Below are 115,343 nucleotides of genomic sequence, written 5' to 3'. Positions count from 1 at the left end.
TATAAGCCCTATAAAGCTTGCAAATATTAAAGACGATATGCTAAGCCAAAAAGGTATAGATGATATTTTAGCTACTTCATCTCCAGATGTGGCTATACTAATTATACCTATCTTACTAACTATAAAAGGTCCTGCTTTATTTATTGTAAATGAAAGCAAATGACTAAATAAAACTCCTATACCTCCACCTAAAAAGCCTATTAATATTGCCTCTAAAAGAAATAGTTTTTTTATGTCTGATACTCTAGCCCCTATTACTTTCATTATACCTATTTCTCTTGTTCTTTCATATATTGCCATAACCATAGTATTAGTTATACCTATTGCTGCAATAAAAAGTGATATACCACCTATTGCCCCTAACAATACTTGTATGTTTGCATTAGTTTTTTTGGCAGATGTAATATATTCTATAGGAGAATATACGTTAAATTCTCCTATATCCTTTACTTGATTCATTACTTCTTGCACTACTTCTATATCTTTACATTTTATAATAACTCTTTCATACCCTGCTTTTGTATTATTTGTCGATGAAGAGCCTGAATATGTTTTATCTATTTGTTTTTTTATTTTTTCAAGTGTATCAAGGGGTACTATAACATAGTTTTCTCCATACATTTCTGGTTTATTAGCAATACCTACAATATTTGCTTTATATGTTTTATGCTTTAAATTATTTCTTATATCCGAACCATTTTCTAAATATTTTCTACTATTACCATAATTTTTATCTGTTGTAATAGTTATTTTTTGGTTTAAAAGTTCTCTTTTTTCCATATCGGGTGTTATTTCATCTTCATCAGGTATCCATTTAGGATAAGGCTCACCTTTGCCCTTTTTGCTAAATCCATATTCTATAAGTGGATTTACTAAAACATTATATGTTCCACTGTCTTCTTCATTTAATCCTCTTCCTTCTATTGCTGTATATCCTAATAGATCGGCAGTAGAAGGGTCTATACCTAGTGCACTAAAAGATCCTACATATTTATCTCCATTTAATAAAATTCTTAATTCTGTTCTTAATATAGGTGTTACGGCTTGAACACCTTCTAATTGTTTAAATTGATTTATATTATCTGTTGTTATACCTGTTTTTCCATTATAATTAGCATTTACCTCTATATTAGTTATATTGCCCATTTGTTGTATTTGCTTATCAAAGCTTTCATCTAAAGCAATCCCTAAAGATACCATTATTATAATAGAACTAGCTCCTATAACAACACTTAATATAGTAAGGCTCGTTCTTAATTTTCTTTTTGCTAAGTTTTTTAATGCCATTTTTATTATATCAATACTAGTCATTAAAATCCAACTCCTTTTTGGCTTTGGATTTTTTTATAAATATAAAAATACCAATACCAACAACGACAGCTATCGCACATATTATAGCAATAATTTTTACTGGAAATTTTTTATTTGTTTCTTCTATGTTATTTTCTATATCAATGTTTTCTTCTACAGGCATTTCTTCCACATTTATTTTAAATTCTTCTACTTTTTTTACTTCTTTTCCATCTGTATCATTATATGTAATAATAAGCTTTAAGTTTTTATCTCCTACTTCCATAGGTATAAAATTACCGTCATAATATTCTGTTGCACCTGGTTCAAAGTTTCCTATAAAATTAGTCGCACTAGATGTATCTATCCCTTCACCTTCTAGCCTTATCATAAGATTAGATAAAGTTACCTTACCTGTGTTATAAAGCTGAAAACTTATGTTCATAGGAGTAGAAACACTTCCTCCCTCTGGCTTTGTTATTTCACTAAGCTCAAGATTTGCCTGTTGCTTAACATTTACACCTACAAATTCTGTAGATTTATATTCATTAGCTTGTTCATCTTCATATTCAAAATTTACATTTATTGTATAAGACCTTGGCTTTGCATCTGGAACTGCAAATAGATTAAAAGTATGTGTTACCTCTTGTTTTGGAGCTATGCTATCTATAAAATATGTAGTGCTAGAATTATCTGGTGCAAATACATTTCCTTTTTCTTCTGTTTTATCATCTACTGATAAATATATTTTTATATTTTTTACTACTTTAGATTGATGTGTATTTTTAAAATTCATAGACAACTTAAAACTCTTACCTGCCTCAACAATAGTAGGAGTTGATTCGTATCTACTAATAATTATTTTAGGTACAGATGTTTTCGCAGTTTCTCCTTCTTTTTTCGGTGTTGGGTTATTTACATTAAGCCCTGCATATTGCTCTATAACAATATTATTTGGCGTTGAATTAGGCTCGATAGATGGTGTTTTATTCCCACTATACTCTACTAAAAATCCAATAGAATATGTTTGAGTAACCGCACTTGCTGTTGGTGCAACGCTAAAAGATAACTCTTTTTCTTGGTTTGGTAAAATTTCACTTATAAATAATGTATTAGTAGATGTTGGCACAATATTTTCTGGCAATTTAGTAGAAACTTTTATATTTTTTGCCACAACGTTAGATACATTTTTTATTTTTAATTTAAATGTACCACTTTGAGATACATTAAATGTTCCTGTTGGTGCTATAAGACTTGTTATTTTTAACTCTGGGTTACCTTTTATACTGTCTGTTTTAGAAACTGTTACATACACAAAATAGTCTTTTGTATATTCTTTACCTGTAACATCACTATATGTAGTTTTTATTGTTATCTTATTAGCACCTTCTTTTGTAAGATTTGTTGTTGATAATTTAAAAGATATTGGTTGTTTTGTATTAGGTGCCATTTTAGATAAAAATACATTGCTTGTACCGCCAGTAATAGACATATTATTTTCTTCTAACCCTACAATCTCTACATTTACACTATTTGCCTCTAATCCTGATACATTTTCTAAGCTAGCTGTAATGTCAAAAGATTCACCTACTAATACGCTATCTTTAGACACTTTTAAGTTACTTAAAGCTACCGTTGGTACTACACTACCATTGTCTACCTTTATATAAAAAGTATCACTTCCTGTAAATGTTTGTTTATCTATACTTGTAAAGTTATATTCTAGTGTTATTGGGTATTTTCCTGTTGTTGCATTTCTTTCTACATTTATAGATAAAGATACATTGTGGCTACCACCTCTTAATATTTTATCTGTTCTATCTGAGCTATTTAAAAAATTTACTGTAACTGGAGAATTTTCTCCAGGTTTTGCCTTTATAAATACATCATAAGCTATATCTGCCGATGTATTTACTATTGGTATAGTAACCTGTGTATCTTTTCCTACTTCTATACTATATGCATTATTACCACCCATTTTTAATGTTGGTTTACTATTAGAAGCTTGATCTGATGATTCACTTGCAAAAGCTAGTGAAAAACTGCTATTTATAAAAATAATAGCTAATAAAAATATTTTTAAAAATTTCATATTATGTCTCCTTTATACTATTCATTTTGGTTATATATAACTTCTTTTTTAGGGTTTTCATTAGTCTCTATTTTAATTATATGCCCATCTTTTAAATATACTATTTCATCAGCATATTCTGCTATTTCTAAATCATGTGTAACAATTATAAGAGTTTGATTATGTTCTCTTGATTTACTTGTTATAAGGTTCATCATTTCATATGTTGTTTTTGTATCTAAATTACCTGTTGGTTCATCTGCAAATATTATTTCTGGATTATTTACAAATGCTCTAGCTATACTAACTCTTTGTTGTTGTCCTCCACTCATTTCTGAAGGCTTATGCTTTAGCCTGCTTTCAAGCCCTACTGCTTTTAGCATTTCTTTTGCTCTTTTTTCTCTAGTTTTTTTGTTTATACCCATAAAAACAAGAGGTAATGTAACATTTTCAAGCGCTGTTAATGTTGGTAAAAGGTTATATGCTTGAAAAACAAACCCAAGGTATTTTTGCCTAAATATAGCAAGCCCTTCTTCATTCATTTTTTCAATATTTTTACCTTTAAATATTATATTTCCTTTTGTACATCTTTCTAACCCTGCTATCATATTTAACAATGTAGATTTACCAGACCCAGATGTGCCTAAAAGACAATATATTTTACCTTTCTTAAAATTTATACTAATATTGTCTAAAGCAACTATTTTTTCATTACCCATAGTATAAATTTTAGAAAGATTTTTTATTTCTATTATATATTCTTCACTATTATCCAAAACATCACCTCCAAATTTTTAATAATTATATCATATATTCGACAAAATTTCACTATTTTTTTGTACTTTTATATTACTAACCCAATTTTTGGTTTGAAGACTATATATTTCACTTTTTTTATCTAAAATATAATCTTCTCTAATAATTTCTTCTATTTCATTTACATTAGGCTTTATTATTTTATTTATTTTAAATATATAAAATCCATCTCTATCTTCTATTACACTACTTATACTTTTTTCACTTAATTTATAAATTTTATCTTCTATATTTTTATTAAACATATTTCTTTCTAAAGTTATATTTTGATAAACCTCAATAAAAGGTTTTTCTTTTATATCTTTAAAATTTGTATTAAAATTAATACTTTTAGCTATATTTTCTGCTTCTTTTTTAGCATCAAAAGTATCATTATTTTTTATAAAAATATAATCTAAGTTTATTTTATTAATAATATTAATATTTTTTTCCATATAGTTATTAAAATATTTTTGAAAGTCCTTTTCATCTACAACAAAACTATCTGTTATATATTCATATACTTTTTGTTCTATTAACATTTCTCTTTTAAATTTTTTGCATATATCTAATGGTATAATAACATTAGGTTTACGGCTTTCTATATCTTTTTTTACTAATATAGCTTCTTTATCACAATTTTGTTTTTCTTCTTCTGTTAAAAATATACCTAAATTATTAGCTTGATAAACTACAGATTTTAAAAATATTATATAATCTATTGTATTATTTTTAGCTACCTCTTTAGCAGGTATCCCATCAAAATCTGTTTCCCATATATCTACACCACCTATTTCTTCAAAAATCTTTTCTTGTTCATCTAAATATAATAAAAATTCTTCTTTTGATATGTATTCTCTATTAATTTTTAAAACATAATCTTTACTTTTATTAAAATATTTAAACGTATATAAGATGCCTATAAAACTTATAACAACTAAAATAAAAATAATTATATAATTTCTATATTTATAATATTTTTTGCCTCTTTTATGCTTTCTCATATTTCTCACCTATATATTAATTATTATATAAATTATATAATATCATATTTTATAATTCAAACTTTTTTAAAAATTTTAATATAAATGTAATGTATTTTAAATTTTTTATAGAAAAAATATATTTTTTTTGATATAATATAATTAATTACGTGTAAAATTACATATTTTCTATATTTTACACTAATAAAAAAATTTTATTAAAATATAGGTGATATTATGAAATTTTTAAAAAATACAATTTTAAGTATTTTAATCTTTAGTATGATATTTTGTTTTAATATACCTACATATGCTAAAGAAATTAACGAAATAACTGAAAACAATATTTCTGCTACTGTTTTACAAGTTTTAGATGGAGATACAATACAAGTTAAACTGCCAAACAATGATACAGCTTATGTTAAATTAAAAGGAGTAAATACAAAAGGCTTTGATACAAGTTATGAATATTTAACAAGCTCTTTGTTAGGTCAAAATGTTACCCTTACAAAAGATGGTTATTCTTATGACGGTAGTAAATTTAACTATATGATAGTATATTGTAACGGTAGAAATATAAATAACGAACTTATACAAAATGGATATGCTGTAATAGACACTTCTCAAGGAAAAACTAATTCATACAACAATCTTTTAGCTTCTCAAGATAGTGCAAAACAAAATTCACTTGGTATGTGGAGATTTGAAAACAACAATTACTCTAGTATTACTGGCTCTAGTAGTAGTAATATTATACAAACTAATGATAAAGTAAACATTAACACTGCTACAAAATCTCAGTTAGAAAAACTTTTAAAAGGTATATCTAGCGACCTTTCTAGAGAAATTATAAAATATAGAGAGAAAAATCCTTTTTCTAACATACAAGAAATAAAATTTGTTAAAGGCTTTACTAAAAAAATATATGACCAAAATAAACACGCTTTAACAGTTTGTACAAATATTAATAAAGCTAATGAATTTGAATTAAAAACATTAAATGAATTATCTGATGACAATATTCAAAAAATAATGAATAAACGTGATAAAAAAGAATTTACTTCCGTTAGTGATTTATCTAGTGTTATATCAAAAGATACATATAACAAAATATCTGATTATATATCTACTAAAGATGTATCTAACATTGATGTAAGCAAAAGTTATGCTAGAGCTAATATATCCTTATCTAGTAAATATTATCTTACAAATGCTGATGTTTCTTATTATTTAGCAGATGATATTATAAATTATAGAAAAAATGGATATACATACAAAACTTTAATGGAAATTTCTAAGCTTGGCACAAATAATATTACTGAACAAGATATACATTATTTACAAGACAACCTTAATGTATTTACCAACTTAAATACAGAAAATATACACGAATTAAACTCTGTATTTAGTAAAACAAATGCGGAAAAAATCAAAAATAAAAAGTTTTACCAAAAATCTGAAGTAAAAGATATAATAGGTTCAACAGATTATGACAAATTTAAAGATGCCCTTTGCGTTGATAAAAATAAAGATGAATATGTAAACATTAATACTGCTACAAAAGAACAAATGTATGCTCAAGGTATAAATTCAACAGAGGCCTACAACATAATACAAAAAAGACCTATAAGACATTCAGGTCAATTACCTTTTAATGTGTCGCATATTAATAATAAAATTAGCCTATATACAAATATAAATACAGCATCTAAGCTAGAACTTCGTTCGTTAAACAACGGTATTTCAGATACTTTAATAGATAAAATTATTAAATATAGAGAAGATGATAATTTTGGTTCTTTACAAGAGTTAGAAGAATTTTTTAAAGCTAATAATGCTTCAAATGTTTATAACAATATTAAAAGTTATATTGTAGTAAGATAAGTTTATATAAAAGTCTATCTAAATTTTAATAGATAGACTTTTGAGCTACTGTATGAAAAAAGCTGATTTCTTGGCACAAGGGCTAAAGCCCCTAAAAATCTAGCTTTTTACACAATCCAAGGCAAAGCCCCGTCTTGTGATTAGAAATTTTATGCAAAGCATAAAAATAAAAAAATTAATCCCAAATATCTTGTCTACAATTTAAGTCTATCTAAATTTTTATATACTAATTGTGATAGCTTTGTTAATATGACAAAAGGTTGTAGACTTTGTGTCTACAACCTAACTATATATATTAAAATTTTTAAATATTATTTTTTAGAATCATACATATCTTTTTCTACATTTATAAATACATCAGCTAAAACATTATATGTTTTTTCCCAAGCTTCCATAACTTCGTCTGTTGCAGCATCTCCTAGCATATCCTTTATAGCTATAAGTAAATTTTTACCAACTATTGGATAATGTTCTGCTAAAACACCAACTTCTACGTGTCTTTCTCCAATAGATTTTACCGCTGGCATAATAGCTTCTAAATTATCAATATTTTTAGCTGCCGCTAAAATAGCATTAGCAAGTGCTACTGGTTGTTCTCCTGATTTTTGCTTATCCATATCAAACATAGGTTTAACTTCTGGATTGTTTTCAAACATTGTTTTGTAAAAATATTTTGTAATTTCTACTCCTCTTTCTTGTAAAACAGGAACTGTACTTTTAATAATTTCAATAGTTTTTGAATCTAACATAAAAAATCCTCCTTAAAATATATAATAACAATTATTTATTTCAATCTTTATAAATATATTATCATACCCAACTAAAAAAGTCAACATTGTTTTGACATTATTTTATATAAATTGATTTTTTTTAATATTTTAAAACAAAATAATTTATAAATTTAGTTTAAAAATTATTATTATAATTAATAATCAATTTTTTGAATACTTCCGTATTCAAAAACAGGTATTCCTAAAATTTATCAAAATTAAGTCATACCTTAATTGTAATAATAAAAAAATAAGGATATAGCTATACTATATCCTTATATAAATTAATCTTATTTAAAATTTTAATAATATTAATCTATATCAAAATCTTTAACTTGTCCAGTTAAAGCATTAACTTCTACTTCATAAATTTTATTATTTTTAGATATTTTAAAATCATATGTTGGTAAATCATCATTGTCATTAATATCTGATTCTTGAGAAATAACATTTCCACCACCAACAGCTTTAATAGCTGCATTTTTAGCTGTTTCTATACTAATTAATTTTTTACCTTTCCAACTATTGTTAGAAGAAGATGTTGCCCCTTGTTTATTTGGTGTAGAATTATTATTTACTGGTGGTAAATCTGTAGGTTCACCGCTATTATTTACATTATCATTTGTATTTATATAAATAGTTTTTGTATTAGAATCCCAAGAAATTTTGTGTCCTAATGCATCACTTACAGTTCTTAACGGAACATATGTTGTACCATTACTTACAAATGCAGTGTTTCCTTTTCCTGTATCAACACCATTTACAATAAGGCTTTTTATAGAATAAACTGCTTGCATATTTACCATATTAGCAGCAAAAGCTGTAACAGAAGTTGTTATAATACCTCCAATTAATAAACCACTAATAAATTTTTTCATATTAATACCTCCCAATATTTTTAATTACAATATAAAAAACGTAAATTTTTTAAAAAAGTTTTGTTTATAAGTAAAAAATTTATTTATCCATTTATTAAACTATACATATTTATAGTAATTTACTATGCTTTAAAAATTTTTGTAATATTTTTTTAATTTTATTGTAATTATTTTTAAATAAATTTAATGTATAATATTTATTAATAAAAAAATTAAAGGTGATATTTTTATGAAAATTTTCAAAATAAATCTAATAAGCTTAATTTTTGTTATTTTTTTATTTAAATGCTCTACTTTGGCAGATAATCTTAAAATTTATTCTACATATACAGTTAATAACCTTACAATAACTAGTTATAGTAAAAGTTGGACCAAAAATATGTTAAAAGATTTATATGCAGAGCTTTTAAATAATTTCCACGGAGAAGAATTTGACAATTTAAGCGATATATATATATACCCCAACTCTCCAGAAGGGGTAAATGGATTTTATTATGATAATATATATCTAGAAGACAATGAATATATATTAGGCAATAATGCCTATATTAATATCTATAATGGAGATAGACTAAATACCATTCCTAAAATAGCCTATATACTATCTCACGAGTATGGTCATCATTATATGACTTATAATTTAATGAAAACTGAAAATATATATTATCATAATTTAAAAGATTCAAACTATGTAAACATTAGAAAATTAGAAGGTAACCCTGTTATATATGATGTAAATAAAAAAGATTATTTATATCATTGGGACATTATGGAAATAATGGCAGATGATTATGTTCAACTTTTAGGGTCATCTACTGCAAGAAAATCTTATGATTTTAAATCTGTAGATGAAATATTAAAAAATAATGAAAAAAATTATGATAATATACATAGTTTTAATCTAAAGCCTCAATTAAATCCATATTTGCCTTTAGCTGCAGATGTTGCTGGATTATACAATTATTTAATATCTATAGGTGGGTTTACTGTGTCCCAACCTAAAATACCAAATAAACCAAAATTAAATGATATTACTGGATATATAGGTCTTAATAATGAACCAACATATAACATAACTTGGGATAATCCAAATAAAAATGAAACTTTTGAATATACTTTAGTTATATATCCAGATGATAACCCTTTTGTAGTATACCCTCTAAAAACTATAACATCAAAAGAGCCTTTAAATGTTACTTTTGGAAGTTATAGTATAAAACAAAAAGATGGTACAATAAAGTCTATAACTCAAAAATATGAAGGCATATATACATTAAAGTTATATTATAAAGATTCTTTGGGGTTTATACATTCATCCGAACCTCGAGAATATAATTTTACTGAAATTAATAAAAATATAATGTCTACTAATAGTTCTAAAAAACAAGTGGATAAAAAAGCTGAACCAAAACCTAATAATATAATAAACGAAAAACCTAGTGCATCACCAGATAATAAAGTTATTGGTCCAAGTCATAGTGGTTCATTGTCAGATTTATTTAGTTTAGTATCTAAAGATTAATAAAAAATAATATAAATTAATACTTATTTAGGCTATCAAAAATTGATAGCCTTTAACTTAGTCTAAATTTTTAAAATTTATAATAGTATTTTAATTAATTTTTATATTTTTTGCATTTTATAGTTATTATAAGGATATAATATATATAATATTTTATTATTAGTATTAAGACTATACATTTTTTGTATTATTTTTGCTTTTAATGTCTAATAATATAAAAAATATTTAAAAAAATTATAAAAAAATACTTGACAATTTTTAAAAATAGTGATAAGGTTATGTTAAGTTGATAGCACTCGTAAATGTTTAGTGCTAACAATTAAATGTTTTTTGTTCCTAAGGAAGTGGTTTTTTTGAGATTAAATGATAGAAAAATTAAAATATTAGAAGCTCTTATTACAGATTATATAGAAACCGGAGAACCTATTGGATCTCGTACAATTGCCAAAAAATACGATTTAGGTATTAGCAGTGCTACTATAAGAAATGAGCTAAGCGACTTAGAAGATTTAGGACTTGTGATACAGCCACATGCTTCTTCTGGACGTATACCTTCTGACAAAGGATATAGGTTATATGTAGATACTCTTATGGAACATAGAGACCTTAGTAAAGAAGAAGTAGACTTTTTAAAAGATATTGTTGTAAACAATATAAATCATATGGATTATCTTATGGAACAAACTGCTAGAGCTTTATCTACTCTTACAAATTATGCAACAGTTATTAGTAAGCCAAAAGTTGAACAAGAAGAAATTAAACATATTCAACTTGTTCCTTTAGACGAAAGTTCTATTATTGCTATTGTTATTACAAAAAATAAAAATGTAAAAAATTATATAATACCTGTAGATAAAGAATTTTTTGTACAAGATTTATTAAGTATAGCTTCTACTATAAACAACATAATTAACGAATTTTCCTTAGATGAAATTAAAAATCAAATTAATAAAGATAAACAAAATATTATATCTGAAGGAGAACAAATAATAGTTAAAGTTTTTGAACAAATATTTAAAGACGATAACGAAGAAAAAATTAAGTTTTATACAAGTGGTATAAACAATATATTAGATTTTAAAGAATTTAGTAATATAGAAAAAGCTAAACCAATTTTTCAATCTTTAGAAGAAAAGGATATGCTTATAAATATATTAAGTGGCAATAATGAAAATAACAATTCTATCCAAATACTAATAGGCGGAGAAAACTCTGTTGAAGAATTTAAAGATTGTAGCATTGTAAAAACAGAATATAAAATAGCTGGTGCTACTGGAACAATAGGCATTATAGCTCCAACTCGTATGGACTATGCAAAAACTATTAGTCTTTTAGATGAAATTGTTAAAAATATAAATAATGTTTTAAAAACCTTATCATCTGATTGAGGAGAAAGGAAAATGTAATGGAAAAAGACATTGAACAAAACGAAATAACTAAGCAACAAGATGAAGATACACAAGAACAAATAACTGAAGAAATTGTTGAAGAATTAAGCCAAAATGACTTAAAAGATAGACTTGAAAAAGCAGAAGCATCTTCTAAAGAATATTTAGATAAGCTCCAAAGAAGTATGGCAGAATTTGATAATTTTAGAAAGAGAACAAATTTAGAAAAAGCCTCTATGTATGAAAATGGTACAAGAGATGCTATTGAAAAATTACTACCTATATTAGATAACTTTGAAAGAGCAATTTTATCTACTACAGATGAAGATAAAGAAAGTGCTATGTTTAAAGGTATAGATATGATATTTAACCAAATGGTTGAAACATTTAAAAATATGGGTATAGAAGAAGTTGCCGGTGTTGGCGAAAGCTTTGACCCTAACATACACAATGCCGTGCTTCATATAGAAGATGATACATTAGGCGAAAATGTTGTAGCCGAAGTTATGCAAAAAGGATATAAATATAAAGATAAAGTTATACGTCCTAGTATGGTTAAAGTTGCAAATTAATTAAATATATAGATATATTTTTAAGGAGGAAATAAAAATGGGAAAAATTATTGGTATAGATTTAGGTACAACTAACTCTTGTGTTGCTGTTATGGAAGGTGGTCAACCTGTTGTTATAGCTAATAGCGAAGGTGCTAGAACTACTCCTTCTATTGTAGGTTTTACAAAAACTGGCGAAAGATTAGTAGGAGAAACTGCTAAACGTCAAGCTGTAACAAATGTAGATGGTACAGTTATTTCTATTAAAAGACATATGGGTACTGACTATAAATTTGAAAATGATGGTAAAAAATTCTCTCCTCAAGAAATTTCTGCAATGATTTTACAAAAACTAAAAAAAGATGCTGAAAGCTATCTTGGAGAAACTGTTACAGAAGCGGTTATTACAGTTCCTGCTTACTTTACAGATAGTCAAAGACAAGCTACAAAAGATGCTGGTAAAATTGCTGGTCTTGATGTAAAACGTATTATTAATGAACCAACAGCTGCTGCATTAGCTTATGGTCTTGATAATGAAAAGGAACAAAAAATAATGGTATATGACTTAGGTGGTGGTACTTTTGACGTATCTATTATTGAAATTGGTGATGGTGTTATTGAAGTTTTAGCTACAAGTGGTAACAATCACTTAGGTGGAGATGACTTTGATGAAAAAATTATAAGCTATCTTGCAGAAGAATTTAAAAAAGCTGAAGGTATGGACTTAAGACAAGATAAAATGGCTATGCAAAGACTTAAAGAAGCCGCAGAAAAAGCTAAAAAGGAATTATCATCTGCTACTACAACAAACATTAACTTACCATATATTACTATGAATCAAGATGGACCTAAACATATTGATTTAACTTTAACTAGAGCTAAATTTGAAGAACTTACTCACGATTTAGTTTTAGCTACATTAGAACCCGTTAGAAATGCTTTAAAAGATGCCGATTTAGAAGCTAGTGATTTAGATAAAGTATTATTAGTTGGTGGGTCTACAAGAATACCTGCTGTACAAGAAGAAGTTAAAAAAATTACTGGAAAAGAACCTTTTAAAGGTATAAACCCTGATGAATGTGTTGCTCTTGGTGCATCTATACAAGGTGGTAAACTTGCAGGAGATGAAGGCGCTGGCGGTATATTACTTTTAGATGTTACTCCTTTATCTTTAGGTATAGAAACAGCAGGTGGTGTTTCTACTGTATTAATACCAAGAAATACTACTATTCCTACTAATAAAAAAGAAACATTTACAACTTATGCTGATAATCAAACTGCTGTTGATATTCGTATAGTACAAGGTGAAAGACCTATGGCTAGAGATAATAAAGAGCTTGGTCAATTTAAATTAGATGGTATTGCTCCTGCTCCACGTGGTATACCAAAAATTGAAGTTACATTTGATATAGATGCAAATGGTATTACTACTGTTTCTGCTAAAGATTTAGGCACTGGTAAAGAACAAAACATAACTATTACTTCTAGCACAAATTTAAGTGATGAAGAAGTAGAAAGAGCTATGAAAGAAGCAGAACAATATGCAGAAGCAGATGCTAAAAGAAAAGAAGCAGTTGATGTTAAAAATGAAGCTGAAAGTTTAATTTTCCAAGGGGAAAAAGTTTTACAAGATATAGGCGACAAAGTATCTGAAGAAAACAAAGCTGAACTTCAAAAAGAAATAGATAACTTAAAAGCAGTATCTAGCCCAATGGTTGCAGAAACTATGAGCGAAACAGATACTCAAACATTAAAAAATGCAACAGAAAGCTTTACAAAATTTATAAATGACTTTTCAACAAAACTTTATCAAGAAGCCGGTGGCAATCCTAATATGAATATGGGAGATATGGGTAACCAAGGTGCTACAAATAATGATGATATTATAGATGGTTAATTAAAAATAGTGAAATACCCTCTAGCCTATGGTTAGAGGGCAAATCACTATTTTAACGTTTACGGTTTATAAACTTATATATTATATATAAAAATAATGAACCTAATAATACAAAGATAAAAATAACTATACTGCAATTTTTAAAAAATTCTTGTGGTAGTATATTTATAATAGGATCTTTTTTTGTGTCAAATATCCAATAATCATTATTAAAAAATATTTTATGAAATATTTCAAAATATTTATCAAAATTAATATAGCATATTATAGCTAATAAAGCAGGTATAATAACACAGTTTATAGAACATTTTTTTAAAAATATACTATCTTTTTTCTTATAATAAAAGTAAATTATTATAGCTAATATTATTAAAATAATTATACATATTAAAGACATAGCATTAAATATATTTTTAACTTCTTCAAAATGTATTTTGCCTTGTGTAGAATAAGCTAAAGTTGGAAGATGAAACTCTTTATTAGAAAAAGGAAATAAAAATTCTAACATAGCATTATAGTTTAACTTTATTTCTTCTAATGAATAGCCTGTTTTTTCTACTAATTTTAAGTATTTAATATGTAAATAATAAAAATATTTATTTGATAATAAAAATATAATTGCAGTAAAAATAAAAATATAAATAAATAAAATACTCGTAAATATAGTTAAAATATAATTTGAAAGTTTTTTCATAAACAATCTCCTAAATTTATTATTTTCTATTATATTTTACTATATTTTTCATAAATAGTCATTAAAATTTAATTGGTAGGTGAAAATTTTGGGAAAAAGAGATTATTATGAAGTGTTAGGCGTAAGTAAAGGAGCAACAGATTCTGATATAAAAAAAGCATATAGAAAGTTAGCTAAAAAATATCATCCAGATGCTAACCCTAACAACCAAGAAGCTGAAGCTAAATTTAAAGAAGCAACAGAAGCATATGAAGTCCTTAGTGATGAAAAGAAAAGACAAACATATGACCAATTTGGACATTCAGCTTTTGATGGTAGCGGAGGATTTTCTGGCAGTGGCAACTTCTCTGGTATGGATATGGGAGATATTTTTGAAAGTTTCTTTGGCGGCAGTGGATTTTCAGACATATTTGGTGGAGGTTCATCAAGAAGAAGAAGAGGTCCTTCAAGAGGAGCTGATTTACAGTATAATTTAACAATAAATTTTGAAGAGGCAGTTTTTGGATGTAGCAAAGAAATATCTTTTCAAGCTGATGATAAATGTGACAACTGTAATGGTACTGGTGCTAAACCGGGTACACACCCTCAAACTTGTCCAACTTGTGGTGGAAGTGGCCAAGAAAGAGTTATTCAACAAACAATGCTTGGTTCTATGACAACTGTTATAGAATGTCGTACTTGTCATGGAGAAGGTAAAATTGTAAAAGAACCTTGCTCTGTATGTAATGGTAAAGGTAAAGTTAGAAAAACAAAAACTATAACTGTAGATATACCAAAAGGTATAAATGAAGGACAAAGTATTAGAAAAGCAGGTATGGGAGCTCCAGGAGAAAAAGGCGGACCTAATGGAGATTTACTTATTGCTATTAGCGTAAGACCTCATAAAACATTTGTAAGACAAAATAATGATATATATGTAGAAGTACCTATATCTATTGTTCAAGCTACACTTGGTGATGAAATAAAAGTTCCTACAATAGATGGTGAAGAACTATATACAGTAAAAGCAGGTACACAACCAGAAACAACTGTTATGCTTAAAAACAAAGGTGTATTTAATGTGCGTAACCCTAAGCTAAGAGGTGACCAAATTATAAAATTTAAAGTAATAGTTCCTACAAAAGTTAATGACAAACAAAAAGAACTTCTTATGCAGTTTGCCTCTGAAGATGGAACTATCCCAACTATAAAAAAAGAAAACTTTTTTGAAAAAGTAAAAAAGCATTTTGATTAATAAATATTGAATATAATAAAAGCTATGGAAAATTTTCCATAGCTTTTATTTAAATACAAAGTATTAAAAAACTTATTTTAAATAGTTTAATGGATTTTGAGCAACACCATTTTTTAATACTTCAAAATGTACGTGGTTACCAGTGCTATTACCCGTGCTACCAACATAACCTATAACTTCACCTTGTGCAACTTTTTGTCCAACAGATACTGCATTTTTACTATTATGTGCATATACTGTTTGATATCCATTGCCGTGATTTATTTTTACCATATAACCATATCCACCGTTGTTCCAACCTGAAAATACAACTATGCCACCATCAGAAGCCTTAATAGGCGTACCTGCTGGGCAAGCTAAGTCTATACCATTATGCATAGCCCCCCATCTATATCCAAATCCAGATGAAAATCTTCCTCTAACTGGATATACAAAACTACCAATAGATTTTTTAGGTGGTGTATTTAATGTACCTACTTCAATTTTTTCTACCGTAGGTTCTACCAAAACTTTTTCGGATACAACTTCTCTTTTTTCTTCAATACCATTAATTTTTGTTACCTTTGCAGTAACTTGCTTGCTACCATCTTTACCAGCTTTTAAAACTTTTTTATAAGTTTTATATTCTTTATCATTTTTTACTGTTTCAACTTTTTTAGGTATAGTTTCAGTATAAACCGCTTCTTCATAAGTAGCAACAGATAATAATGGAACTGGAACAACAAGATTTATTTTACTACCTATCTTAAGAGGTGTCGTTTCTGTAATATTAGGATTAACACTTAAAAGCTTTTTTAAAGTTATGTCATTATTTATAGCTATTTCAAAAAGTGTATCTCCTTTTTTAATTTCATACTCTTTGCCTTGGTCTACATTAGATGTAAGTATAGATAAAACTTCTTCATTTGACATAACATCTTGTTCAGCTACATATTTGTTTTCTATCTTAACATCTTCTACAAAAGTTGGCTCAGATACTTGTTTAACATCTTTATTTATATACTTATTTTTTATACTATTTAAAATTTGGTTAGCCTCTTCTTTATTTTTAACAACAGCTATCGGCTCACCTTCAACTGTTATAACAGATGCCTCTACTTTAAATGTAAATGCTTTAGCTACTTCTTTAGTGGCATCTGTTACAGACATAATCTCTTCTTTAGATGCTCTAACTGGCTTAAATATAACTTCTTCATTTACTTCAACATTAGCCCCAGCCTCTTTAGATAACTCATCTAATGCTAAATTCTCAAGGTCTTTGGCAGATTTTAATTTTTCATTAGTTTTTATTATACCTACCATTTTATCTCCAACATAAATTTCTTTAGCATTTTTATGAGTTAAAGCCCATATAACAATACATACTAAAATAATCCCTAAAATTGTAATTGCTATAGGTTTAGGTGGCAATTTATCTTTACCATTGCTAGAATTATTCAAATTTATATTATTGCTATTATTATCATTAGAATTTAGTTTAACTTCATTTTCATTTACAGAATAAAACCTATTTATTATATTATTTTTAAATTTTGACAATATACTATTTTCATTCGATTTATAAAAATCAATATTTTTTATTATATTATCTTTTGTAGTTAAAACTAAGTTTGTTTCTTTAAGATTTGCCCTATTATCTATATTATTTTTCAAGGGAAAATCTATTATATTATTTTGTTTTTCATTAGTTTTTTTATCTTTACTAAAGTTTTCTTTATTAAGATTAACCGACATAAAGAACCTCCATTGTTTATCTTGACACAATATTAATATTTGAAGCAATATTGTTTATAACATCTTTTAAAACAACATAAACTTTATTACCCTTTTTCAAATCATTAAAAGATATATTTCTTAAGCTTTCATAGTCAAAAAATATAGTGTCTTTATCTATATTAGCTTTCACAGTAGCTTTTCCTGTTAAATCTTGTGTTAAAATAGTTATATAATTACTATTTATTTCTATAATTTCACCACTAAAGCTTTTGTTTTGCTTTCTATCTAAAATATTTATAGCATATACCTCTGAGCTATCTAAATATAAATCAACACTATCTAATATTCTAATTGAATAAATATCTGTGCTAAGGTTGTCCACATAGTATGTATTTATATTATTATTAGAATCTTCTAGATCTATTGTAGAAAATTTATCATTTATTTTTATAGCCTTTATAGTACCTTGTTTTTTAGATATATCCCCTTTTGCTTTAATATTTGAAATTTTATCTTTATTTACATTTACTGTAACTAAATCACCTATTTTTAATTGATTAGCCAAAACAATTTTGTCATTTCTAATTATTTTTGCATTTTCTAAAAAGCCCATTTCAAATATTTTATTGTCTGTAGTTTTTATAGTTATTTTATTGTTATCTTTTTCTATTATAGTACCTAAAAACAAAGCATTATCATCTTCTATTATTATTTGGGTAGCCATTTTATTCTCTAAAACAACTGTGGCTAAGCTATTTTCTTCTATATTGTTAATAGTAACACCATTTTTTGTTATTTTACAATTTTTAGATAAAGGTATAATTTCTATTTTTTCTTTAGAATAAAATCTATTATCATATATTTCTTTATGAGATAATCCAACACAATCATTAGAAATGTTTTTTATTATTCCATATATTTTTGTGTCATTAGTTGGTGTATTTTCTACTTTTAGATTAGTTTTTATATCTATTTTGGTAACTAAATTATCTTCTATAACTATTTCTGCATTAGTATTAGGTGTTATATTTTCTAAAAATGAAATATTATCATCTATATATATTTTTACATTTTTATCTAACACATAAATTTTAGTTTCATTATCTATTTTTACTTGTATAGAATTATTTTGTAAAAAAACATTTTGGATATTAACAAATCTTGTTTGTATATTTTGGTTATTGTTTAATGTTTTCAAATCATTAACTTTAATTTCTATATTTGTATACTGTAAAAACTTATCTAATATAATAGAAAGTTCTGCTTTAGTAACAGCATTTTTAGGTAAAAAATTATTATCTTTTGTAGATATTATACCCAAACTATCCATATAATAACAAGATTTAACTTTATTTTGTCCTATGTTATTTTGGTCGTTAAAAGTTTTGTTAAAATTCATTTTATTAACGCTATCTTCTTTGTCTATCACTCTAGTTAAAAATAAAGCAATTTCTTCTCTGGATAATGCTCTTATTTGTTCTTTCTTATTTTTATCTATAATAACAAAATCTTTTAAATCTTCTTCTTTTAATACCCCTTTTTCTAAAAGAATTATTATATACTTATTAAAAGAAGTGTCCCATCTATTATATTTTTTATCATATTGTAAAACTATATCGTTATATTTACTTTTTGTAGTATCAATATTTTCTGACTGTATAAATTTAGATAATATTTTTGTTATTTCAAATTTACTAATATAACTATCTGGATTAAAATTACCTTGTAAATCACCAACCATAATTTCTAGTTGGTACATTTTTTGTATAGAATTATAAGCTATATTATTTTTGTCTACATCATTAAAGATATCAGCATAAACATTAACATAACTAAATAACATAAAAAAAGTTAAGCCAAATATAGCTAATATCATTCTTAAACTTTTCATATAATCCTCCTTAGTTGCAAAGGAATTTTTATTTTTGTAATATATTTGTAACAATTATACCTTAATTTTATAAAAATATCAAGGATAAATTAATTTATCCATATTTTTTATATATTTTATCTAAAAAGTTATACATAATTTATAACAATTTTCGATTTTATATTTAAAAAATCATATATATTTACACACCAAATAATCATTTGGTTAAAACAAATATAAATACTTCTATATATTTATTTTTATTATATAAAATGACCAATACTTGTTTTAATAAAAAAGCAAAGTCATAAATTTTTATGACTTTGCTTTTTTATTAATTATTTTTTCTTGGTTGTGGTCTCATATTATCAGGCTTTTCTATTATAAACTGTCTTTTACTATCTAAATAATCTTCTACAAGTCTTAAAGCCTCTCCAAATCTTTGGAAATGTACCACTTCTCTCTCTCTTAAAAATTTTATTGGTGTTATTACATCTGGGTCGTCTGTCATATTTAATATATATTCATACGTAGCTTTTGCTTTTTGCTCTGCTGCTAAATTTTCATATAAATCTGCTATTGGATTTCCTGTTGATTGTAAACCTTCTGTAGAAAATGGAACTCCACCACCACTTACTGGATATATACCTAAGCCGTGGTCTGATTGTGACAAATATAAACTTAATTTAATATATCAATTTATTTTTTATTAGTCTTACTCCCTTTAGATAATTTATAATTTATATTTTGAACTTTAAAAAATAAATCTTTGGAAATTATTGGTGAATGTGTATCTTCTTTTATTATCCATTTATCTTTTTTTATATTTTTTTGTTCTTTATTATTAAAAAACTCTGTTTTCTTTCTTCCTTGCACAATATTTCCTATATAAACTTCATTTGTTAAAATTGTTTTTATATAAATATCGCTCCATTTACAATATTTAAATCTATCTTGCTTTAAAATACCTTTGCTATATAAATATGCCGATGGAGATAAAACTCCTTTTTCATTTAAAATATTGGCTATTTTTGTATAACTATAACCATTTAATCTTAAGTTAAATATTTTTTTTACAATATCTTTTGTTTCTTCATTAACTATAATTTTATTTTTATCATTAGGGTCTTTTAAATAACCATAAGTTGCCCAATTGCCAATAAATTTTCCTTGTTGTTGTTTTTCTTTAATTGCCGTACACACTTTTTTAGAAATGTCTTTTGAATACACTTCATTTATTATATTTTTAAGGTGGATTAATAATACTTCATTAGAATTGTTGTTATTACTATCATAGTTGTCATTTATAGATATAAACCTAACATTTATAAACGGAAATATTTTTTCGATATAATTACTACATTCTATATAACTTCGTCCAAATCTTGATAAATCTTTTACTATTATACAATTTATTTTACCTTTTTTAATATCTTGTAAAAGTTTTTTAAACCCTTCCCTATTAAAATTAGTTCCTGTAGTATTATCATCTTGATAAATTTCTATTAGTTTAAATTCTTTCTTATCTTTTATATAATCTAAAATAAAATTTTTTTGGTTTTCTATTGTATTTTTATTTTTTTTATTATCAGTTACAGATACTCTAATATATATACCTAATTTATATATCTTATCGCTATTTTTAGCTTTATCTATTTTAAATTTTTTCCTACTTTTTCTAGCCATTATAAACACCTTTTAATAATATGTCATACATTATTAATATTTTATAAGTGTATTTTAAATGACTATTTTTAAAGTCTTTTTATTATATTTAATTTATTAAACAATAAGCTCTCTAAAATCTGTTATATATTCATCACTTTGTTGTATAATATCTTCTAAGTTTTCCAAGTTATTTTTTTCATAAAAATAATAAACTTGCATACCAGCTTTTTTAGCCCCTTTTATAGCTTCTAACTTATTTTCAAAAACAATAATATTTTTAGGAGCAAGCCCTAAGGTTGTGGCACAATTTTTATATATATCTGAATATTCTTTATCTATTTTTGCAAAACTACTATCTATTATAATATCAAAAAAATCGTATATTTTATACCTTTTTAAACATACTTCATAAAATTGTTTTTCACAATTTGTAACAATACCTATTTTTATTTTATTCTCCTTTAAAAATACAAGATATTCATAAACCCCAAGATTTAAACTTATATTTTTTTTATATTCAAAATATGCTAACTGCTTTAATTCTTCAACTATATTTTCTTTTGTATCTTCTATTTCACATATGCTATTTATATAGTTAGCACTCTCTAAAACATTCATATGTTTTATATGTTTTTCATAATTTATAGGTATGTTAATCTTTTTATTTTTTATAAAAATTTTTTCTACTTTTTCCCAAATATTTAATGAATCTAGTATAGTTCCCTCCAAGTTAAAAATAACACCTTTATACTCAATCATTAACTTTATCCTTTCGTCTAAGGTCTTTAAAAAAATTTTTCATTAACATACTACATTCATCTAGTAAAACACCTTCTATTATATCTACACTATGATTAAACTGTTTATTATTTAAAATATTTAATACAGACCCACAACAACCAGCTTTATTATTTCTGGTAGCAAAAATAAGTTTATCTATCCTAGATTGTAATATAGCTCCTGCACACATAGGACAAGGCTCAACAGTAACAAAAATATTACACCCTTCCAAACGCCAATCTCCTAAAACTTTACAAGCTTTATCTATTGCTATTATTTCTGCATGTTTTAATGTATTTTTTTCTATATTTCGTCTATTATATGCTCTAGATATTATTTGGTTATTATACGTAATTACACAACCTATCGGTACTTCATTTATTTCATACGCCTTTAATGCTTCTTTATAAGCTTCTTTCATAAAAAAATTATATTCCATTTAAAGTTCCTTCCTTGTTTAAAAAATAGTGGATATAAATTAAATAATAAAACTCATAAATTTTATATAATATAAATCTATGGTTAATATAATTATAAGCAAGGTAATTACCTTGCTTATAGTATATGTTTTATATATAGTTCTTTTTCTTGAGATAAATCTATAAACTCATCATTTATTCTTACAATAGGCTTTGATAAATAAGAATTATTGATAAAAACAACTTCTGCTTCTCTATCATCAGATAACATAATACGACTTCCTACATAAGTATATGCTATATTTTGTAAAAAAGCTAATAAAAATTGTGTATCTAAAATATCATAGCTATTTTGCTCAAAGTTTCTTATAACTTCAAAAGGACAAATTTGTGGTCTATAAACTCTATTAGCTGTCATAGCTTCATATATATCACAAATAGCAACTATTTTAGCTGTAGATGCTATTCTATCATCTTTTAACCCTAAAGGGTATCCTGTTCCATTTATTTTTTCATGATGCATTAATACACTTAATTTTATTTCATTAGGTATGTCTAAATCTTTAACTAATTCATATCCTAAGGAAGGATGCTTTTTCATACATTCGTATTCTTCATTAGTTAATTTAGCCGGTTTTTTAATTATATTTTCATCTATTTTTAACTTGCCAATATCGTGCAACATACCTGCAACAGTAAGTGTTTTTAATTGTTCTCCTTCATACCCTAGCCAAGTGCCAAAAAGATTGCATATTAAAGCAACATTTAAACTATGTGCATAAGTATGTAAATCTTGAGTTTTTAAATGCCCTAAGTAAGAAAATACATCATTTTTACAGTTTACATTATTAACTATATCTATAACTACATCATAAAGAGTATCTGTTTCTATTCCAATACCTTTACCAATAGCTACAAATTGATTTTCTATTTTTTCAACTTTTTCTTCATAATTTTTTTTAAACTGCTTAAACTCTTTTCTATCTTCTATTCTCTCAGATTCTTTATTTTCTAATAAAATATCTTCACTAAAATCATCACTATTATCACTTTTTTCAAAAATACTTATGTATTTTATTCCATTGGATTCAAGTTTATCATAATTTATATTACTTAACATAGTATTTTTACTTAAAATTACTATGCCAGAAGAATTTACAACATCTTTTGCTAAAATCATATTAGGTTTAGCATTTTTAACACTTATCTTTTGTACTTTTAAATTAGCCATAAAAACTTCCTTTCTAAAATATTTACATATTTTAATAAAAATTTTAGTTATTTTTTATAGTATACCACTAAATTATTAAATTAATCAATAGTTTTTGTATAAAAATGTAAATTATAAAAACTTTTTACTAAAGTTTCCGTAAAATATATTGTACTATGCAATATTAAAATATCTAAAAAACCTTTTAAAAAAATATTTCACATATTTTTAAAGATTTATAAAAATACGGAGGAGTAAATATGAACGAACATAAAAATTCTAATTTAAATCCTAATTTATTTATGTTTATCTTAACATTATTTTCTGCATTAGCAACAGCTATACTAATTATTATTGGTATATTAATCCCTTCTTTACTAGAACCAAAAAATTCTTACATACTTAACCCTATAGTTTTTACTATTTATTTTATATTACCTATATTATTATACACGATTTTAAAAAAAGTCAAAATTAAAGACATAATACCATTAAATCCTTTAAGCTTAAAAAATTTTATTTTAGTAATATTTATAAGTTTCTCAGTAATACCATTAACAGATTTTGTATCTTCTATTGGAGATGTTTTTTTCGAAAATATAATTATTGATGAATTATATCAAGAAACATCTAATTTAAACTTATTTCAATTGCTTTTTACCATAGCATTAGTACCAGCCATAGCAGAAGAATTAGCATTTAGAGGTGTTATATTAAGTGGTTATAAAAAAAATAGTTTAATAACAGCTATGTTAATGTCTAGCCTTTATTTTGGTATGATGCACGGTAATTTAAATCAATTTGTTTATACAACATTATGTGGTATATTCATGGCTTTTTTAGTAAAAATAACAAATTCTATATACTCTAGTATGATAATGCATTTTATATTTAATGCTAGAGCAGGAATATTTCTTTATTTTTTAGTTAAAAACAATCCTGCTACAGCCTTTAATGAACTCACTAAACCAACTACTATTAAATATATAAAAAGCGTATTTATAATATTTTTAATTTCATTACCATTTCTTTTACTTTCTATATTTTTATTTATAAAAAATAATAAAGATGAAATAAAAAAATTAAAAGATGAAAACATTGCAATTAAAAATAATCCTAATAAGCCTAAAGTATTTACAGCATTCTTTTATGTAAATATAATATTATTTATCTTACAGATATTGTTCTTAACATTAATAAAATATTTAATTAATATGTAATTTTTGTATAAAAATGTAAATTATAAAAACTTTTTACCAAAATTTACGTAAAATATGTTGTATTATGTAATATTAAGATACGTAAAAACATTTAAAGAGATATTTTACATGCTCTCAAAAGTTTATAAAAATATGGAGGTATAAATATGAACGAACCTAAAAATTCTAATTTAAATCCTAATTTATTTATGTTTGTATTAACATTATTTGCTGTATTATCAGTATTTATAGTACCTATTACTAAGATAATATTTCCTTCTTTGTCGAACCCCAAAAATTCTTACATACTTGACACTATATCTTCTACTTTTCATTTTATATTACCTATAGCATTGTATATAGTTTTTAAAAAAGTTAAAATTAAAGAAATTATACCATTAAATCCTTTAAGCTTAAAAAATGTTTTTTTAATAATATTTATAGGCTTTTCAGTAATACCATTTCTAATGTTTATATCTTCTATTGGAGACCTTTTCTCAAAAGATATAGTTTCTGATATTTTACATGAAGAAGCATCTAATTTAAACTTATTTCAATCACTTTTTACTATAGCATTATTACCAGCCATAGTAGAAGAATTAGCCTTTAGAGGTGCTATATTAAGTGGTTATAAAAAAAATAGTTTATTGATAGGTGTATTAATGTCTAGTCTTTATTTTGGTATGATGCACGGTAATTTAAATCAATTTGTTTATACAACAGTACTAGGCATATTTATGGCTTTTTTAGTAAGAATAACAAACTCTATATATTCTAGTATGATAATGCATTTTATATTTAATGCTAAAGCAGCAATATTAATTTATCTTTCTGTTAAATATATCCCTACATCCTTTGACCAACCATCTACATTATCTAGTTTTGAAAGTGTTATAATTATGTTTATAATATTTTTAATCTCGTTACCATTGCTTTTACTTTCTATCTTTTTATTTATAAAAAATAATAAAAATGAAATAAAAAAATTAAAAGATGAAAACATTGCAATAAAAAATAACCCTAATAAGCCTAAAGTATTTACAGCATTCTTTTATGTAAATATACTATTGTTTATATTACAAATATTACTTTTAACATTAGTAAAACATTTAATTAATACATAATTTTTGTATAAAAATATAAATTATAAAACTTTTAACTAGAAATTTCGTAAAATATATTGTATTATATAGTATGTGTATAATACACAAAAATTTTAAGGAGGTGCTTTTATAAACTCTCAAAGTTTTATAAAAAAAAATAAAAAATACTTTAAACTAGGATTATGTTTAATTTTTGTAGCTGTAATCACTATAATTTTTTATCGTTCATCATCTAATCTAGATGTATCTTTAGCAATAAAAAATGCAAAACATATTTTATCGCCTTTTATATATGGTATAGGTATAGCATATGTTTTAAACTCTAGCTTAAAATTTTTAGAAGCAAAGTTTTTTTCTAAAATAACATATTTAAATACTAGAAAAAGACTAAAAAGAGGATTATCTATAACAACTACATATGCTTTATTATTTAGTTTCTTAATTTGGCTTATTAGCTATCTTATACCAGAAATACAAAAAAGCATAATAGATGTAAGTGAATATTTTAAAACATTTGATATAAATGCTTTTGATAAAATGTTGAAACAAAATGTACCTATAAATGAAGGTATAATAGATAGTATTTCTAACTATATAGAAGGATTTTTAAGAGGTTTTATAGACCAAGTACCTACTTACTTAAAAAGAATATTATCAAGCACTATTAATATAGCATCTGTTCTTTTAAATGTAATATTAGGTATTGTTATATCTATTTATATTTTATTTGATAAAGAAGAAATAGGAGAAAAAAGTAAAAAAATAGTTTATGCTATTTTCCCTAAAAAAGTATCTTATAGCTTAATACAATTTTTTAAAGAAGCTAACTATACTTTTGAAAAGTTTTTCGTTGGAAAAATGATTGATTCTACAATAATAGGTATAATATTTTTTGTAGGAGCAACGTTATTAAAGGCACCTTTTGCAATGCTTTTAAGCATAATAATAGGTATAACAAATATGATACCATTTTTTGGTCCATTTATAGGTGGTATTCCTGTTGTATTTATAACATTAATGTTTGATATAACAAATCCTTTAAAAAGTATTTGGATATCTATCTTTATACTTTTATTACAACAATTTGATGGTAATATATTAGGACCTAAAATATTAGGAGATTCTATAGGCATTAAGCCTATTGGTATTATCTTCTCTATAATTGTAGGTGGAGCTCTTTTTGGCCCTGCTGGTATGTTTTTTGGTGTTCCGATATTTGCTGTTATCTTTTCTACATTTAACCGTTTTATAGATAAAAAATATGAAAAAAATATGGAGGTGTAAGTATGAATTCTCCCAAAAACGCTAACTTTTTTATGTTCATAATAATGATATTTACTATATTAATTGGCAATATTTTATTAATTAATTTATTTAGTGAAATAATGCCTTTTATGTTAAAACCTGAAAATTTTTGGCTATTACAATCTACATATTCTATTATTTGCTTTATACTGCCTATAATATTATATGTAGTTTTTAAAAAGATTAACATTAAAGAAGCTATTCCTTTAAAACCTCTAAGCCTAAAAAATATTTTTATAACAATAATTATGAGCTTTTCAATAATGCCCTTAGCTAATTTAATAAGTGCTATTACAGATTTATTTTTTAAAAATGAAATTGTTGATAGCTTATATGACTCTTCTAACTTAGGTCTATTTAAATCTCTTTTTTCTACGGCAATAATACCTGCCATAACAGAAGAATTAGCATTTAGAGGTGTTATATTAAGTGGTTATAAAAAAAATAGTTTATTAACAGGCGCGTTAATATCTAGCTTTTACTTTGGTATTATGCACTTAACATTTACTCAGCTATTTTTTGCAATAATATTAGGTATATTTTTTACTTATTTAGTAAGAGTAACAAAATCTTTATATTCTAGTATGTTAATGCATTTTTTAATTAATTCTACCTCAGTAATAAGTCTTTACTCTTTAGCAAAGAAATCACCTGATACAGTATTAAATGAACTATCTAAACAAACTACTGCTATTGATATTCTACCATTTTTTGTAATGTTTTTACTATCACTACCATTTCTTTTAATTTCTATATTTTTATTTATAAAAGTCAATAAAGAAGAAATAAAAGAATTAAAAAATGAAAATATTTCAATAAAAAATAGTCAAGATAAGCCAAAAATATTCACAGCATTTTTCTTTGTAAACATAATAATTTTTATCTTATTTATGGCATTTAAAAGTATTATTAGGCAATAAAAGATTTATAATTTCTAGGTTGTAGAAAAATATACAACCTAGAAATTATAAAATTATCTCAAAAAATTAATATATAAAAAAGCTAAGTTTTTGTATATATTAAACTTAGCTTTTTTATATATTAATTTTTTCTATAAATTTTACTTTCTTAACTTATTTTATATTATTTTTTATACTATCAACTATTTTTTCTATTTTTTCATTATCAATATTTATAGCTTTAGACTTTATAACTACATCATCATTTTCTATTCGTGGTATAACGTGTATATGAAAATGATTAACCGTTTGCCCTGCTAAAGCACCATTATTTTGTAATATATTTATATTTTCTATATTTAAAGCCTTTTTTATACCATTAGCTATTTTCCTTGAAATAGCATAGCCTTCTTTTAACATATCTTCATCTATTTCAAAAATATCTTTATAATGTTTTTTAGGTATAATAAGTGTATGTCCCTCATTAGCTGGAAACGCATCTAATATAGCTATAAAATTATCATTTTCAAAAACTTTGTTACAAGGTATATCTCCATTTATAATTTTACAAAAAATACATTCCATTTTCTATGCCTCCTCAAAAAATTGTTTATGCCAAACTAAAAACATATATATTGTCCATATTTTACGGCTAAAATCTCCTTTACCTTGTTTATGGTTGTCAAGATAACTCATTATTTTGTCTGTATTAAAATATTTTTTAGAAGCTTCTGAACAAAAGGCTTCTTTTACAATATTATAAAACTTATCTTCTTTAAGCCAAACTCTAATAGGAACAGGAAATCCAAGTTTTTTCTTAATAGAAACTGTCTCTGGTAAATACGCTTTAGAAGCCATTCTAAAAATATATTTTGTTGCTTGCTTATTAACACGATAATCTGACGGTATTTTGCTAGCAGTTTTAAATACTTCTTTATCTAAAAATGGTACTCTAACCTCAAGAGAATTTGCCATACTCATTTTATCGGCTTTTAAAAGGATGTCTCCTACAAGCCAAAGATTTAAGTCTATATATTGCATTTTAGTAGCATCATCTAAATGTTTAACTTTATCATATAAAGGCTTAGTAATATCCATAGGGTTATATTTACCCGTAGGATTTTTTAATATACTTTCTCTTTCTTCCTTTGAAAACATATTTGCATTTCCTATAAATCTTTCTTCAACATCTTTTGAAGCTCTTATAAATAGGTTTTTGCCTTTAAACGAAAAAGGTATTATTTTAACAATATTAGCAAGGGCTTTTCTTATAGGTTTTGATAGTATTGTTATAAAGGAAATATCAAAAGGCTCTTTATATATATTATATCCTCCAAAAAACTCGTCTGCCCCCTCTCCAGATAAAGCTACCTTAACGTGCTTACTAGCTAAGTTAGACACAAAATATAAAGCAATTGCCGAAGGGTCTGCTAAAGGCTCGTCCATATGGTATTGAACTTTAGATATAGTGTCCCAATATTCTTCTTTTGTTATAGTTTTATTAAAGTTTTCTATACCTATTTTTTCAGATAAATCTTTAGCATAGCTTATCTCATTGTAGTTATCATAGTCAAATCCAACAGTAAAAGTTTTATCTCCTTTAAATGTAGCAGCTACATAGCTAGAATCTACCCCGCTAGATAAAAATGAACCAACTTCAACATCACTTACTTTGTGAATTTTAATAGACTCTTGTAAAGATATATCCACATCTTTTATAGCATCTTGTAATTTCATTTGTTCTGGTTCAAACATAGGCTCAAAATATCTTGTTATATCTATATTGCCGTCTTTATATTTTAAATAATGACCTGGCATAAGCTTAAACACACCTTTAAAAAATGTTTCTTCCAAAACAGAATATTGAAAAGAAAGATAATTTTCTAAAGCAACTAAGTTTACTTCTTTTTTAAACTCTGGATATTCTAAAAAACTTTTTATTTCAGACCCAAAAATAAAGTTACCATTTATATGGGAATAATAAAAAGGTTTAATACCAAAAAAGTCTCTAACTGCATAAAGCTCTTTTTTATTCATATCATATATAACAAAAGCAAACATACCTCTTATATCTTTTAGCATATCCATACCTTTTTCTTCGTATAAATGCACTAAAACTTCTGTGTCTGCCTCACTTTTAAAAATATGACCTTTTTCTAAAAGTTCTTTTTTTATTGTCTCATAATTATATATTTCACCGTTAAATACAATAACGATGCTCCCATCTTCGTTATACATAGGTTGCGAACCATTTTCTAATCCTATAATGCTAAGGCGTCTAAATCCAAGAGTAACATTTTCATCACAATGTATACCACTACTATCTGGTCCTCTATGTATTATTTTATTCATCATTTTTTCTATTACTTCTTCTTTGTTAGCTAAATTTCCAGTAAATCCAGTAAATCCACACATTTAAAATGTATCCTCCTAAGTATTTTATATAAAAACTTTATCATAAAAATGCATATTATTCAACTAGCTTTAAAAAAGTTTTAAAATTTTTTAAAATTTTGTTTGATTTATTTAATTAAAATGTTATAATAATAAGTAACTATAATTATATAGTTATTTTGTCCATTATTAGTGTTGTTAAACTTAATAAATAATACTTATAAAAATATATTTAAGGGGGATTTTGATTTGAATGATATATTAAAGCCAAAAATTCTTTTAGAAAGTGGAACTAATGAGCTGGAGCTTATGGAGTTTACTATTGCAGGTAGACATTTTGGTATAAATGTTGCAAAAATATTAGAAATTATGAAATATACAGAGGCTACTCCTATGCCTAATTCTAGCCCTTTTGTAGAAGGTGTTTTTAAACCTAGAGAAGAAATAATGACTGTTATAGATTTGGCAACATATATGGGGTTACCAGCCACAGAAGACCCAAGTAGAGATATTTTTATAATAACTATATTTAATAATGTATACACTGCTTTCCACGTACACACCGTAGAAGAAATTCATCGTATATCTTGGGAACATATTGAAAAACCAGATACTACTATATATAGTGGTGAAGAAGGTCTTGCAACAGGTATTGCTAGAATTAAAGATAAACTTATAACTATTCTTGACTTTGAAAAAATACTTGCAGACATTAGTCCAGATAAAAGTATACAAGTATCGGATATTGATAGACTTGGTGAACGTAATAATTCTACAAAACCTATCCTTTTAGCAGAAGACTCTCCTCTGTTAGAAAAACTTTTAATAGAATGTTTACACAAATCTCAATATACAAACACAACTATGTGCACAGATGGTAAACACGCTTGGGATACTTTACAAGAATATAAAAAACAGCCAGGTCCTATTGAAGATAAAGTTGCTTGTATAGTTACTGATATAGAAATGCCAAAAATGGACGGTCATCGTCTTTTAAAATTTATTAGAGATGATGAAGAACTTAAACACATACCAGTTATTATTTTCTCTTCACTTATAAATGATGAAATGAAAATTAAAGGTGAAAGATTAGGAGCAACTGCGCAAATAACAAAACCTGAAATTGCTAATCTTGTAAATTTAATAGATAAATATATATTATAATATAAAAACACGGATTAATATCCGTGTTTTTGTATTTTAAATTGATTATAACTTTTTACAAATAATTATTGAAAATAGCTATAATTAAGTTTATAATAAAATAAAATTAAATACATTTTAGAAAAGGAGATTAACTATGAATGGCAGATATAAATTAAACTGCGAGCTTGCTCAAATGTTAAAAGGTGGCGTTATAATGGACGTAACAACTAAAGAACAAGCAAAAATAGCAGAAGAAGCTGGAGCTTGTGCTGTTATGGCTCTTGAAAAAATACCAGCAGATATTAGAGCTTGTGGTGGTGTGGCTAGAATGAGCGACCCTAAAATGATAAAAGAAATTCAACAAGCGGTTACAATACCTGTTATGGCAAAAGTTAGAATAGGTCATTTTGTAGAAGCATCTTTATTAGAAGCAATAGAAATAGACTATATAGATGAAAGTGAAGTTTTAACTCCGGCAGATGATTGTTATCATATAGATAAAACTAAATATAAAGTACCTTTTGTATGTGGAGCTAAAGACTTAGGCGAAGCACTTAGAAGAATTGCCGAAGGAGCTTCTATGATAAGAACAAAAGGCGAACCAGGCACTGGAGATATTGTACAAGCTGTTAGACATATGAGAATGATAAACTCTGAGATAAGACGTATACAATCTTTAAGACAAGATGAACTTTTTGACAATGCTAAAAAATTAGGTGTTCCATATGAGTTATTATTATCTGTATATGAAAATGGAAAATTACCAGTTGTAAACTTTGCAGCAGGCGGTATAGCAACTCCAGCTGATGCTGCATTAATGATGAATTTAGGTGCTGAAGGTGTTTTTGTAGGCTCTGGTATATTTAAATCTGGAGACCCTGTAAAAAGAGCAACAGCAATAGTAAAAGCCGTTACAAACTATCAAGATTACAAACTAATAGCAGAATTATCAGAAGATTTAGGTGAAGCTATGGTTGGTATAAACGAATCTGAAATAGAGCTTTTAATGGCAGAAAGAGGCAAATAATGAAAATAGGTGTTTTATGCTTACAAGGAGCTTTTATAGAACATATAAACATACTCCATAAATTAGGTATAGAAACTTTTGAAATTAGACAAAAAAAAGATATAGAAAAAGATTTTGATGGTATAATTTTACCTGGTGGCGAAAGTACAACTATGGGTAAATTATTAAAAGAGTTAGATATTTTTGAACCTCTTGTTAATAAAATAAAAAACAATATTCCTGTTTTTGGGACTTGTGCAGGTCTTTTGTTATTGGCTAAAAAAATAGATAATGACCATAGAATCCATTTAGCAACTTTAGATATAGTAGCAAAAAGAAATGCATATGGTAGACAATTAGGTAGCTTTAACACAATAGAAAAATTTAATGGCAAAGATATTCCTATGACGTTTATTAGAGCTCCTTATATAGATAAAGTAGGAGAAAATGTAGAAATATTATCTGTTGTTGATGATAAAATAGTTGCAGTTAGAGAAAATAATCAATTAGCAACGGCTTTTCATCCAGAACTTACAGATTGTTATGAAGTACATAAGTATTTTATAAATATGGTAGAAAATAACGTAAATAAATAATAACTATTATAGGGTGTAGATTTTTGTCTATACCCTTGTTTCATAATAATAAAATTATAACAATTTTTATATTTTTTAATTAATTTTCTTACAATTTTTTTATAAAAATATTCAAGTACATATGAATTTTTAAGATTATTATTTATTTTATCTTCAGCATTAACTTATAAAATATATAAAAAGCCTATTTTTGCAAAAAGGCTAAATTTATATTTTACACAAGATAAAAAACTCCACCTTGTAATAAAATTTATATACTAAAATATCTAAAATATTTTAAATTAATCAAACTATAAACAAATATATAGCGGTAGCTTTTTTATTTTTATGCTTTACATAAAAATTCTAATTACAATACGGGACTTTAACCCTTATGTAAATAAATCAGCTTTTTTCATACAGTACTTCAAAAAAATAACAAAATTATTTTTTTTGAAAGGTTGTAGACTTTGTCTACAACCTTAGATTAATTTCTTTATTTTTATAATTTGTAGACTTTATCTATATACATATATTTATTAATTTATTTTTGTAAAATAAGCAATAAAAAAACCACTATAAGTGGCAATATATATATAAATCCCGTGCATCTACCTTCGACAGACACTTCCTAGCGTTACCTATATAGTTAGCTCAAATCCAGCACCCTTACGGCACATAAAAAATCTTGCTTAGTGCTGCTTCTGTCAAGACCTGACACGGTTCACAAGCATTTATTGCGTAAGACTAAATCGTCAACACCACTTTTATAGGGCAGGCCTAAAAAATGAAAGCCTTAGATAAACATCATTCCTACTATAGCGGATTGTAGGTTACAAGGCACCGCTACCTCCCCAACTAGCACGAGAAACTTTAAAACATATTAATACCTATATTATATCTTTTACATATTGATTTGTCAATGTAAAAATAAATTTAAAATTATACATTTTTATATAAAATATTTCCAGTAAAATAAATTATGTATTTTAATTATATACTTTCTAATAAGTCTTATTATGACAATATTATCTACATAATATCCACCTAATCCTGCTTGTTTTATTTCTTCTATAGATATATCATCTGAAAGTTGATGAACAATAGAACCTATCATCTCTAAATGTGCTAATTCTTCTGTTCCTATGTCATTTAATATAGCTTTAGCCTCTGGTGTTATCATTGTAAATCTTTGACTAAGATAACGAATAGCTGCACCTAACTCACCATTTGGTCCACCATATTGAGTTAAAATAAGTTTACCCAATTGTGGGTTTTTATTTTTAATTTTTACAGGAAATTCTAATTTTTTTTCATATATCCACATTAGCAAATCTCCCCTTTCAAATCATAGTTAAAGCAATCTTGCCAAGGCCAAGGATTATCTGTCCATTTAAACTTTTCTTTATTAGACATAGAACGATAAGAGCATAAAGGACCAAATTTTTCTTCATATATTGCACGAACCTTATCTGCTTCTTTTAAAATTTCATTATATATAGCTATACCTTCTTTATCATATGGGTGCGTATCTAAATATAACGCCATATCAACTGCCATAAAATCTAATGCAGTTAAATTACTTAAAACTTCATCTCTTTCCATATTTTATGCCTCCAAAATAAATAATCTTTTTACATATTTTCAAAACAAGGTTTATCTTCTCTCATAAGATTTTTATCTTTTTCACAATAACCTCTTGCTAGTTCTGGAAATATAGTTCCTTTAATCATAGATTCGTTAGCATCATATATGCTACATAACTTTTGAAAAGGAACATAAGCTCTTGCTAATTCCACAACTTTTATATACTCTTCATAAGGTATACATTCTTTATTTTGATTATTTTCACCACAGTTCACATTTAGCCCTCCTTTTTATTGATAATAGGTTATATCTCAACCTAATTTTATATTATTCATATATTACAAAAAATGTTACTATACAGCAAGCTTAAAACAAGCTAAATTTTAAATATAAAAAACTTGATTTAACCTATAATAAAAATATAAATAAGCTAAATCAAGTGTTATAAAAACTAATATTTATAATTTAAATTTTATAATATTTTTATTAAATTAATAATTATATATAGGTTTATATTTTTTATAATAATATAAACATACTAAAGCTCCTAATAGTTGAGCAATAGGAACTGCAAGCCAAATTCCTGTAACACCTAAAAACATGGGAAATAATAAAATTCCAATACTTTCAAAAACTAATGTTGTTAAAAATGATATTGTAGCAGACACTCTTCCGTTTGAAAAAGCTGTAAACATTGAAGAAGTGAATATAGTAGTACCAACTATTAAAAAACTAAAAGAATATATTTTTAGCCCATTAATAGATATATCAAATACATTTGTATTTTGTTCTGTAAATAGCATAACTAATTTAGAAGATAATAAAAGTATAATTATATATATAATTATAGATATAGACCAAATAAATTTTAAGCTAATTGATATAAGACTTTTTAAAGCATCTGTATCTTGGTTTCCATAATAAAAACTTATTTTTGGTGAAATTCCTATTGAATACCCTAAAAATATAGAAGTAACTAAAAATTGAATATATAAAATAATAGTTATAGAAGCAACGCCATCTTCTCCAATATATTTAAGCATTACTATATTAAATAAAAATGTAATAATACCACTAGATACTTGAGATACCATCTCAGAAGACCCATTATAACAAGATTTTAATATAATCATTGGATTTTTACTTGGCAATTTAAAATGTAATAAATTAGATTTTTTTATAAAAAATAATAACCCTATAATAGCTGGTATAGTATATCCTATGCCAGTTGCTATAGCTGCTCCTTTTATTCCAAAGTTTAATAATACTATAAATATATAATCTAAAACAATATTTAAAATACCACCTGTTACAGATAAAAATAAAGCAATTTTAGATTTATTAATAGCTACTAAAAACTGTTCTACAATAAATTTTAATATAGTAGGTATTACAAATATTATCATATAAAATAAATAGCTTTTTGTATCTTTATATAAGATGCTATTAGTTCCTAAAAGTTTAAGTATTGGCTCTATAAATATAATGCTAAGTGTCATTAAAATAATACTAAAAACAAATGCAAAATATAATATTAAAGAAAAGTCTTTTTTGGCTTCTTCGCTTTTTCCTTCCCCTAGCTTTTTCATAACTAAAGCACAGCCACCAGAACCTAACATAACAGATATGCCTAAAACAAAATTAACATATGGATAAGCTATATTAACAGCAGATAAAGCATTAGTCCCTACAAATTTAGATACAAAAGCTCCATCTACTATTGTATATAAAGACATAAATGACATCATTAATATTGTAGGTATAGTTAATTTTAATATTTGTGATAACCTAAATTTTCTTTCCATAAAAACCTCCTTAACCAAATTGCTAAAACTTAAAATATATGATAAACTATACAGTAACTGGATAGTCAAGGGGTGAATTATTTTATGGAAGAATTTTTTGAAAAATATTTTACTATTAGCCAATTTGCAAAAATGTATAATGTAAATAAAAAAACTCTAATATATTATGATGAAATAGGTCTTTTTAAGCCTGCTCTTGTAAAAGAAAATGGATATAGATATTACACGTTACATCAAGGTGGTCTTTTTGAAGTTATATTAATATTAAAACAACTAGGTATGCCTTTAAAAACTATAAAATATTATTTAGAAAAAAGAGAAATATGTGAGCTAAAAAATATTTTACTTGAACAAAAATATAATATAGAAAACCAAATGTTAAAGCTAAAAAAAATAAATAATATTATAAACAATAGGCTTAATATTTTAGATAGTTATAAAAGTATAAAAATATGTGATATGGAAATAAAATATATGGATGAAGAATACTTAATTTTATCAAATTACACAAGAAATGTTGATGAAATAACTACTACTAAAAATTTATATGAACACACATCTAAAATATATAAAAATAATTTATATGAAGGATTTGGCTTAGGGGCTATGATACAAGCTAAAGATATAATAAATAACAATTATTTAAACTATTCTTATTTTTATACAAAAGTAGAAAAACTTTCATACAAAATAGACTATTTTATAAAACCAAAAGGTAACTATCTAGTTTTTTATTATAAAGGTCATTGGCAAAACTTTTATAAAATATATGATAAAGCAAAACAATATTTAAAAGATAACAATATTAACATAACAGGATATAGCTATGAAGAATTTATATTAGATGATGCTACATCAAAAACTGCAGATGAATATGTAACAAAATTTATGATACAAATATCTTGAAAAAAATAATATGCTATGTTAAAATGTAGTAAAAAGATAGGAATTGATTAAGGAGGTATTAATATGTTTGAAACAATAAAAGAAAATAATAAATATAAAAATCTTGTAAACGGTAGTTGGATACATAGCGAAACAAACGAATATATAGAAATAAAATCTGTACTAGATAACTCTACTGTTGGGTTTGTTCCTTCTATGAGCCAAAAAGAAGTAGACTTTGTTTTAGAAAATGCAAAAACGGCTCAAAAAAAATGGAGAGAAACTTCTTTAGATGAAAGAGCTAATATTTTATATAAAGTTGCTAATATATTAGAAAAAAATGTAGGTATATTTGTAGAAAGTATGATACACGAAATAGGAAAAGATAAAAAAAGCTGTAAATCTGAAGTATTTAGAACAGCCGACTTTATAAGATATACTGCCGATACTATTAGAACATTAACAAGCGAGTGTTTAACTGGCGATGGATTTTATGGTGGTAGTCCTAAAAAAACTGGTATAATAAAAAGAGAACCTTTAGGTGTAGTTTTAGCTATATCTCCATTTAACTATCCTATAAACCTTTCTGCCTCTAAAATAGCTCCAGCCATAGCTATTGGTAATTCTGTTGTTTTAAAACCTTCTACTCAAGGTAGCATATGCGGGTTACACCTTGTAAGAATTTTTGAAGAAGCTGGTGTACCTAAAGGTGTTATACAAACAGTTACTGGTAAAGGTAGTGAAATAGGAGATTATATTGTTTCTCACAAAAATATAGATTTTATAAACTTTACGGGTAGTACAGATATAGGTAAAAGAATAACTAGCAAATGTGGTATGATACCTGTTATATTAGAGCTAGGTGGCAAAGATGCCGGAATAGTTTTAGAAGATGCCGATTTAGACCATAGCGCAAGTCAAATAATGTCTGGAGCATTTTCTTATTCTGGACAAAGATGTACGGCTATAAAAAGAGTTCTTGTTATGGAACAAGTTTATGACACACTTATAGATAAACTTTTAGAAAGAGTTAAAGACATAACAGTAGGTAATCCGCTTAATGGAGATTTTGACGTAGTTCCTTTAATAAACGAAAAATCTGCCGATTTTGTTATGGGTCTTATAGACGATGCAAAACAAAAAGGTGCTACTATACTTTGTGGAGATAAAAGAGAAGGCAACCTTATTTACCCAACAATTATAAAAGATATTACATTAGATATGGATGTAGCGTGGGAAGAACCTTTTGGCCCTGTTTTACCTATTATAAAAGTAAAATCATATGAAGAAGCAATAGAAATAGCAAACAAATCTGAATATGGTCTACAAAGTTCAATATTTACAAAAGATATAAATAAAGCCTTTAGCATAGCAGATAAACTAGAAGTTGGTAGTGTCCAAATAAATAATAAAACAGAAAGAGGACCAGATAGTTTCCCATTTTTAGGTGTAAAAGCATCAGGTATAGGTGTTCAAGGTGTTAGATATTCTATCGAAGCAATGTCTAGACCTAAAGTTACTGTTATTAATATATAAACTATTGTAATATTTAATATTATAGTATATAATAAACATATTACGAATAAAATTAATTATAAAATTTAATAGTTTTATCCTTGGGGAAGGGTGAAAGTCCCTATCGGTGGTTATAGTCCACGAGCTTTTTAGCAGGATTTGGTGAAATTCCAAAACCGACAGTTATAGTCTGGATGAGAAAGGATATTTTATATAAATATATAGGATTTTTATGCCTATATAGTATTATTTATATATAAATATTTAGCCTAAAGGATATTGACCTTTAGGCTTTTTATTATAATTAAAATATTTATTATTTAGGAGGAATTATGTCTATAAAAAAAATTACAATTACTGCACTCATAAGTTGTCTTGCATATTTAACTGTATTAGTTTTTAAAATACCGATATCATTTTTATCTTACGAGATAAAAGACGTTGTTATAGCTATAGGTTCTATTTATCTTGGTGCTAAATATGGTATTATAATAAGTTTTGCTGTATCTCTATTAGAAATGATAACCATTAGCGATTCTGGTATTATAGGATTTTTTATGAACTTTATAGCAACAACTTTATACATAACACCTATAGCCTATTTATATAATAAAAACAACTCAATAATAAAAGGAATTGTATTAGCTACGTTATGTATGACTATAGGTATGTTTATATTTAATATTATTATAACACCTATATATCTTAAAATACCATTAGCAGAAACAATAAAATTACTATTTACATTAGTAACTCCATTTAATATAATAAAAGGAGCTATAAATGGATTTATAATATGTATTATATATAAACCATTATTAAAAGCTATAAAAAAATCAAATATTTAGGGGGCGATAAAATGAATTTTAAATTTTATCACAATAATATTAATGTTTTAGACTTAGAAAAAAGCATAAAATTTTATAACGAGGCCTTAAATTTAAAAGAGACAAAAAGAATCGAAGCAAAAGACGGTAGTTTTATAATTGTATTTTTAGGAGATAATGAAACAAATCACTTTTTAGAATTAACGTGGCTTAGAGACAGAAAAGAACCTTATAATCTAGGTGATAATGAATTTCATTTAGCTTTATACACAGATGATTATGAAAAAGCTTTACAAAAACATAAAGAAATGGATTGTGTTTGTTACATAAACAACGATATGGGGATATATTTTATAAATGACCCAGATGGATATTGGGTAGAAATAATACCTAGTAAAAGATAAATATAAAATTAAAAATATTGATTTTTAAAGATTAATTCTCTAAAAATCAATATTTTTTTGTAATATAGATATTTGGTTATTTTTATTAAGCCCTATAACGTTTATATTATTTTTTATATAACTTTTAATTTTTAATATAATATCTTTTGTAACTATTTCACCTGGAGCTAAAATTGGTATACCTGGTGGATATGGTGTTACAAAATCACCGCAAATTTTATTTAAACATAAATCTATATCTAATAAATATTTTTCACTATAAAAAGCCTCTCTAGGTATAATAAAAGGTTTAATAATAGTGTTATCTTTTATATTTATATAATTTATATTATTATAAACAATATCATTGTCAATTTTAAATAATATTTCTTTAAAATATGTTAATTTATCAAAATCATCACATATGGTAGATATAGCAATTATATGATTTTTTCCATACATTTCTAACTGTATATTATTTTGTTTTAAAATAGAATTTATATAATGTCCATTTATATTACTATTTATTAAAAAAGTAAATCTACTAATATCAAAATCTACAATATTACTATTTTTTAAAATATCATCATCAATAAGTTTAATATTTTTTAGAGATTTTAAGTCTTTTCTTAAATTTTTTAAAAATAAAGTATAATCATTAAAATCTTTGATATTATTTTTACAAAAATTTGTAGCGTATTCTATACTTAACATAAACATATATGACGGGCTAGTTGTTTGTGTTATAGAAAGACATTTTTCTAATCTATTTTTATCTACAATATTGCTATTTAAATGTAACACTCCACATTGTGTAAAACTTGGCAATGTTTTATGGAAACTTTGTATAACTATATCTGCTCCACATTTAATAGCAGTATTTGGAAAATTGTTAGAAAAATTAAAATGTGCTCCGTGTGCTTCATCTACTATGAGAACTATACCCTTTTTGTGCAAAATATTAGCAATACTTTCTATGTCAGATACAAATCCTTCATAAGTTGGGCTAGTTAAAACAAAAGCCTTAATATTGGGATATTTTTCTATTGCACTTTTTACATTTTCTAAATCTATTCCACAAGGTAAGTTATATTTTATAGTAGGGTTTATATATATAGGTGATGCTCCGCTTAAAACTACCCCATTATATACACTTATATGACAATTCCTTGCCACTAATATTTGTTCATTAGGTTTTACACAAGCCATTATAGACGCTATTATTCCCCCGCTACTTCCATTAACAAGAAAATAACTTTCATCTGAACCAAAAGTACTTGATATTAGTTGCTTAGATTTTTTTATTATTCCTTCTGGCTTATGCATATTATCTGTTTCATCTATTTCTGTAAAGTCTAGGTTTATAAAATCATAAAAATCATTTAAAAATTTTTTATTTCTTTTATGTCCAGGCATATGAAAAGGATAAATATTTTTATTATCTAAATATTTTAACATATCATATATAGGTCTATCCATATTTACCTCCAGTTAGGCAAAATATTTTCATTTTGCAAAGCTTTTATTATAACCATAATAATAGGACCTATTATAAATCCAAAAACACCAAATATTTGAAGCCCTATATATATAGATATTAACGTTGCTAAGGGGTGAAGCCCTATTTGTTTTCCCAAAATCTTAGGCTCTACAAACTGTCTTGTTACAAGTATTACTACATATATGACAATAAGCCCTATAGACATACCATAATTTGAAACAATAACATTATATAAAGCCCATGGCCAAAGTATAAATCCGCTACCAAAAACAGGTAAAGCATCTATTATACCTATAATTACTGCAATAAATAAAGCATAAGGTGCTCTTAATATTAAAAGTCCTATAAAGCATATTGTTCCTATCAAACACATTATTATTGACTGTGCTTTTATATATCCAAAAACGGCTTTTCCTATACCAGATTTTACTATTTTAAATTTACTCTTATATTTTTCTGGCATTTGCCTTAATATAAATGATTGTATTTTCTCTTTATCTATAAGCATTAAATAGCAAGAAATAATACTTATAATCATTATCATAAAAGCATTAGGCACTTTTTTTATAACTTTTATAGATGTATTTTTTATTCCATTTCCTAAAAATTCACTTATTATAACAGAGGTATTTTCAAAAAATCCTATTAAAATATTTTCCAAATTATTAGGTAAAATTTTTAATATATTTTGTAATCTTTCATTAATACTTTCAAACGTATTTTTTATAGACTCTATATAAAAAGGTAAATCTTTTGCAAACTCTTTAGCTTCTTTTATTATTTGACCAATTATGCCCACACCTAAAAATGCAACAACAAATATTAAGCTAGCTATACATAATATACTACTAATATGTTTTGGTATTTTATAGGTGTTATTAAGTATTTTAAATAAAGGATATAAAATAAGGCATAAAATATACCCTATTATAAACGGTAAAAATAATCCTCCAATATAAGTTAACGTTAAATATAACAAACCTATACCTATAAAAATTTTTATCCATTTAAAAAGTTTTTGGGTATTGTCAAAGTTTAACATAAAAATCACCTCTTTTTGCTCTAATATTTATAAATTATACCTTTTTTTTATAAAAGTCAATAGTTATTTTAAAGTATAGACTAAAAGTATAAAACATATATTATGCTTTAAAATTTTTTATTTATTATATTAAAAATACTTGACGATATAAAGTATTTTTAATATAATAAAGCTAGTGCTTGTGCATATTAGATAACAAAGGAGGTGCTTTTATATGAAAATGACATATCAACCAAAAAAGAGACAAAGAAGTAAAGTACACGGTTTCAGAAAAAGAATGAGTACTGCTAATGGCAGAAAAGTTTTACTTAGAAGACGTAGAAAAGGTAGAAAGGTTTTATCTGCTTAATATAAATCTGTATCTACTTAATTCACATATTATACCAATATTTTATTTTTGGTTAAATAGCCCGCTATTTAGTGGGCTTTATGTTTTTAAAATATATAATATAGGAGATGAAAACGTTGCTTTTTACAAAATCTCTTAAAAAAAACTATCAATTTAGATTTGTATACAATAAAGGAAAATCTATAGCTAACAAATATCTAGTTATGTATGTTGTAAAAAATAATTCTTTAGAAAATTATCTTGGTATATCTGTTAGTAAAAAAGTTGGAAATAGCGTTATAAGAAGCCGTGTTACTAGGCTTATTAGAGAGAATTATCGCCTTAGTGAAAATAAACTAAAAAATGGATATAGCCTTGTTGTTATAGCCAGAAACCCCTCTAGCTTAGCTTCTTATCATGATATAAACAAAGCTATGAACCACCTTTTTTCAAAGCATAACTTATTTAATGTTAACTATTAATGGGGGACCTATGCTAAAAAAATCATGTATGTGCATTATAAAATTTTATCAAAAATTTATTTCTCCTATGAAAAAGCCTTGTTGCATATACTACCCTTCTTGTTCTAGATATGCATACGAAGCATATGAAAAATATGGTTTTTTTAAAGGTACATATCTTACAATTTGGCGTATATTAAGGTGCAACCCATTTAGCAAAGGTGGTTATGACCCTGTACCATAAAAATTATTAGGAGGATTTTATATTGTTTAACTATGTTATTTTAAATAATTTTATAGAAAAAGACCCGGGCTTTATCGTTGGCCCAATATCAAAACTTTTAGGTATTATAATAAATTTTGTATTTAAAATTGTATATACCATAACTACTGAACATTCTCTCGGATTTACTATTATATTATTTACAATTATTGTCAGATTATTATTGCTACCTTTAAACTATAAACAACAAAAATCTATGTATATAATGCAAAAGATACAACCAGAAATGAAAAAAATACAAGATAAGTATAAAGGTAATAAAGACCCTGAAGTTGCTAAAAAAATGCAACTAGAAATGACTAAACTATATTCTAAACATAATTATAACCCTATCGGTGGCTGTTTACCTATTTTTATACAGTTACCTATATTTATTGCTTTATATTTTATAATGAAAAATGCTTACCTATTTGTTACAGATATAGGTAATTTATATACACAAATTGCTAATCAAATATTATCTACACCAAACTATGCTGAAGTTATGGTACCAATAGTAGCTCCTCTTGTCCCTAGAGGTATGACTATAGATATTAGCTTATTACCTGATATGCTTAAAGCTATAAACAAATTTAGCCCAAGCGACTGGGAAGCTTTACAAGCTGGTTTACCTTCTCTAGACATATCTAACCTTTTAGCACAAAAAGCTAGTATAGAATATTTCTTAGGTATAAATCTAGCAGAAACAGTTGGTTTATCTTTCCCTAAAGTATTATTAGCTATTTTATCTGGTGCCACTACATTCCTTTCTAGTTGGGTAATGTCTAGAAACAACAAATCTGATGACCCTACTTTAAAAATGCAACAAAAAATAATGAATATTGTTATGCCTCTTATGATGACATTCTTTACAATTTCTATACCTTGTGGTGTGGCTATATATTGGATTGTTGGTAACTTAGTTCAAATTATACAACAAATTTTCTTAAGTAAATATTGTATCAAAAAATTTGAACAACAAGGTTTGGCTACTAAATAATTATTTTTTATTTTACAAGGAGGAGTTTTATGGAAGTACAAAAAATTGCTAAAACAGTTAATTTAGCTATTGATGAAGCATTAAAAGACCTTAACACTACTATTGATAAAATAGACTATACTGTTTTACAAGAGCCTTCTAAAGGTTTTTTAGGTATTGGTAGTAAACCTGCTAAAGTTTTAGTAAAGCTAAAAAATGAAATTAACTCTATCGATTCAAAATATGAAGAACTTAATAAATTTATAGAAAAAAATGAAAATTACAACAATTCTCAAGATGAAACCCGTGTAGAAATGCGTATACCAAGGATAGTTAGTGAAGATAGCTTTGACGAACCTATGGAACCTATGAAGGACCCAATAAAACAAGAAAAAACTAAAGAACTTAATAAAAACGCTCCTATTATAGCAACTAACTTTCTTAAAGAAGTATTTGATACAATGAAAATAGAAGTGGAAGTATCTGCTGAAATAAATGAAAAAAATAACCTAATAATTGATTTAAAAGGTAATGACATTGGTGTTATAATAGGTAAAAGAGGTCAAACATTAGATTCTTTACAATATCTTACAAACCTTGTAGTAAATAAAGGTGAATTTTCTTATATGTCTGTTAGTATAGATATTGCCGACTATCGTGAAAGAAGAAAACAAACTTTAGAACAATTAGCTATAAACTTAGCTAAAAAGGCTAAAAAAACAAGAAAAAGTATCAATCTTGAGCCTATGAACCCATATGAAAGAAGAATTATACACAATGCTTTACAAAATGATACATCTGTAACAACATATAGCGAAGGTGATGAGCCTTTTAGATATATTGTTATAGCGCCTAAATAGTTTTTATATTTAATACAGCTATTTTAAATTATATTTTTAATTATTAGTGTTATAATTTTAAAGGAAAAGGTTAGTATTTTACATACTAATAACCTAAAGATTATTTACATTTATTATATTAATCATACAATTATTATAACCCTTTAATTATAACTATACCTTTGCTATATGGCAAAGGTATTTGCACTATTCATTTATAGTTAATGTTTGTTTAAATTTTATAGATAGGATTGATAAAATGAAAATTAGAGAATTTGACACAATAGCCGCTATTGCCACATCTTTTGGTGAAGGTGGTATAGGCATTGTTAGAGTAAGCGGTGATGATGCTTTTAATATAGCAGATAAAATTTTTATACCTTTTGATAAAAACAAGGAAAATATTAAAATAAATGATTATAAAAGTCATACTTTAACCTATGGCGTTATAAAAGATAATGAAGAAATAATAGATGAAGTATTATTATCTGTTATGAAAGCTCCAAAAACATATACTTGCGAAAATATAATAGAGATAAACTGCCACGGTGGCAAATCTTCTGTTAAACGAGTTTTAAATACTGTGTTAAAAAATGGTGCAAGAATTGCCGAAAATGGAGAGTTTACTAAACGTGCATTTTTAAATGGTAGGATAGATTTAAGCAAAGCCGAAGCCGTTATTGATATAATAAATGCCAAAACAGATATAGGACATAAGGCTGCTATAAATAGGCTAGAAGGTAAACTAAAACAAAAAATAGACGAGTATAGAAATGATATATTAACTATGACAGCTCACATAGAAGCCTCTATAGACTATCCAGAACACGATGATGAAACAATGACTTATAATATGATAGAACAAAGCACTAAATCTCTTATTGAAAAAGTAGAAAAACTTTTAAAAACGGCCGATACTGGACGTATTGTAAAAGAAGGTATAAAAACAGTTATTTTAGGTAAACCAAATGTTGGCAAAAGCTCTATTTTAAATATTTTGTTAAACGAAGACCGTGCTATTGTTAGCGATATAGCAGGCACAACAAGAGATGTTTTAAAAGAATATCTTAATATAAATGGTGTTGCACTTAACATTGTAGATACGGCAGGTATAAGAAAAACAGATGATGAAATAGAAAAAATAGGTGTTGAAAAATCTAAAGAATATGCTAAAGAGGCCGATTTAATACTTCTTGTTTTGGATAACTCTAAGGCTTTAGATAATGATGATATAGAAATTTTAGATTTTATAAAAGATAAAAAAACTTTAGTTCTTATAAATAAAACAGACCTTAAGCCAAATCTTGATATAAATAGTCTAAAACAACATATAAAAGAAGAAAATATATTAATGTTATCTGCTAAAAATGATTTAGGCTTTGATGAGCTTAAAGATAAAATAGAAACATTATTTTTTGAGGGTAAAATAAACATAAATGAAGATATTTTAATATCTAATGAACGTAACAAAAATTCCCTTTACAACTGTATAGAAAGTTTAAAAAATGTTTTAAATACAATAGAAACAAAAATGCCTGAAGATTTTATATCTATGGATTTGATAGAAGCTTATAGATACTTAGGCGAAATAACCGGAGAAAGCTTAGATGAAGATGTTATAGATAAAATATTTTCAGAGTTTTGTCTTGGAAAATAAGCTAGAAAGGTGATAATAATGAACATATTAGCAGAAGAAAATGTAGATGTTGTTGTTATAGGTGCAGGCCACGCCGGTTGTGAAGCTAGCCTTGCAACTGCACGTATAGGTTTTTCAACAGTCTTATTTTCAATAAACTTAGATAGTATAGCAATGATGCCTTGCAACCCAAATATAGGTGGTAGCTCAAAAGGTCATCTTGTTAGAGAAATAGATGCGCTTGGCGGAGAAATGGGAAAAAATATAGATAAAAGCTATATCCAAACTCGTATGTTAAATACAAGTAAAGGCCCTGCCGTTTACTCACTTAGAGCTCAAGCAGATAAAAATAAATATCATATAGAAATGAAAAAAGTTTTGGAAAATACTCCAAATTTAGATATAGTACAAGGCGAGATAGCCGAAATAATAACTAAAGATGGCGTTGTTACTGGTGTTTTAAAAGAAGACGGAATATTATATAACTGTAAAGCAGTTATTATCTGTACCGGTACTTATTTAAAAGCTAAATGTCTTTATGGCGATATGGCAATAGAAAGTGGGCCTAATGGACTTAGACAAGCTACACATCTTAGTGATTGTCTTAAAAATTTAGGTATAAAAATGTATAGATTTAAAACTGGTACTCCAGCTAGAATAGATAAAAGAAGCGTTGATTTTTCTAAAATGTCTATACAAAATGGAGATGAAAATATTGTTCCTTTTTCTTTTGAAAATACGCCAGATAGTATAAAACGAGAACAATTACCTTGTTACCTTACTTACACTAATAGTGAAACACATAAAATAATAAATGATAATTTACACCGCTCTGCTATGTATGGCGGTATGATAGAAGGCACTGGCCCTAGATATTGTCCTTCTATTGAAGATAAAATAGTACGTTTTGCCGACAAAGAACGTCATCAAATTTTTATAGAGCCAGAAGGCGAAGATACTAATGAAATGTACGTTCAAGGTATGAGTACATCTTTACCTATAGATATACAAACAAAAATGTATAGAAGTATTGAAGGGCTTGAAAACTGTAAAATAATGCGTAATGCTTATGCAATAGAATATGATTGTATAGATGCTACTCAGCTAAAACTTAGCCTTGAATTTAAAAATATAAAAGGTCTTTTTAGCGCAGGCCAATTTAACGGTACATCGGGATATGAAGAAGCGGCCGCTCAAGGCATTATAGCTGGTATTAATGCTACAAAATATATAAAAAATGAAGAACCTTTAATACTTGATAGGTCTGAGGCTTATATAGGTGTATTGATAGACGATATTGTAACAAAAGGTAGCTTAGAGCCTTATCGTATGATGACTTCTCGTGCCGAATATCGTTTATTATTAAGGCAAGATAATGCAGACTTAAGGCTTACTGAAATAGGATATAATGTAGGGCTTATAACAGAAGATAGATATAAAAGATTTTTAGATAAAAAAGCTAAAATAGAACAAGATATAAAACGTATTAAAAAAATATCTATTTCCCCTACTGATGAAGTAAATAGTGTTTTAGAAAAATATGGTAGTACACCTTTGACAACGGGTATTAAATTTACCGACCTTATAAAAAGAACAGAGCTTTCTTATATGGCACTTGCTCCACTAGATAAAGATAGACCAGAGCTTTCTTATGATATAGAGGAACAAGTAAATATACAAATAAAATATGAAGGCTATATAGAAAAACAAATGCGTCAAGTAGAACAATTTAAAAAGCTAGAGAAAAAACGCATACCAAAAGATATAGATTATTCCAAAGTTATGAGCCTTAGCCTAGAAGGACGACAAAATTTAGAAAAAATACGTCCAGAAAGCATAGGCCACGCCTCTCGTATATCTGGTATATCTCCTGCTGATATAAATATGCTATTAGTTTATTTAAATCTTTAACCTTATATTTACTTTTTTAATATATTATAATAACTATACTCTATTTATATAAAATATTGCATAGTTTTAATGTCTAAAAGTATAAAGGAGTGATAGCTTGTTTTTTTTACCATTAAAAGATAAATTTTTACAAGAAAATTTTTTTCATATAGATAATAGCAAAGCTCCTTTTTTTAGTATATTAACTCATCAATATACTAGCAAAAGTTTTATTGAGCTTATAAGAAAAAATAGACTTATAGAAGCTAAAAATTTTATAAGTAAATCTTTTTCTGATGATGTAAATATGTGTATATTAAAGGAGTTTTTTAACGACGAATATATATATAAAACTTTAGACAAAGTATGTTTTTATAAAAATAATAATGAAAAAATAAACGCATTTTTAATAATGGATAAAAATTTAAAATTTAAAGGTATTATAAACTTTTATATGATAAATGAACCGGATAATATTAGTAAATGGAAAATATATAAAATAACAAAAGAAACTACTTTTTAAGGAGCTTTTATGAAAAACTTATTAAAAAATGCTTGTAATGAGCTTAGCCTTAATATAAATGATAATCAAATAGATAATTTTTTAAAATATAAAAATATTCTTTTAGAATGGAATGAAAAAATAAACCTTACGGCTATAACAGATGAAAAAGAGATTATATTAAAACATTTTGTAGATTGTTTAAGTGTATGTAAATTTGTAGATTTTAACAATAAAACTTTTATAGATGTAGGCACTGGAGCTGGCTTTCCTGCCCTGCCTATCAAAATATTTTGCCAAAGCTCTATCCCTACTCTATTAGACTCTTTAAATAAACGTATAAATTTTTTAAAAACAGTAGGTGATGAGCTTAATCTACAAAATATAACATATATACACTCTCGAGCAGAAGATGCTGGACAAGATATAAATTTTAGAGAAAAATATGATTTTTGCGTATCTCGTGCTGTAGCTAATTTAAGCGTTTTAGCAGAATTTGACTTACCTTTTGTAAAATTTGGAGGATATTTTATAGCCTTAAAAGGCCCTTTGTTAGATAGTGAAATTGTAGATGCTAAAAAAGCTATAGCTACTCTTGGCGGAAATATAGAAAAAATAGAATCTGTAAAAATACCTTTTACTAATATAGAACATAAACTTGTTTTTATAAAAAAAATAAGACAAACTCCTAAACAATATCCTAGAAAAGCTGGTAAGGTATCTAAAAATCCTATTAAATGACAATTTTAATACTACTTTAACGTAATATTTTGTAATTATCTTTTTATTCATAATTTTCTGACTTTTGGAAATATCTAGGAAATATATGCTATAATGCATCTAAAATATAATATAAACCATAGATGAGGTGCGTTATGCAAAATTTAAACAATATTCAAAGAGAAATTATTTATTTAGATGTTGAAAAAATACATCCTAACCCATATCAACCTAGAAGAATTTTTGAAGAAAATAGTATAGAAGATTTATCTGCATCTATAGAGGCATATGGTGTTATTGAACCTATCCTTGTAAGAGATATTAAAGGCGTTTTTTATGAACTGATAGCTGGTGAAAGAAGACTAAAAGCTTGCAAAAAAATAGGCATAGCTAAAATACCTGCTATAATTACTAATATAAACAAAAAAGATAGTGCTTGTATGGCTTTAATAGAAAATGTTCAGAGAGAAAAATTGAATTTTATAGAAGAAGCTGAAGGATTTCAAACATTAATGGTTGATTTTGGATATACTCAAGAAGAAATAGCAAAAATAATAGGTAAAAAGCAATCTACTATATCTAACAAATTACGCCTATTAAAGTTAAAAAATGATATTAAAAATACTATAATACAAAATAACCTTACAGAAAGACACGCTCGTGCTTTATTAAAATTAGATAACGAGAAAACACAAAAAGAAGTTTTAGAAAAAATATTAAAATATGACCTTAATGTACAAAAAACTGAAGAGTTAATAGAAAATACTATTAAAAAAATGTCTGGTCAAAGCTTAAAGACAGACAAGAAAATAAAAGGATACATAGGTGATTTAAGAATTTTTACAAACACAATTAAAAATGCAGTAGAAACTATGCAAGATTCAGGAGTTAATACTAATTATTCGGTTGTGAAAAAAGAAAATGGATATGAAATAAATATAAAAGTTTGTACAAATTAAAATTTAACACTACATTTAGGAGAAAATATTATGGAAATATTTTTTACAGACGATACAAATATAAATCTTGCTTTTTATATAAGAGAAGAAGTTTTTATAAAAGAACAAGGCATACCTAAGCATACAGAAATAGATGGTAGTGATAAATATGCTAAAAATGTTATTTTAACAATTGATAATAAGCCTATTGGTACTGGTAGGCTTATTGAAATAAATAAAAAAATGTATATAGGGCGTGTTGCAATATTAAAAGATTATAGAAACAAAGGATATGCAACAAATTTAATTAAGTTTTTATTAAAAGAAGCTAAAAATATGGGGTTTAAAGAAGTGTTTATCCACGCCCAAAGCTATGCAAAAAATTTTTATGAAAAATTAGGCTTTAAACAATTAGGCGAAGAATTTTTAGAGGCTAATATACCTCATATAAATATGAAAATAAAACTTTAACATTTTAAAGGGGGGACTAAAAAATTGAAATTAATAATAGGTCTAGGTAATCCTGGAAATGAATATAAATGGACAAGACATAATGTTGGCTTTGAAACTATTGATAAGCTTGCATATGATTTTAATATAAATGTTAATAAAAGCAAATTTAAATCTATTTATGGAGAAGATATAATACACGGTGAAAAAGTTATATTAATAAAACCTTTAACATATATGAACCTTAGCGGTGAATGTGTTAGAGAGTTTTTGAATTTTTATAAAGATATAAGCCTTTCTGATATTATGGTTATATGTGATGATGTAAATTTACCTATTGGGTCTATAAGAATACGAAAAAAAGGGTCAGACGGTGGACAAAATGGTTTAAAAAATATTATATATCATCTTAATAGTGATGAATTTCCGCGCCTTAGAATAGGTGTTGGCCAAAAGCCAAACCATTATACTTTGGCTAATTTTGTTTTATCAAAATTTAACAAAGAAGAAGAAAATGACATTATAAACGGCATAACATATGCAGCAGATGCTATTAATATATTTATTAAAGATAAAGAAAATGGGTTATCAAATGCTATGAATTTATTTAACAAAAAAATTAAAAAAGGTGAATAGATGGTGATTTTATGAATTTATTTAACGATATAATAAAAGAAAATAAATCTTTTAATACTATATTTGACTGTTTAAAAAATGAAACAAACCCTTTACTTTTATCTAACCTTTTAGACTCACAAAAAAGCCATATAATTTATAGTATAGCTCAAAATTTTAATAATTCTAGCCTTATTATTTGTGAAAACGAACTTATAGCTAAAAATTTCTATGATGATTTAAAATTTTTCTTTAAAGATAAAGTTTTTTACTACCCTAGCAAAGACGTTGTATTTTATAGTGCTGATGTAAAAAGCCGTGATATTATAAAATATCGTTTTGATGTTATAAAAAATATTTTATCTAACGACAATATAGTTATTGTTTTATCCATAGATGCATTATTTGATAGACTTGTAAAAAAGGACATATTTAAAAACTTTATTTTAAATTTTAAAATAGGCGATACGTTAAATATTGAAGATTTATCTAAAAAGCTTGTTTTTATGGGCTATGAAAAAACTAGTTTTGTAGAAGGTATAGGACAATTTTCTGTAAGAGGTGGCATAATAGATATTTTTAGCCCTATATTGGAAAATGCATTTAGGATAGAGCTTTGGGACGACCAAATAGACTCTATTAGGCTTTTAGACTCATTTTCTGGTAGGTCTATAGAAAATATTGATAATATAACTATATATCCTATGCGTGAGCTTGTTTATGAAGAAAATGATATACAAATTGCAATAAAAAATCTATTAGCAGAATTTGAAAAAGCTAAAAAAATTTTTAAGGAAAATGAAAAAAATGAAGAATTATTAAATTTAACATCTCATACACAAGAGGTTATAGAAAAATTAAAAACACAAAAAACATTTTCTGGCATAGATAAATACATACAATTTTTTTATGAAGATAATACAACCTTATTAGACTATTTAGATAAAAATACTATAATTTATTTTGATAGCCCAAACCGCATAAGAGAAAAAGCTAATATTACTAAAAATGAATTTTTAGATAGTTTAAAAGGTCGTATATTAAAAGGTGAAATTTTACCTTGTCAAAATCAAATGATTTTTGATTATGATGATATATTAAATTTTAGCAAAGACTTTCAAAAAATATTATTAGTAAACATAGAGCAAACATTAAAAGATTTTTCTCCAAAACAAATTATACATTTTGATGTAAAAAATTCTCCTATTGAAAAAAATAGTCTAGAGGGCTTATATGATGAGCTTAAAAGCTATAAAAACCTTAACTATACAATAGTATTTTTAGCTAGTGGTACAACTAGATGTGAACGACTAGAAAAAGAATTTAATGAAAATAATATAACCTCTATATTTTTAAATGAAGAAAAACTATCAACAAACTATACTATACATAAAGGTATTGTATATATAGTAAGAGGTAGCTTAAACAAAGGCTTTGAATATCCTAAAGAAAAGTTTGTATTATTTTCTGCTAAAGAGCTTTTTGGGGAAGAAAAGAAAAAGAAAAAAACAACTAAACGAAAAAAAGGTACAAAAATAGAAAGTTTTACAGACCTTAAAATAGGTGATTATGTAGTACACGATAACCACGGTATTGCTATTTTTTGTGGTATAGAAAAAATGGTTACCGATGGTATTAGTAAAGACTATTTAAAGCTTGGCTACGAAGATGATGGTATATTATATGTATCTGTAAACCAGCTTGATATGATACAAAAATATGTATCTGGTGGGTCTGCCACACCAAAAATAAACAAACTAGGTGGCAAGCAATGGAGTGTTGCTAAAGCTAAAGCAAAAAAATCTATCGAATTTTTAGCTAAAGATTTAGTAGAATTATATGCTAAAAGACAACAAAACAAAGGATTTATTTTTTCTAAAGATAACATATGGCAAACCGAATTTGAAGATAGTTTCCCTTTTGAAGAAACAGACGACCAGTTAAACGCCATACAAGATGTTAAAAGCGATATGGAAAGCGACAAAGTAATGGATAGGCTTATATGCGGTGATGTTGGTTTTGGAAAAACTGAAGTTGCTATAAGAGCGGCTTTTAAGGCTGTGCAAGATAAAAAACAAGTTGTATTTTTAGTGCCTACTACAATTCTTGCACAACAACATTATCAAACTTTTTCAAACAGAATGAAACGCTATCCTATAAATGTAGATATGCTTAGCCGGTTTAGAACTCCTGCCCAACAAAAAGCAACTATCAAAGGTATTGCTACTGGTGATGTTGATATTGTAATTGGTACACATAGAATTTTATCTAAAGATATAAAATTTAAAGACTTAGGGCTTATTATAATAGATGAAGAACAACGATTTGGTGTAAGACATAAAGAAAAATTAAAGGCTTTAAAAGATAATGTAGACGTATTAACATTATCGGCAACGCCTATCCCTCGTACTCTTCATATGAGTATGACTGGTATAAGAGATATGAGCTTACTTGAAGACCCTCCTCGTGAAAGAATGCCCGTTCAAACATACGTTTTAGAATATGACATAGAATCTATAAAAAATGCTATAAACCGTGAGCTTGCTAGAGGCGGTCAAGTTTATTACCTTCATAACAGAGTACATAATATAGAAGAAGAGACTGAAAAAATTCAATCATTTGTACCAGATGCCGTTGTTTCATTTGCCCACGGACAGATGAGCGAACGTGAACTTGAAAAAGTTATGTTAGGGTTTATGAAAAATGAAATAAACGTTCTTGTATGTACCACTATTATAGAAACTGGCCTTGATATATCAAATGTAAATACTATAATTATAAATAATGCCGACCGTATGGGGCTTAGCCAATTATACCAGCTTAGAGGCCGTGTAGGACGTTCTAATAAAACATCTTTTGCATACCTTATGTATAAAGAAGATAAAATTTTACAAGAAACTTCAGAAAAAAGGCTACAAACTATAAAAGAATTTACAGAATTTGGTTCTGGTTTTAAAATCGCTATGCGTGATTTAGAAATAAGAGGTGCTGGCAACCTTCTTGGGTCTCAACAACACGGACATATGGATATTATAGGATATGAAATGTATTGTAAACTTTTAGACCAATGTGTAAGAGAGCTTAAAGGTGAAGAAATTAAAGAATTTGAAACTCTTGTAGATATATCTATAAATGCCTATATATCTAATAGCTATATAGAAAATGAAACACAAAAATTAGAAATGTATAAAAAAATAGCTAATATAAAAACTGAAGCCAACTTTTTTGATATTCAAGACGAGCTAGAAGATAGATTTGGAAATTTACCAAAGGCTGTTCAAAATCTTTTAAATATTGCCTTAATGAAATCATATGCAAACAACTTAGGGGTTAATAAAATATCTCAATGTGGCAACACTATATCTATAAAGTTTAATGATGACAATAAAGTAGATATAGAAAAGCTAAAAAATTTATTAACAACTAATAAAAACTTTTCTTTTAATGGAACTTTACAATATAATATTAAAGATAATAAAGAAGACTTTGTAAATAATCTTAAAGATGTATTTTTATTTTTAATATAAAACTAAAAATATGAGGGTGTAGACTTTCTCTACACCCTCATATTTTTAGCAGTAACTTTTTTATTTTTATGCTTTGCATAAAATTCTAATCGCAAGAAGGGCTTTGCCTCGCATTGTATAAAAAGCTAGATTTTTAGGGGCTTTAGCCCTTGTACGAAGAAATCAGATTTTTTTCGTACAGTACCTCAAAAAAATAATTTTGTTATTTTTTTGAAAATATCTATATTAAATTTTCTGGATTTAAACATTTAAGCTCATCTATAACAAATAATCCATCTTTTCTAATTAATACATCATCAAAATATATTTCTCCACCACCATATTCTTTAGTTTGTATTAAAACTAAATCCCAATGAACACTACTTCTATTACCATTGTCTGCGTCATCATAAGCATTTCCTGGTGTAAAATGTATACTACCCATTATTTTTTCATCAAACAAAATATTATTCATTGGCTTTAATATATAAGGATTTACACCTATTGCAAATTCTCCTACATATCTAGCACCTTCGTCCGAATCAAATACTTTATTTATACGTTCTGTATCATTAGCAGTAGCTTTTATTATTTTTCCATTTTCAAACTCTAGCCTTACATTTTCATAAGTAAACCCTTGATATTCTGAAGAAGTGTTATATGTTATATACCCATTTACACTATCTTTAACTGGTGCTGAATAAACCTCTCCATCAGGTATATTCATCTCTCCTGCACATTTAACAGACGGTATATTTTTTATAGAAAAACTAATGTCTGTGTCTTTAGCTACAATACGAACTTTATCTGTCTTATTCATTAAAGAAACAAGACTATCCATAGCCTTAGACATTTTGCTATAATCAAGGTTACATACTTTAAAATAAAACTCTTCAAAAGCCTCTAAGCTTGTACCGGCAGACTGAGCCATATTAGGTGTTGGATATCTTAAAACAACCCATTTTTTATTAAGCCTTATTTCTTGATGCACTCTTTTACTATAAAGATTTGAATACATTTGCATATTTTGGCTAGGTACATCTGAAAGCTCACTGTTGTTATCTTGTGCCCCAATACCAATATATGCATCCATAGCTTCCATTCTTTTGCCGTCTATATCTGCCATAAGGTTTAGTTGTTCTTCATTTGTATTTAATAAAAGTTCTCTTTGTATACTATTATGGTTAATTTCTACAAAAGGTATTGCACCTACGTTATAAGCCTCTTTTATTAATGCTTTAACAAGAGGCATATCGTAAAAGCCTCCACTAGATATTAATACTTTTTCGCCTTTTTTCAAATTACAAGAATAATTTATTAAATTTTTAGCTAATTTTTTAATTCTTTCGTCCATATTATCCTCCTTATTAACATATTTTTTCCATTTGAGCAACTAAGTCTTCAAATACTTTTAAAGCATCTTCTATAGGTTCTTTTTTAGTAATATCAACGCCTGCTTTTTTTAGTATTTCTGTTGAATAATCTGAAGACCCACTTTTTAAAAATCCAAGATAAGCATCTTTTCCATTTTCTTCTAATATTTTTTTAGAAAAAGCTATTGCACAAGAATATCCTGTTGCATATTGATATACATAAAAAGCTGAATAAAAATGAGGTATTCTAGCCCATTCCCAAGTTATTTCTTCATCTATTACTATATCGTTTCCATAATATTTTATGTTTAAATCTTTATATATTTCACAAAGACTCTCAAATGTTTGAGGTTCGCCATTTTCCATTTTTTCGTGTACAATCATTTCAAATTCTGCAAACATAGTTTGTCTAAATAAAGTTGTTCTAAATTGTTCCATAAAATGATTTATTAAGTAAAGTTTTTCATCATTATCCTTTGTTGTTTTTAATAAATGCTCCATTAATAAAGCTTCATTTACAGTAGAGGCTACTTCTGCTAAAAATATAGTATAATCTCCATAAATATATGGTTGATTTGTACCTGTATAGTAGCTATGCATAGCGTGTCCCATCTCATGTGCTAATGTAAACATATCGTCTAATGTATCTGTATAGTTTAAAGACACAAATGGGTGGCAACCATAAGCTCCCCATACATAAGCTCCACTTCTTTTGCCAACATTTTCATAAATGTCTATCCAACGGTTGTCAAAAGCCTCTTTTAAATTTTTAATATAGTCTTCACCTAAAGGTTTTAAGGCCTCTAACGTAATATTTTTACCTTCTTCAAAAGTTATTTTTTTATCTACATCTTTAACAATAGGCGTATATAAATCATAAAAATGTATTTCTTTAAGCCCTAAACATTTTTTTCTAATCTCTACATATTTATGCATAATTGGTAAAAATTTATGAACAGTAGCTATAAGGTTTTTATATACTTCTAAAGAAACATTTGTTTCTGATAATGCGTGGTGTATAGAAGAGTCATAGTTTCTTACTTTAGCATTAAAAATATCTGCCTTTACACTAGATGTATATGTTGTAGCTATTGTATTTTTTAAACTATAATAAAACTTATAAACCGCCTTAAAGGCTTGTTCTCTAATATTTCTATTAGGGCTTTCTAAAAGCATAGAATAATTACCGTGTGTAACTTTTATCTCTTTACCGTTTTCATCTTTTATATATCCAAAATCGGCATCTGCATTATTTAACATAGAAAATATATTATCTGCCGATTGACTTATCTCATAAACATTAGCTAATATTTCTTCTTTTTCCGTAGATAGTATATGAGCTTTTGTTCTAAGTAAATTTTTTATATAATGATTATATAATTTTAAATCTCCATTTGAAACTGCATTTAAAAGTTTATCTTCATCTAGCGTTAAAATCTCTGGCTCCAAAAATGCAACCGTACTTTGATATAAACTTATAAGGCTATCTGACTTGCTAGATAACGATTGATAAAAATTATTAGTGCTATCTTCATTTTGCTTTAAATTAGCATATACATAAAGAACCATTGTTTCATTAGATAATTTATCTCTTAAAGAAAGGCTATCATATAAATTTTCAATATTAATATTATTTTTAAATCTATCCATTTTAGTAAGGTCTTTCTTTAAAGTTTCAAATCTTTCTTCCCAAACTTTATCAGACGATACTAAATCTTCTATTTTCCATTTAAACTGTTCTGAAATTTCACTTCTTTGTTTTAATTGTTCCATTTATGTTGCCTCCTTTATATTAAGTAATTATATTATAAATCCATTATAATACATATATACATAAAAGCAATAACTTTTTATAAAATTTAAAATTATGCTTATCTATAAATATCTTTTATTTTACATAATTATTTTATATAATATATTTATAGTCCTATAATTCATATAGAAAGGAAATTTTATTTATGCAAAATATTAAACATAAAATATTAATAGCAGATGATGAAAAAGATATAAGAGACATACTTAATATACTACTTACAAGTGAAGGTTATGACGTAGTTTTAGCAACTAATGGACAAGAAGCCCTTAGCCTTGCTAACAATGATATAGATTTATATATTTTAGATGTAAATATGTCTATAATGAATGGATTTGTAGCTAGTAGTGAAATAAGAAAAAATTTTTTTGCTCCTATTATATTTTTAACGGCTTATACTGGGGAGTCGGATAAGGTAATGGGATTTTCTGTTGGTGCAGACGATTATATAACAAAACCTTTTTCTAATATGGAAATTTTGCTTAAAGTTAAAGCTCTTATTAGAAGGTCTAAACAATATAATAATAACAATAATATAGAACAAAATAAGTCTAACAATAAAATTATATTTAAAGATTTAATATTAGATTTAGATAGTCAATCTGTTATAAAAGATGATAATGTTATTGTTTTAACTTATACAGAATTTAAAATTTTAGAGCTTTTTATTACAAATCATAAAAAAATATATTCTTTAGAAAATATTTACCAAAGTATATGGGAAGAAGATGCCATAGGAGATAACACTATAATGGTGCATATAAAAAATTTACGTAAAAAGCTAGGAGATAGTTCTAAAAATCCTAAATATATAAAAACTGCTTGGGGAAAGGGTTATTATGTTAATTAAAAGTATTAAAAGCAAACTTTTAAAAGAAATATTAGAAATGCTATTAGCTAGTATTATTATTTCTATATTTTCATTTTATTTTTTATATTTTTCTTCTCTATCTATTACCGAAAATTATTTATATAAAAATAATATTGTTTTTAATTCTTTACAACAAGATACATTTACTTTATGGGTAAAAAGTATATGTTTTTTTGGCGGTGTTATCGTTTTTTTATCTTTATTTTTATTTTTTTTAGAAGAAAAAATATCTTATATTGTTTATATAATAAACAGTGTAAAATATTTAAAGCAAAACAATATGGATTTTATAATTAATGTAGAAGGTAACAATGAACTAACAGAACTAGCAGAAAGCATAAACTTTTTATCTTTGTCCCAAAAAGAATTATTAAAACACGAAAAAGACTTAAAAGAAGAACGAGAAAATATGATACGCTCCTTATCTCACGATATAAGAACTCCCCTTGCCTCTATTTTAGCTTATTCTGACTATATAAAAACTAAAGAAAATTTAAATAAAGATGATTTTGATAATTATATTAACCTTATAATATCTAAAGCCGAACAAATAAAAACTCTTACAGATAAATTGTTAGGCAAGGAAAATGAACCTTCAAAAATAATAGAAAACGGTAATTTATTTATTAAACAATTATGTTTTGAATGGGAAGAAATTTTAGAAGATAAGTTTAATTGTAAAATAGACTTATCTAACTGTAACCAATTTAAATGTATATTTAAAATAGATGATTTAAGGCGTATATTTGACAATATAGCATCTAATATAGAAAAATATGCCGACCCTAAAAAAGATGTAAATTTAACAATTATTCATAAAAATCAAAAATTAATTATAATACAAGAAAATAGCATCAATTTAAATATAGATAATAGGGAAAGTCATAAAATAGGGTTAAACAACATTAAAAACATAGTAGCTAACTACAATGGTCAAGTTAATATTAATAAAAAAAATAATATATTTAAAATAGAAATAACTCTTAACACTATAAATTAAATTTAGAATTCTTTAGAATTTTATTATTATTTTCTTTATAATTATATGTTAAATTATATATATAAACAAAAGAAACAAATAAAACAAAGGAGTGATTTTTATGGCTTTAGGTGTTTTATTAATATTATTTATAAGCTTAGTTGTAATAAGTGGATTAGGAACAATATTTTTATTTTTATCTAAAAATAAAAAATTTAAAAACATAATATTTTATATATTAGCTATTTTATCAATGATTATATCAATATTATCCGCTACTAGCGTTCCTACAAATTTTGTATTAGAACAAGTAATTTCTTTACTATTTGGTTTGTTAGGTGCAATAGCTATTGTTATAAATATAAAACTTACGAACTCTAATATATCCTATATATTAGTAGTAATATCTATAGTTTTAGGTATATTAAAACTATTTTCTTTTATTTAAATTAAAAAATTAATAAATATTTAGTCAAGGAGTGATTTTTATGGCAATTGGTGTTTTAGGAATTATGATTTATACAACAATTATTTTAACTATTGTAGGTTTATCTTTCTTATTTTTATCTAAAAATGATAAAATTAAAAATATTGCTTTTTACTTTTTATCTGTATTTACACTAGTGTTATCTATTAATGGTATTTTTAGCTTACCTACTAATGATTTAATAGGAAAGGGTTTATTAATTTTTGTTACATTATTACCTTTATTAGCTGTTTATTTAAAATATAAATCTAAAGATAAAATAGCTTATATTTTAGTTACAGTAGCTATTATTGTTGCAATATTAAAGTTTTTTAGTTTTATTTAACAAACATTTAGAATAATTTTTTATATATTGTATAAAAAGCTAGATTTCTAAAGGCTTTATCCATTATACGAAGAAATCAGCTTTTTTTCATACAATACCGCAAAAAAATAATCTTGTTATTTTTTTGAAATGTTGTAGACAAAGTCTACAACCTAAGGCTAAAGATAAACTCTTTAGCCTTTTTTAATTATCAAAATATACTTTATATAATGTAAGCCCGCTAGCAGATGCCGTTTTTCCTGATTTTTGTCTATCTTTAGATAATATTATATGCTCTATATCTTCTGGTTGTTTTTTGTCAAGCCCTACATCTATAAGCGTTCCGGCTATTATTCTAACCATATTATATAAAAATCCATTACCTGTTATTTCTATTGTTATAATATTATCTTCTTTTATTATATCTAAATAATATATTGTCCTCTCTGTTGTTTTTGCCGTACTCCCTGTTGCACAAAAAGCTTTAAAATCGTGTCTTCCTAAAAAATATTTTGTAGCTTGCTTCATTTTTTCTATGTTTAAAGGTTTATGTACAAATTCTGTATAGTTTCTTAACAAGGGGTTTAAAAAATTTGCGTTATATATTTTATATTGATATGTTTTTTTATATACACTATTTTGAGGGTGAAAACTTTCATCTACATACATAGCGTTTGTTATTATTATTTCTTTTGTATCTAAAAAAGAGTTTATAGCAAGTGGTATCCTATCTATCGGAATAGTTGTTTTATGCTTTAACAAAGCAAGCTGACACAAGGAGTGAACTCCTGTGTCTGTTCGGCTTGCTCCTCTTATATCTATTTTTTGTTTAAAAAGTTTTGACAAGGCTTTTTCTAGCTCACCTTGTATAGTTTTTACATTATCTTGCTTTTGCCAACCAAAATAATTTGTACCATCATAAGCAACTGTTAATAAAATATTTTTATTTTCCATATTATACCTCTAAAATTTTTTATGATTCAATAGTAAATCTTATTAAAACAATAATTAATAAATAAAAAGCTAAACAACCAATAGCTATATAATCATTTTTAGATGTTTTTAAAACTTTTAGTCTTGTCCTATTTATATCACCTCTATAACACCTACATTCCATAGCCATTGCCAAATCATCTGCCCTTTTAAAAGATGATATAAAAAGAGGTATTAATATAGGTACAAAATTTTTAACTTTTTTAATTATTCCACCTGTTTCAAAATCTACTCCTCTAGACATTTGTGCTTTTTTTATTTTTTCTAATTCTTCTAATATAGTTGGTATAAACCTAAGCGCAATAGTTATAATCATTGATATTTCGTGAGAAGGAAACTTTATTTTTTTAAGAGGCTTTAACAATGATTCTAACCCATCTGCAAAATCTAATGTATTTGTTGTAAATGTTAGCATAGAGGATGCTACTATAAGTATAGAAAGCCTAAAAATCATACGCCCCGAATATAAAAGCCCTCCTGTTGTTATTTTTATAAACCCTAGCTTAAATAAAACTTCTCCTGTTTGATTAAAAAATATATTTGTTACTAAAGTAAACAACAATAAAAACATAATACCTTTAAAACTTTTTAAAATAACTTTCATAGGTATTTTAGATAAATATATAACTAATAATAAAAATATTAAAGATACAAAATTACCTATAAAACTTTTAGATATAAAAATAAACATTAAAAAGCTAAAAGTTAGTATAATTTTTACCCTAGCATCTAAATTGTGTATAACCGAACCTGTAGGATAAAACTGTCCTAAAGAATTGTTCATAATATATACTCTCCTTTCATAAAGTGGACAAAGTTTTAAACAATTTATCAACATATTAACATTTTGTTTAAATTATAGTATTTCTCGGCTATTGTTGACAATTTGTTTAAATATTTTACTGTTTTTAACATAGTTATCAACATTTATTTAAAGATTTATTTAATATTTGTACACATTCATCTATAGTATAAATATTTGTATTAAAATTGTGACCATTTTCATTTAAAATATGAAATAGTTTACTACATTTTGGTATGTCTAGTCCTATTTCTTCTAACATTTTGCCATTTTCAAAAACTTTATTTACAACATCATTTAAAACTATATTTCCTTTGTTTAAAACAAAAACTTTATTACAAGTTTTAGATACATCATCCATACTATGTGATACTAAAACTATTGTTGTGTCTAGCCTTTGTTGCATATATTTTATTTGAGATAACATTTCTTCTCTACCATAAGGGTCTAGCCCTGCTGTTAGCTCATCAAAAACTAAAACATCTGGTTTCATAGCAAGTATGCCTGCTATGGCTACCCTTCTTTTTTCTCCGCCCGATAGCTCAAAAGGAGATTTGTTATAATAGCTTTCATCTATAAACACCGTATCTAGTGCCTCTTTTACCCTTTTATCTATTTCTTCTTTATCTAGCCCCATATTAGTAGGAGCAAAGGATACATCTTTATACACTGTTTCTTCAAAAAGTTGATATTCTGGATATTGAAATACAACCCCAACTTTTTGCCTTATATCTTTTAATTGTTTTTTATTTATATATATTTCTTCTCGATTTATATATACATTTCCAAAAGTTGGCTTAATAAGAGCATTAAAAATTTGTATAAGAGTAGATTTTCCAGACCCTGTATGCCCTATTATACCTAAAAAATCACCTTTATTTATTTTAATATTTATATTATCTAGTGCTATTTTTTCAAAAACAGTATTTTGAGAATATATATGTTTTATATTTTCTAATTTTATTATTTCCTCATCTTTATTTACATTATTATCTATATTTTTTGTGTCTTCATAAGTTTTGTTATTAAATCCTATTTTTATAAGTCTATCTGCCAATCCTTTTATAGACAAACTATCTAAAGGTATGTTATATCCTTGTTTGTTAAGGTTATATGCTATATCTATAGCCTCTGGCACATCTAGTTTTAACTCCCTTATTTTTTCTACATTTTTAAAAACATTTAAAGGTATATCATCTAAAACTATTTTACCTTTTTCCATAACTATAAGCCTGTCCGAATCTATTACTTCTTCCATATAATGTGTTATTAATATTATTGTTATACCTTTTTCTTTATTAAGTTTTTTTATAGTTTCTATTACTTCTTTTCTTCCACGTGGGTCTAGCATAGCCGTAGGCTCGTCCAAAACTATACATTTTGGTTGCATAGCAAGTATACCAGCTATTGCTACACGTTGCTTTTGTCCACCAGATAAATTTGAAGTTGTACTATGTCTAAAATCCTCCATATTAACTGCTTTTAAGCTAAAATCTACACGTTTTTTTATTTCTTCTCTTTCAATACCTAAATTTTCTGGCCCAAAGGCAATATCATCTTCTACAATAGTGGCTACAAGTTGATTATCTGGATTTTGAAAAACTGTCCCTACTGTCTTTCTTATTTGCCATATGTTTTTTTCATCTGTTGTAGATAACCCATCTACTAAAACTTCTCCGTCTGAACCTTTTAATATACCGCTTAGATGCTTTGCTAAAGTAGACTTACCCGAGCCATTATGCCCAAGTATAGCAACAAAGCTACCCTGCTCTATGTCCAAACTAACGTTATCTATTGCTTTATAACTTATTTTTTCTCCTGTTTCTTCATTGTTAGAAACATAGTTAAAAGATAGGTTTTTAATCTGTAAAAACTTCATAAATAACCCTCCTATTCTTGAAATATTTTTCTATAACATTATATCATATAAGATATAAAAAACAAGAAATTATTAAAATTCTTATTAAAGAAATAGGAATTATTAAAAATACTTGATATAATAAATATCCTATGTTAAAATCTATTTTGTATATAAAAATTTTATATATTTATGTCTTATTATTAGTGAGGTAAACATATGAATAACCCAAAAAAACACAAGGTTAAAAATAAAGGTAATAAAAAAAGAAAAGTTAAAAAAACACCTATAATTGTTTTATGTGTAATATTAATATTTTTTACATTTATAGGTATATCATCTTATAAGTTTTATTCTTTGTACCAAAAAGGTGGTATAAAACATAGCAGTGGTTATACTGTGCCACATTATGTAACAGTATCTATAAAAATGGGAACTAGCCCTAAAGAAATAATGTCTGTTTTAAAAGAATCAGAAATTATAGACAATAGTTTCTTATTTTATTTAAAAGCTAAAAATGACGGTGTTATCGAAAGCTTTAAAGCTGGTGATTTTACTTTTAATACAGATATGGACTATAACCAAATAATAGATACTTTACAAAATCCAAATAAAGATACACAACTAAAGCTATTAGTAAAAGAAGGTCAAACACAAGAAGATATAGCTAAAACTCTTGATGAAAAAGGTATTGTATCTTATAAAGATTTTATGAATGCTTGTAACAATATTAATTTTGATTATGATTTTTTAAAAGGTTTACAAAATAATCCTGAAAGAAAAAATAAATTAGAAGGTTATCTATATCCAGATACCTACTATCTATCAGAAAATGAAACTGCTGAGACTATTATAAATAAACTTCTATCAAGATTTGATGAGCTTTATACTGAAGATATGGCAAAAAAAGCTAGCGATATGGGCTTTACAACAGATGAAATTATTACTATTGCATCTATTGTAGAACGTGAAGTAAAATATAGCCCTGAAAAAAACATTGTTGCCTCTGTTGTTTACAATAGACTAAAAAAAAGTATTAAGCTACAAATGGACTCAACTGTTTTATATGCTAAAAATAAGCATAGTGATAGAACTCTTATATCTGATACAAAAATAGAGTCTCCTTACAACACATATTATGTAGAAGGCTTACCTATAGGGCCTATATCTAATCCTAGCATAGACACAATAAAAGCAGTTTTAAACCCTGCAAACACAGATTATTTATATTACGTTGTAAAAGATGACACAACCGGAAAGCACTTTTTTACCTCAAATTATAACGAGTTTTTAAAAGCAAAAGATGAATATGTAAAAAAATTTGATTAAAGGAGAATTTTTATGGCTTTAATAGATAACAACTTAGATGTTTATCTTAACAATCTTATGCCCAAAGTAAGTGGAGAGCTTGGCAAACTTCAACAAAAATCTTATGAAGAAGGTGTACCTATTATACCTAATGATGTTGTAAGACTTATATCTGTTTTACTTTCTATAAAAAAGCCTAAAAAAATATTAGAGATAGGCTGTGCCGTTGGTTTTTCATCTAGCTTTATGTCTCAATTTTTACAAGAAGATGGAAAAATTACGACAATAGAAAGATATCCTGTTATGATAGAAAAAGCTAAGACTAACATAAAATCTCTTGGCCTACAAGACAAAATAGAACTTATAGAAGGAGATGCCAACCAAGTGTTAAAAACATTAAATGATGAATTTGATGTTATATTTATGGACGCAGGAAAAGGCCAATATATTAACATATTGACAGATGTTTATCGTCTATTAAAAGTTGGTGGTATTATTATTGCAGATGATATTTTACAAAATGGTGATGTTGCAAAACAAAAAGAAGAAATAGTTAAAAGACAACGCACCATACATTATAGATTAAATGACTTTTTATGGGAAATAACTCATAATGATGGACTAGACACCTCTATTTTAACAATAGGAGATGGTGTTGCTATTTGTTATAAAACTAAAAATATAGAAGGGTTGATTATAAATGAACAAAAAGAAAGTTGAGCTTTTAGCTCCCGCCGGTGATTTAGAAAAGCTTAAAGTAGCTATACTATATGGTGCCGACGCAGTATATTTAGGAGGAAATGCTTTTGGGCTAAGGGCTAAAGCTAAAAATTTTACAATAGAAGAAATGGCAGAGGGAGTAAAGTTTGCTCATAGCCATAATGCTAAAGTTTATGTAACTTGTAATATTTTTGCTCATAATTCTGATATTAATAATGAAAAACTTGTAAATTATTTAAAAAGCTTAGAAGAAATAAATGTAGACGGGGTTATTGTGGCAGACCCTGGGGTATTTTCTATCGTTAGAGAAGCCGTTCCTAACATGGAAGTGCATATAAGCACACAAGCAAACACTACTAATTATCAAACGGCTAAATTTTGGAAAAGCCTTGGCGCTACAAGAGTAGTTATGGCTCGTGAAATGTCTTTTAGAGAGATAAAAGCTTTGTCTGATAATGTAGAAGATATAGAAATAGAGGCTTTTGTTCACGGTGCTATGTGTATGGCTTATTCTGGTAGATGTCTCCTTAGCAACTATTTTACAAACAGAGATGCAAACCGTGGTGCTTGTGCCCAGTCTTGTCGTTGGAAATATAAAATCGTAGAAGAAACTAGACCAGGCGAATATTATCCAATAGAAGAAGATGAAAGAGGTACTTATATCTTTAATTCTAAAGACTTATGTATGATACAATATATACCAGAACTTATAGAAAGTGGTGTTTTTAGCTTTAAGATAGAAGGTAGAGTAAAAACTGCTTATTATGTAGGCTCTGTTATAAAAGCATATAGAGAGGCAATAGATGACTATTTAAATGACCCTGCTTTATATGAAAGCAAAAAAGATTATTATCTTGAAGAAGTAAAAAAATCTAGCTATCGTGGCTATACAACTGGCTTTTTCTTTGATAAACCAAAAGAAGATGCACAAGTATATACATCTAATTCTTATGTTAGAACTTATGATTTTATAGGTATTGTAAAAGAATATGACAATGAAACAGGCTTTGCTATTATAGAACAAAGAAACAAATTTGTTGTAGGTGAAGAAATAGAGTTTTTAACAACAAAAGGTAAAAACTTTAGTCAAAAAGTTGAAGAAATGTATGATATGGACGGTAATAGATTAGAAGAAGCTCCTCATCCTCAACAGATTATTAAATTAAAAGTAAATAATCCAGTATCCGTATTTGATATGATGAGAAAAGAAAGCGACAACCCTGTTTTACCTGAAGATATTTAAAAGTAAATTAAACTGTAAAAAAAATACTTTATTAGTAATTTTTTTATTTTTTTAAAGGGTGTAGACTTTGTCTACACCCTCATTAAATAGCCAACCTTTAACGGTTGATTATTTATTAAACTATTATTTAGGAGTAATTTTTATGTGGATTATTATGGCAATTTTATCTGCTATATTTGCTGGCCTTACAGCTATTTTAGCCAAATGTGGTATAAAAAAAACAGATTCTGATGTAGCAACTTTTATAAGAACTATTGTAATTTTAGCTTTTTCTTGGCTTATAGTTTTTATAGTTGGCTCATTTAAGTCTTTTTTATACATTGATAAAAAATCTTTTTTATTTCTTATATTATCTGGCTTATCTACTGGTGTTTCTTGGCTTTGTTATTTTAAAGCATTATCTATTGGAGATGTAAATAAAGTTGTAGTTATAGATAAATCTAGCATAATTTTAACAGTTTTATTTGCTATTTTAATACTTAAAGAAAATGAAAATATTTTTATTAAAATATTTTCTACTTTATTAATAGGCTTAGGAACTTTTATGATGATAGAAAAGAAAAATATACATAATAATTCTATAAAAAATACTTGGATATTATATGCCATATTATCGGCTATTTTTGCTAGCCTAACATCTATATTTGCCAAAATTGGTATATCAAATATAGAGTCTAATTTAGCTACAGCTATAAGAACTTTTTTTGTTCTTATAATGGCTTTTATAGTTTTAATATATAATAAAAAAATTAAATATTTAAAAAATATTGATAAAAAAGAAATGATATTTATAATTTTATCTGGTTTATCTACTGGTATTTCTTGGCTTTGCTATTATTATGCTATACAAAATGGCATAGTTAGTGTTGTTGTGCCTATAGATAAACTTAGTATATTAGTATCTATTGTTCTTTCATTTATTATTTTTAAGGAAAAATTAAATAGAAAATCTATTTGGGGCCTAATATTTATAATTATTGGCACATTATTAATTACATTTTATAGCTAAAAAAGGTAATAGTATTTAACTATTACCTTTTTTATAGACAAAGTCTAGAATCTTTCAAAATATAAAATTTTCTCTTTAAATAAACTATATGTAAAATATATAAAATATTTTAGTATTATAAATTTATATTAATATCAACACTATCTCTTTTTTATACTATAAAACTAAAAGATATATTTGTATTAATGCTAAAAGTATACAACCTATTGTAACAAAAAATGCTCTTATTAGTTTTTGTCCTGTTTTTAAATCTCCTCTTTTAAATATATAGCTTGTTCCAAAAATCATAAGAACTGTAAGTATACTTGAAGAGCGTATTTCTGAATTAGTTATATTTTCTATATAAATCTCTGAAAGACTAACAGTTATAAGATAAGTTATAAGTTGTGCTATATAAACTAAAAATCTCCATTTAGGTTTTCTATTAGATATATTTACATATTTATTTGTTTTTACATCTTTACCTTCATATAATAAATGATATTTATCGCCTTCTACATATAAATGATATATTTTTTCACCAATAGGAATTTCATATTTAGCAGATGGTACGTTTATCTTATATTTTTCTTCTATTTCTATTTTTTTAAAGTCTGATAAATTATGTTCAACATCATTTATTCTTAGTTTTTCTTTACCATCTATTAAATATAAATTTATCTTTGTATTTTCTACATTCTAACTATTATCCATTATAATCTACCTCAAAATTAAAATTATTAAAACTGCAAAAACTTTTTTTATACCAGCTACAGCAACTGCATATATTATAAAATATTTCTTCTGTCAAATTTTCCTTTAAATACAGTTTTAAATCGTTAAAATAAATAGGTTTATTTATCTCAATATTTAACAACTGTATAACTTTGCTGTCTAATAAATTTATCTCATTATCGGATATACATATATTGTTTACTAAGTTAGGACATTTTTTGCATATATCGTCAAAATCTTCTTTTATTACAATTTTGTCTTTATCTAGCATATTTAAAATATTAAACATATTTTCAACAAATATATCATTATATCCATACCCTTTAAACTGTTGTATACATAAAATATGGTGTGGTCTTAAATAAATCATATATTTATCCTATTTAAATAAAGTTTTAAATCTATCCATAGCCTCAATAGTAGCCTCTCTACTGCCAAAAGATGAAAGTCTAAAATATCCGTCTCCATTTTTGCCAAAACCAACCCCTGGAGTACCTACTACTGCTATTTCATTTAACATTTTATCAAAAAATTCCCAAGACCCCATATTGTTTGGACATTCAAACCAAATATAAGGCGAGTTTATACCTCCATAATAGTTAATTTTGCATTGTTCCATAGTATCTGCTATTATTTTGGCATTTTCTTTATAATAATTTATTGTTTCTTTAGACATTTTCATACCTTCTTCTGAAAATACAGAATCTGCGCCTTTTTGAATAATATAAGGAACACCATTAAATTTTGTAGTCTGACGTCTATTCCACATTTGATTTAAGCTCATATCAATACCTTTAGAGCTTTTTATAACAATATCTTTTGGCACAATAGTATATCCACATCTAGTACCTGTAAATCCTGCTGTTTTAGATAAAGAACAAAACTCGATAGCACATTTTCTAGCTCCTTCTATCTCAAATATAGTAGTAGGTAAGCTATCATCTGATATAAAACATTCATATGCACTATCAAATAATATAATTGCTTCATTTTCTAACGCATAGTCTACCCACATTTTTAACTGTTCTCTGTTATAGCAAGCCCCTGTTGGATTGTTAGGAGAACAAATATATATTAAATCGGCTTTTTTAGATTTATCTGGTAAAGGTAAAAAATTGTTTTCTTTATTTGCATCTATATAAACAATTTCTCTACCGTTCATAATATTTGTATCTACATATACTGGATAAACTGGGTCTGGTATCATAACAACATTGTCAACAGAAAAAAGGTCTGTTATATTTCCTGTGTCTGATTTAGCTCCGTCTGACACAAATATTTCTGTTGTTTCTAAAGATACGCCCTTTCTTTCATAATAATTTTTTATAGAATTTCTTAAAAAATCATAGCCTTGCTCTGGTCCATATCCTTTAAATGTTTTTTCATCTGCCATTTCATCTACTGCTATATGTAAATTTTCTATAACCGTTTTGTTAAGAGGTTTTGTAACATCTCCTATACCAAGACGTATAACTTTTTTGTCTGGGTTTTCTTCTGTAAATTTAGCTACCCTTTTAGCTATGTCTGAAAAGAGATAACTTTCTTTTAAATTTAAATAATTTTCGTTTAATTTTGGCATTAAAATCACTCCCTATATTTATTTAACTAAAAATTCAATTAAAGCTAATATCCATAAATGTAGTGGATAAAATACATAAAATAAATATTTACTAAATTTGTTATTTAAACCTCTTTCTCCATTATAAATTAATATAAATGGTATCACTAGAATAAATAAAAAATCTGAATTAAACATAAGCATATCAAATGTTTCTTTAAATGTTGGATAAATATAAAAACTTTGTGTAAATAGTATTATGGATAAAATAATATATCCTACAAATAACTTTTTAAAATTTTGTTTAAAGAAATAAGTTATTATTATAAATGGTATTAAACAAATTCCACCTTCTGTAAATATCATACCAAATATAGTAAAAAATATATTTATAAATATTAAAATAAATTTTTTTATATTTTTAACTCTTTTTATATAATCAAATAACAATATAATTATAAAACTAATAAATAAAGTAAAAAATATATTATTGTGTACTGTAATCATTTTATCAATAAATATAATATTTATTATAATATTTCCTAAAAACATAAATATAGACCATAAAAATAATCTTAAACCATACTTAAATCTATTTTTTGTATAATAAAATCCTTCAATTAAAAAATATCCAAACATAGGAGCAACACATCTTGTAATACCATGTATCCAAGTTGGCAACATATTAGGAAAAGAAAACCAAATATGATCTAATAACATTAAAATTATTAATGCTATCTTTATTTGAAATGCATTAAGCCTTTTAATAACTATCACTCCTTAAACATTTTCTTATAAATTATAACATAAATATAAATTTTTACAAGTTATTTGATAGTAATATTTTATCTATTGTAGCTATCTTTACACAAAGACAAAATATACCCATTGCCTTTTGTAGCTCATCTTTGTCAGCAAAAGATGGTGCTATTCTTATGTTTGTATCTTTAGGGTCTATCTTTTTAGGATATGTACTCCCTGCATCTGTTAAAACTAACCCTACTTTTTTGCACATAGATACAACATTTTTAGCAAGCCCTTCCCTAGTATCTACCGATATAAAATATCCGCCTTTTGGTTTTTCCCATTTTAAAATAGGGTTATTATTAAAGTTTTTTTCTAGTGTATTTAAAACTATATCAAATTTAGGTCTTAAAATATTAGCGTGAGCCTCCATAAGTTTTAATGTATTTTCTTTATCTTTTAAAAACATAACTGTTCTTAATTGATTTATTTTATCATATCCTATTGTTTGTTTAGACATATGATTTAATGTATCTTTTATAGTGTTATCGCTACCAGCTAATAAAGATATGCCACCACCTGGAAAGTTTATTTTAGACGTAGAAAAAAAGTATAAAATACGGTCTTGTGTATTATATTTTTCGCAGGCTTTAAAAATATTATAAATTTCAATTTTTTCATAAACATAATGTATTGCATATGCATTATCCCAAAATATTTTAAAATCTTTTGCTTTTGTCTCCATTTTGGCAAGTCTTTCTATTGTTTCTTGGCTATAACAAGTTCCTGTTGGGTTAGAATATAACGGTACACATATAATACCTTTTATGTTTTCATCTTCTTTACAAAGCTTTTCTACCATATCCATATCTATGCCATCTTCTGTTATAGGTATATTTATCATTTCAAACCCAAATTTTTCTAATATATCAAAATGTCTATCATATCCTGGTACGGGACATAAAAATTTTACTTTTTCTAACTTACCCCACGGTATATTATCCATATATCCAAATATATATAACCTTGTTATAGCATCATATATCATATTTAAAGTAGAGTTGCCACCTATTATTATATTGTTTTTATCTATATCTAATATATCTGAAAAAAGCTCTTTAGCCTCTTCTATTCCATCTATTAGTCCATAATTTCTTAAATCTATATTATCTTTAGACAAATAGTTATTTATATTTAGCATATCATTTGATAAATCTAATTGTTCTTTACAAGGTTTACCTCTAGATATATTTAAATCTAATTTTTCTATTAAATATTTATCGTATTGTTTTTGTAAATCTTGTTTTTGTTGTAAAAGTTCCTCTTTTGATAAATTATTAAACATTATTATAAACTCCTTTCTAACTTAGCTTAAATATAACACCTAATATTGCACCAAGCCCTATATAAACAATAGGATGTTTTTTATATTTTAAAATAAAAAATAATATAAATAAAAATATTATTATCTTTTTTATATCAAATCCAAATGAAAAAATAGCCGTATTAAAAATAGTTATAAAAGATACTCCTATAAGTCCTGTAACAACTGGTCTTATAATATCAAATGTATTAATAACATAAGGACTATTTTTAAATTTTGTTAAAAATTTTGATATTATAATAATTATTATATAAGAAGGTAAAACAAGTGCAAATGTTGCTACAAGCCCTCCTAATATATTACCTGTGTGAAAGCCAACATACGTTGCCATATTAACTCCAATAGGACCTGGGGTAGATTCTGAAATTGCAAGCATATTAGTAAGCTCAGATACGCTATACCAATTTCTAGTATCTATTAATTTATTTAAAAATGGTAATGTAGCAAGCCCACCACCAACAGAAAAAAGCCCAATTTTAAAAAACTCTATAAAAAGATGTAAATATATCATTTTTTACCCTCCTTTATATTATACTTTGTTAAAAATACACTAAATATAATACAAGCAAAAATAATATATACTGGAGATAATTTTAATGTAAAGTTTAATAAAAAAGCTAAAACAAATAATAAAAATGAAATTTTACTTTTAACATTTTTCTTTAAAAAACTAATAAAAGCATCTAACACAAGGCCTGCTACAGCTATTTTTATACCTGCAAATACATATTTTACCCATTGTATATGCAAAAAATTTTTTATAAACCCTGCTATACACATAATTATTATAAGAGAAGGACAAACAATTCCAAAAGTAGAAAATATTGCTCCTATTTTGCCTTTTATTTTATATCCTACAAAAGTAGCAGTATTTATAGCTATTATACCTGGAGTACATTGCCCTATAGAATAATAATCCATAAGTTCTTCCTCTGTTACCCATTTTTTGTTATCTACAAGCTCTCTTTGTAACATAGGTAACATTGCTATACCACCACCAAATGTTAAAGCCCCTATCTTAAAAAATATAATAAAAAGCTCAAATAATATTTTCATTTTATCCTCCTTATATTTTTATCTTTATTTATTATATATTATTTTATTTATTTTTACTATAAAATTTTTTGTAAATAATAGTTTTTAAAAAGTTTTTTTTGTGTTATAATATATAATACTTTATATAAATTTTAACGAAGGTGAAAAAATGAAAAGTATAGATATTGTTGTTCCGTGTTATAACGAAAGCCAAGTTTTAAATATATTTTATAATAGCGTTGAAAAAATTATTTTAGATTTACCTAACTATGATTTTACATACATTTTTGTAGATGATGGTAGCTACGACGATACTCTTAAAATATTAAAAACTCTTGCTAAAAATGATAAAAAAGTAAAATATATATCCTTTTCTAGAAATTTTGGTAAAGAATCTGCTATGTATGCTGGGCTTAAACAATCTACATCAGATATGGTTTTAATAATGGACTCAGATATGCAAAATCCACCGTCTATGATACCTGAAATGATAAAATATATAGAAGAAGGTTACGACTGTTGTGGTGGATACCGTGCAGATAGAAAAGGTGACGGAAAAATTAGAACATTTTTTACAAATAAATTTTATAAAATAACAAATAAAATATCTGAAGTTAATATGCCAAATGGTGCTGGAGATTTTAGGCTTATGACTAGAAAAATGGTTAATGCTATTCTTGCTCTTAGCGAGGTACAACGTTTTTCTAAAGGTATATTTAGTTGGGTTGGATTTAATACAAAATGGATAAAGTTTGAAAATGTAGAACGCGCTGGTGGTGTTAGCAAATGGAACTTTTTTAAGCTATTTTCTTATGCTATAGATGGTATAACTGCTTTTTCTACATTTCCATTAAAAATAGCTTCTATATTAGGCTTTTTTATCTCTTGTTCTTCTTTTCTATATTTAATATATATAGTTTTAAAAACATTAATATTTGGTATCGATGTAGCAGGTTATGCCTCTATTATAACTATTAATCTTTTTATAGGTGGTATTATAATATTATCTTGTGGCATATTAGGTGAATATATAGGTAAAATATATTTAGAAGTTAAAAAAAGACCTATCTATATAACGACAGAAACTAATATTGACGATAAATCAAAATAATATTTATACAAAAAGGTTGTAGACAAAGTCTACAACCTTTTTATTATTCTACATAAAGTCCTGTTAAATTATAAAGTATTAAAGAAAGCTCTGCTTTTGTAACTTCTTTTTGTGGGTTAAATGATTTTCCATCACCTTTTAATAAACCTATTTCTGCTAAAAACTTAAAGTTTTCTTTAGCAAAATCAGAAACATTATCATTTATAGTTATGTTTTTACTCTCTATCTCTACCCCGTATAGTTTTACAATGTTTCCAACCATAAGTGCAACATCTTCTCTTTTTAATAAATCTGTATCTTTATATTTTTTGTTTGCTTTATTTTCAACAATACCATATTCTTCTAAATTATTATTTTCTAATCCTAAAAGTTTTTGTAAAATTGTTTTAAATTCACCATAAGTAACTGTGTTGTTAGGGTAAAATTTATTGCTATCATCAAATATACCTAATGCTTTAAAATAATAAATACTTTCACTAGCCCAATAAGCTGGTTGTGTATCTGGAATATCTGTATATAAATTTACCTCTTTATCTTCTTTTAAGTATAATAATTTATCTAAAGATATTTTTTTGCTATCTTGTTTATTTTCTACATTTGTTACAACTTTTGTACGGTTTCCTGGCATAGTATATGTAAAACTACCACCATTTTTTTCTGTTAAATATTTTATATAATCTGCTAAAACAACGTCTAATACTTCACCTTCAGCAATATGTTTTAAATTGCTAAGTGCTTTATATCCGTCTCCACCAGCTATTATAAAATCGTTAGATGCTAAAGCTATTTGTGTTTTGTCATCTTTTCTATCTAATAAAGTTTCTTTGCCATTTTCATCTACTAAATATATAGCTGTTACTCTTTCTCCTGTTCCATCTTCTGGTTTTTCTGGATTAAATGCTTTTTTAGTTGGGTCTATTTCTATTCTCATACCACTAATTTGTGGAAATCTACCATCAAGACCTGTTATATTACCAGCTTTGTCTATTTCCATTTTACAAACACCGTTTTCTAAGGCATTATATAAAATATTAGGTGTAACAACTTTTACAGATATAATATTCCCAAAAGGTAATACATTAAATACATCTTCTAAAGTAATATCTCCAGCTTTTATATTAGCACGAACACCGCCACCATTTTCTAAAGCAACTATAGGGTAATCTTTATATTCAGTATTTTCTAATAATTTTTTAGTGCTATAAATCATAGAATCTGCTATTAAATCACCCATTGGTGTTTCTTGTATACGACAAAGTCTTGTACCTTTTTCATCATATGCATATAAATCTGTTTTAGTATTACCTATAACTTTTTGTAATTCTTTACTTACTTTTTCATTATAAGTATTATATATTTTAGCAACTTCTTTGTCTGCTTCATTTTCTTTAACTACTTTATCTATATCTAATAATTCTGTTTTTATATCTACATCATTATTTTTAAAGTTTAATGTAACTTTACCTAATTTCTTTAAAGCAGTACCTGTTTGAACAATAGTAGTATCATTTACTTTTTGTTGTATTATAGTATGGCTATGTCCATCTACAATTAAGTCTATACCATCTACTTGTTTTGCTAAATCTATGCTAGTAGGTGAACTAGACTTATCATCACCTATATGTGTTATAGCTATAATAGCATCAACGTTTTGTTCTTTTAAAAGTTTTACTTGTTTTTTTGCAGTTTCTACTACATCTTTAAACTGTGTTCCGTTTAAATTTTTAGGGTTAGTTTTATAATAAGTTTCTTCTGTCGTTAATCCAAAAATACCTATTTTTTTGCCATTAACTTCTTCTATAACGTTTGCACCGTTACCATTTATACCTTTTAATAAAAGGTTACCTTGTGCATCTAAAACATTTGCTGCAAGTGGATTAAATTTTGCTTTTTTCATGTTTTCTACAGCTTGTTTAGAACCAAAGTCAAACTCGTGGTTACCAAGAACAACTGCATCATATCCAGTTGCATTCATAATATCTATTATAGCTTCACCTTTTGTATATGTAGCTAAAGAACTTCCTTGTGTGCAATCTCCTGCATCTAACAATAAAGCATTTTTTGTATTATCTTTTAAAGTTTTTACATTAGCTAGTTCTTTAACTGAACCGTGCATATCATTTGTATGATATATAATTACACTCTTTTCTTCTTCTCCAAATACATTAAAAATTGGTAAGGAAGACATTGCTAACGATAAAGACAATGCCAATGATAAAGATTTTAAAGACTTTTTATTTACAAATCTCTTCATAATTGATAAGACCTCCCGTTAATAAATATATTACTTTTTAATCTTATCATTTATACAAATACTTGTCAATAATATACAATAATATATAAATTTTTATTGATAATATATACATTTTGTATCATTGAAAATATATACATTGATTGACAATTTTAATAATATATATTATAATTATTAAATTATAGTTAAAACTATAAATAATAAAATAGGAGGAATATTATGCAATTTTCTAGATTATATGAAACCTCGTTAAATAACATAGTAAATGATGAAAACTCTTTTATAGTTTTTTATGGTACCAATATTGATAATAAAAATGCTATAAGAGATACTTTGCATACATTTGTTAAAAATGTTGTAGAAATACAAAAAGAATATGTTATTTTAGAAAATACATTTGAACTAACAGATGAAGATTATTCTTTAATAACTGGAAATGAAGATATAGAAAAAAGAATTAATGTAGCATATAATATACTATCTCTTAAAGAAAATATAACTAATGAAGAAAAAACTTTAGTTATTAATATTGCTAAGGAATATATAATAAAAAATGAAATAAATTTTTATGACAAACCCCTAATAGTAGCTTATGGAAGTTTTAAAAAAGAAGATTTACTATTTTTAGATTTAGTAAATATTATGGGTGCTAACGTTATAGTATTTGATTTAGAAAAATTAAATATAAATAATTGGGAAAAAAATGAAAACTACACTATATATAAAGGTAACTTTACATATGACGGTTCTATATTTGATGCAATAGATAGTGGTGTTTTAATAAATTCTAAATCTACAGACTGTAAAATACACAATGACAAAATAATAAATGATTATTTAGATGAAGGGCTTTATTCTAAAGAACAATTGTCTAAATTTAAATCTATAGGTACACAAATAAATGCTTCTCGTTTTGATATTTTACCTATTTTAAAAGAGCCAGCCTCCTTAAGAGATGGATTTAAATTATTAAAAAATGAACAAAAAGTTATTATTCCTTGTTTTTGTTCATTAATAAATGGTAGACATAAATATTTAGAAGAATACCATAATTTTATTGATGAAATTATTAATGAAAATACCTTAGATATTTTATTAAAAGAACCTGCTAAATTTATTATAAAATGTACGGATAAAAATAACTTAAGTTTTGATATAAATAATTGTTATAATACTAACTCTGACAATAATTCTATTACTGTATATTTTGATAAATTATTTGATTTAGATATTTATAAAAATGATGATTTACCTCTTGTTTTACAACAAAATATAGTAGATACTTCTTTAGAAATAAAAGATAGTTTAAATTTAAATATAGATGATTATAAAATATTACTTACAAACTTAATATCTATAGATAATAAATTTAAACATATATTAAATGCTAGAGATTGTTCTGGACAATTACCTAGAATAGTTGTAATAGATAACTTTAATATTTCTAATAAACATTTTATTTATTTTATGCTTACGCTATCAAAACTTGGCGTAGATGTTATATTTTTAAGTACAAAAGGTGTTTTTAATATAGAAAATTATTTACCTGAATATATGATTAATATTATAACTTTAGATAAATATGATGAAAATAACAATATGCTACTAACTTATAAAGATGTTGGTATAGCTAAAAAAATAAACAGTATAAAATATAAAATTTTAAATACATTAAAAAATAAATAATAAAAAGGAGATTGTATCTATGGATGAATTAGAAAAAATTAATATGCAAGATATAAAGCCTCTAGACGATAGAAAAGAACAATTAAAACAATTACCACAAGTTATAAGTCTATCTAATAGTATAGACTTTAAAAATCCTACTGAAATATCAAAATACGGCTTTGAACCTAGCCAAAATTTATCTAAAATAAATGATATAATATTAGAAGATATTAAAAAAGTTAAAACAGAAGAAGTTGGAGAAATGTTAGTTAAACTAACTAACATTATGAAATCATTTGATTTACAAGAAATAAAAAATTATAATTTTAAAGAGAAAAAAACTTTTTTAGATAAAATTAAAGAAAAATTTAATAGTGTTAAAGAAGATATTTATGAAAAATATAATTCTTTAAGCAAACAAATAGAAGGTGTAGGAACATTACTAAATAAATATAGCTCAGATATAGCTACATCTAATAAAATGTTACAAGCACAGTTTGAAGCAACAAGAGAATATATGGGGGAGCTAGAATATTATATAGTTGCTGGTGAAATGGCTCTACAACGCATAGAAGAAGAAAAAATAAAATTAGCAACAGATATAAATATAAGCTCTCAGGATAGAATAGCTTTAGAAAGCCAATTAAACTTAGCACAAGATTTACTTAGCCAAAGAATATTAGACTTAAGTGTGTCTCAAAATGTAGCTATGCAAATTATACCTATGATAAATATGATGATTACTACAAATTCTAACTTAAATATTAAAATAGATTCTGCATTTATAACAACACTTCCAATATTTAAAGTAAGTATAATTAATGCTATAACTTTAAGAAGGCAAGCTATACAAAATCAGGCTATATCTCAAGCTGAAGATTTTACAAAACAATTATTTGAAAAAACAGTACAACAAACAGTTGATAACACTAAAAATGTTAAAAAATCTGTTTCTAGCCCCGTTATTAGTATAGAAACTTTAGAAAAAACTTATAACACAATTTTAACAGGTATAAATGAAGTAAAACAAATAGATGAGCAAAACAAAGAAGAAAGAATGCAAAATATAAAAAAATTAGAAGACCTTAAGTTAAAAATGTTAAACTCAAAATAATTATTATTGGAGAGAATATATGAAAATTTTAAATAAATTATTAAAAGTTATACCTCTTGTTTTTTCTATATTTTTAGGTAATTTTTATTATGAAATAGAGGCAAAAAGTAGAAGTTCTAGCTCTTCTAGTAGGAGCTATAGTTCCTCTAGCAGAAGTTCTAGTTCTTCTAGCAGAAGCTCCAGTTCCTCTAGCAGAAGTTCTAGTTCTTCTAGTAAAAGCTATAGCTCCTCTAGCAAAAGTTCTAGTTCTTCTAGCAAAAGCTCTAGTTCTTCTAGTAAAAGCTCTAGCTCCCCTAGTAAAAGTTCTAGTTCTTCTAGCAAAAGCTCTAGCTCCTCTAGTAAAAGCTCCAATTCCTCTAGTAGAAGTTCCAGTTTCTCTAGTAATAAATCTAGTTCCTCTAGTAATAAATCTAATTCTTCTAGAAGTAATTTAGATGTTAATAATAATAAAAATTATGCACCAAAAGAAAGTAAAAGTTTAAAAACTCAAACAATAAATGGTAAAAAAATTGATACAAAAAATTTAGAAGATGTTTTTAAAACTAAAGATATAAATACTTCTACAACAAGAAAATATTATTATCCTAATACATATAGACGTTCTATATTAGACAATCCTTTTATAAGATATTATTTAGTTTATAACGCTATAGATGATACTATTGATATGGTAACTGATACTGATGGGTATAATGAAGATGAAATAATAGGTGTAGTATCAAATGAAAATGGAGAAGATGAAATTCTTATGTTTGAAGAAGAAAATAAAAGTAATAAATCATTTTTTAACATAACAAATATAATAATTATTATTTTAATAATTGCTATATTATGGATATTTTTATATTATAAAAAAATATTTTCTAAAAAATAATTATAAATAAAATGCTTAAAAATTAAAGTAAAATAAAATAGCTTTGTATTTATATTTACAAAATTATTATTTTATACTATATAAAAAGCCAGATTTTTTAAGGACTTTTAGCCCTTGTATGATAAAATCGGCTTTTTTTAGTATATTTGTTATAGTAAACAATAATATTTTTCATATTTTTTTATTACTCATATACTATATCTCAGTATATTATAATATATTTATTAAAAAGTATCAAAAATATATATTTTTATCGATAAAATTAAATTATTTTAATAAAATTTTCTTCATAAATTTTTATATCAAAATAAAAACTAAACAAAATAACATTAACCAATAATTAATTGTCTTATATTATAGTATAATTTAAATTTAAGAAACATTATATATTATAATAGTTGAATAATTCCAAGAGAAACAATGTCTGCAATAGTATGGGACATCATAAAAGGATATAAGTTTTTATTTCTTTTATAAAATATATAATAAATAATCCCTATTACTAATCCTATTTCTAATGCTGTAAATAGCCCATAATATGTATGGAATAATGTTCGTATTATAAGAGAATAAACTAAAGATATTATTCTATATTCTTTCTTTACATGAATACAAATCCCAAGAAAAAAAATTTCCTCATAAAATCCATTAAGTAATGCAAATAATATTAATGATATATTTATTTGTGGAAATCCATATAAACTAACCGATGAAATATATTCTTTCCATCCATAAAATAGTATATTTGTTATGTCTATAATTGTTGATAATAATATAAACAATATTATTGAAAAAATAGTTCCTTTCCAAGTTATTTTATACTTCCATTGTGAAAAATCAAATTTACGTAAATAAAGATAAAAAATGCTAAACTAAGTTGAATAATTTCATAAAAAATACTGTAAATATTACTAAGTGTATTAATGTCTGTTACTTCAGAAATCTCATTAGCATTTGCTGTTAAAAAAATAACTGTTGAATCATAAATTGGTTTTCCAAATAAAATTATAGTAACTATTAAAATATCAAACCATCTTAAGTATTTTAATTTTTCTTTCATAATATTAATCAACTTCTTTCTAATTTCTAATTTTATTTATTAATTAATTATTTGAAATATTTATAAAAAATACTATAAATTTATATAATTTTATCATATTTTAGAAACTTAATTTTCAAAAAATATATAAAATAAAAAGATATGATAAAATCATATCTTAAAGCTAAACAGGGGTGGAAGGAATCGAACCCTCGCTAAAGGTTTTGGAGACCTCTGTCATACCATTTGACCACACCCCTATATATTAAATTTTTGTACTTATAAAAAAATAAAACAAGAAATAGTTTTATTAAGCTAAACATAAAACTTTTCTTTTTATACTTTTGCAAGCTATTTTTTAATTTTTTTCAATTTTTCAATATTTACATAAAAAATAATAACAAACACAAACCAAACTAAAAGAATTAAACAAAATCATTGGACAAGCACTCGACCATTAGTACCTATCAGCTGAATACGTTACCGTACTTACACCTTAGGCCTATCAACCTCGTCGTCTTCAAGGGGTCTTACTTGCACTAGGCAATGGAAATCTAGTCTTGAGGTTGGCTTCACGCTTAGATGCCTTCAGCGTTTATCCTTTCCAAACTTGGCTACTCTGCCGTGGCATTGGTTACCAACAGATACACCAGCGGTTCGTCCATCCCGGTCCTCTCGTACTAAGGACAGCTCCTCTCAAATTTCCTACGCCCACAACGGATAGGGACCGAACTGTCTCACGACGTTCTGAACCCAGCTCGCGTACCGCTTTAATGGGCGAACAGCCCAACCCTTGGGACCTACTTCAGCCCCAGGATGCGATGAGCCGACATCGAGGTGCCAAACCTCCCCGTCGATGTGAACTCTTGGGGGAGATAAGCCTGTTATCCCCAGGGTAGCTTTTATCCGTTAAGCGATGGCACTCCCACTTGTTACCACCGGATCACTAAGTCCTACTTTCGTACCTGCTCGAACCGTCGCTCTCGCAGTCAAGCCTTCTTCTGCCTTTACACTCTTTGAATGGTTTCCAATCATTCTGAGAAGACCTTTGAGCGCCTCCGTTACTCTTTCGGAGGCGACCGCCCCAGTCAAACTGCCCGCCTAACAATGTCCCTCTTCTGGATCACAGAAGCAGGTTAGAAATCCAATACTACAAGAGAGGTATCCCAACATCGACTCCACCAATACTGGCGTACTGGCTTCTCAGTCTCCCTCCTATCCTGTACATGTAATACCGAATCCCAATATTAAGCTGCAGTAAAGCTCCATGGGGTCTTTCCGTCCTGTTGCGGGTAACCAGTATCTTCACTGGTTCTTCAATTTCACCGGGCGTGTTGTCGAGACAGTGCTCAAATCGTTACACCTTTCGTGCGGGTCAGAACTTACCTGACAAGGAATTTCGCTACCTTAGGACCGTTATAGTTACGGCCGCCGTTTACTGGGGCTTGAATTCAAAGCTTCGGATTGCTCCTAACCTCTCCTTTTGACCTTCCAGCACCGGGCAGGTGTCAGCCCCTATACTTCACCTTTCGGTTTAGCAGAGACCTGTGTTTTTGCTAAACAGTCGCTTGAGCCTCTTCTCTGTGGCCTACTCTCGTAGGCTCCCCTTCTCCCTAAGTTACGGGGTCATTTTGCCGAGTTCCTTAACAACACTTCTCCCGTCGGTCTGTGGATTTTCTCCTCGTCTACCTGTGTCGGTTTGCGGTACGGGTACTAATAACACTATAGCGGCTTTTCTTGACAGTGTGGATTCAGAAACTTCGCTACTTTTCTTCACTCCCTATCACACTTCACCTTTAGATATGTGATTTGCATCATATCCACAGCTTTGTGCTTAGCCGAGTATTTCCTTTCCTCGGTTTTCCTATCCTCCTGTGTCCCCACAGTTCTGATTATTAGTAGTACAGGAATTTAAACCTGTTATCCATCGACTACGTCTTTCGACCTCGCCTTAGGTCCCGACTTACCCAGAGCAGATCAGCTTTACTCTGGAAACCTTAGACATTCGACCTATATGATTCTCACATATATCTCGCTACTCATTCCGGCATTCTCTCTTCTGCTTCGTCCACCATTCCTTTCAGTTTGGCTTCATCCTTGCAGATTGCTCCTCTACCAATTGTACATTCGTACAATTCCGTAGCTTCGGTGGTGTGTTTTAGCCCCGGACATTTTCGGCGCAAAAACTCTCGACTAGTGAGCTGTTACGCACTCTTTAAATGAGTGGCTGCTTCTAAGCCAACATCCTAGTTGTCTTCGAATTCTCACATCCTTTTCCACTTAACACACACTTTGGGACCTTAGCTGTCGGTCTGGGCTCTTTCCCTTTTGACTATGAAACTTATCTCACATAGTCTGACTCCTGTGCATCATCTTTCTGGCATTCTTAGTTTGATATGATTTGGTAACCCGCGAAGGCCCCGCACCAATTCAGTGCTTTACCTCCAGTAGATTAACACAAGGCTAGCCCTAAAGCTATTTCGAGGAGAACCAGCTATCTCCGGGTTCGATTGGAATTTCTCCGCTATCCACAAGTCATCTCAACCTTTTTCAACAGATACGAGTTCGGTCCTCCATTACCTTTTACGGTAACTTCAACCTGCTCATGGATAGGTCACCCGGTTTCGGGTCTACACCTACAAACTTGTCGCCCTTTTCAGACTTGGTTTCCCTTCGGCTTCTTAGCTTCTTACTAATTAACCTCGCTTGCAAATGTAACTCGCCGGACCGTTCTACAAAAAGTACGCAGTTGTTACTATTGTAACTCCCACTGTTTGTAAACAAAGGGTTTCAGGTTCTTTTTCACTCCCCTCCCGGGGTTCTTTTCACCTTTCCTTCACAGTACTATTTCACTATCGGTCATCAAGGAATATTTAGGCTTGGGGGGTGGTCCCCCCGGCTTCCCACAGGGTTTCTCGTGTCCCGTGGTACTCTGGATTCTGCCTCCTGACTCCAAATTTCGTCTACTGGACTTTCACCTTCTTTGGTTTGCTTTCCCAAAACAATTCGACTATTCTTTGTCAATGGATTATGCAGTCCTCAACCCCGACAAGCACGCTCGTCGGTTTGGCCTTCTTCCCTTTCGCTCGCCGCTACTTAGGAAATCGATTTTTCTTTCTCTTCCTGTTGCTACTTAGATGTTTCAGTTCACAACGTTCCCCCTACATACCTATTTATTCAGTATGCAGTAACAGAGCTTTTCTCTGCTAGGTTTCCCCATTCGGATATCCACGAGTCGCTGACTGTTTGCGTCTCATCGTGGCTTTTCGCAGCTTTCTACGTCCTTCTTCGGTTCTTGATGCCAAGGCATTCACCCTTTGCTCTTATTAGCTTGACCTTTCGGTTTTTTATTCACCGAGATATTGTTTAAATCTTTTTCGGAAAAACTTTTATTTCTTGCTTTTACCTCTTAAATATTTTTGTCTGGCTCACGATATCGTTTTCTCAAACTTTATCGCGTTGTGTTTGTTATTTAATTTTCAATGTACATAAAACTCATTAGCTGAGTGCTTATGTATAATAACATATATTATTACACTATGTCAACACTTTTTTTTAATTTTTCTCATTTTTTTCTTAAAATAACAAATATAGACTAATTTTTAGTCATTTTAAACACAGTTTTAAGGCTAAAAATAAAAGATTATATTTTTCTATACAACCTTTCAGATTATAAACAAAATAGAAATAACACAAAAAGCGGAAAGTATAAGAACAAATAGTTCTCATCTTTAATCATATACGTTGTAAAGCCACGTATACGCAAAGCTAGATTTTTAGGAGCTTTATCCCCTTGCACGAGAAAAACTCGCTTTTTTTCATCCAGTACCTCAAAAAAATAATATTGTTATTTTTTTAAAAGGTTGTAGACAAAGTCTACAACCTTTTATTTTCATTAATTCATATATCTATTTATATCTTCAAAATCTATACTAGGGTGCATAGCTATATTAATAGCATTTGCTATTATTTTTGATAATCTCTCTATAACAGCATCTACTTCTTTTGGTGTAACAAATAAATTTCCTGTATAAGGATTTAAAATATTATTAATAAGATTATATTTTTCTTCTTTATCTAAATCTTTAATCATTTGATAAAACTCTTTTCCACCTTTTACCTCATTTACTAAGCTATCTATCATTAAATCTATTGTGTCATTAACTAAAGTCCCCGCATCTACAACTGTAGGCACACCAATAGCTATTACTGGTACTCCTAAAGTTTCTTTATTTAATACCTTTCTTTTATTACCCATTCCACCACCTGGAGCTATTCCTGTGTCAGACATTTGTATAGTAGCATTTATTCTAGATGTTTTTCTTGTAGCTAAAGCATCTATTGCTATTACTATATCTGGCTTTAGCCTATCAACCACCCCTTTTACAATTTCTGCCGTTTCTATACCAGTTATACCCATAACACCTGGAGATATAGCACTAACGGGTCTTACACCTTCATCTATTTGTTTTGGTAATGTATCTTTTATATGTCTTGTTACTAATATTTTTGATATAACTTTAGGGCCTAATGCATCTGGTGTTACATTCCAATTGCCAAGCCCTACTATTAATATAGTAGAATTTTGTTTTAAATCACATAATTTTATAAGATTTTTACTAAAAATATCTGTTATTTTTTCGTGCATTAGTGGGTCATTTTCTTTCATTGACTCACTTTCTATTGTTACATAATTTCCTATTGGTTTTCCCATAGTTTGTTGGCCTTTTTCGTTTTTTATTTTTACCCACGATACCTCTATATCTTCTACATCATCTACATATAAATCTACACCTTCTATATTAGTATCTTCAGTTTCTTTTGTTATCATTTCTGTAACTTCTATTGCCAAATCTGTTCTTATAGAATAATTGTTCATAAAAATTCTCCTTTATATAAAGTTTTACACAAAAAAGTTGATAACTTGTTAATAACTTATTGTTTTTAACATATTTTATCAACATTTCAACTATATGTTGTGTTTATATATTTATTTTTAACTAAATAATTGTTGATAACTTTTAAATTATTTAATTTTTTCTCAAGCTATAACTATATATTTTGTAAAAAAAAATTTATTATACATATTGACTTATTTTTAATTTTATTTTACAATTATAAGGTGTTTAATTCCGACAATAATAAGTCGTATCTAGCTTATTATTGTGGTCCGTCCGACAATATTTTACCCTCTAATATTATATTGTTAAATGATAAATTTTTATAAATCTAGGAGGAATTTTAAAATGGCAAATATTAAATCTGCTAAAAAACGTATTTTAGTTACAGCTAAAAAAACAATGAGAAATAAAATGATTAAGTCTAGCGTTAAAACTGCTATTAAAAAAGTTTTAACTGCTAGTAATAAAGAAGAAGCTACAGTAGCTCTTGTTAACGCTACTAAAGCTATTGATAAAGCTTGCTCTAAAGGTATTTATCATAAAAATACTGCTTCTAGAAAAAAATCTAGACTTGCTAAATTTGTTAATAAAATGGCTTAATTTAAGCTTAAAAAATACCGTAGATATTTTATCTACGGTATTTTTTATTTAAATTTATAAATAATTTTATAAATATAGTCTTTTATAATAAAAAGTATATACTTTATAAAATTTATACTTTTTATTAATTTATAGATATAAACCAAGTATTTTCATATTCTTTGTTAGGCTCTAAACATAAAAGGTTGTCCTGTTTTTCTATATCCTCTATTATACCCGCTCTAGATGATAAAGATGTCCAAGGCTCTATACATACAAAGTTTACTTCTGTTTTAGGTGTATGCCATATACCTAAATATGCCATATCTTCATACTTTAAATAAATACTCTTATTGTCTTTATCCGACTTTAACGTAACACCTTTTGACATATTTTCAAATATTAAAGCATCATTATCAAAAATATTATGCTTAAGGTTTAAAATTTTATCATCTTTTAATATAAAAGGTTCTTTATGAGTTATAAGCCCTTTTTCATTAACTCTTATGTTATTTATTTTACAAGCATCATCAAATATTAAATAATAATCTTCAAAATTTAGTTTTTCATCTAAAGGTACAATAAACCCTGGATGCCCACCTAGTCCAAAATACATTGTTTTATTATCTTTATTTACTACTTTTGATGTAATAAAAATAGTATTTTCTTTAAGCTCATAAGTAATAAAATATTCAAAAATAAACGGATAATTTTTTAAAGTATCTTCATTAGATGTCATTTTAAAAACTATTTTATTTTCGTCTATTTTATCTACCTGAAATTCTATATGTCTAGCTAACCCGTGGCTACCCATTTCATATATTTTATCTCTATAAATATATTTTCCATCTTGCATTTTACCTACATAAGGAAATATATTAGTGGCTTTATTTTTCCAAAATTTTTCATTACCTTGCCAAAGATATTCTATATTATTTTTTTTGATAGACTGTAATTCTGCTCCAAGTGTGCTTATTTCTACATTTAAAAAATTATTTTTTATATTATAATTCATATTATCACCTATTATAATATTTGAAGACCCACTCTTTCTGCCTCTTCTAGCATACTATGTGGCCATAAAGATGATTGAACTTCACCTATATGAGCTTTTCTTAAAAAGAACATACATATTCTAGATTGACCTATACCACCACCTATTGTATATGGTAACTCTTTGTCTAATATAGCTTTTTGGAAAGGCATATCTTTACGGTCGTTACAGTTTGATATTTCTAATTGTTTTAATAAAGCATCTTCATCTACTCTTATACCCATAGATGAAAGCTCTAAAGCCATATCTAAAACTGGATAATAAACAAGTATATCACCATTTAAGCTCCAATCATCATAGTCTGGTGCTCTACCGTCGTGTTTTTCCCCATTAGATAATGCTCCACCTATTTGCATAAGAAAAACTGCACCTTTTTCTTTACAAATAAGATATTCTCTTTCTTTTGGTGTTTTATCTGGATACATATCTAAAAGCTCTTGAGATGTAATAAAAAATATTTCTTTAGGTAAAATTTCTTCTATGTAATCATACTGTATAGCCATATATTTTTCTGTATTTTTTAAGGCTTTATATATAGATTTTACAGTAGCTTTTAATGTATCAACTGTTCTTTCTTCTTTATCTATAATTTTTTCCCAATCCCATTGGTCTACGTATATAGAATGTGTATTGTCTGTATCTTCATCACGTCTAATAGCATTCATATCTGTATATAAGCCTTCGCCTTTAGAAAAACCATATTTTTTAAGTGCATATCTTTTCCATTTTGCAAGAGAATGTACTATTTCTGCTTCTTCATCGTTATGTTCTTTTATTCCAAAAGAAACTGGTCTTTCAAATCCGTTAAGATTATCGTTAAGTCCTGATTCTGGTTTTACAAATAATGGTGCCGTAACACGTAATAAATTTAAATTTTTTGATAAGGAATTTTGAAAAAAGTCCTTTACTGTTTTTATTCCTATTTGTGTATCATAAAGATTTAAAACCGATTTATAATTCTCTGGTACTAATTTTTGCATATATAAACCTCCATTATTTAATTAGTATATTTATAATACATTAAAAATTGATTATTTACAAGCCCTTTGTTTTATTTAAAATAATATTAATACTAACATATTAAATATATTTACTATAAATTATGTTACTTATGGTATGGTTCGTTTTTTAATATCCTCTCTGCTCTATAAATTTGTTCTAATAAAATAACACGCATAAGCTGATGAGGAAAAGTCATTTTAGAAAAACTAAGTTTAAAATTTGCTCTATCTACTACATTTTTATGTAAACCTAAAGACCCTCCTATAACAAAACATATATGGCTTATACCTTTATTTTTATTATTTTGCATAAAATTAGCTAAAGATACACTATCCATTTCTTTTCCATCTATACATAAAGCTACTACAAATTCATCTTTTATATTTTTTAATATCTTTTCACCTTCTTTAAGTTTTATATTTTCTTCATCTGCAACACTTAAATTTTCTGGTGCTTTTTCATCTGGCAACTCTATTATATTAAGCTTTATATATTTAGATAATCTTTTACTATATTCATCTATTGCCATTGTAAAATATTTTTCTTTAATCTTACCTACACATATTATAGAAATTTTCATATACTCTCCTTTAAAATTTTTAATAGTTATACAAAAAGGCCTCTATAAATATAGAAACCTTACTCTTTAATTGTTATTACTTCTGTTATACCATAGGGCTTTGCTACAAACAAATTAACATCTTTTTCTGCTTGTATACCAAATTCTTCTAAAATATTTGAAACTGTTAAATATGCTAAATCTGGTGTATTATTATCTTGGCTAATATGACCTAAAAATACATTTTTTAATTTATTATTCATCACACAAGATAATAATTTACCGCAAGTTTCATTTGATATATGTCCATATTTACCTAATATACGTTCTTTTATATTATAAGGATAACTACCCATTTTTAACATATTTACATCGTGGTTACTTTCTAAAACAAGTGCAGAAGAATGTCTTATATTTTCTATTATATCTCTTGTTATATGCCCCATATCTGTTGCTACACATATTTTTATACCATTATATAAAACACTATAACAAACTGGCTCTTTTGCATCATGTGGAACACCAAAAGGTTTTATAAATATATCATTTAGCCATATTCCTTCGTCTTTATAAACTAACCTTTTATTATTTTGTGATATTTTGCCTATCTTTTGTGGCATATTATTCCAAGTACCTTCTGTTGCATATACTGGTAAATTATATTTTCTTGACACAACTCCAATTCCATCTATATGGTCAGAATGTTCGTGCGTTACAAATATAGCATCTATATCATCTAAAGATACATTTATATCTTTTAATGCATTTTCTATCTTAATAGCACTAAGACCTGCATCTATTAATATTTTAGTATCTTTTGTACCGATATATATACTATTTCCTTTACTACCACTAGCTAGTGTTGTAAAATCTATCATAATTAATCTATTATCCTTTTTATATCTGCACCTAAGGCTCTTAGTTTATATTCTACTTTTTCATAGCCTCTATCGATATATTTTGTATTTGATATAACTATTTCTCCTTTAGACCTAAGACCTGCTAAAATCATAGCAGCACCTGCTCTTAAATCTGTTGCTTTAACTTGTCCACCTTCAAAATAGTCTATACCATTTATAGTAGCAATTCTTCCATCTAAAGATATATTAGCTCCTAATTTTTTAAGCTCTTCTACATATTGAAACCTATTTTCCCAAACATTTTCTGTAAGAGTGCTTGTCCCTTTTGCAACTGCTAAAAGAGTTGTCATCTGAGGTTGTAAATCTGTTGGAAAGCCAGGATATACCATTGTTTTAACATTTGTAGCATTAAGGTTACCATCAGATTTTACTCTAATATAGTCATCTCCCTCTTCTATTTCACAACCCATTTCTAAAAGCTTTGCAACTAAAGAATCCATATGCTTTGGTATAATGTTTCTAACACAAACATCTCCTCCAGATATAGCCGATGCTATCATATATGTACCTGCTTCTATTTGATCTGGTATTATAGTATATTCTCCTCCGTGTAGCTTTTCTACACCTGTTATTCTAATAACATCAGTACCTGCTCCTGTAACTTTTGCCCCAAGCATATTTAAAAAGTTTGCTGTATCTACTACGTGTGGCTCTTTAGCCGCATTTTCTATAACAGTAACACCCTTTGCTAAAACTGCTGCAAGCATAATATTTATTGTAGCACCAACACTAACCATATCTAAATATACAGTTGCTCCTTTAAGGTTTGTACCATCTAGTTTTACTATATTATTTTCTACTACAACATCTATGCCAAGTGCTTTAAACCCTCTTATATGTTGGTCTATCGGTCTTGAACCAAAGTTGCACCCACCAGGCAAAGCAACCTCTACTTTTTTAAACCTACCAATTAAAGCTCCCATTAAATAATAAGATGCTCTTATTTTTGTTACATCATCATTTACTGCTATTGAGCTTTTTATATTAGTAGAATCTATTTTTAATGTATTTTCATTTATTAAATCACATTTTATACCCAAACCTTCTAAGGTTGTTATAAAACTTGTAACATCTTCTATACAAGGGAGATTTTCTATAATAGAAACACCTTCTGCTATTATAGCAGCTGGTATTATAGCAACAACGGCATTTTTAGCCCCGCTTATAAAGACATCTCCAGATAATCTATTTTTACCCGTAACAACAAGTTTTTCCATTATTTTTCCTTACACCTCACAATTAAATAAAAACATTATTTTATTATAACATTTTTATTTAAAATATGAAAGTATTTTTTATTATTTATTACAATTTTTTAACCTAAAGATTAATAAATAAGGTTATAGATAAAATCTACAACCTTTTACAAAAAATAATAATATCATCACGATAAATTATTGTATAAATAAAGTAAAATTTTTCATATAAATTAATAAATTTTAGTTTGCTTCAGTTTTAAATAAATAATATAAATTAAAATTTTTTAATATTTATATTTAAAACTTGTTTTATTAATCTTCTTGTTTTGTTTTTGCTATTACTATTTCTCTAACACATACATCTTGTGGCATATAATAAGCAAATTTCACACACTCTACTATTTTAGTTGTATCAAGTCCATTTTCGATTGTTTTTTTCCATTCATTATAATCTTTTTTAATATCTTCATCTGTTGTATGACTTAAAAGAGGCGTTTCTACCACTCCTGGTGATACAACTATTATTCTAACATTTTTATTAGCTACTTCTTTTCTCATACTTTCTGTTATAGCGTGTACTGCAAATTTTGTACCGCAATATACAGAGTGATTATCAAAAGTTTTTCTACCAGCAATAGAGCTAATATTAATTATTGTACCTTTATTTTCTTTTATCATATTATTTAAAACTACATTTGTACTTGTTAAAATTCCTTTAATATTTGTGTCTATCATATTAGACCATTCTTCATAATCTTGTAAATGTGGTTTACCTAAAAGCATTATTCCCGCACAATTTATTAAAAGGTCTGTTTTTCCATATTTTTCTTCCGCTTCTAATATAGCCTTTTCAACTTCTTCTTTGTTTGCTACATCTACACTTTTGCATATACAATTTTCTAAATTTAATTCTTCCATTAATTTTTTTTCTTCTAGCTAACAATAAAACTGGGTGTCCTTCTTTGGAAAATGCTATAGCTAGTTCTCTTCCTATCCCCGAGCTAGCACCTGTTATTACAACTAATTTTTTCATAGTTAACTCTCCTTATATAAATTACTTTATTATATTATAATAATATGTTAAAATATAATAAACAAGTAGGCACATTATTTTCATATAGTGTAGTTTAGGTAACTAATGGAGTTTTTATGGAAAAGATAAAAGTAGTTTGCGAAATTGAAGTAACGTTAAAAATGATTGGTGGTAAATATAAACCTCTAATACTTTATTATTTAATAGAAAATAAAACTAAACGTTTTAATGAAATATTATCTTTTTTAAATAGTGTTTCACAAAAAACTTTAACAAATCAATTAAGAGAATTAGAAACAGATGGACTTATTAACAGAAAAATATATCCTCAAGTTCCACCCAAAGTAGAATATTCTATAACAGAAAAAGGTAAAACTCTTCTTCCTATATTAGACCTTATGTGTGAATGGAGTGAAAAAAATATTGATAATAGGTTTGAAATAATAAATCCACAATGTAATAGCCAAGGATAAATTTTATATCCTTGGCTATTACATAATATATATTTTATTAAAAATAATTCTTTATTATAGTGCCTTATTAATACAAATTAAAAAAATTTTAAAAATATATATGTTTACAGTATTATAGGTATTTTTCACAAAATAAAAAACAAGTATATTTAATAAGTTAATTAATTTTAATAAAAAAATATGTTATTTTACACCGTTATCTTTTTAAACTTATTTTATTATTTGTTGTTAATCAACCATCAAGAAAGATGATATTTTCTTTAATAGTACTACGATCTAAATCCTCTAAATTTATAATTTTTATTATAATATAAATCTTTACAAATTTTTTGTTGTTTTTCCATTTGAAATTTTTGGTATTGCTTTATTAATATCATATTACTTTCATATAATTTTTCATATATTTCATCATCTGAATGTTTGGTTAAGTTTACACTAATTAAATCTGAATTTAAGTGTTTATTTTCATAAAAATCTTCAGTATCTTTTATTAAACCTTTGCTTATGCAATAATCAAATAATTCAGTACCTGGATAAGGTGTTACCGGTCTTATAGTTCTCAATTGTGCATGATCATCATATTTTAATAAAAATTCAACAGCATCATCTATAGCACTTAAAGGCTCATCTATATTTCCATAAATTAAATTAAGACCTGGACTTATACCAACTTTTAAAGTGTTTTCTACACCTCTAATTATAATATCTCTTGTTAACCCTTTATGCATAACTTTTAATGTATTGTTATCTAGAGATTCTATACCATAATTTATAAATACACAACCTGCTTCTTTCATTTTTTCTAGTACATTTATATCTGCATAATTTAATCTACCATTACAATCCCATTTTACACCTAATTTTGCATCTATAAAGGCTTCACAAAGTTCTATAGTTCTTTCTTTAGAGCTCATAAGTAATTCATCTGAAAAAGCAATATATCTAATATTATATTTATCTCTTAAAAATTCTATTTCTTTAATGATACTTTGTGCTGATCTAGGTCTAAACCCTTTATCCATTCTAAAGCAAAAATTACATGCAAATGTACATCCTCTTCCAGATAATACTGGCATACATCTTTCATTAGATTCTATATTTGGCATTCTCAACATTGAGTAATAATTTATATCAAAAAGTTCATATGCTGGCCAATCAATATCATCTATATTTTCAATAAGCTTTCTAGGGTTTGTTCTAATATAATTATTATTTTTATCAAAATATGCTATTCCATCTACATCTAATAAATTTTTCTTACCAGAAAAAGCCTCTAAAACTTCAACATATGTTATCTCACCTTCTCCAATACCAACTAAATCTGCCTTTGTCTTTTCTAAAAAATATTTAGGATCTGCTGCTGGTCCATGGCCTCCTATAATATATTTTAAATTTTTCCTATTCTTAGATTTGTTTATAGCATTAGAAAGACTTAATAATTTTCTATATTGATAATAGCCCCCTATTACACTTATATGAACAACATCAAAATAATTTTTATCTAAAAATTCTGTTAAATGACTATCTGGCCAGTGAAATATATCTTGTTGATATATCTCTACAGTATGTCCTGCATTCATAGCTGCTTTAGCTAAATATGCAAGCCCTTGTGGAAACTACGTCGTATAAGACTCATTATCGTAAGCAATCATTAAAATCTTCATATGTTTATTTCCTCTCAAAAAATATAAAATAAATCTATTTTTCTAAAATTAAATTTACATTTTTTCTGGAGCATTTATACCTAAAAGATAAAGTCCATTTTGTATAATAATTTTTGTTGCATAAACTACGGCAAGTCTAGCATTTTTAAGATTTGTTTCACTATTTTTTATATTATTTTCATCATAAAATTTATTAAAGGCTTGACAGATATTTACTAAATGTCTTGTAATAATAAATGGTTCATATTTTAAAGAAGCATCTATTATTTTATCTGGATATTGGCTTAAAAGTTTTATAAGCTCAAAAGAATATTCATCTGATATTAAGCTAAAGTCTATATTATTTAATATATTTTTATCAAATTTTTCTTTTTCTAATATACTGCAAGCTCTAGCATGAGTATATTGTACATAAGGTCCTGTTTCTCCTTGAAAATTTAACATTCTCTCAAGGTCAAAAACAACATTTTTAACACGTGAATTAAATAAATCGTTAAATATAACTGCTCCTATACCTACATTTTTTGCTATTTCTTCTTTATTTTCAAGGTTAGGATTTTTTTCTTCTATAATGTTTTTTGTTTTTTCTATTGCTTGGTTTAAAATATCTTCCATCAAAACAACGTGGCCTTTTCTTGTAGATAATTTACCATCATTTAAGCTAACTAACCCAAAAGGTATATGCACTAAATCTTCTGCCCAATCATAGCCCATAAGCTCTATTACTTTAAACCATTGTGCAAAGTGTAAATTTTGGTCTAATGCAGTAATATATAAACATTTTTCAAAATTATATTCTTTTTTTCTATAAAAAGCTGCAGCTATATCTCTTGTAGGATATAAAGTACCACCATCACTTCTTAATATTAAACAAGGTGGCATATTGTATTGTTCCAAATCTACAATTTTAGCTCCTTCGCTTTCTACTAAAATATCTTTTTCAAAAAGTTCGTCTACAACAGCTTGCATTTTATCATTATAAAAACTTTCACCTTTATAAGAATCAAAAGAAATATTTAGCATTTTATAAACTCTTTCAAATTCTTTCATACTAATATCACAAAACCATTTCCAAAGCTCTAAGGCTTCTTTATCGCCTTCTTGCATTTTTACAAGCCAAAGCCTTGCCTCATCTTCTAAAGCAGGATTTTTTTCGCTTTCCTCGTGAAACTTTACATATATTTTACTAAGCTCTTTAATATCATCTTTTTCTACAAGCTCTTTATTACCCCATTTTTTATATGCAACTATTAATTTACCAAATTGTGTTCCCCAGTCACCTAAATGATTTATACCAACTACATTATAGCCTAACTTTTTATATATTTTATAAAGTGAGTTACCTATAACTGTAGAACGTAAATGCCCTATATGAAAAGGTTTAGCTATGTTAGGTGAAGAATAGTCTATAACTATTGTTTTGTCTTTTCCTATATTACTATCCCCAAAACTTTCTTTATTATCTAAAATATTTGTTAATATTTTTTCTACATATACTGTTTTATTAACATAAAAATTTATATAAGCATTAACTACTTGTATATCTGATATAAAATCTTTTTTTTCTATTTTTTCTGCAATTTCATTAGCTATAATATTAGGTACTTTTTTCATAGTTCTTGCAAGTTTAAAACAAGGAAAAGCAAAATCTCCCATATCTGAATTTGGTATTTCTATTAAATCTAATATTTCTTCTTTATTTAAGTCTATAACACTATTTAACAATAGTGCAATTTGTTCTTTAAAATCCATTTTTTCCTCCTATTATCCAACAAATACTTTTATAGCATTTGGTATATTTTTTATCTTTATTGGTAGTTTAGGTCCTTTTTCCCCATCTAAGTCTGAATATATTTCTTCAGTGCTTTCTATAGTTATTTCATTATCTTGAAAAAATACAATTTTATCGTGTTCTAAATATTCACCTTTTAAAAACTTTATAGCCAATTTAGGTAAATTAGCTATTTCAACATTTCTAAAACCAACAAAGTCAAAAACTCCATCACTTATAGAGGCCATAGGTGATAATTTTTTTATACTCCCTGTACCTGATGTGTTTAATACTAAAAATAAATCAAATTTATCTTCTATTGTTTCTTTAGAATTAGTTATTTTTAAATTTATAGGCTTAGAACAATGCATATCTTGTAAAGCACTTATATAGTATGCAAATTTACCTAAAGCTTCTTTTAAATTTTTATCTATCTTTTCACTAACATTTGCAAATAATCCTCCAGCACAAACGTTTATAAAATATTTATCATTACAAATCCCAACATCAACTGCTGCTATTTTGTTATTACCTATTATTTTACAAGCATCTTCTGGCTCTTTAGGTAACTTTAAAAAAGATGCAAAATCATTAGCAGTACCAGATGGTATAATAGCAATAGGTATATGATTTAGTTTATATTTCATAAGACAATTAACAACTATATTTATAGTACCATCACCACCAGACACTATAAACGCATCATAAAAATCTTTTGGTATATCTTTTAGGTGGTTTTCTATATCTCCTTGTTCTATACTACTAAACATATGAACTTCATATCCTATTTGTTGAAGATTTGTAACATATATATCTAAATCAAATTTAAAGGTTTTATCTCCAGAATATGGATTGTATATTAATTTTATTTTTTTCATAAAAAATTCCTTTCATTTAATATAGATTAACAAACTTTTACTACTATTATAATAACATATATACCTTTTAATTTCAAATATATAATAATTAATATAAGACTTTTTTTTATTATTTACGTTTATATTTATAAGTAAATAATAAAAGGAGTGTATTTTAATGACAAATGAACCAGATTATAAAATTTGTAATATGTGTAATAGTCTTGTTGAATCTAAAAATATTTTAAATATAAAAGATGAATAACTTTGCAAAACTTGTATTGAACAAAAACTTGAACAAAAACAAAATATTAGCCCTTTAGCTACTTTTATATGTAGTTTAATTCCTGGTTTTGGACATATATTTTTAGATAAAAAAGAAAAAGGACTATTTTTATTTGGTATTTTTAATTTAAGCATATTCATAACTTTTTTATTAGCTTTTTCTGGCATTTATGAAGCTCTTATTGCATTTGACTCTGCAATTTTATTACTATGTTGGTATGCTTCTATTTTCCTCTGTCCATGTTTAACTGTTATAACATATTTATATAGCATTTTTGATGCTAATATATCAATAAAATATATAGAAAATAATTCATACATAGAAGATTTTGTAGATGAATTAGCTCATCAAAATATTTCTAAGCTACGTAAAAAATATTTAGAAGATGAAATAATAGATAAGAGACTACAATAAAATACATCAAAATATGGAGGTATAATATGAATTGTAAATATCACAATAATATAAAAGCTACAAATACTTGTAGTATATGTGGTGAATGGTTGTGTGAAAATTGTGTTTTACATATTGATGGTAGGATATATTGTAAAGATTGTTTAAAAAATAAAGTAAAAAAAGAAGAAAACTTAAATAATATTACTTCTCATAAATATACCTATAATAAACCTAAAAGTAGCTTTTTAACATTTATGCTATCTATTTGTTTTCCTGGTTCTGCTCAAATGTATTTAGGGTATACAAAACGTGGTTTAATAATACTAGTTGTTTGGTTATTAGGATTTTATGTTACCACATTTTCCCCATTAATATTAATAACTTATATTTTTGCTTTATTTGATGCATTTAAATTAAAAAGTAATTTAGAAAATAATATATATGTTGAAGATAATGTATCCGATATAAAAAATTTCATATTAGAAAACAAATTTTTTATATTTATTTTAACTATAATTATTATAGTTCCTATTGCTTTTGATATTATTTTTGAACTTATAGATGAATTTTTTGATATGTCTGAAGATATACTTTATAATATACATCTTCACAGTTTAGATAAATTAATGTATCTTTCTTTTGGTATATTATTAGGTTTTTTATTAAATATAATAATAAATAAATTTAAAAATAAAAAAAATAATAATAATTAATATTTAATGCTAAGTTTTTATAAAGCTTAGCATTTTTTATAATTGTTCCACGTGAAACATTTGCGAAAAATGTTGTTTCACAAAAATTTTGTAATATTTTAGATATAAAATTTTTTATAAAATTGTTCCACGTGAAACATTTTTATGTTATAATTATTTATATTAATTTTTAGGTGGTGAAAAAATGAGCAAAATTATTGCTATTGCAAACCAAAAAGGTGGAGTTGGTAAAACAACTACATCTATCAATTTATCTGCCTGTTTGGCTCAACTAGGAAAAAAAGTTTTAATTATAGATTCTGACCCACAAGGCAATACATCTAGTGGACTTGGCATTGATAAAAATGACCTACAATATACTTTTTATGATTTATTGTTAGACAATGCCTCTTTTGAACAAGTAAAAATAGAATTAGATTTTTTTGAAAAATTACATATTTTACCTAGTAATATAGAATTATCTGGAGCTGAAATAGAGCTTGTAGGAAAAGATAATAGAGAATATCTTTTAAAAAATATATTAGATGAGGTTAGCGACCAATATGACTATATTTTAATAGATTGTCCCCCTTCTCTAAATATGCTTACAGTAAATGCTTTAACAGCTTCGGATACAATATTAGTACCTTTACAATGTGAATATTATGCTTTAGAAGGATTGTCTCAACTTTTATATACAATAAATTTAGTACAACAAAAATTAAACCCTTATTTAAAAATAGAAGGTGTTGTATTTACTATGTATGACGCTAGGACAAACCTTTCTTTACAAGTTGTAGAAGAGGTTAAACAACATCTTGGCAAAAATGTTTATAGAAGCATAATACCTCGAAACGTAAGACTAAGCGAAGCCCCTAGCCACGGCAAACCTATTAATCTATACGACCCAAAATCTAAAGGTGCTGAAGCATATATGCTTTTGGCAGAAGAAGTTATATATAATCAGGAGGGATAGTATGATAAAAAAAGGATTAGGTAAAGGTCTTGGAGCACTTATAAAAGATGAAAGCTTGCAATCTGTCAATAATATAGAAAATGTTATTGATAATGATAAAATTATAGAGATAGATATAAATAAAGTACAACCAGATAAATCTCAACCTAGAAAATACTTTAATGATGATACATTAGAAGAACTTGCATTATCTATCAAAAATGTGGGTATAATAAGCCCTATAATAGTAAAGAAAAAAGGTAATTTTTATGAAATAATAAGCGGAGAAAGACGTTTTAGAGCCGCAAAAAAATTAAAGCTTAAAAAAATTCCTATCATTATAAAAAATTATGATGATTTAGTATCTTTAGAAGTATCTTTAATAGAAAATATTCAAAGAGAAAATTTAAATCCTATAGAAGAAGCTTTAACATATAAAACTTTCCAAGAAAAATTTAATCTTAATCAAGAACAAATAGCAGAAAAAGTTGGAAAAAATAGAGCTACTGTTGCTAATGCTATAAGACTTTTAAAACTTGATAATCGTGTTCAAAATTTTGTTATAGAACTACGTCTATCTCAAGGGCATGCCAGAGCTTTGTTACCTATCGAAGATATGGATATACAATTTGAATTAGCTGAAAAAATTATAGAAGAGCAACTTAGTGTAAGACAAACAGAAGAGCTAGTAAAAAATTTATTAGAACAAACAAAAGAAAAACCACAAAAAGAAAAAAATGAAGATAACAATATTGAAGAACAAATTTTCTTTGATATATCTAAACAATTAAATGAAATTTTAGGTACAAAGGTTAATATAAAAAATAATAAAAATAAAGGTAAAATAGAAATAGAATATTATTCTCAAGAAGAACTGGATAGACTTTTTTGTCTATTTAAAAAACTATAAAATTAATGGAGGTATAAAATGGATAGATTTATATCAAATTTAGACATAGAATTTTTTACACCAACTGTTATGTTTTTTAGCCTTGCTGTATATGCTATTTTATTATTAATATTACTTCTATTTATAATTATATTAACAATAAAATTATCTAAAATGAAAAAAAGATTAAAAAAGTTTTTGCCTGAAGATAAAAATATAGATATTGAAAATATGCTTATACAATATAATGAAAATGTTAAAAATACATTATCAAATCAGCAAAAAATATTAGAACAAATTGAAAATAATAAACAATCTTTAGCTAACGATATAGAAGCTACAAATAAACTTATATATCTTACAAATGAAAAATTAAAAAATGCTGTTCAAAAAGTGTCTATTGTAAGATATAATCCATTTCAAGAAGTTGGCGGTGATTTATGCTATGCTATAGCTTTATTAGATGAATATAACAATGGTATCGTTATTAATAGTATTTATTCTAGAGAGGCTTGTTATAGCTACGCTAAAGAAATAATAAACGGTAAATCACCTAAACATAAACTTGCTCAAGAAGAAATAGAAGCTTTAGAAAAAGCTATGAATAAATAATATTAAACCTCCAGTTGACAATTGTATACCATTATGATATTATAAGTTTACAATTTGAAATTGGAGGTTTTTTATGAAAACAAAAGATATTACATATATTGCTCTATTTTCTGCAATAATTTCTATATTATCTGTTATATCAATCCCAACCCCTTGGGGCGTACCTTTTACATTACAAACTTTTTCTATATCTTTAGCTGGATTTGTATTAGGTAAAAAATACGGCACATTATCAACTATACTCTATCTTATTTTAGGTGCTATTGGCTTTCCTGTTTTTTCTGGCTTAACTGGTGGTGTATCTACTTTCGTATCTGTTACTGGTGGATTTTTATTTGGATTTATTTTTCTTGCATTTTTTTGTGGGTTTAATACTATTTTTTATAGTATAATAGGTCTTTTAATATGTCATCTATTGGGTGCTATCCAATTTAGCTTTTTAACTAAAAATAGTTTTTTAGTATCCTTAACAATAGTATCCCTCCCCTATTTAATAAAAGATTTATTATCTATCTTTTTATCATATTTTTTAAGTAAAAAAATTAAAAATATATTGTATAAAAATAATTTAAAATTATAAATATTATATATAAAAATAATTCAAAACTATTTTATATATAATTAAAGCTAAAACCCTCTTTTTAGAAGATTTTAGCTTTAATTTATGCCTTAAATCCTTTATTTTGTTTTGTATCTACAAATTCTTGTAATTGTCCATTTTTGCCATAAGTAAGACCTGCATATATAGTATCTGTATTTTCCATTATTGGTGTTTTATCTTTTTCATTATCCTCTATCTGCTCAAAAGCCGACATTAATTTTTTTAAAACAACTGTTGCACTATTTAAATCTTCTAAATTTTTACTAAATAAAAACTTAGCTAACTGTCTATCCGAATAATTATATAAAGTTAGTAAATAAGATGATATTTCATATTGCATATCTAAGCTACATCTAAGCTCTAATAAAAATTCTCTAGCTTTTGATATATTAAAATCAAATTTTTTATCGTCATCTATTGTTAGCTTACTTTGTTCTAAATAATCAAAAATTATTTCAAAGTTTATAATAACTAATTTTAATGGACTAGCTTTTGATATTTTGGCAACATATTCTTCTTTATTTATTCCCATATTATATACCTATTGTAATAAAGATAATAATTGGTTAGGTCTTTGGTTAGCTTGAGATAACATAGCTATACCTGATTGTACTAATACATTATTTTTAGTATATTCAGACATTTCTTCTGCCATATCTGTATCTACTACTCTTGATAAAGCCGCTTTAGTGTTTTCTTCAGATATAACTAAAGAATTACTTGTTTTTTCTAATCTATTTTGTGTTGATCCAATAGTAGCTCTATAATTATTTATTCTCTCTATTGCCTCATCACATCTAGTTATAGCCTCTTGTGCATCTTCTACTGTTGTATAATCAAGCGCTTTCACTTGTTCTTCTGGTTGAACAAGGTTACCATTTTTATCGTATTTTTTACCTTCTTTTATACTTACTCCTAATACTTCAGAATTTATATTTTTCATATCTATTTCTAACTCTTGTCCTGTTGAACCACCAACTTGAAATATAAGTTTTTCATAATCTTCATTTAATAATTTCTTTTTATTAAACTCAATCTTTTCAGATACTGCATCTATTTCTTCAGAAAGTTCATTTATTTCTCTTTGTATAGTTTCTCTATCTTCTTTTGTTAAAGTATCGTTAGAAGCTTGTACTGCAAGCTCTCTCATTCTTTGAACCATATTTCCCATTTCAGAAACGCCACCTTCGGCTGTTTGTATCATAGATATAGCATCATTAACATTTCTATCTGCCATTTCAAGACCTTTTATTTGCATTCTCATTTTATTAGCAACTGCAAGCCCTGCTGGCTCATCACCAGATTTATTAATTTTTGTGCCTAAAGATAAATTTGTAGATGCTTTTTGTAAGCTATTATTTCTATGCCACAATGCATTAGTAGTTAATAATGCTTGAACATTTGTATTTAATATCATATATTTCACCTTCCAAAAATAATTAAAATATGCCTTTTATATTATTTCGTCAAAAGTTGTAATATACTTAACACATAAAAAGTATTTTATAAATAATACCAATAAAAAAAATTAACCCTTATAAACTATTTAAAGGTTAATCTTTAATTATTTAAAATATATCAGAAACTGGTTCTTCGTTATGTATACGGTTAATAGCGCTAGATATTAATTTAGAAACCGATAATTGTTTTATTTTAGATATATTTTTATCTTCTGGTAGCTCTACTGTATTTAAAACTAATAATTCTTCTATCGCACTAGATTCTATTCTTTCTATTGCTTTACCAGATAATATAGGGTGTGTACAACAAGCATAAACGCTTTTTGCACCTCTTTCTTTAAGAGCATTAGCAGCATTTGTTATAGTACCTGCTGTATCTATCATATCATCAACAAGTATAATATCTTTGTCTTTTATATCACCTATTATATTCATTATTTCAGAAACATTAGGTTTTGGTCTTCTTTTGTCAACAATAGCTAAAGGTATGTCTAACTTTTCTGCAAAATGTCTATTTCTTGCAACACTACCTAAATCTGGAGAAACTACTACTAAATCTTCTTTATTATTTTTAAATTTCTCTTCATAGTAAGACACTAATATAGGCATACCAAATAAATGGTCAACTGGTATGTCAAAAAAGCCTTGTATTTGAGCACAATGTAAATCCATAGATATAACTCTATCTGCACCAGCACTTGTTATTAAATTAGCTACAAGTTTAGCACTAATTGGGTCACGTGCTTTAACCTTTCTATCTTGTCTTGCATATCCATAATATGGTATAACTGCATTTATACGACCAGCTGAAGCTCTTTTGCAAGCATCAATCATTATTAAAAGCTCCATTAAATTATCATTAACAGGATATGAAGTTGGTTGAATAATATATACATCACATCCCCTAACAGTTTCATCTATAGCAACGCTAATTTCACCATCACTAAATTTACTAACACTACATTTAGATAAAGATATTCCTAGCTCATTAGCCACTTGTTCTGCAAGTTTTTTATTTCCGTTACAAGTAAAGATTTTTATTTCACCTTTACAGCTTCCGCTCATATTTTGTTCCTCCTAAGATAGTTAAAAATTTTAAATATTTACTTACAATTTATAATCCTACACATATATTTTACATTATATTTACATTTTTTACAATAATGTTTTTCATATTTTTATATTAATATATAATTTTTACCATTAATTTACTAAATTTATCCCCTCCCCTACGCCAATATTTTTAAAATTTTCAATAAATAAAGGCTAAAGAAAAATCTTTAACCTTTATTTTATAATAAATATATAATTTTCTTAATCTTCTACTTGTTCTTCTGTTTCTTCTTCGTTATCTATATAATCTTCAGATATTTTAGCAACACTCATAACCTTAACATCATCACTAACATTAATAAGTTTTACACCTTGAGTAACACGACTTGTTGTAGATATATCTTTAGCTCTTATTCTAATAATAATACCTTCTGAAGTTACCATAATAAGCTCTTCTTTATCATCTATCATTTTTACGTCTATAACGTTACCTGTTCGTTCTGTAATCTTATATGTTTTAAGCCCTTTACCACCACGAGATTGTATTCTGTATTCATTACTGTCTGTACATTTTCCAAAACCTTTTTCAGAAACTATAAGTATTTTTTTGTCTTCTTCTATAACTTCTGAAGCAACAACCTCATCATTTTCATTTAATGTAATAGCTTTAACGCCTGTTGCACTTCTTCCCATATCTCTAACTTCTGATTGGTTAAACATAATAGACATACCCAGTTTTGTAGCCAAAAACATATGGTTTCCTTCTGTTATTTTCTTTACAGATATAAGCTCGTCATCTTCTCTAAGGCTTACTGCTATAAGGCCCATTTTTCTAATATTATTAAACATAGATATTTTTGTCTTTTTAATAACACCTTTTTTAGTAGTCATAACTAAGTATTCGTCTTTTGCTATATCTTCACTACCTTTATTTTGCTTAACTGGTATAACAGCTGTTATTTTTTCGCCATTTTCTAGTTGTAAAAGATTTATAATAGGTGTACCTTTAGCCGTACGCCCTGCCTCTGGTATTTCAAAAGTTTTTATACGGTAGGCTTTTCCTTTATTTGTAAAGAAATATATATAACTATGGTTGCTACTTAAAAATAGATTTTTTACAAAATCTTCATCTTTTGTTTGCATACCTTTTATGCCTTTTCCACCTCTATTTTGGCTTTTATATGTAGATAAAGGTAATCTTTTTATGTAGTTAAGTTGAGTCATTGTTATAACGCTCATTTCATCTTCAATAAGGTCTTCTATATATAAATCTCCTTCATCTTGAACTATATCTGTTTTTCTATCGTCGCCAAACTTAGCTTTTGTTTGTAAAAACTCTTCTTTTATAACTTGTAAAAGTCTGTTTTCACTAGCCAAAATAGCCTTCATTTCTTTTATAAAATCACTAAGTTTTTGATATTCTTCATCTAGTTTTTCTCTTTCAAGACCAGATAAGCTTCTAAGACGCATTTCACATATAGCATCTACTTGTTCTTGTGTAAAATCAAACTTTTCCATAAGTATAGCTTTAGCATCTTTTATATCTTTGTTAGACCTTATTATATTTATTATCTCATCTATAAAATCTAAAGCTTTTAAAAGTCCTTCTACAATATGAGCTCTTTTTAAAGCTTTATCTAAATCAAATTGTGTTCTTCTAGTAACAACTTCTTGTTGGTGTTTTAAATAACATTCTAAAATTTGTTTTAAATTTAATGTTTTAGGTTCACCGTCTACAATAGATAAAAAGTTTATGCTATAGTTTTCTTGTAGCTGAGAATATTTATAAAGTTGATTTAATATAACATTAGCATTAGCATCTTTTTTGCATTCTATAATAACTCTTATACCATTTCTATCTGACTCATCATTTATATCTGTTATTCCTTCTACCTTTTTATCTTTAACAAGCTCGGCTATTTTTTCTATCATACGAGATTTATTAACTTGATAAGGTATTTCTGTTACAACTATTCTTTCTTTACCTGTTTTAGTTGTTTCTATCTCTGTTGTAGAACGAACACGTATTCTACCTCTACCAGTTGTATAAGCCATTCTAATACCGGCTTTACCAAGTATTGTAGCACCTGTTGGAAAATCTGGACCTTTTATAATATTTAAAAGTTCCTCTATATCTGTTTCTCTATTTTCTTCTATTTTGTTATCTATTATTTTTAATAAACCATCTATTACCTCAGAAAGATTGTGAGGTGGTATATTAGTTGCCATACCAACGGCTATACCAGATGACCCATTTACAAGAAGATTAGGAAATCTAGAAGGTAAAACAGTTGGTTCTTTTTCTGTGCTATCATAGTTGTCTGTAAAGTCTACTGTGTTTTTTTCTATATCGGATAACATTTCTACTGCTATTTTGCTAAGCTTTGCCTCTGTATATCTATGTGCTGCAGCTGGATATCCATCTATAGACCCAAAGTTACCGTGTCCATCTACAAGAACATAACGCATAGAAAAGTCTTGTGCCATTCTAACTAAAGCATCATATATGGCGGCATCACCGTGTGGGTGATATTTACCCATTGTTTCTCCTACTATATTAGCACATTTTTTGTACCCTTTGCTAGGGTCTAAGTTAAGTTTATTCATAGCATATAATATACGTCTATGAACAGGCTTTAAACCATCTCTAACATCTGGTAAGGCTCTAGAAACAATAACACTCATTGCATACTCTATGTAAGAGCTTTTCATTTTATCTGCTATCTCTGTATCTATTATCTTATCATAATGTTCAAATTGATTTTCAGACATAATGTTTTATCCTTTCTTTAGTATGTTATATATCTAAGTTTGTTGCAAATTTTGCATTTTCTTGTATAAACTCACGTCTTGGTTCTACTCTATCACCCATAAGCTGGTCAAACACTTCATCAGCAAGCCTTGCATCTTCTAAAGTTACTCTTAATAAAATACGTTTTTCTGGGTCCATAGTTGTCTCCCAAAGTTGCTCAGCGTCCATTTCTCCAAGCCCTTTGTAACGTTGGATAGGTTTTATCCCATCTGTACCTATTTGTTCTAATATTTCATCTCTTTCTGCATCACTATATGCATAATATTCTTTTTTACCTTTTTCTATTTTATAAAGAGGTGGTTTTGCAAGATAAACATATCCATTCTCTATAAGTGGTGTCATAAATCTAAATATAAATGTAAGTAGTAAAGTTGTAATATGAGCACCGTCTACGTCGGCATCTGTCATAAGTACAATTTTGTGGTATCTAAGTTTTTCTATATCAAAATCATCGTGGATGCCTGTCCCAAAAGCCGTTATCATAGAACGTATTTCTTCATTGCCAAGTATTTTATCAAGTCTAGATTTTTCTACGTTTAATATTTTACCTCTAAGTGGTAATATGGCTTGAGTTTTTGGCGTTCTAGCATTAACAGCAGACCCTCCGGCAGAGTTACCTTCTACTATGTATAATTCGCATTTTGACGGGTCTTTTTCACTACAATCGGTAAGTTTACCTGGTAAGCGTCCAACCTCAAGAGCTGATTTTCTTCTTACAAGTTCACGAGCTTTTTTAGCCGCATCTCTAGCACGAGAAGCAACTAAAGCCTTTTCTATAATCATTTTACCTATATTAGGATTTTCTTCTAAAAAGTATGTTAAATGCTCTGATAATACACTATCTACTGCATTTTTGGCTTCTCTACTGCCTAATTTACCTTTTGTTTGACCTTCAAACTGAGGTTCTTCTATTTTTATACTTACAACAGATGTTAACCCTTCTCTTATATCATCACCTGTTATTTTTTCATTTTCTTTTAAAAGACCAAATTTTTTACCATAGTCATTTACAGTTTTTGTTACAGAGCTTCTAAAGCCTGCAACGTGTGTACCGCCGTCTATTGTGTTTATATTATTTACATAAGAATAGTTATTCTCTAAGTACCCGTCGTTGTGTTGAAAAGCAACTTCTACAAAGATATTATCTTTTGTACCTTCACAATAAAAAATATCTTCATATACAGGCATTTTATTTTTGTTTATGTGCCCTACAAACTCTTTAATACCACCTTCATAGTGGAAAGTTTGTTCTTTTATTTCATCTTCTCTTAAATCTTTTAATATTATTTTTATACCTTTTGTTAAAAATGCAGTTTCTTGTAATCTTTGTTTTAATGTGTCATAGTTATACTCTAACTCATCAAAAATTTCATAGTCGGGTTTAAATTCTATTTCCGTTCCTGTCATAGATTTATCACATTGTCCTATAACAGTTAGTTGTGTAACCACATTTCCACGAGAATATTTTTGTTCGTATATATTACCATTGTTATATATTTTTACAACAAGCCATTCGCTAAGAGCATTAACAACAGATGCACCTACGCCGTGTAGCCCACCAGATACTTTGTATCCGCCACCACCAAATTTACCACCTGCATGTAATATTGTAAAAACAACTTGAACAGCTGGTATACCTTTTTGTGGGTGTATACCAATAGGTATACCTCTACCATTGTCTTTTACTATTATACTATTACCTTTATTTATAGATACTTCTATATCTGAACAATGACCTGCTAAAGCCTCATCTACTGCGTTATCTACTATTTCATAAACAAGATGATGTAGCCCTCTACTAGATGTAGAGCCTATGTACATACCAGGACGTTTTCTTACTGCCTCAAGGCCTTCTAGTATTTGTATTTGATTTTCGTTATACTCTGGTTTCATCTAGATTCTCCTTTAAAAATAAAAATAATAAATTTATTATTTTACTTTTTATCTTTTATTATGTTTTGTATATAAAATACAAAAGCCTATAATATAAATTATATCATATATTATAGGCTTTTAACAGTATATTTTGTCATATTTTTTTATTTTTTTTAAATTTTTTTAATACTATTAAACACTGTTTTTTATATTTATTTTACCATTTGAAACATAAAAAATATTACACTCTTCATCTAAATTTTTAAGGACATCTTCAACACCAGTACAAGTTATAATAACTTGTAAATTTTTTATATTTTTTATTAAAAATTTTTGCCTATTTTTATCTAATTCAGACAAAACATCATCTAATAATAAAATTGGTAATATATCTTTTTCTTCTTTTATTAGCTCTATCTCTGCTAATTTTAAGCTTAAAGAAGTTGTTCTTTGTTGCCCTTGCGAGCCAAACTCTCTAGCATTTACACCATTTATAAAAAATAGCATATCATCTTTATGGGGCCCATAAGAAGTGTTTGCATATAAAATATCTTTATCTATATTTTTTTCTAGCTTTTCTTTAAATTCTGTTTCTAAAACACTTGGTTTATATTTTATTTCTAATTTTTCTTTACCACTTGTTATATCTTTATGAATTGTTTTAGATATATTATTTATTTTTTTTATAAATAAATCTCTCTCTTTTATTATTTTCATACCAAAGTCTATAAGTTGACTATCCCATACAAAAAGTGTATCTTTTAAACTAGGATTTTTAGCTATTTTTTTTAATAAAGCATTTCTTTGTTTCAAAACTTTATAATACTGTGATAAATTGTAATAATATATACTATTAATTTGACAAAGTTCTATATCTATAAACTTTCGCCTTTCTTGTGGGCCTTGTTTTATAAGATTCAAATCTTCTGGAGAAAATATAACAACATTAAGATAGCCAAAAAGCTCCCCTAATTTATTTATAGGTATATTGTTTATAGCAATACCTTTTTTACTTTCTTTTTTTAAATGTACATCTATTTTATCAAAAATAGTCTCTTTTTGTACTTCTAGCCTTATATGAGCTTCATCTTGATTAAAATTTATAAGTTCTTTATCTTTATGTGTTCTATGGCTTCTTCCTGTTGCTCCTATATATATACTTTCTAAAAGATTAGTTTTTCCTTGTGCATTTTGTCCATAAAAAATATTAACACCATTTTTAAGCTCTAGCTCTAGGCGTTCTATATTTCTATAATTTTTTAAAGATATTTTTTTTACATACATTTTATTCACCTATAGCTTTAAATGTACCTATACCATCTATGTCTATAATATCTCCATTTCTTATCTTTTTGCCTCTTTCAATGCAAACTTGACCATTTACTTTTACAATACCATCTAATATAAGCATTTTAGCATCAGAGCCTTGTCCAACAACTCTAGCTAATTTTATAAATTGTTGTAATTTTATAAATTCTGTATTAAATTTTATTTCTTCCATATTATCACCACTTTTGTTATATATAAATATTTTTAGAGGTTGTAGATTTTATCTACAACCTTCAAAGTTCTTCACACAATGGCAAAGACTATAAAAATTTAGTTTTTTATACAATCTAAAATAAAGTTTTATGTTATGCATAATTTTTATGTAATACATAAAAATGAAAAAAAATTAGTCCAAAAAATTTTTTCTTCAGTCTTAGGTGTAAATTTTATCCACACCCTTTTGCTATAAGAATAAAATTATAGCAACCAATATATCTTAAAAAACTAATTTTTTATATTTAAAAATATAAATTAAAAACTATTATTTACTTTTACTTTTTTCTGTATTTTTATTCATTTATTTTTAAAGGTAAAATTAAATATTTATAATCGTTGTTATCAACACCTTTAATGATACAAGGGCTAAGAGAAGTTATAAACTGTATTATAACTTTTTCATCATCTATAGCTTTTAAAGCCTCTATTAAATATCTAGGGTTAAATGCTATACTAAGCCCCTCTCCTTCAATATCTATAAATACTTCTTCATATGATGTACCAAATTCTGTATTAGATGTAATAACAAGATTTTCATTTGTTTTTATTTCTAATTTTACTGGCGTTTTTTTGTTATCTTTAGATATTAAAGAAGCTCTTTCTAAGCTGTTTAAAAGGCTTATTCTATCAACTTCTATTTTTGTATTATAATCTTCTGTAAATATTTGTTCATATTTTAAAAACTCTCCGTCTAATAGCCTAGATACTATTATACAACTATCAAGCTCAAATAAAATGTAATTTTCATTAAAATATAAATTTACCATACTATCTTCTTTATCAGATAATATTTTTATAATTTCATTTAAAGCTTTTGCAGGCACAACAACTTCGGCATTTTTAAAATCTTTGCTTATTTGTGTACGTCTAAAAGATACTCTAAATCCATCTATAGCTACAATGTTTAAATAACCTTCTTTTATTTCAATAAGCTCACCTGTTAAAACTGGTTTAGACTCATCAGAAGACACAGAAAATTTTGTTTGTTTAATCATATTTTTTAAAGTAGATGCACTAATACTATATTTTTCTTCTTTTTCCACAGTATTAAGTGTAGGAAATTCTTCTCCATTTTGTCCTAATATTTTAAATTCTGTTTTTCCACTTTTTATAATGGTAACATTTTTTTCATCTACATTTATAGATATATCTCCATCTGGCATACTTTTAATTATATCATAAAACATTCTAGCTTCTAAGGCAACTATACCTTTTTCTATTATATCAGCTTCTATATTAGCAGTTTTTATACCTAGCTCTAAATCATTAGATATTAATTTAAATCCTTCTTTATCTGCTTTTAATAATATACATTCTAATATAGGTAAGGTTGTTCTAGATGCAACAGATTTTAAAACAATGTTTATGTTTATTAATAAAATATCTTTTTTACATTTAATGTGCATAAGTAAATCTCCTTTATATAATGTGTAAAACTTTTTATTAAAAAATATATATGTTTAATATGATTTTTTCGTAGTTATAGTAGTAGGGGGTGTTTATATGTTGAAAACTTTTAAAAGCCTATAAATTTAGCAAAAAAATAAATTTAAAAGTATGTTGATAAAAAAAAATAAATCAAAACTTATCAACATAATAAACATAGCAAAATTAAATAAAAAGTTATTAACAATTTAACAACATAGTTTTAAAGTGGTTTTCAACATAAAAATTTATTTATTTTTTTAATATTTTATCTTTTAATGTTACTAAAGAAGCTTCAAAATTTTTATCTTTTTTAATTTTTTCTTCTATTTTTTCTATACCGTGTATAACAGTAGAATGGTCTCTATCTATACTTTTGCCAATATTTAATAAAGATTCGTTTAATAGCTCTCTTGTAAGATACATATAAACTTGTCTAGCATTTGTTATAGGTTGGTTTCTTTTTTTACTTTTAATTTCTTCTATTTTTACGTTAAAATGGTTAGATACGGCTTCTAAAATAGATTGAGTAGATAAAGATACATCTTTATCTTGTATAATATCTTTAAGTGCGTTTTCTGCAAGCTCTATGCTAAGGCTAACACCTGTAAGATTAGAATATGCGATAACACGTGTTAAAGCCCCTTCTAGCTCTCTTATATTGCTTTTAACAGACTTTGCTATAAACTGAGATACCTCTTTTGGTATAGTTATATTTAAAGATTCTGCCTTTTTTTCTAAAATAGCTGTTCTAGTCTCAAAATTAGGTGTTTTTATATCTGCTATAAGCCCACCGGCAAACCTAGAACGTAACCTTTCTGTTAATGTTTCAATCTCGTTAGGTGGTCTATCACTAGATATAATTATTTGTTTTCCAGAATCTTTAAGGTCGTTAAAAGTATGAAAAAATTCTTCTTGTGTTTGTGTTTTATCTACTATAAATTGGATATCATCTATTAATAAAACATCTATTTTTCTATATTTTTCTCTAAATTCTTTATTTTTTTGCTCACGGATAGATGCTATAAGCTCATTTGTAAATTTTTCACAAGAAGCATAAAGCACTTTTGTATCTGGATTTTTTACTAATATGTAGTTTGCAATAGCGTGCATAAGGTGTGTTTTGCCAAGCCCAACATCACCATATAAAAAAAGTGGATTATATATACCAGGGCTTTCTGCAACTGCCACAGAGGCTGCGTGGGCAAGCCTGTTGCTCTCACCAATTACAAAATTTTCAAAAATATAGTTATTATTTAGGTTATTTTCAGCGTTTTTCTTTTTAGGTTCATTAAAAATATCTTTTAAGTCTTCTTCTAATACAAGTCTAATAATAATATTTTTTTTATTAAAACATTGCTCGCAAACAGCAGTTAATACGGGCATATATTTAAGTTTTATATGTTCTATGTAAAATGTATCAGAAGATTTTAAAATAAGTGTATTATTTTCAAAAGATATAAATTGTAAGTCACCAAACCAAGTTTTAAAAGCAAAATCACCTAGTTCTTGTTGCATAGACTTAAGGCATTCGCCCCAGCAGTCTTCATAAGTATTCAT

General features: G+C 26.3%; 108 protein-coding genes, 1 tRNA gene, 1 rRNA gene, 1 other RNA gene, 1 pseudogene and 1 riboswitch (1 of these 113 running past the window's edge). Of the genes and pseudogenes, 49 read left to right on the top strand and 63 right to left on the bottom strand.

The window, feature by feature from the left end; translation table 11 throughout:
- The 4 genes from NBW53_RS00545 to NBW53_RS00530 form a co-directional block, all read right to left on the bottom strand.
- Nucleotides 1-1,311, bottom strand: the 5' portion of a protein-coding gene (locus NBW53_RS00545; protein ID WP_250278194.1) for an ABC transporter permease. The gene continues 66 nt to the left of window position 1, outside the view; 1,311 of the gene's 1,377 nt are visible here — the first part of the coding sequence; it begins with the start codon at nt 1,309-1,311; its stop codon lies off the left edge, out of view.
- On the bottom strand, nt 1,304-3,382 hold the full coding sequence (locus NBW53_RS00540) for a COG1361 S-layer family protein (protein WP_250278193.1): 2,079 nt from the start codon (nt 3,380-3,382) through the stop codon (nt 1,304-1,306). Before NBW53_RS00540 ends, NBW53_RS00545 begins: the two co-directional genes overlap by 8 nt.
- 17 nt (nt 3,383-3,399) lie before the next feature.
- Entirely contained in the window at nt 3,400-4,080 is a 681-nt protein-coding gene (locus NBW53_RS00535) for an ABC transporter ATP-binding protein (RefSeq protein ID WP_408647042.1), read from the bottom strand.
- Between the two features lie 87 nt (nt 4,081-4,167).
- Entirely contained in the window at nt 4,168-5,160 is a 993-nt protein-coding gene (locus NBW53_RS00530; protein ID WP_250278191.1) for a SurA N-terminal domain-containing protein, read from the bottom strand.
- 216 nt (nt 5,161-5,376) lie between these two features.
- Here NBW53_RS00530 and NBW53_RS00525 point away from each other — a divergent pair, with 216 nt between their 5' ends.
- Entirely contained in the window at nt 5,377-7,023 is a 1,647-nt protein-coding gene (locus NBW53_RS00525; RefSeq protein WP_250278190.1) for a helix-hairpin-helix domain-containing protein, read from the top strand.
- 311 nt (nt 7,024-7,334) lie between these two features.
- On the opposite strand, the gene NBW53_RS00520 is transcribed toward NBW53_RS00525, so the two are convergent.
- Together NBW53_RS00520 and NBW53_RS00515 are read right to left on the bottom strand one after the other, a co-directional pair.
- A complete protein-coding gene (locus tag NBW53_RS00520; protein WP_250278189.1) occupies nt 7,335-7,772 on the bottom strand; it encodes a globin domain-containing protein in 438 nt (145 codons plus the stop codon).
- Between the two features lie 332 nt (nt 7,773-8,104).
- Nucleotides 8,105-8,671: a stalk domain-containing protein gene (locus NBW53_RS00515; protein ID WP_250278188.1), complete on the bottom strand. Its 567-nt coding sequence runs from the start codon at nt 8,669-8,671 to the stop codon at nt 8,105-8,107.
- Nucleotides 8,672-8,900: 229 nt separating this feature from the next.
- On the opposite strand from NBW53_RS00515, the gene NBW53_RS00510 reads away from it, so the two are divergent.
- The 4 genes from NBW53_RS00510 to dnaK all read left to right on the top strand — a co-directional run bounded on the left by NBW53_RS00510 (nt 8,901) and on the right by dnaK (nt 14,029).
- A complete protein-coding gene (locus NBW53_RS00510) occupies nt 8,901-10,193 on the top strand; it encodes a hypothetical protein (RefSeq protein WP_250278187.1) in 1,293 nt (430 codons plus the stop codon).
- A gap of 353 nt (nt 10,194-10,546) precedes the next feature.
- Entirely contained in the window at nt 10,547-11,581 is a 1,035-nt protein-coding gene (hrcA, locus tag NBW53_RS00505; protein ID WP_250278186.1) for a heat-inducible transcriptional repressor HrcA, read from the top strand.
- Between the two features lie 17 nt (nt 11,582-11,598).
- Nucleotides 11,599-12,153, top strand: coding sequence for a nucleotide exchange factor GrpE (gene grpE, locus NBW53_RS00500; RefSeq protein ID WP_250278185.1), 555 nt, complete (start codon nt 11,599-11,601; stop codon nt 12,151-12,153).
- A 37-nt stretch (nt 12,154-12,190) separates the two neighbouring features.
- A complete protein-coding gene (dnaK, locus tag NBW53_RS00495; protein WP_250278184.1) occupies nt 12,191-14,029 on the top strand; it encodes a molecular chaperone DnaK in 1,839 nt (612 codons plus the stop codon).
- A gap of 52 nt (nt 14,030-14,081) precedes the next feature.
- On the opposite strand, the gene NBW53_RS00490 is transcribed toward dnaK, so the two are convergent.
- Nucleotides 14,082-14,723 carry a TIGR01906 family membrane protein gene (locus tag NBW53_RS00490; RefSeq protein ID WP_250278183.1) on the bottom strand — a complete coding sequence of 214 codons (642 nt, stop codon included), beginning with the start codon at nt 14,721-14,723 and terminating at the stop codon, nt 14,082-14,084.
- A gap of 79 nt (nt 14,724-14,802) precedes the next feature.
- Here NBW53_RS00490 and dnaJ point away from each other — a divergent pair, with 79 nt between their 5' ends.
- The gene (gene dnaJ / locus NBW53_RS00485; protein WP_334302886.1) at nt 14,803-15,957 is read left to right on the top strand and encodes a molecular chaperone DnaJ; all 1,155 of its coding nucleotides are present in this window, start codon (nt 14,803-14,805) and stop codon (nt 15,955-15,957) included.
- 72 nt (nt 15,958-16,029) lie between these two features.
- Here the strand turns inward: dnaJ and NBW53_RS00480 are convergent, their stop codons facing one another.
- The 7 genes from NBW53_RS00480 to NBW53_RS00450 form a co-directional block, all read right to left on the bottom strand.
- Entirely contained in the window at nt 16,030-17,691 is a 1,662-nt protein-coding gene (locus NBW53_RS00480) for a M23 family metallopeptidase (RefSeq protein ID WP_250278181.1), read from the bottom strand.
- A 16-nt stretch (nt 17,692-17,707) separates the two neighbouring features.
- Nucleotides 17,708-19,564 (bottom strand): S-layer homology domain-containing protein, encoded by a 1,857-nt coding sequence (locus NBW53_RS00475; protein WP_250278180.1) that lies wholly within the window; start codon nt 19,562-19,564, stop codon nt 17,708-17,710.
- Nucleotides 19,565-19,877: 313 nt separating this feature from the next.
- Entirely contained in the window at nt 19,878-20,216 is a 339-nt protein-coding gene (locus NBW53_RS00470; protein WP_250278179.1) for a manganese catalase family protein, read from the bottom strand.
- 26 nt (nt 20,217-20,242) lie between these two features.
- Complete coding sequence (locus tag NBW53_RS00465) at nt 20,243-21,229, bottom strand: recombinase family protein (protein WP_250278178.1); 987 nt, start codon at nt 21,227-21,229, stop codon at nt 20,243-20,245.
- Nucleotides 21,230-21,325: 96 nt separating this feature from the next.
- Nucleotides 21,326-21,970, bottom strand: a complete 645-nt coding sequence (locus NBW53_RS00460) for an HAD family hydrolase (RefSeq protein ID WP_250278177.1) — start codon at nt 21,968-21,970, stop codon at nt 21,326-21,328.
- Nucleotides 21,963-22,430: a nucleoside deaminase gene (locus NBW53_RS00455; RefSeq protein ID WP_330651618.1), complete on the bottom strand. Its 468-nt coding sequence runs from the start codon at nt 22,428-22,430 to the stop codon at nt 21,963-21,965. The genes NBW53_RS00460 and NBW53_RS00455 overlap by 8 nt, the downstream gene beginning before the upstream one ends.
- A 116-nt stretch (nt 22,431-22,546) precedes the next feature.
- Nucleotides 22,547-23,641: an HD-GYP domain-containing protein gene (locus NBW53_RS00450; protein WP_250278176.1), complete on the bottom strand. Its 1,095-nt coding sequence runs from the start codon at nt 23,639-23,641 to the stop codon at nt 22,547-22,549.
- A gap of 239 nt (nt 23,642-23,880) precedes the next feature.
- On the opposite strand from NBW53_RS00450, the gene NBW53_RS00445 reads away from it, so the two are divergent.
- The 4 genes from NBW53_RS00445 (at nt 23,881) to NBW53_RS00430 (ending at nt 28,147) form a co-directional block, all read left to right on the top strand.
- Entirely contained in the window at nt 23,881-24,840 is a 960-nt protein-coding gene (locus tag NBW53_RS00445) for a CPBP family intramembrane glutamic endopeptidase (RefSeq protein WP_250278175.1), read from the top strand.
- Nucleotides 24,841-24,986: 146 nt separating this feature from the next.
- Complete coding sequence (locus tag NBW53_RS00440) at nt 24,987-25,943, top strand: CPBP family intramembrane glutamic endopeptidase (protein ID WP_250278174.1); 957 nt, start codon at nt 24,987-24,989, stop codon at nt 25,941-25,943.
- A gap of 108 nt (nt 25,944-26,051) precedes the next feature.
- The gene (locus tag NBW53_RS00435) at nt 26,052-27,206 is read left to right on the top strand and encodes an AI-2E family transporter (protein WP_330651646.1); all 1,155 of its coding nucleotides are present in this window, start codon (nt 26,052-26,054) and stop codon (nt 27,204-27,206) included.
- A 2-nt stretch (nt 27,207-27,208) separates the two neighbouring features.
- Nucleotides 27,209-28,147 (top strand): CPBP family intramembrane glutamic endopeptidase, encoded by a 939-nt coding sequence (locus NBW53_RS00430; protein WP_250278173.1) that lies wholly within the window; start codon nt 27,209-27,211, stop codon nt 28,145-28,147.
- Nucleotides 28,148-28,300: 153 nt separating this feature from the next.
- Here NBW53_RS00430 and NBW53_RS00425 read toward each other — a convergent pair whose 3' ends face one another.
- Nucleotides 28,301-28,711, bottom strand: a complete 411-nt coding sequence (locus NBW53_RS00425; protein WP_250278172.1) for an HIT family protein — start codon at nt 28,709-28,711, stop codon at nt 28,301-28,303.
- A gap of 3 nt (nt 28,712-28,714) precedes the next feature.
- Complete coding sequence (gene asnB / locus NBW53_RS00420; protein ID WP_250278171.1) at nt 28,715-30,541, bottom strand: asparagine synthase (glutamine-hydrolyzing); 1,827 nt, start codon at nt 30,539-30,541, stop codon at nt 28,715-28,717.
- Nucleotides 30,542-30,769: 228 nt separating this feature from the next.
- On the opposite strand from asnB, the gene NBW53_RS00415 reads away from it, so the two are divergent.
- From NBW53_RS00415 to pdxT, 3 genes are all read left to right on the top strand, one after another.
- Nucleotides 30,770-31,684 (top strand): chemotaxis protein, encoded by a 915-nt coding sequence (locus NBW53_RS00415; protein ID WP_330651617.1) that lies wholly within the window; start codon nt 30,770-30,772, stop codon nt 31,682-31,684.
- 136 nt (nt 31,685-31,820) lie between these two features.
- Entirely contained in the window at nt 31,821-32,693 is an 873-nt protein-coding gene (pdxS, locus tag NBW53_RS00410; RefSeq protein ID WP_250278170.1) for a pyridoxal 5'-phosphate synthase lyase subunit PdxS, read from the top strand.
- Nucleotides 32,693-33,268, top strand: coding sequence for a pyridoxal 5'-phosphate synthase glutaminase subunit PdxT (gene pdxT, locus NBW53_RS00405; protein ID WP_250278169.1), 576 nt, complete (start codon nt 32,693-32,695; stop codon nt 33,266-33,268). The genes pdxS and pdxT overlap by 1 nt, the downstream gene beginning before the upstream one ends.
- Before the next feature lie 582 nt (nt 33,269-33,850).
- Here pdxT and ffs read toward each other — a convergent pair.
- The 5 genes from ffs to NBW53_RS00380 form a co-directional block, all read right to left on the bottom strand.
- Nucleotides 33,851-34,114: signal recognition particle sRNA large type (gene ffs / locus NBW53_RS00400), an RNA gene on the bottom strand.
- Between the two features lie 85 nt (nt 34,115-34,199).
- Nucleotides 34,200-34,574, bottom strand: a complete 375-nt coding sequence (locus NBW53_RS00395) for a manganese catalase family protein (protein ID WP_330651616.1) — start codon at nt 34,572-34,574, stop codon at nt 34,200-34,202.
- Complete coding sequence (locus tag NBW53_RS00390; protein WP_250278168.1) at nt 34,574-34,852, bottom strand: spore coat protein CotJB; 279 nt, start codon at nt 34,850-34,852, stop codon at nt 34,574-34,576. The genes NBW53_RS00395 and NBW53_RS00390 overlap by 1 nt, the downstream gene beginning before the upstream one ends.
- Nucleotides 34,853-34,881: 29 nt before the next feature.
- A complete protein-coding gene (locus NBW53_RS00385) occupies nt 34,882-35,109 on the bottom strand; it encodes a spore coat associated protein CotJA (protein ID WP_250278167.1) in 228 nt (75 codons plus the stop codon).
- A 216-nt stretch (nt 35,110-35,325) separates the two neighbouring features.
- Entirely contained in the window at nt 35,326-36,639 is a 1,314-nt protein-coding gene (locus NBW53_RS00380; protein ID WP_250278166.1) for an MATE family efflux transporter, read from the bottom strand.
- Between the two features lie 84 nt (nt 36,640-36,723).
- On the opposite strand from NBW53_RS00380, the gene NBW53_RS00375 reads away from it, so the two are divergent.
- The 4 genes from NBW53_RS00375 (at nt 36,724) to NBW53_RS00360 (ending at nt 40,270) form a co-directional block, all read left to right on the top strand.
- Nucleotides 36,724-37,545, top strand: coding sequence for a MerR family DNA-binding transcriptional regulator (locus tag NBW53_RS00375; RefSeq protein WP_250278165.1), 822 nt, complete (start codon nt 36,724-36,726; stop codon nt 37,543-37,545).
- A gap of 63 nt (nt 37,546-37,608) precedes the next feature.
- Nucleotides 37,609-39,060 carry an NADP-dependent glyceraldehyde-3-phosphate dehydrogenase gene (locus NBW53_RS00370; RefSeq protein ID WP_250278164.1) on the top strand — a complete coding sequence of 484 codons (1,452 nt, stop codon included), beginning with the start codon at nt 37,609-37,611 and terminating at the stop codon, nt 39,058-39,060.
- 72 nt (nt 39,061-39,132) lie between these two features.
- Nucleotides 39,133-39,249, top strand: a riboswitch (FMN riboswitch).
- Nucleotides 39,250-39,371: 122 nt separating this feature from the next.
- Nucleotides 39,372-39,887 carry an ECF transporter S component gene (locus tag NBW53_RS00365; RefSeq protein ID WP_250278163.1) on the top strand — a complete coding sequence of 172 codons (516 nt, stop codon included), beginning with the start codon at nt 39,372-39,374 and terminating at the stop codon, nt 39,885-39,887.
- Between the two features lie 11 nt (nt 39,888-39,898).
- Complete coding sequence (locus NBW53_RS00360; protein ID WP_250278162.1) at nt 39,899-40,270, top strand: VOC family protein; 372 nt, start codon at nt 39,899-39,901, stop codon at nt 40,268-40,270.
- A 39-nt stretch (nt 40,271-40,309) separates the two neighbouring features.
- Here the strand turns inward: NBW53_RS00360 and NBW53_RS00355 are convergent, their stop codons facing one another.
- The gene (locus tag NBW53_RS00355) at nt 40,310-41,728 is read right to left on the bottom strand and encodes an aminotransferase class I/II-fold pyridoxal phosphate-dependent enzyme (RefSeq protein WP_250278161.1); all 1,419 of its coding nucleotides are present in this window, start codon (nt 41,726-41,728) and stop codon (nt 40,310-40,312) included.
- Between the two features lie 2 nt (nt 41,729-41,730).
- A complete protein-coding gene (ytvI, locus tag NBW53_RS00350) occupies nt 41,731-42,792 on the bottom strand; it encodes a sporulation integral membrane protein YtvI (RefSeq protein ID WP_250278160.1) in 1,062 nt (353 codons plus the stop codon).
- A gap of 214 nt (nt 42,793-43,006) precedes the next feature.
- Here ytvI and rpmH point away from each other — a divergent pair, with 214 nt between their 5' ends.
- The 13 genes from rpmH (at nt 43,007) to mfd (ending at nt 55,939) form a co-directional block, all read left to right on the top strand.
- Nucleotides 43,007-43,141 carry a 50S ribosomal protein L34 gene (gene rpmH, locus NBW53_RS00345; RefSeq protein ID WP_250278159.1) on the top strand — a complete coding sequence of 45 codons (135 nt, stop codon included), beginning with the start codon at nt 43,007-43,009 and terminating at the stop codon, nt 43,139-43,141.
- Nucleotides 43,142-43,257: 116 nt separating this feature from the next.
- Complete coding sequence (rnpA, locus tag NBW53_RS00340; RefSeq protein WP_250278158.1) at nt 43,258-43,602, top strand: ribonuclease P protein component; 345 nt, start codon at nt 43,258-43,260, stop codon at nt 43,600-43,602.
- Nucleotides 43,603-43,612: 10 nt separating this feature from the next.
- Nucleotides 43,613-43,825, top strand: a complete 213-nt coding sequence (gene yidD, locus NBW53_RS00335; RefSeq protein ID WP_250278157.1) for a membrane protein insertion efficiency factor YidD — start codon at nt 43,613-43,615, stop codon at nt 43,823-43,825.
- 22 nt (nt 43,826-43,847) lie between these two features.
- Nucleotides 43,848-44,843, top strand: coding sequence for a YidC/Oxa1 family membrane protein insertase (locus NBW53_RS00330; protein ID WP_250278156.1), 996 nt, complete (start codon nt 43,848-43,850; stop codon nt 44,841-44,843).
- 29 nt (nt 44,844-44,872) lie between these two features.
- Nucleotides 44,873-45,682 (top strand): RNA-binding cell elongation regulator Jag/EloR, encoded by an 810-nt coding sequence (gene jag / locus NBW53_RS00325; protein WP_250278155.1) that lies wholly within the window; start codon nt 44,873-44,875, stop codon nt 45,680-45,682.
- A gap of 238 nt (nt 45,683-45,920) precedes the next feature.
- Nucleotides 45,921-47,318 carry a tRNA uridine-5-carboxymethylaminomethyl(34) synthesis GTPase MnmE gene (mnmE, locus tag NBW53_RS00320; protein ID WP_330651615.1) on the top strand — a complete coding sequence of 466 codons (1,398 nt, stop codon included), beginning with the start codon at nt 45,921-45,923 and terminating at the stop codon, nt 47,316-47,318.
- Between the two features lie 18 nt (nt 47,319-47,336).
- The gene (gene mnmG, locus NBW53_RS00315; RefSeq protein ID WP_250278154.1) at nt 47,337-49,208 is read left to right on the top strand and encodes a tRNA uridine-5-carboxymethylaminomethyl(34) synthesis enzyme MnmG; all 1,872 of its coding nucleotides are present in this window, start codon (nt 47,337-47,339) and stop codon (nt 49,206-49,208) included.
- 97 nt (nt 49,209-49,305) lie between these two features.
- Nucleotides 49,306-49,710, top strand: a complete 405-nt coding sequence (locus NBW53_RS00310; protein ID WP_250278153.1) for a hypothetical protein — start codon at nt 49,306-49,308, stop codon at nt 49,708-49,710.
- A gap of 9 nt (nt 49,711-49,719) precedes the next feature.
- The gene (rsmG, locus tag NBW53_RS00305; RefSeq protein WP_250278152.1) at nt 49,720-50,430 is read left to right on the top strand and encodes a 16S rRNA (guanine(527)-N(7))-methyltransferase RsmG; all 711 of its coding nucleotides are present in this window, start codon (nt 49,720-49,722) and stop codon (nt 50,428-50,430) included.
- 134 nt (nt 50,431-50,564) lie between these two features.
- The gene (gene noc / locus NBW53_RS00300) at nt 50,565-51,368 is read left to right on the top strand and encodes a nucleoid occlusion protein (protein WP_250278151.1); all 804 of its coding nucleotides are present in this window, start codon (nt 50,565-50,567) and stop codon (nt 51,366-51,368) included.
- A 30-nt stretch (nt 51,369-51,398) separates the two neighbouring features.
- Nucleotides 51,399-51,818, top strand: a complete 420-nt coding sequence (locus NBW53_RS00295; RefSeq protein WP_250278150.1) for a GNAT family N-acetyltransferase — start codon at nt 51,399-51,401, stop codon at nt 51,816-51,818.
- Between the two features lie 24 nt (nt 51,819-51,842).
- Entirely contained in the window at nt 51,843-52,433 is a 591-nt protein-coding gene (gene pth, locus NBW53_RS00290; protein WP_250278149.1) for an aminoacyl-tRNA hydrolase, read from the top strand.
- A gap of 11 nt (nt 52,434-52,444) precedes the next feature.
- Nucleotides 52,445-55,939: a transcription-repair coupling factor gene (mfd, locus tag NBW53_RS00285; RefSeq protein WP_250278148.1), complete on the top strand. Its 3,495-nt coding sequence runs from the start codon at nt 52,445-52,447 to the stop codon at nt 55,937-55,939.
- Between the two features lie 220 nt (nt 55,940-56,159).
- Here the strand turns inward: mfd and NBW53_RS00280 are convergent, their stop codons facing one another.
- Entirely contained in the window at nt 56,160-57,272 is a 1,113-nt protein-coding gene (locus tag NBW53_RS00280; RefSeq protein WP_250278147.1) for an aminopeptidase, read from the bottom strand.
- Between the two features lie 13 nt (nt 57,273-57,285).
- A complete protein-coding gene (pepF, locus tag NBW53_RS00275) occupies nt 57,286-59,064 on the bottom strand; it encodes an oligoendopeptidase F (RefSeq protein WP_250278146.1) in 1,779 nt (592 codons plus the stop codon).
- A gap of 185 nt (nt 59,065-59,249) precedes the next feature.
- Between pepF and NBW53_RS00270 the strand changes: the two genes are divergently transcribed.
- The 4 genes from NBW53_RS00270 (at nt 59,250) to NBW53_RS00255 (ending at nt 61,766) form a co-directional block, all read left to right on the top strand.
- Nucleotides 59,250-59,954 carry a response regulator transcription factor gene (locus NBW53_RS00270; RefSeq protein ID WP_250278145.1) on the top strand — a complete coding sequence of 235 codons (705 nt, stop codon included), beginning with the start codon at nt 59,250-59,252 and terminating at the stop codon, nt 59,952-59,954.
- Nucleotides 59,944-60,975, top strand: a complete 1,032-nt coding sequence (locus tag NBW53_RS00265; protein ID WP_250278144.1) for a sensor histidine kinase — start codon at nt 59,944-59,946, stop codon at nt 60,973-60,975. The genes NBW53_RS00270 and NBW53_RS00265 overlap by 11 nt, the downstream gene beginning before the upstream one ends.
- Before the next feature lie 100 nt (nt 60,976-61,075).
- Nucleotides 61,076-61,402, top strand: a complete 327-nt coding sequence (locus tag NBW53_RS00260; RefSeq protein ID WP_250278143.1) for a hypothetical protein — start codon at nt 61,076-61,078, stop codon at nt 61,400-61,402.
- Nucleotides 61,403-61,442: 40 nt separating this feature from the next.
- Nucleotides 61,443-61,766 (top strand): hypothetical protein, encoded by a 324-nt coding sequence (locus NBW53_RS00255; RefSeq protein WP_250278142.1) that lies wholly within the window; start codon nt 61,443-61,445, stop codon nt 61,764-61,766.
- Between the two features lie 183 nt (nt 61,767-61,949).
- Here the strand turns inward: NBW53_RS00255 and truA are convergent, their stop codons facing one another.
- From truA to NBW53_RS00240, 3 genes are all read right to left on the bottom strand, one after another.
- On the bottom strand, nt 61,950-62,699 hold the full coding sequence (gene truA / locus NBW53_RS00250) for a tRNA pseudouridine(38-40) synthase TruA (protein ID WP_250278141.1): 750 nt from the start codon (nt 62,697-62,699) through the stop codon (nt 61,950-61,952).
- A gap of 19 nt (nt 62,700-62,718) precedes the next feature.
- Nucleotides 62,719-63,522, bottom strand: coding sequence for an energy-coupling factor transporter transmembrane component T family protein (locus NBW53_RS00245; protein WP_250278140.1), 804 nt, complete (start codon nt 63,520-63,522; stop codon nt 62,719-62,721).
- A 136-nt stretch (nt 63,523-63,658) separates the two neighbouring features.
- Nucleotides 63,659-65,419 (bottom strand): energy-coupling factor transporter ATPase, encoded by a 1,761-nt coding sequence (locus NBW53_RS00240; RefSeq protein WP_250278139.1) that lies wholly within the window; start codon nt 65,417-65,419, stop codon nt 63,659-63,661.
- Nucleotides 65,420-65,617: 198 nt separating this feature from the next.
- Between NBW53_RS00240 and mltG the strand changes: the two genes are divergently transcribed.
- From mltG to NBW53_RS00220, 4 genes are all read left to right on the top strand, one after another.
- Nucleotides 65,618-66,727 carry an endolytic transglycosylase MltG gene (mltG, locus tag NBW53_RS00235; RefSeq protein ID WP_250278138.1) on the top strand — a complete coding sequence of 370 codons (1,110 nt, stop codon included), beginning with the start codon at nt 65,618-65,620 and terminating at the stop codon, nt 66,725-66,727.
- Nucleotides 66,728-66,739: 12 nt separating this feature from the next.
- The gene (locus tag NBW53_RS00230) at nt 66,740-67,426 is read left to right on the top strand and encodes an O-methyltransferase (protein ID WP_250278137.1); all 687 of its coding nucleotides are present in this window, start codon (nt 66,740-66,742) and stop codon (nt 67,424-67,426) included.
- Nucleotides 67,407-68,669, top strand: a complete 1,263-nt coding sequence (locus NBW53_RS00225) for a peptidase U32 family protein (protein WP_250278136.1) — start codon at nt 67,407-67,409, stop codon at nt 68,667-68,669. Before NBW53_RS00230 ends, NBW53_RS00225 begins: the two co-directional genes overlap by 20 nt.
- A gap of 142 nt (nt 68,670-68,811) precedes the next feature.
- The gene (locus tag NBW53_RS00220) at nt 68,812-69,678 is read left to right on the top strand and encodes an EamA family transporter (RefSeq protein WP_250278135.1); all 867 of its coding nucleotides are present in this window, start codon (nt 68,812-68,814) and stop codon (nt 69,676-69,678) included.
- 156 nt (nt 69,679-69,834) lie between these two features.
- Here NBW53_RS00220 and NBW53_RS10045 read toward each other — a convergent pair whose 3' ends face one another.
- From NBW53_RS10045 to NBW53_RS00190, 7 genes are all read right to left on the bottom strand, one after another.
- Nucleotides 69,835-69,966 carry a hypothetical protein gene (locus tag NBW53_RS10045; RefSeq protein ID WP_284345819.1) on the bottom strand — a complete coding sequence of 44 codons (132 nt, stop codon included), beginning with the start codon at nt 69,964-69,966 and terminating at the stop codon, nt 69,835-69,837.
- A 397-nt stretch (nt 69,967-70,363) separates the two neighbouring features.
- A complete protein-coding gene (locus NBW53_RS00215) occupies nt 70,364-70,762 on the bottom strand; it encodes a DUF1284 domain-containing protein (protein ID WP_250278134.1) in 399 nt (132 codons plus the stop codon).
- 9 nt (nt 70,763-70,771) lie between these two features.
- Nucleotides 70,772-71,971, bottom strand: a complete 1,200-nt coding sequence (locus NBW53_RS00210) for an LL-diaminopimelate aminotransferase (protein WP_250278133.1) — start codon at nt 71,969-71,971, stop codon at nt 70,772-70,774.
- A gap of 18 nt (nt 71,972-71,989) precedes the next feature.
- Entirely contained in the window at nt 71,990-72,727 is a 738-nt protein-coding gene (locus tag NBW53_RS00205) for a TraX family protein (protein ID WP_250278132.1), read from the bottom strand.
- 43 nt (nt 72,728-72,770) lie between these two features.
- Nucleotides 72,771-74,039, bottom strand: a complete 1,269-nt coding sequence (locus NBW53_RS00200; RefSeq protein WP_250278131.1) for an aminotransferase class I/II-fold pyridoxal phosphate-dependent enzyme — start codon at nt 74,037-74,039, stop codon at nt 72,771-72,773.
- 16 nt (nt 74,040-74,055) lie between these two features.
- Entirely contained in the window at nt 74,056-74,589 is a 534-nt protein-coding gene (locus NBW53_RS00195) for a chromate transporter (protein WP_250278130.1), read from the bottom strand.
- Entirely contained in the window at nt 74,586-75,134 is a 549-nt protein-coding gene (locus NBW53_RS00190; protein WP_250278129.1) for a chromate transporter, read from the bottom strand. The genes NBW53_RS00195 and NBW53_RS00190 overlap by 4 nt, the downstream gene beginning before the upstream one ends.
- Before the next feature lie 148 nt (nt 75,135-75,282).
- Between NBW53_RS00190 and NBW53_RS00185 the strand changes: the two genes are divergently transcribed.
- Complete coding sequence (locus NBW53_RS00185; protein ID WP_250278128.1) at nt 75,283-76,224, top strand: glycosyltransferase family 2 protein; 942 nt, start codon at nt 75,283-75,285, stop codon at nt 76,222-76,224.
- 43 nt (nt 76,225-76,267) lie between these two features.
- Here NBW53_RS00185 and NBW53_RS00180 read toward each other — a convergent pair whose 3' ends face one another.
- Nucleotides 76,268-78,478, bottom strand: coding sequence for a bifunctional metallophosphatase/5'-nucleotidase (locus tag NBW53_RS00180; protein ID WP_250278127.1), 2,211 nt, complete (start codon nt 78,476-78,478; stop codon nt 76,268-76,270).
- A 216-nt stretch (nt 78,479-78,694) separates the two neighbouring features.
- On the opposite strand from NBW53_RS00180, the gene NBW53_RS00175 reads away from it, so the two are divergent.
- Genes NBW53_RS00175 through NBW53_RS00165 form a run of 3 tightly spaced genes read left to right on the top strand, consistent with a single transcriptional unit; the run spans nt 78,695 to nt 82,131 of the window.
- Complete coding sequence (locus NBW53_RS00175; RefSeq protein WP_250278126.1) at nt 78,695-80,161, top strand: YceG family protein; 1,467 nt, start codon at nt 78,695-78,697, stop codon at nt 80,159-80,161.
- Nucleotides 80,162-80,180: 19 nt separating this feature from the next.
- On the top strand, nt 80,181-81,257 hold the full coding sequence (locus NBW53_RS00170; RefSeq protein ID WP_250278125.1) for a toxic anion resistance protein: 1,077 nt from the start codon (nt 80,181-80,183) through the stop codon (nt 81,255-81,257).
- A gap of 19 nt (nt 81,258-81,276) precedes the next feature.
- On the top strand, nt 81,277-82,131 hold the full coding sequence (locus NBW53_RS00165) for a hypothetical protein (protein ID WP_250278124.1): 855 nt from the start codon (nt 81,277-81,279) through the stop codon (nt 82,129-82,131).
- Between the two features lie 389 nt (nt 82,132-82,520).
- Here the strand turns inward: NBW53_RS00165 and NBW53_RS00160 are convergent, their stop codons facing one another.
- The 5 genes from NBW53_RS00160 to gpr form a co-directional block, all read right to left on the bottom strand.
- On the bottom strand, nt 82,521-82,913 hold the full coding sequence (locus NBW53_RS00160; RefSeq protein WP_250278123.1) for a CPBP family intramembrane glutamic endopeptidase: 393 nt from the start codon (nt 82,911-82,913) through the stop codon (nt 82,521-82,523).
- Between the two features lie 29 nt (nt 82,914-82,942).
- Complete coding sequence (locus NBW53_RS00155; protein ID WP_250278122.1) at nt 82,943-83,191, bottom strand: hypothetical protein; 249 nt, start codon at nt 83,189-83,191, stop codon at nt 82,943-82,945.
- Between the two features lie 168 nt (nt 83,192-83,359).
- Nucleotides 83,360-83,430: transfer RNA gene (locus NBW53_RS00150), tRNA-Trp, on the bottom strand.
- Between the two features lie 178 nt (nt 83,431-83,608).
- Nucleotides 83,609-86,507, bottom strand: a 23S ribosomal RNA gene (locus NBW53_RS00145).
- Nucleotides 86,508-87,065: 558 nt separating this feature from the next.
- The gene (gene gpr / locus NBW53_RS00140; RefSeq protein ID WP_250278121.1) at nt 87,066-88,049 is read right to left on the bottom strand and encodes a GPR endopeptidase; all 984 of its coding nucleotides are present in this window, start codon (nt 88,047-88,049) and stop codon (nt 87,066-87,068) included.
- Between the two features lie 367 nt (nt 88,050-88,416).
- Between gpr and rpsT the strand changes: the two genes are divergently transcribed.
- Nucleotides 88,417-88,671 (top strand): 30S ribosomal protein S20, encoded by a 255-nt coding sequence (rpsT, locus tag NBW53_RS00135; protein ID WP_250278120.1) that lies wholly within the window; start codon nt 88,417-88,419, stop codon nt 88,669-88,671.
- A 124-nt stretch (nt 88,672-88,795) separates the two neighbouring features.
- On the opposite strand, the gene NBW53_RS00130 is transcribed toward rpsT, so the two are convergent.
- The 7 genes from NBW53_RS00130 to NBW53_RS10040 all read right to left on the bottom strand — a co-directional run bounded on the left by NBW53_RS00130 (nt 88,796) and on the right by NBW53_RS10040 (nt 94,417).
- Nucleotides 88,796-89,665: an aldose 1-epimerase family protein gene (locus NBW53_RS00130; RefSeq protein WP_250278119.1), complete on the bottom strand. Its 870-nt coding sequence runs from the start codon at nt 89,663-89,665 to the stop codon at nt 88,796-88,798.
- Nucleotides 89,666-89,676: 11 nt separating this feature from the next.
- Entirely contained in the window at nt 89,677-90,684 is a 1,008-nt protein-coding gene (asnA, locus tag NBW53_RS00125) for an aspartate--ammonia ligase (protein ID WP_250278118.1), read from the bottom strand.
- Between the two features lie 125 nt (nt 90,685-90,809).
- Nucleotides 90,810-91,286 (bottom strand): 23S rRNA (pseudouridine(1915)-N(3))-methyltransferase RlmH, encoded by a 477-nt coding sequence (gene rlmH / locus NBW53_RS00120; protein ID WP_250278117.1) that lies wholly within the window; start codon nt 91,284-91,286, stop codon nt 90,810-90,812.
- Nucleotides 91,287-91,345: 59 nt separating this feature from the next.
- Nucleotides 91,346-92,143: an MBL fold metallo-hydrolase gene (locus NBW53_RS00115; RefSeq protein WP_250278116.1), complete on the bottom strand. Its 798-nt coding sequence runs from the start codon at nt 92,141-92,143 to the stop codon at nt 91,346-91,348.
- A 2-nt stretch (nt 92,144-92,145) separates the two neighbouring features.
- The gene (locus tag NBW53_RS00110; RefSeq protein ID WP_250278115.1) at nt 92,146-93,402 is read right to left on the bottom strand and encodes a UDP-N-acetylglucosamine 1-carboxyvinyltransferase; all 1,257 of its coding nucleotides are present in this window, start codon (nt 93,400-93,402) and stop codon (nt 92,146-92,148) included.
- Between the two features lie 294 nt (nt 93,403-93,696).
- On the bottom strand, nt 93,697-94,302 hold the full coding sequence (locus tag NBW53_RS00105; protein WP_284345818.1) for an SDR family oxidoreductase: 606 nt from the start codon (nt 94,300-94,302) through the stop codon (nt 93,697-93,699).
- Nucleotides 94,235-94,417, bottom strand: coding sequence for an SDR family NAD(P)-dependent oxidoreductase (locus NBW53_RS10040; RefSeq protein WP_284345817.1), 183 nt, complete (start codon nt 94,415-94,417; stop codon nt 94,235-94,237). Before NBW53_RS10040 ends, NBW53_RS00105 begins: the two co-directional genes overlap by 68 nt.
- 116 nt (nt 94,418-94,533) lie before the next feature.
- Here NBW53_RS10040 and NBW53_RS00100 point away from each other — a divergent pair, with 116 nt between their 5' ends.
- The gene (locus tag NBW53_RS00100; RefSeq protein ID WP_250278114.1) at nt 94,534-94,890 is read left to right on the top strand and encodes a winged helix-turn-helix transcriptional regulator; all 357 of its coding nucleotides are present in this window, start codon (nt 94,534-94,536) and stop codon (nt 94,888-94,890) included.
- A gap of 269 nt (nt 94,891-95,159) precedes the next feature.
- Here NBW53_RS00100 and NBW53_RS10035 read toward each other — a convergent pair whose 3' ends face one another.
- The 6 genes and pseudogenes from NBW53_RS10035 to NBW53_RS00075 all read right to left on the bottom strand — a co-directional run bounded on the left by NBW53_RS10035 (nt 95,160) and on the right by NBW53_RS00075 (nt 99,788).
- Nucleotides 95,160-96,185, bottom strand: coding sequence for a B12-binding domain-containing radical SAM protein (locus NBW53_RS10035; RefSeq protein ID WP_408647062.1), 1,026 nt, complete (start codon nt 96,183-96,185; stop codon nt 95,160-95,162).
- Nucleotides 96,180-96,491, bottom strand: a pseudogene (locus tag NBW53_RS10030) (cobalamin-dependent protein); the annotation flags it as partial. The pseudogene NBW53_RS10030 and the gene NBW53_RS10035, both read right to left, overlap by 6 nt.
- Nucleotides 96,492-96,608: 117 nt before the next feature.
- The gene (gene argS, locus NBW53_RS00090; RefSeq protein ID WP_250278112.1) at nt 96,609-98,306 is read right to left on the bottom strand and encodes an arginine--tRNA ligase; all 1,698 of its coding nucleotides are present in this window, start codon (nt 98,304-98,306) and stop codon (nt 96,609-96,611) included.
- A 12-nt stretch (nt 98,307-98,318) separates the two neighbouring features.
- The gene (locus NBW53_RS00085; RefSeq protein WP_250278111.1) at nt 98,319-99,203 is read right to left on the bottom strand and encodes a diacylglycerol/lipid kinase family protein; all 885 of its coding nucleotides are present in this window, start codon (nt 99,201-99,203) and stop codon (nt 98,319-98,321) included.
- 174 nt (nt 99,204-99,377) lie between these two features.
- Complete coding sequence (locus tag NBW53_RS00080; protein WP_250278110.1) at nt 99,378-99,635, bottom strand: hypothetical protein; 258 nt, start codon at nt 99,633-99,635, stop codon at nt 99,378-99,380.
- The gene (locus NBW53_RS00075; protein ID WP_250278109.1) at nt 99,636-99,788 is read right to left on the bottom strand and encodes a hypothetical protein; all 153 of its coding nucleotides are present in this window, start codon (nt 99,786-99,788) and stop codon (nt 99,636-99,638) included.
- A gap of 120 nt (nt 99,789-99,908) precedes the next feature.
- Between NBW53_RS00075 and NBW53_RS00070 the strand changes: the two genes are divergently transcribed.
- From NBW53_RS00070 to NBW53_RS00050, 5 genes are all read left to right on the top strand, one after another.
- Nucleotides 99,909-100,577, top strand: coding sequence for a hypothetical protein (locus NBW53_RS00070; RefSeq protein ID WP_250278108.1), 669 nt, complete (start codon nt 99,909-99,911; stop codon nt 100,575-100,577).
- Between the two features lie 184 nt (nt 100,578-100,761).
- Complete coding sequence (locus NBW53_RS00065) at nt 100,762-101,532, top strand: ParA family protein (protein WP_250278107.1); 771 nt, start codon at nt 100,762-100,764, stop codon at nt 101,530-101,532.
- A gap of 1 nt (nt 101,533) precedes the next feature.
- A complete protein-coding gene (locus NBW53_RS00060) occupies nt 101,534-102,421 on the top strand; it encodes a ParB/RepB/Spo0J family partition protein (RefSeq protein ID WP_250278106.1) in 888 nt (295 codons plus the stop codon).
- A gap of 18 nt (nt 102,422-102,439) precedes the next feature.
- The gene (locus tag NBW53_RS00055; RefSeq protein ID WP_250278105.1) at nt 102,440-103,012 is read left to right on the top strand and encodes a DUF4446 family protein; all 573 of its coding nucleotides are present in this window, start codon (nt 102,440-102,442) and stop codon (nt 103,010-103,012) included.
- 73 nt (nt 103,013-103,085) lie between these two features.
- Nucleotides 103,086-103,592, top strand: a complete 507-nt coding sequence (locus NBW53_RS00050; protein WP_250278104.1) for a biotin transporter BioY — start codon at nt 103,086-103,088, stop codon at nt 103,590-103,592.
- 82 nt (nt 103,593-103,674) lie between these two features.
- Here the strand turns inward: NBW53_RS00050 and NBW53_RS00045 are convergent, their stop codons facing one another.
- From NBW53_RS00045 to dnaA, 9 genes are all read right to left on the bottom strand, one after another.
- Nucleotides 103,675-104,145 carry a flagellar export chaperone FliS gene (locus NBW53_RS00045; protein ID WP_250278103.1) on the bottom strand — a complete coding sequence of 157 codons (471 nt, stop codon included), beginning with the start codon at nt 104,143-104,145 and terminating at the stop codon, nt 103,675-103,677.
- A gap of 9 nt (nt 104,146-104,154) precedes the next feature.
- Nucleotides 104,155-105,030 (bottom strand): flagellin N-terminal helical domain-containing protein, encoded by an 876-nt coding sequence (locus tag NBW53_RS00040; RefSeq protein ID WP_250278102.1) that lies wholly within the window; start codon nt 105,028-105,030, stop codon nt 104,155-104,157.
- A gap of 151 nt (nt 105,031-105,181) precedes the next feature.
- A complete protein-coding gene (locus NBW53_RS00035) occupies nt 105,182-106,138 on the bottom strand; it encodes a ribose-phosphate diphosphokinase (protein WP_250278101.1) in 957 nt (318 codons plus the stop codon).
- Nucleotides 106,139-106,387: 249 nt separating this feature from the next.
- Nucleotides 106,388-108,898 (bottom strand): DNA gyrase subunit A, encoded by a 2,511-nt coding sequence (gyrA, locus tag NBW53_RS00030; protein WP_250278100.1) that lies wholly within the window; start codon nt 108,896-108,898, stop codon nt 106,388-106,390.
- Between the two features lie 25 nt (nt 108,899-108,923).
- The gene (gene gyrB, locus NBW53_RS00025) at nt 108,924-110,831 is read right to left on the bottom strand and encodes a DNA topoisomerase (ATP-hydrolyzing) subunit B (RefSeq protein WP_250278099.1); all 1,908 of its coding nucleotides are present in this window, start codon (nt 110,829-110,831) and stop codon (nt 108,924-108,926) included.
- Between the two features lie 174 nt (nt 110,832-111,005).
- Entirely contained in the window at nt 111,006-112,097 is a 1,092-nt protein-coding gene (recF, locus tag NBW53_RS00020; protein WP_250278098.1) for a DNA replication/repair protein RecF, read from the bottom strand.
- Between the two features lies 1 nt (nt 112,098).
- The gene (locus NBW53_RS00015) at nt 112,099-112,314 is read right to left on the bottom strand and encodes an RNA-binding S4 domain-containing protein (protein WP_250278097.1); all 216 of its coding nucleotides are present in this window, start codon (nt 112,312-112,314) and stop codon (nt 112,099-112,101) included.
- Between the two features lie 337 nt (nt 112,315-112,651).
- Nucleotides 112,652-113,764 carry a DNA polymerase III subunit beta gene (gene dnaN, locus NBW53_RS00010; protein ID WP_250278096.1) on the bottom strand — a complete coding sequence of 371 codons (1,113 nt, stop codon included), beginning with the start codon at nt 113,762-113,764 and terminating at the stop codon, nt 112,652-112,654.
- A 271-nt stretch (nt 113,765-114,035) separates the two neighbouring features.
- Nucleotides 114,036-115,343 (bottom strand): chromosomal replication initiator protein DnaA, encoded by a 1,308-nt coding sequence (gene dnaA, locus NBW53_RS00005; RefSeq protein WP_250278095.1) that lies wholly within the window; start codon nt 115,341-115,343, stop codon nt 114,036-114,038.

The sequence above is a fragment of the [Clostridium] colinum genome (genome assembly GCF_940677205.1).
GTDB classification, from domain to species: domain Bacteria; phylum Bacillota; class Clostridia; order Lachnospirales; family CAG-274; genus Tyzzerella; species Tyzzerella colina.
This window is presented reverse-complemented; position numbering and strand designations above follow the sequence as displayed.

Bases quoted from the DNA above. Each gene is read 5' to 3' on its own strand.
- NBW53_RS00540 (WP_250278193.1), bottom strand. From the start codon at position 3,382: ATGAAATTTTTAAAAATATTTTTATTAGCTATTATTTTTATAAATAGC.
- NBW53_RS00535 (WP_408647042.1), bottom strand. From the start codon at position 4,080: ATGGGTAATGAAAAAATAGTTGCTTTAGACAATATTAGTATAAATTTT.
- NBW53_RS00530 (WP_250278191.1), bottom strand. From the start codon at position 5,160: ATGAGAAAGCATAAAAGAGGCAAAAAATATTATAAATATAGAAATTAT.
- NBW53_RS00525 (WP_250278190.1), top strand. From the start codon at position 5,377: ATGAAATTTTTAAAAAATACAATTTTAAGTATTTTAATCTTTAGTATG.
- NBW53_RS00520 (WP_250278189.1), bottom strand. From the start codon at position 7,772: ATGTTAGATTCAAAAACTATTGAAATTATTAAAAGTACAGTTCCTGTT.
- NBW53_RS00515 (WP_250278188.1), bottom strand. From the start codon at position 8,671: ATGAAAAAATTTATTAGTGGTTTATTAATTGGAGGTATTATAACAACT.
- NBW53_RS00510 (WP_250278187.1), top strand. From the start codon at position 8,901: ATGAAAATTTTCAAAATAAATCTAATAAGCTTAATTTTTGTTATTTTT.
- grpE (WP_250278185.1), top strand. From the start codon at position 11,599: ATGGAAAAAGACATTGAACAAAACGAAATAACTAAGCAACAAGATGAA.
- dnaK (WP_250278184.1), top strand. From the start codon at position 12,191: ATGGGAAAAATTATTGGTATAGATTTAGGTACAACTAACTCTTGTGTT.
- NBW53_RS00490 (WP_250278183.1), bottom strand. From the start codon at position 14,723: ATGAAAAAACTTTCAAATTATATTTTAACTATATTTACGAGTATTTTA.
- NBW53_RS00480 (WP_250278181.1), bottom strand. From the start codon at position 17,691: ATGTCGGTTAATCTTAATAAAGAAAACTTTAGTAAAGATAAAAAAACT.
- NBW53_RS00475 (WP_250278180.1), bottom strand. From the start codon at position 19,564: ATGAAAAGTTTAAGAATGATATTAGCTATATTTGGCTTAACTTTTTTT.
- NBW53_RS00465 (WP_250278178.1), bottom strand. From the start codon at position 21,229: ATGGCTAGAAAAAGTAGGAAAAAATTTAAAATAGATAAAGCTAAAAAT.
- NBW53_RS00460 (WP_250278177.1), bottom strand. From the start codon at position 21,970: ATGATTGAGTATAAAGGTGTTATTTTTAACTTGGAGGGAACTATACTA.
- NBW53_RS00455 (WP_330651618.1), bottom strand. From the start codon at position 22,430: ATGGAATATAATTTTTTTATGAAAGAAGCTTATAAAGAAGCATTAAAG.
- NBW53_RS00450 (WP_250278176.1), bottom strand. From the start codon at position 23,641: ATGGCTAATTTAAAAGTACAAAAGATAAGTGTTAAAAATGCTAAACCT.
- NBW53_RS00445 (WP_250278175.1), top strand. From the start codon at position 23,881: ATGAACGAACATAAAAATTCTAATTTAAATCCTAATTTATTTATGTTT.
- NBW53_RS00440 (WP_250278174.1), top strand. From the start codon at position 24,987: ATGAACGAACCTAAAAATTCTAATTTAAATCCTAATTTATTTATGTTT.
- NBW53_RS00430 (WP_250278173.1), top strand. From the start codon at position 27,209: ATGAATTCTCCCAAAAACGCTAACTTTTTTATGTTCATAATAATGATA.
- NBW53_RS00425 (WP_250278172.1), bottom strand. From the start codon at position 28,711: ATGGAATGTATTTTTTGTAAAATTATAAATGGAGATATACCTTGTAAC.
- asnB (WP_250278171.1), bottom strand. From the start codon at position 30,541: ATGTGTGGATTTACTGGATTTACTGGAAATTTAGCTAACAAAGAAGAA.
- pdxS (WP_250278170.1), top strand. From the start codon at position 31,821: ATGAATGGCAGATATAAATTAAACTGCGAGCTTGCTCAAATGTTAAAA.
- pdxT (WP_250278169.1), top strand. From the start codon at position 32,693: ATGAAAATAGGTGTTTTATGCTTACAAGGAGCTTTTATAGAACATATA.
- NBW53_RS00395 (WP_330651616.1), bottom strand. From the start codon at position 34,574: ATGTGGATATATGAAAAAAAATTAGAATTTCCTGTAAAAATTAAAAAT.
- NBW53_RS00390 (WP_250278168.1), bottom strand. From the start codon at position 34,852: ATGGAAAGAGATGAAGTTTTAAGTAATTTAACTGCATTAGATTTTATG.
- NBW53_RS00380 (WP_250278166.1), bottom strand. From the start codon at position 36,639: ATGGAAAGAAAATTTAGGTTATCACAAATATTAAAATTAACTATACCT.
- NBW53_RS00375 (WP_250278165.1), top strand. From the start codon at position 36,724: ATGGAAGAATTTTTTGAAAAATATTTTACTATTAGCCAATTTGCAAAA.
- NBW53_RS00370 (WP_250278164.1), top strand. From the start codon at position 37,609: ATGTTTGAAACAATAAAAGAAAATAATAAATATAAAAATCTTGTAAAC.
- NBW53_RS00365 (WP_250278163.1), top strand. From the start codon at position 39,372: ATGTCTATAAAAAAAATTACAATTACTGCACTCATAAGTTGTCTTGCA.
- NBW53_RS00360 (WP_250278162.1), top strand. From the start codon at position 39,899: ATGAATTTTAAATTTTATCACAATAATATTAATGTTTTAGACTTAGAA.
- NBW53_RS00355 (WP_250278161.1), bottom strand. From the start codon at position 41,728: ATGGATAGACCTATATATGATATGTTAAAATATTTAGATAATAAAAAT.
- ytvI (WP_250278160.1), bottom strand. From the start codon at position 42,792: ATGTTAAACTTTGACAATACCCAAAAACTTTTTAAATGGATAAAAATT.
- rpmH (WP_250278159.1), top strand. From the start codon at position 43,007: ATGAAAATGACATATCAACCAAAAAAGAGACAAAGAAGTAAAGTACAC.
- yidD (WP_250278157.1), top strand. From the start codon at position 43,613: ATGCTAAAAAAATCATGTATGTGCATTATAAAATTTTATCAAAAATTT.
- jag (WP_250278155.1), top strand. From the start codon at position 44,873: ATGGAAGTACAAAAAATTGCTAAAACAGTTAATTTAGCTATTGATGAA.
- mnmE (WP_330651615.1), top strand. From the start codon at position 45,921: ATGAAAATTAGAGAATTTGACACAATAGCCGCTATTGCCACATCTTTT.
- mnmG (WP_250278154.1), top strand. From the start codon at position 47,337: ATGAACATATTAGCAGAAGAAAATGTAGATGTTGTTGTTATAGGTGCA.
- rsmG (WP_250278152.1), top strand. From the start codon at position 49,720: ATGAAAAACTTATTAAAAAATGCTTGTAATGAGCTTAGCCTTAATATA.
- noc (WP_250278151.1), top strand. From the start codon at position 50,565: ATGCAAAATTTAAACAATATTCAAAGAGAAATTATTTATTTAGATGTT.
- NBW53_RS00295 (WP_250278150.1), top strand. From the start codon at position 51,399: ATGGAAATATTTTTTACAGACGATACAAATATAAATCTTGCTTTTTAT.
- mfd (WP_250278148.1), top strand. From the start codon at position 52,445: ATGAATTTATTTAACGATATAATAAAAGAAAATAAATCTTTTAATACT.
- NBW53_RS00280 (WP_250278147.1), bottom strand. From the start codon at position 57,272: ATGGACGAAAGAATTAAAAAATTAGCTAAAAATTTAATAAATTATTCT.
- pepF (WP_250278146.1), bottom strand. From the start codon at position 59,064: ATGGAACAATTAAAACAAAGAAGTGAAATTTCAGAACAGTTTAAATGG.
- NBW53_RS00270 (WP_250278145.1), top strand. From the start codon at position 59,250: ATGCAAAATATTAAACATAAAATATTAATAGCAGATGATGAAAAAGAT.
- NBW53_RS00265 (WP_250278144.1), top strand. From the start codon at position 59,944: ATGTTAATTAAAAGTATTAAAAGCAAACTTTTAAAAGAAATATTAGAA.
- NBW53_RS00260 (WP_250278143.1), top strand. From the start codon at position 61,076: ATGGCTTTAGGTGTTTTATTAATATTATTTATAAGCTTAGTTGTAATA.
- NBW53_RS00255 (WP_250278142.1), top strand. From the start codon at position 61,443: ATGGCAATTGGTGTTTTAGGAATTATGATTTATACAACAATTATTTTA.
- truA (WP_250278141.1), bottom strand. From the start codon at position 62,699: ATGGAAAATAAAAATATTTTATTAACAGTTGCTTATGATGGTACAAAT.
- NBW53_RS00245 (WP_250278140.1), bottom strand. From the start codon at position 63,522: ATGAACAATTCTTTAGGACAGTTTTATCCTACAGGTTCGGTTATACAC.
- NBW53_RS00240 (WP_250278139.1), bottom strand. From the start codon at position 65,419: ATGAAGTTTTTACAGATTAAAAACCTATCTTTTAACTATGTTTCTAAC.
- mltG (WP_250278138.1), top strand. From the start codon at position 65,618: ATGAATAACCCAAAAAAACACAAGGTTAAAAATAAAGGTAATAAAAAA.
- NBW53_RS00230 (WP_250278137.1), top strand. From the start codon at position 66,740: ATGGCTTTAATAGATAACAACTTAGATGTTTATCTTAACAATCTTATG.
- NBW53_RS00225 (WP_250278136.1), top strand. From the start codon at position 67,407: ATGAACAAAAAGAAAGTTGAGCTTTTAGCTCCCGCCGGTGATTTAGAA.
- NBW53_RS00220 (WP_250278135.1), top strand. From the start codon at position 68,812: ATGTGGATTATTATGGCAATTTTATCTGCTATATTTGCTGGCCTTACA.
- NBW53_RS10045 (WP_284345819.1), bottom strand. From the start codon at position 69,966: ATGATTTTTGGAACAAGCTATATATTTAAAAGAGGAGATTTAAAAACA.
- NBW53_RS00215 (WP_250278134.1), bottom strand. From the start codon at position 70,762: ATGATTTATTTAAGACCACACCATATTTTATGTATACAACAGTTTAAA.
- NBW53_RS00210 (WP_250278133.1), bottom strand. From the start codon at position 71,971: ATGCCAAAATTAAACGAAAATTATTTAAATTTAAAAGAAAGTTATCTC.
- NBW53_RS00200 (WP_250278131.1), bottom strand. From the start codon at position 74,039: ATGTTTAATAATTTATCAAAAGAGGAACTTTTACAACAAAAACAAGAT.
- NBW53_RS00195 (WP_250278130.1), bottom strand. From the start codon at position 74,589: ATGATATATTTACATCTTTTTATAGAGTTTTTTAAAATTGGGCTTTTT.
- NBW53_RS00190 (WP_250278129.1), bottom strand. From the start codon at position 75,134: ATGAAAATATTATTTGAGCTTTTTATTATATTTTTTAAGATAGGGGCT.
- NBW53_RS00185 (WP_250278128.1), top strand. From the start codon at position 75,283: ATGAAAAGTATAGATATTGTTGTTCCGTGTTATAACGAAAGCCAAGTT.
- NBW53_RS00180 (WP_250278127.1), bottom strand. From the start codon at position 78,478: ATGAAGAGATTTGTAAATAAAAAGTCTTTAAAATCTTTATCATTGGCA.
- NBW53_RS00175 (WP_250278126.1), top strand. From the start codon at position 78,695: ATGCAATTTTCTAGATTATATGAAACCTCGTTAAATAACATAGTAAAT.
- NBW53_RS00170 (WP_250278125.1), top strand. From the start codon at position 80,181: ATGGATGAATTAGAAAAAATTAATATGCAAGATATAAAGCCTCTAGAC.
- NBW53_RS00165 (WP_250278124.1), top strand. From the start codon at position 81,277: ATGAAAATTTTAAATAAATTATTAAAAGTTATACCTCTTGTTTTTTCT.
- NBW53_RS00155 (WP_250278122.1), bottom strand. From the start codon at position 83,191: ATGAAAGAAAAATTAAAATACTTAAGATGGTTTGATATTTTAATAGTT.
- gpr (WP_250278121.1), bottom strand. From the start codon at position 88,049: ATGAACAATTATTCTATAAGAACAGATTTGGCAATAGAAGTTACAGAA.
- rpsT (WP_250278120.1), top strand. From the start codon at position 88,417: ATGGCAAATATTAAATCTGCTAAAAAACGTATTTTAGTTACAGCTAAA.
- NBW53_RS00130 (WP_250278119.1), bottom strand. From the start codon at position 89,665: ATGAATTATAATATAAAAAATAATTTTTTAAATGTAGAAATAAGCACA.
- asnA (WP_250278118.1), bottom strand. From the start codon at position 90,684: ATGCAAAAATTAGTACCAGAGAATTATAAATCGGTTTTAAATCTTTAT.
- rlmH (WP_250278117.1), bottom strand. From the start codon at position 91,286: ATGAAAATTTCTATAATATGTGTAGGTAAGATTAAAGAAAAATATTTT.
- NBW53_RS00115 (WP_250278116.1), bottom strand. From the start codon at position 92,143: ATGATAGATTTTACAACACTAGCTAGTGGTAGTAAAGGAAATAGTATA.
- NBW53_RS00110 (WP_250278115.1), bottom strand. From the start codon at position 93,402: ATGGAAAAACTTGTTGTTACGGGTAAAAATAGATTATCTGGAGATGTC.
- NBW53_RS00105 (WP_284345818.1), bottom strand. From the start codon at position 94,302: ATGGAAGAATTAAATTTAGAAAATTGTATATGCAAAAGTGTAGATGTA.
- NBW53_RS10040 (WP_284345817.1), bottom strand. From the start codon at position 94,417: ATGAAAAAATTAGTTGTAATAACAGGTGCTAGCTCGGGGATAGGAAGA.
- NBW53_RS00100 (WP_250278114.1), top strand. From the start codon at position 94,534: ATGGAAAAGATAAAAGTAGTTTGCGAAATTGAAGTAACGTTAAAAATG.
- argS (WP_250278112.1), bottom strand. From the start codon at position 98,306: ATGGATTTTAAAGAACAAATTGCACTATTGTTAAATAGTGTTATAGAC.
- NBW53_RS00085 (WP_250278111.1), bottom strand. From the start codon at position 99,203: ATGAAAAAAATAAAATTAATATACAATCCATATTCTGGAGATAAAACC.
- NBW53_RS00080 (WP_250278110.1), bottom strand. From the start codon at position 99,635: ATGCCAGAAAAAGCTAATAAAAAAGTTATGAATATGCTTAAATTAAAA.
- NBW53_RS00075 (WP_250278109.1), bottom strand. From the start codon at position 99,788: ATGTATGAATTATTTTCTATATATTTTATTGATATATTAGCATCAAAA.
- NBW53_RS00070 (WP_250278108.1), top strand. From the start codon at position 99,909: ATGAATTGTAAATATCACAATAATATAAAAGCTACAAATACTTGTAGT.
- NBW53_RS00065 (WP_250278107.1), top strand. From the start codon at position 100,762: ATGAGCAAAATTATTGCTATTGCAAACCAAAAAGGTGGAGTTGGTAAA.
- NBW53_RS00060 (WP_250278106.1), top strand. From the start codon at position 101,534: ATGATAAAAAAAGGATTAGGTAAAGGTCTTGGAGCACTTATAAAAGAT.
- NBW53_RS00055 (WP_250278105.1), top strand. From the start codon at position 102,440: ATGGATAGATTTATATCAAATTTAGACATAGAATTTTTTACACCAACT.
- NBW53_RS00050 (WP_250278104.1), top strand. From the start codon at position 103,086: ATGAAAACAAAAGATATTACATATATTGCTCTATTTTCTGCAATAATT.
- NBW53_RS00045 (WP_250278103.1), bottom strand. From the start codon at position 104,145: ATGGGAATAAATAAAGAAGAATATGTTGCCAAAATATCAAAAGCTAGT.
- NBW53_RS00040 (WP_250278102.1), bottom strand. From the start codon at position 105,030: ATGATATTAAATACAAATGTTCAAGCATTATTAACTACTAATGCATTG.
- NBW53_RS00035 (WP_250278101.1), bottom strand. From the start codon at position 106,138: ATGAGCGGAAGCTGTAAAGGTGAAATAAAAATCTTTACTTGTAACGGA.
- gyrA (WP_250278100.1), bottom strand. From the start codon at position 108,898: ATGTCTGAAAATCAATTTGAACATTATGATAAGATAATAGATACAGAG.
- gyrB (WP_250278099.1), bottom strand. From the start codon at position 110,831: ATGAAACCAGAGTATAACGAAAATCAAATACAAATACTAGAAGGCCTT.
- recF (WP_250278098.1), bottom strand. From the start codon at position 112,097: ATGTATGTAAAAAAAATATCTTTAAAAAATTATAGAAATATAGAACGC.
- NBW53_RS00015 (WP_250278097.1), bottom strand. From the start codon at position 112,314: ATGGAAGAAATAAAATTTAATACAGAATTTATAAAATTACAACAATTT.
- dnaN (WP_250278096.1), bottom strand. From the start codon at position 113,764: ATGCACATTAAATGTAAAAAAGATATTTTATTAATAAACATAAACATT.
- dnaA (WP_250278095.1), bottom strand. From the start codon at position 115,343: ATGAATACTTATGAAGACTGCTGGGGCGAATGCCTTAAGTCTATGCAA.